Origin of the sequence: Citrobacter sp. RHBSTW-00986, assembly GCF_013783065.1 — a bacterium.
In the GTDB taxonomy this organism is placed as follows: domain Bacteria; phylum Pseudomonadota; class Gammaproteobacteria; order Enterobacterales; family Enterobacteriaceae; genus Citrobacter; species Citrobacter braakii.
In genome coordinates this window covers 1,148,397-1,263,739 of sequence record NZ_CP056200.1, presented here as the reverse complement: position 1 = coordinate 1,263,739, position 115,343 = coordinate 1,148,397, and the positions used below count along the sequence as shown (strand labels likewise).

The window sequence follows — 115,343 nt, the reverse complement described above, 5'->3', positions numbered from 1 at the left end:
CCACGGTATCACCCGGACGGAAGGAAGGTACGTCCTGCTTCATCTGCTCTTGTTCAAGTTGCTTAATAATGTTGCTCATAATTTAATCTCTTATCCTGGGTAAACTGATATTTGGGGGTCTCAGACCAGCCCATCATGTTTATGCTGCTGTTGTGCGTGTTCCGTTTTGAACTCCGCCAGCAACCTTGCTTGCTCTTCAGTCAGAGCCAGGTTTTCCAGAAGTTCAGGTCTTCTAAGCCAGGTCCGGCCCAGCGACTGTTTTAAACGCCAGCGACGTATCTCAGCGTGGTTCCCCGACAGTAACACTGCCGGTACTTCCATCTGTTCTAACACTTCAGGTCGGGTATAGTGCGGACAATCCAGCAACCCATCAGCAAACGAATCTTCGATTGCCGAAGCTTCATGACCCAGAACTCCCGGAATAAACCGAGAAACGGAGTCGATCAGCGTCATTGCCGGTAACTCACCACCGCTGAGAACGTAATCGCCGATTGACCATTCTTCGTCAATTTCGGTTTGAATCACGCGCTCATCTATTCCTTCATAGCGACCACACACCAGAATCAGCTTTTGATTCGTGGCCAGTTCGCTAACGCCCGCTTGATCAAGCTTGCGTCCCTGAGGTGACAGATAAATCACCTTTGCGCCTTCACCAGCCGCAGCTTTTGCTGCATGAATGGCGTCCCGTAAAGGTTGCACCATCATTAACATCCCCGGTCCGCCGCCGTAAGGACGATCGTCCACGGTACGGTGCCGGTCATGAGTAAAGTCACGAGGACTCCAGCTCTGGATATTCAGCAGGCCATTTTTTACTGCCCGGCCAGTTACCCCGTAATCGGTAATTGCGCGGAACATTTCTGGAAACAGGCTAACGATACCTATAAACACAAGCCAATCCCCATAACGCCGACTTTTACCGTTTATCCGGTGGTTTAAAAACCAGGATCCCAATCTACTTCGATAGTACGAGTAGCGAGATCGACTTTCTTGATAACCTGCCCATCGAGGAACGGTACAAGACGTTCCTTGATACCAAACGCATCTTTCAGGTTTGCCTTAATGACAATGACGTCATTCGAACCGGTTTCCATCATATCGACGACTTTACCGAGATCGTAACCTTCAGTGGTCACTACCTGGCAGCCCATAAGGTCTTTCCAGTAGTAGGAACCATCTTCCAGCGCTGGCAACTGCGAGGAATCCACGACAATTTCGCAATTAGTCAGTAGATTCGCCGAATCACGATCGTCAACGCCTTTCAGCTTGATGATCAGATCCTGATTGTGGTGCTTCCAGCTTTCCAGCTGTACTTGCTGCCACTGACCCGCCTTCTGGATAAACCAGGGCTGATAGTCAAAAATGCTTTCGGCGTCTTCAGTGGAAGAAAACACTCTGAGCCAACCACGGATACCGTAAGAAGACCCCATTTTCCCCAAAACGATGGGTTCCACAGGAGCCTGCGCGGCGAGTTGCTTGCTCATCATGACCACCGTGACAGATTAAGCTGCTTTGTTTGCTGCTTTGATCAGCGTAGCTACGCGATCAGAAATAGTCGCGCCCTGGCCAACCCAGTGAGCGATGCGATCCAGATCCAGGCGAGTGCCTTCTTCTTTTTCGCTAGCGATTGGGTTAAAGAAGCCAACGCGCTCGATGAAGCGACCGTTGCGTGCATTACGGCTGTCGGTAACAACAACCTGGTAGAACGGACGCTTTTTAGCGCCGTGACGAGCTAAACGAATAGTAACCATAACATCCTCTTGTGTGAATAAAACACCCAGGCCCCATCGAGGAACGGAGCCCGGGTGTCATATTAAAAGCCCGAAAATTTTACTGATTTCTGGGAAAAAAGCAATCAACATGTGATGAGGCTTTATACTTGGGCATTACCATTGCAGCCAGTTTGGCGTCGGTGTGTGCGCAGAAAGCGGAACGTACATGCAGTACGTGAGCATTTCGAGCCCACCCCGGCGTCAAAAAGGCAAATTAGGTAGCCCGATATATTTATCTACCAGGGAAGCCTGGCGGCATCATACCCTTCATGCCACGCATCATCTTCGCCATACCGCCTTTCTTCATTTTCTTCATCATGCGCTGCATGTCGTCGAACTGTTTCAGAAGGCGGTTTACGTCCTGTACCTGCATACCGCAGCCGGCAGCAATACGGCGTTTACGGGAACCTTTGATGATTTCCGGCTTAGCGCGTTCTTTCATCGTCATCGAGTTGATGATGGCTTCCATACGCACCAGCACTTTATCGTCCATCTGCGATTTCACGTTGTCTGGGATCTGCCCCATGCCCGGCAGCTTGCCCATCAGGCTTGCCATGCCGCCCATGTTTTTCATCTGGTTGAGCTGCTCAAGGAAATCGTTGAGATCGAAGCCGTCGCCTTTTTTCAGCTTGCTGGCTAATTTCTCTGCCTGCGCGCGGTCGACCTTGCTTTCGATATCTTCGATCAGCGACAGCACGTCACCCATGCCGAGAATACGCGAAGCAATACGATCCGGGTGGAACGGCTCCAGCGCTTCGGTTTTCTCGCCGACGCCGAGGAATTTAATCGGCTTGCCGGTGATATGACGAATAGAGAGCGCCGCACCACCACGAGCATCACCATCAACTTTGGTCAGCACGACACCGGTTAACGGCAGCGCTTCGTTGAAGGCTTTTGCGGTATTCGCGGCATCCTGACCGGTCATGGCATCGACCACAAACAGCGTTTCAACCGGCTTAATAGAAGCGTGGACCTGTTTGATTTCGTCCATCATCGCTTCATCAACGTGCAGGCGACCGGCGGTATCCACCAGCAGCACGTCGTAGAATTTGAGTTTGGCTTCTTTCAGCGCGGCGTTAACGATATCGACCGGCTTCTGGCCGACATCCGACGGGAAGAAGTCCACACCGACCTGCTCGGCCAGCGTTTCCAGCTGTTTTATCGCCGCCGGGCGATAAACGTCCGCGGAGACCACCAGCACTTTCTTCTTGTGCTTCTCACGCAGGAATTTTCCCAGCTTACCGACGCTGGTCGTTTTACCCGCCCCCTGCAGACCAGCCATCAGCACAACGGCTGGCGGCTGTGCAGCCAGATTCAGGGTCTGGTTTTCTTCGCCCATTGCCGCAACCAGTTCGTTACGGACAATCTTGACGAACTCCTGACCCGGCGTCAGGCTTTTGTTAACTTCATGACCAACCGCTTTCTCTTTTACGCGATTGATAAACTCACGCACTACCGGCAGCGCTACGTCAGCCTCCAGCAGCGCCATGCGCACTTCGCGCAGCGTCTCTTTAACGTTGTCTTCAGTAAGGCGTCCACGGCCACTGATATTGCGCAGCGTGCGCGACAAACGATCGGTTAAATTATCAAACATTGTCTCTCGCCTGGGGTGGAAACGGTCGGTCGCGACAGCGACACATCAACAGAAATTTGTCGCAGTATAACATGAAGCCGCCTTTGTTGTTATGCAACGGTTGGAGCAGCGGTCACGTAACGCTATACTGCTTTTCTTTATCACTGGCCAACTGTCGACACCTATATGCCCGTTTTTGCTCTGCTTGCCCTTGTCGCCTACTCAGTCAGCCTTGCGCTGATTATTCCCGCTCTGCTGCAAAAAAACAGCGGCTGGCGGCGTATGGCTATTCTCTCTGCGGTCGTCGCGCTGGTAAGTCATGCTATCGCCCTGGAAGCGCGAATTCTGCCCGGCGGTGAAAGCGGACAAAACCTGAGTCTGTTGAACGTCGGCTCACTGGTTAGCCTGATGATCTGTACGGTAATGACTATCGTCGCTTCCCGCAATCGTGGCTGGCTATTGCTGCCCATTGTCTACGCCTTTGCGCTAATCAACCTGGCCTTCGCCACGTTTATGCCGAACGAGTTCATCACCCATCTCGAAGCTACGCCGGGCATGATGATTCACATCGGGCTATCGCTATTCGCTTACGCCACGCTGATTATCGCCGCACTGTATGCGCTGCAACTGGCATGGATCGACTACCAGTTGAAAAACAAAAAACTGGCCTTCAGCAATGAGATGCCGCCGCTAATGAGTATTGAGCGGAAAATGTTTCATATCACCCAAATTGGCGTGGTTCTGCTGACGCTCACCCTGTGCACAGGCCTGTTTTACATGCATAACCTGTTCAGTACCGAGAACATTGATAAAGCCGTTCTCTCTATCGTGGCATGGTTTGTCTATATCGTTCTGTTGTGGGGGCATTACCATGAAGGCTGGCGCGGACGTCGCGTCGTATGGTTTAACGTCGCAGGCGCAGGCATTCTAACGCTGGCCTATTTCGGCAGTCGTATCCTGCAGCAGTTCGTGAGTTAAATCTTTAAGGAACCCTACGTGGAACACATCTCCACCACCACGCTCATTGTCACGCTTCTCATCATGGTGGTCATTTCCGCCTATTTTTCCGGTTCTGAAACCGGAATGATGACCCTGAATCGCTATCGTCTACGTCATCGGGCCAAGCAGGGGAATCGTCAGGCAAAACGCGTTGAAAAGCTACTTCGTAAGCCGGACCGCCTGATAAGCCTGGTGCTCATCGGTAATAATCTGGTGAATATTCTGGCCTCCGCGCTCGGCACCATTGTCGGTATGCGCCTGTATGGCGATGCGGGTGTCGCCATTGCCACTGGGGTACTGACGTTTGTCGTGCTGGTTTTTGCCGAAGTACTGCCCAAGACTATTGCCGCGCTGTATCCGGAAAAAGTCGCCTATCCGAGCAGTGTACTGCTGGCTCCACTGCAGATTCTGATGATGCCGTTGGTGTGGCTACTCAACACCATCACGCGGCTACTTATGCGCATGATGGGCATCAAAACGGATATCGTGGTGAGCGGTTCGCTGAGTAAAGATGAACTGCGAACGCTGGTGAATGAATCGCGCTCGCAAATTTCACGCCGTAACCAGGATATGCTTCTGTCAGTGCTGGATCTGGAAAAAGTCAGCGTCGATGACATCATGATCCCGCGTAACGAAATCATCGGCATTGATATTAACGATGACTGGAAGTCAATCGTGCGTCAGCTTTCGCACTCTCCACACGGCCGTATTGTGCTGTACCGCGACTCGCTGGACGACGCCATCAGTATGCTGCGCGTACGTGAAGCCTGGCGATTGATGGCAGAGAAAAAAGAGTTCACCAAAGAGACTATGTTACGTGCCGCCGACGAAATTTATTACGTCCCGGAAGGTACGCCTCTCAGCACCCAGCTCATTAAGTTTCAGCGAAACAAGAAGAAAGTGGGTCTGGTTGTCAATGAATATGGCGATATTCAGGGGCTGGTCACGGTCGAAGATATTCTGGAAGAGATTGTCGGCGACTTCACCACTTCAATGTCACCCACGCTTGCCGAAGAGGTAACGCCGCAGAATGATGGCTCGGTGATCATTGACGGCAGCGCCAACGTTCGTGAAATCAATAAGGCGTTTAACTGGCACCTGCCGGAAGATGACGCACGTACCGTGAATGGTATTATTCTTGAAGCGCTGGAAGAGATCCCGGTTGCCGGCACGCGTGTGCGCATCGGACAGTACGATATCGATATTCTCGACGTGCAGGACAATATGATTAAACAGGTGCAGGTATTGCCGGTCAAACCGCTACGGGAAAGCGTGTCGGACCAGTGAGAGTAATTCAGGCCGGGTAGCGCGTGAGCATTACCCGGCCTGAAGGCTGATTAGCCTTTGGCTTTAGCCACAGAGACCATCGCGGCGCGGATGGTACGTCCGTTCAGGGTATAGCCTTTCTGCATTACCATCAGCACATTACCGGCAGCAACGTCGTCGGACTCTACCATTGCAATTGCCTGGTGCACGTTCGGGTCCATCGGCACATCGATATCCGCAACCACCTGTACACCAAACTTCGCCACGACATCCAGCATTGACTTACGGGTCAGCTCAATACCTTCAACCATCGCCGCCATAGCGTCATTATCTTTATCCGCAACTTCCAGAGCGCGGTCCAGGCTATCCAGCACCGGCAGCAGTTCGTTGACGAATTTTTCCAGCGCAAACTTATGCGCTTTTTCTACGTCCAGTTCGGTACGACGACGCAGGTTTTCCATTTCCGCTTTGATACGCAACACGCTGTCGCGCTCGCGAGTTTCGGCTTCAGCAAGCTGAGCTTCCAGATTCGCAATTTTTTCATCGCGCGGATCCACCTGCTCAGCAGAAGCGTCTGATTCAACCGCCTCAACTTCTTCGTGCTGATCCATGATAATTTCTTCCGGGGCTTGCCCCTCAGGCGTTTTCTGTTCTTTACTACTCATGAATTTCTCCGCGTTTTTTTCGCATTCATCTCGCTAACTTGGCTTATTATGGGGATCAGATTCAGGGATTCAAGGGAAGTACTCACATTGTCACTAATCTTCGTTACAAGGACCTCGAGAAAATGAACAAACATTTCAAGTGTATTGGCATTGTGGGGCATCCACGTCACCCCACTGCACTGACCACACATGAAATGCTCTACCGTTGGCTGTGCACCAAAGGTTATGAGGTTATCGTTGAGCAACAAATCGCCCACGAACTGCAGCTGAAAAATGTGAAAACCGGCACGCTCGCAGAAATTGGCCAACAGGCAGACCTCGCCGTGGTAGTCGGCGGCGACGGCAATATGCTGGGCGCCGCACGCACCCTGGCACGTTATGACATCAAGGTTATTGGCATTAACCGCGGCAACCTCGGTTTTTTGACCGACCTTGACCCAGACAATGCCCAGCAACAGTTAGCTGACGTGCTGGAAGGCCACTACATCAGCGAAAAGCGCTTTTTACTCGAAGCTCAGGTGTGTCAACAGGATTGCCAGAAGCGCATTAGCACTGCCATCAATGAAGTTGTGCTGCACCCCGGGAAAGTGGCGCACATGATTGAATTTGAAGTCTATATCGATGAAATTTTTGCCTTCTCCCAACGTTCAGATGGGCTGATTATCTCGACGCCGACCGGCTCTACCGCCTACTCACTCTCTGCCGGAGGCCCAATTCTGACGCCTTCTCTGGATGCTATTACGCTGGTACCCATGTTTCCGCATACGCTTTCCGCGCGACCGCTGGTGATCAACAGTAGCAGCACCATTCGCCTGCGCTTTTCCCATCGCCGTAACGATCTGGAGATCAGCTGTGACAGCCAAATCGCCCTACCTATACAGGAAGGTGAAGACGTATTGATTCGCCGCTGTGATTATCATCTGAACCTGATACATCCAAAAGATTACAGCTATTTCAACACATTAAGCACTAAGCTTGGTTGGTCAAAAAAATTATTCTAATTTAACGCCAACCTCTTTACTGTATAAAAAACCAGTTTATACTGTATGAAATCACAGTTATGGTTTTTCATACAGGAAAACAGCTATGTTGGCACAACTGACCATCAGCAATTTTGCTATCGTTCGTGAACTTGAGATCGATTTCCAGAACGGAATGACCGTTATCACCGGTGAGACCGGTGCGGGTAAGTCCATTGCCATTGATGCTCTCGGTTTGTGTCTGGGCGGACGCGCAGACGCAGACATGGTGCGTGCAGGCGCCATGCGAGCCGACCTCTGCGCCCGTTTTGCCTTAAAAGATACCCCCGCAGCCCTGCGCTGGCTGGAAGAGAACCAGCTTGAGGAAGGCCGTGAGTGTTTGCTGCGTCGCGTTATCAGCAGCGATGGCCGCTCCCGTGGGTTTATTAACGGAACCGCCGTTCCGTTATCGCAGTTGCGCGAGCTGGGCCAGTTACTTATTCAAATCCATGGCCAGCATGCGCATCAGCTCCTTACAAAATCAGAACACCAAAAATCCCTGCTTGATGGTTACGCCAATGAAGCGTCTCTGACCCAGGAAATGGCTGCGCGCTACCAACTATGGCACCAAAGTTGTCGTGACCTGGCGCATCATCAGCAACAAAGCCTGGAACGCGCAGCCCGGGCGGAATTGTTGCAATACCAGTTAAAGGAACTGAACGAATTCAATCCGCAGCCGGGTGAGTTTGAGCAAATTGATGAAGAGTACAAGCGCCTGGCTAACAGTGGGCAATTGCTCACCACCAGCCAACAGGCGCTGGCTATCCTGGCTGATGGTGAAGACATCAATCTGCAAAGCCAACTGTACACCGCAAAACACCTGGTCACTGAACTGGCAGGCATGGACGGCAAACTTTCAGATATTCTGGATATGCTGGAAGAGGCCACCATCCAGCTCAGCGAAGCCAGCGACGAGCTGCGCCACTATTGCGATCGTCTGGATTTAGACCCTAACCGCTTGTTCGAACTCGAACAGCGTATCTCCAGGCAAATCTCGTTGGCGCGTAAACATCATGTTGCCCCTGAAGTGCTGCCACAGTTCTATCAGTCGTTGCTGGATGAACAACAGCAACTGGACGATCAGGCCGACTCGCTCGAAACCTTAACCCTGGCGGTGAACAATCACCACCAGCAGGCGCTGGAAACGGCAAAAATGCTGCACCAACAGCGTCAGCATTATGCGCAGGAACTGGGGCAACTTATTACAGAGAGCATGCATGCCCTCTCGATGCCGCACGGTGTCTTTTGCATTGATGTGAAATTTGAGGAGCATCATCTGAGCGCAGACGGTGCCGATCGCGTGGAGTTTAAAGTGACCACTAACCCAGGTCAGCCGTTACAGCCAATTGCGAAAGTCGCTTCCGGCGGGGAACTGTCACGTATTGCGCTGGCTATTCAGGTCATTACAGCACGTAAGATGGAAACGCCTGCGCTAATTTTCGATGAGGTGGATGTTGGTATCAGCGGCCCGACGGCTGCGGTAGTGGGTAAAATGTTGCGACAGTTGGGCGAGTCAACGCAGGTAATGTGTGTTACTCACCTGCCGCAGGTTGCGGGCTGTGGTCATCAACATTTCTATGTCAGCAAAGAAACAGATGGCGCGATGACGGAAACACACATGCAGCCGCTTGATAAACGCGCGCGCCTGCAGGAATTAGCCCGTCTACTTGGCGGTAGCGAAGTGACGCGCAATACCCTCGCAAATGCAAAAGAACTGCTGGCGGCATAAACTTTTTTACCTTGTGAAGGTCTGAGTTCAACATAAAATCGCCGACCGACCCGACAGCAAAAGGTTTTAAAGTGGTGAAAGGTCTATTATCATCGGCATATTACATATGAGCCGCGTACTGCTCGGGCCCGAAAAGGAATCAAATCACTATGCGCTGTAAAACGCTGACTGCTGCTGCAGCAGTACTACTGATGTTGACTGCAGGCTGTTCCACTCTGGAGCGAGTGGTTTACCGCCCTGACATCAACCAGGGAAATTATCTGACACCTACCGATGTCGCTAAAGTGCGCACGGGTATGACGCAACAGCAGGTTGCTTATGCTCTGGGTACACCAATGATGTCCGATCCTTTTGGCACTAACACCTGGTTTTATGTGTTCCGTCAGCAACCTGGACATGAAGGCGTAACCCAGCAAACGCTGACGCTGACCTTTAACAGCAGCGGCGTATTGACCAACATTGATAACAAACCCGCTTTGACCGATAACAAGTAGGTTTGAGAGATCAAAAAAAGGTGCTCAATGAGCACCTTTTTTATTGTCTGTTACTTTTTAGCGGATTTCTCTGCTCGCTGTCTGCGCAGCTCTTTTGGGTCAGCAATCAGTGGCCGGTAAATTTCCACCCGATCGCCGTTATGCAGAACATCAGCAAGCTTTACCGGACGGCTGTAGATACCCACTTTATTTTTACTGAGATCGATATCGGTACGTAATTCCAGCAGCCCGGAAGCGCGGATAGCCTCTTCCACCGTTGCGCCCTGCTGCAGCGTTACGCGCTGTAAATACTGTTTCTCGGGTAGCGCGTACGCCACTTCAACGACAATTTTAGCCGACGCTGACACTGTAAACCTCTTTCGCGCGAACCGTGAAGGCCTGCACCATATTTGAAGCCAGTTCTTTAAAGATACGGCCAAACGCCAGCTCGATTAACTTATTGGTGAACTCAAAATCGAGGTGAAATTCAATACGACACGCTTCATGACTCAGTGGCGTAAACTTCCAGCCGCCAATCAGCTTCTTGAACGGCCCATCGACCAGATGCATCAGAATGCTCTGATTACTGGTCAGTTGATTGCGCGTGGTGAACGTTTTGCTGATCCCTGCTTTCGAGACATCCACAGCGGCCGTCATTTGTCCCGGAGTCGACTCCAGTACGCGGCTACCGGTGCAACCCGGCAAAAACTGAGGATAGGACTTAACATCATTCACTAGCTGATACATCTGTTCCGCACTGTAGGGTACTAAAGCGGTCCGGCTAATCTGAGGCATAACAATTCCCATCAATATCAATCACACAAATAATACCATTTATCACCCGCTAAAAAAAACGCTATAGCCTAACTCGTGCTAAGATAGCGCCTTGCGCCCCGCTGGATGAAATGGGGTGTTTTTCGATTCCAGATTACCTATACTGAGCGGCATTATGACGAAGAAAAAAGCACACAAACCTGGCTCAGCCACAATCGCGCTAAACAAGCGCGCACGACACGAATACTTTATTGAAGAAGAGTTCGAAGCAGGACTCGCCCTGCAAGGTTGGGAAGTCAAATCCCTGCGCGCGGGTAAAGCCAACATCGGCGACAGCTATGTCATACTCAAAGACGGCGAAGCGTTCCTGTTTGGCGCCAACTTCACGCCAATGGCGGTGGCCTCAACACACGTGGTATGCGACCCCACCCGAACCCGTAAACTGTTGTTAAACCAGCGTGAACTCGACTCCCTGTATGGTCGTATGAATCGTGATGGTTATACCGTCGTTGCGCTTTCGTTGTACTGGAAGAATGCCTGGTGCAAAGTGAAAATTGGCGTTGCGAAAGGTAAGAAACAGCACGACAAGCGCTCTGATGTGAAAGAACGCGAATGGCAGTTAGATAAAGCGCGTATCATGAAAAATGCTGGCCGCTAAATGCTACTCCCCTGTGACCAGTCTCTCCTCCTGAGACTGGTTCTTATTTTTTAGTTATCGAAACCCACACAATACATTCACCGAGTTTATAGTTTATTTATGCTGAATCGTTCAGATATGAAATAAACCCCCTGTCATTACCGTTGCGGTCTATAGTCCAATAATATAAAAGTTCAAGACCATAGCATTCATATTTCCATTTATTTAATAACACTATTATTACTATTGTTTATTATATTGACATTCATTTCAATAAAAACAAAATCATTTAAATACAATTAGTTGCCATGAAAACAACCGTTAAAAGCAAACTGGAAAGTATCCTTTTCAAATGACTAATTACTTTTTTAATATGGATAAGTTGCAGAATACTTTCTTTCTGACTATATCATCTAATACGAAAGAACTATTCAGCCGAAAGGGCCCAGACGTATTTAATCAATAAACTAACATCTATGTGACCTAATCAATGAAATTACATGTGTAAATTCATCTTTATGATGAACGGAGCCCCTGTCTGCTCATTTTCCCAGCGCGCTGTTGCGGATTAATACTCCCGGCATGCCATCAGGAGTGAACATATGCGTCTACTCGCCGTTGTATCAAAATTAACTGGCGTTTCCACAAATGTTGAAGCCTCTGAAGTTACGCTCAGTTCACCTTCTATCGTGAAACTGTCTGTGTCGCGTGAGGAGGTGAGTCAACTCACGCGCGTTAATCAGGATCTGGTTGTCACACTCCGCTCAGGTGAAACCATCACCATTAAAAATTTCTACCTCGGAAAAGGCGAAGCGCAAAACCAACTTGTTCTGGAGGACAGTAATGGCGCACTGTGGTGGGTTCAGGATACTGACGGAGCATTCCATTTCCAGCACCTGGACGATCTCACACCGCTGATGACGGCCGAAGGCAGTCATGAAGGCGGCGCCGTCTGGCCGTGGGTTCTTGGCGGGATCGCTGTCGCTGGCGGGATTGGCCTCGCTGCGGGTGGTGGTGGTGGCGGCGGCGGTGGTGGGAGTGATAATAACGCTGGAAACGGTAATGCCGGGAACGGCAATGGTAGCGGCGGCAATGGCAACGGTGGCAACGGCGAAGGTAACGGTAATGGCGACGGTGATGGTGACGGTGACGGTGATGGCGGCACACCGCCAACGACAACCCCTAACAGGCCTGACGTCCCCGTTATCACCAGCATAATCGATAACCAGGAGCTGATTACTGGCCCTGTCAATCAGCAGGAATCCACCAACGATAATACGCCGACACTCCAGGGCACCGGCCCCGCGAATGCCACATTACATATTTTTGATAACGGCGTCGAAATAGGCCAGGTGACAATCGATGCCAACGGCAACTGGTCGTTTACGCCATCCTCTCCTCTGGCAGACGGCACACACCAGTTTACCGTCAGCGCTTCAAACGGTGCTGGCAGCAGCGGCATGTCGGACAGTTGGGAAATTATTGTCGATTCGCTTGCCCCCGACGCCCCCGTGATCACTCAGGAAACCGACAATGTCGGTTCCATTACCGGCCTTATCGCCAATAACGGTGTAACCGACGATGCTACGCCGACGCTCACTGGTACAGGCGAAGTAGGTAGTTTCATCAGCATTTCTGATAACGGCATTCTGATCGGCATGGTCCGGGTGGATGACAATGGGAATTGGACATTTACACCAGACATTCCGCTCAGCGATGGTGTTCACAATCTGACGCTGACGCAAACTGACGCCGCGGGTAACGTGAGCGCGGAAACGCGCGTGCCGACATTCACCGTTGATACCACCCCGCCTGCAGCCGCAGTCATTTCCTCCGTTAATCCGGAAGGTACAACGGTAACCGGTAGCGCTGAGGCGGGAAGCCTGGTCATTATCATCGGCAGTAATAATCAGGTTTTGGGTTCAACAACGGTCGGTCAAACCGGCAATTTCGTCATCGCGATTTCGCCCTCACAGACGCACGGTGAAGCGCTGGTCGCGAAAATTCAGGACCAGGCAGGCAACATCGGGCCAGATACCTCTTTCAATGCCACCAACTCTGGCTACCCGGGCGTGCCTGTTATCGTCAGCATAATGGATGATTTTGCCCCCTCAACCGGACCATTGAGCAATAATCAGGCCACCAACGATAATACCCCCACGCTCTCTGGCACTGCCGACGCCAACAGCACGGTGACTATTTACGACAACGGCACAATTATCGACAGCGTACTGGCTGACGGTAACGGCAACTGGACCTGGACCTCCAACACCAATTTGCAGGACGGCTTATACGCCTTCACCGCCACCGCGACAAACCAGTCAGGTACAGGAGGCATGTCACCAGCGTTCAATATCAGCATCGACACCCAGCCACCGTCGCCACCTGATGATCTCAACGTATCTGCGGATGGGACTGTCGTCACCGGAACGACCGATCCAGGTAATACCGTGGTTATCACCGGCAGTGGCGGAACTCAGATCGGCAGCGGCGTCGCCGGAACGGACGGCTCATTTACCATCACCATTAACCCACCACAGACCAATGGCGAAACCATTGAAGCCATCGCAACCGATCCGGCAGGAAACCCAAGCCTGCCAGAAACGGCGCTTGCACCAGACATTACCGCGCCACAGCCCCCAACAAACCTGCTAGTTAATGGCACTGGCGACCAGGTCACCGGCAAAGCCGAACCCAACAGTACGGTCAATATTCTGGATCCAGATGGCAATATCATTGGTACGGCAACTGCCGATACGGATGGGGATTTCACCGCAACGCTGGTTCCGCCGCAAACCAACGGCGAGACCCTTACGGCAAATGCGACCGACACCGCAGGCAACAAGGGCAACGACGCCTCTGTCAACGCACCGGACACCACGGCACCTGATGCGCCAACCGGCGTCACCGTCGCCGGAGACGGCGGTTCTGTAAGCGGACATGCTGAAGCGGGAAGCACCGTCACCGTTAAAGACAGCAACGGTAACCCGATTGGCATAGGCCAGGCTGACAGCGGCGGCAATTTCACCGTGTCTATAGCGCCGTCGCAAAAGAACGGCGAAACGGTAAAAGTCACCGCAACGGACAGCAGCAATAACGAGAGTCAGCCTACCTCCGCGTTGGCTCCGGATATCACTGTACCAAACCAGCCAGTTATTATTGCCGTTACTGATGATGTTGACGATTTCACTGGCCCCATCAATAACAATGAGTTAACCAACGACGATAAACCGAAAATTGAAGGCATCGCCGAAGCAGGTTCGCGGGTCAAAATTTATGATAATGGCACCCTGCTTGCGACAGTTACCGCTGATAACAACGGTAACTGGAACTATACGCCCACCGCAGCACTAAGCCAGGGCGCGCACGTATTTACGGTGACGGCAACAGACGCTGCCAACAACACCAGCAGCGCCGCCAGTTGGAAAATTATTGTCGATAGCATCGCCCCAACCGTTCCAGTAATAACGTTGGTTAACGATGATGTTGGCAGCATTACGGGCAACGTTGCAAATAACGGTTGGGTCACTAACGATAACACGCCAACCCTCTCGGGTACCGGTGAACCAGGTTCACTGGTGAGCCTGTACGATGGCAGTCTGTTGATGACGGTTATTCTTGTCGACAGTTCAGGCACCTGGAGCTATACCGTTCCGGGAAATCAGGTGCTCAGCGATCGCACTCATCAGTTTACGGTATCGGCAACCGATGCCGCAGGTAATGTCATCACCTCACCCACGGTGGTCAGCGTTACCGTAGATACTCAACCGCCAGGCGATCCTATCATTTTGGCTGCCACCGACGACGTTGGGAATGCGCCGATCGATCTGCCTTCCGGAAGCCGTTCAAACGATACCTTACCAGAGCTGAAAGGAACCGGAATATCCGGTTCTACAATCACCCTCTATGAGGGTTCCACGCCAATTGGCAGCACAACGGTTTTACCCGCCGGCACCTGGAGTATTCAACTCAGCCAACCGCTCAGTGAAGGCGCACACAATTTATCCGCTATCGCCACGGACGCTGCAGGCAACGCCAGCAATGCCGGGAACTTTACGCTGACGATTGATACCACCCCACCAGCTGCCCCGGTTATCAGCTCCGCAGAAGGTCTGATTGGGACAAATCTTCAAACGCTGAGTAACGGCAGCAGTACCAAGAGCTCAAATCCCGAACTCTCCGGAACCGGCGAGCCCGGCGCGAAGATTACGATTTATGATAATGGCGGTTCTATTGGCATCGTCACCGTACAACCAGACGGCACCTGGACATTTACCCCAACCTCACTCGCCGACGGGCCGCATAAATTTACCGCCACGGCGACTGACGTCGCGGGCAACACGGGGATCCCGTCGGCAAGCTTTACTCTGACAGTAGACAATACGCCTCCCGCACAACCAGCCGCGCCAATCATTACCGACGATGTGGCTCCGGTAACGGGTGTGGTCACTAATGGCAACACCAATGACACCACGCCAACTTTTAGCGGCACGGGGAACGTCGGGGATCTGATTACCCTCTATCTTGCTGGTACTCCCCCATTGCAGGGAACAGCAACAGTAGGTGCAGACGGTACCTGGAGCTTCACTCCGTCAGCACCGGTTGCTCCTGGTAGTTATCAGGTAACTCTCACCGCAACCGATCCAGCAGGCAACGTCAGCCTGCCATCTAACGCCATAACACTGAACATCGACACGACGCCGTCTGCACCACCGGAGATTATTGCCGCCAACGATAATGTCGGTGATGTCACGGGCGACCTTGCGCCAGATGCCGTGACTGATGACACCACGCCAACCATTCGCGGTACTGGCACAGACGGGGATACCATCACCCTGTATAACGGGGGGACGGTAATCGGTACTACAACGGTGGCTGGTGGAACCTGGAGTATTACGCCAGGGACTGCGCTGGCGAATGGAAGCTACACGTTAAGCGCCACCGCAACCGATCCGGCAGGTAACATCAGCGACAATTCAAACAGCATTTCGTTTACGGTTAACAACACGAAGCTGACGTTGCCGCAGGTAACGGATATCCAGGATAACGTTGGAATCTTTACCGGTTCGCTAACCAGTGGCAGCGTCACGGACGATACCTCCCCGACCATTAGCGGGACCGGCACACCTGGCAGTACCGTGCTTATTTATGAGGGTAGTAATCCTGTTGCTACTGCCACCGTGGCTGCTAACGGCACCTGGAGTGTGGATGTTCCCCTCACGCCGAACGTCACTCACACACTGACGTTCGGCGCAGTGGATGCCGCAGGTAACTCACTGGCTGCAGATAACCCGCTGACGTTGATTGTCGATACCCTGCCGCCTGCAACGCCTACGGTTACCAGCGTAGATCCTAACGGGACGCTGGTAAGCGGTACGGCCGACGCCGGCAGCACCGTGATTATTCGCAGCGGTAACACCATTCTCGGCCAGGGGGTGGCAGACGGTTCTGGTAACTTTGCTGTCACCATTTCGCCAGCGCAAACAACCGGTCAGGCGCTCAACGCCATCGCTCAGGATACCGCCGGAAATCAAAGTGATCCGACAACGTTTAACGCCGCTACCTCCAGCGTTCCGCATCCACCGACTCTTGAGATCGTTGATGACATCGCGCCCATAATGGGGGTGATTGGCAACGGTAAAACCACCAACGACACCTTACCGCTGCTGCAAGGGACCGCCACTGCTGGGGCATCGGTGACTATCTATCAAAATGGCGCATCCATCGCCACGGTAACCGCCGATGCCGTGTCTGGCGCATGGAGTTATCAGCTACCCACTGCGCTGACTAACGGCATAACCTATAACTTCACGGTTTCTCAAACGGTGGACGGTACCCCAAGTGGTCTGTCACCCAACTACGCAATCACCATCGACACCACGGCCCCGCAGGTGCCAACTATCACCAGCATTATTGACGATATTGCCCCCGGCACCGGATCGTTGGATAAAGGGCAAATTACCAACGATTCACGCCCGACGTTTAACGGAACCGGCGAGGCGGGGGCAACCATCACCCTTTACGATAATGGCATCGCTTATGCCACTACTACGGTAAACAGCAACGGATTCTGGAGTTTTACCCCGACCGCTCCGCTGAGAGAAGGCGACCATATCTTTACCGCTCGCGCAACAGATGCCGCAGGCAACCAGGGAGATCCATCCGGTGATTTCCAGATCATTGTCGATACCCTGGTGCCGAATGCCCCCTCTATTGTGACAGTCACGGACAACGTTGGTACAACCCAAATCCTGACCTCCGGGCAGTTGACCAACGATAATACCCCAACGCTTGCTGGCGTTACCGAGGCGGATTCGCTTGTTACCATCCGCGATAACGGGGCGATCATCGGCACAACCATCAGCGATGAAAACGGCAACTGGAGCTTTACGCCTGCGCCTGCTCTCGGTGAAGGCAGCCACTCGCTGACTGCCACCGTCACAGATGCCGCGGGCAATATCAGCCCGGCAACGCCGCCGTTTGTGGTTGTCGTCGACACGCTGCCGCCAGCGGCACCGACCATTACCTCCGTAATTGACGATCAGCCTGGCAATACAGCGCTGATCAACGGACAACTGACGAACGATGCGCAGCCTACGCTGAACGGCAAAGGCGAGATAGGCGCCATCATCACGATCCGTGATAACGGCGTCGCCATCGGTACAGCGCAGGTGGACGAGTCAGGCAACTGGCGCTTCACACCGGATGCACCGCTGGGACAGGGACAACATATATTCACCACCGTTGCCACTGATCAGGCAGGTAACTCCGGCGGAGTATCATCATCGTTTACTATTGAGCTGGACTCAGTTGCCCCGTCAATCCCAGTCATCAGCTCAGTTCAGGACAGCACCGCACCGACAACAGGCCCGATAACCAACGGGCAGACCACGAATGAATCCCGTCCGGCCCTGAGCGGCACCGGTGAAATTGGCGCGACCATAACCGTCCTGAGCGATGGTCAGCCCATCGGCACCACCACCGTTGGGGCTAACGGCACCTGGAGCTTAACCCCAACGGATGCACTCAGTAACGGCCCGCATACGCTGACCGTCACCGCCACCGACAGCGCCGGTAATACCAGCCAGCCATCCAATGGCTTCGCGCTTATCGTGGATACCGTGTTGCCTGGTACGCCAGCGATTACTCAGGTTGCAGATGATGTCGGCCCGCTGATCGGTAATCTGAACAACGGTCAGGCCACGAACGATCCACTCCCGACGCTTAGCGGCACGGCTGAAGCCAATGCCACGGTAAGAGTTTACGATAACGGATCGTTTATCGGCTTTACCTCAGCGGATGGCACGGGCGCCTGGAGCTTCACGCCAGGAACCGAGCTTGGCAACGGTAACCACGCGCTGACAGTGACAGCCACCGACGCTGCCGGAAACGTCAGCCTCACGTCCGCTGGATTTAACATCGTTGTTGATACCGTCGCCCCGCTTGCGCCAACGATTATCCAGGCTTTTGATGACGTGCTACCGGGAACCGGAACGCTGTCGAGCGGGGCCTTTACCAACGACACCCGTCCCGTACTCAACGGCTCGGCGGAAGCCGGTGCCCGGGTAGCCATCTACGATAATGGCACACTGCTGGCAACGGTAACTGCGGCGATAGACGGCACCTGGGAATATCTTCCTGCCGCGCTGGGTAACGGTCAGCATGTGTTTACCGCTATCGCCACCGATGCCGCCGGAAACGTAAGTCCTACCTCCGGCGGGTTTATTATTAATGTCGACACCATTGCGCCATCCGCCCCGCTGCTGGTCTCAGTGGTGGATGATATCGCAGGCGGCGTGTTCAATGCGGCGCTCAACAACGGACAACTGACCAACGATGCGCGCCCGACGCTGAACGGTACCGCCGAGGCAGGCAGCACCGTCAGCATCTATGATGGAAGCACCCTGCTGGGTACGGCGCTGGTGCAAAGTAATAACAGTTGGTCGTTTACCCCAACTACGCCGCTGACGAATGGATCGCACACCTTCACCGTCACCGCGACTGATGCGGCGGGCAACACCAGCAGTGCGACGGCAGGCTTTAGCGTGGTGGTCGACACCACGGCGCCGACGCAGCCTTCAATCAGCAGCATTATTGACGACGTCGGGCCAAACACCGGGGCGATTGGCGCTAATCAGCCAACCAACGACGCACGCCCAACATTAAACGGCACCACAGAAGCCAACGCGCGGGTCGATATTTACGATAACGGCAGCTTTGTCATCAGCGTGACAGCGGACGGCAGCGGTAACTGGAGTTACACCCCAACCACCGCGCTGGCACAAGGTACTCACTCCTTTACCATCACCGCAACGGACAGTGCGGGTAATACCAGTGGCATATCGTCTGCGGCAGCGATCGTGGTCGATACCGTCGCCCCGGGCATTCCTACAGGGCTGGCGGTAAACGCCAACGGTACCACGCTCACCGGCGTTGCCGAGCCAAACAGCACGGTCATTATTACCTCCAGCGGTGGAACGGTGCTCGGCACGGCAACCGCCAACGCCTCCGGTAATTTCACCTTCACGCTGAACCCACCGCAAATCAGTGGGCAAACGCTGCAGGTCAGCGCCCAGGATGCCGCAGGCAACATCGGCACGGCGGGTAACGTTCTGGCACCGTTTACTGGCGTACCGCCTGCGCCGGTTATTGCCACCGTTCTCGATGACGTCGGTACGATCACGGGGCCCGTCGCGGCGGGCAAAACCACCAATGATACGCTGCCAACGCTCAGCGGAACGGCGCAGGCTAACGCCATCGTCAGCCTGTACAACAACGGCGTGCTCATGGGCACCACGACCGCAGACGGTAACGGGATCTGGAGCTTTACCCCATCCGGGGCGCTCAGCGAAGGTAACCACGCGTTTACCGCCACTGCAACAAACGCCAACGGCGCAAGCGGGTTGTCCAGTTCGTTCAGCGTGATTGTGGACACCACGCCACCGACCGCGCCAACGATACTGATCAGCGCCGATGGCGGCACCGTCAGCGGCGTCGCCGAAGCGGGAAGCACGGTCACTATCTCCCTGCCCGGCGGCACCAGCGTGACGGCAATCGCCAACAGCAGCGGTGTCTACAGCGTCAACCTGCCGGTTCGCCAGATTGAAGGCCAGTCGCTGTCCGCCACGGCGACCGATGCGGCGGGCAATACCTCATCGCCGACAAGCGCTATCGCACCGGTATTGCCACTGCTGGCTGAAGACAACGTCACCAGCCTGCCGCTGCAAACCGATGTTATCGTCAGCACCGATCATCAAAGCGATTATGGTTTCCTGCTGGTTAATGCGTTGGGGAATGTCGCCAACGTGCTGGGGAACGATACGGCAAGCGTTAATTTCAGCATCGCTTCTGGCGGCAGTGGGTCCATTACGATCAATGCCGCCGCGACCGGCGTGGTGCTGTCGCTGTTAAACACGCTTGAAGTCGTTATCCAGCGCTTTGACACCTCGCTGAATGCCTGGGTAACGGTGGTGGATACCGGGAAACCAGACTTCGCCAGCCTGCTCACCCTGGGCGCCTCGGGCGTAACGCTCAATTACAGCGGGCTGACTGGCGGTGATTACCGCGTGGTCAGCTACAACACCAACCTGCTGGCGACCGGGGCATACACCAGCCTTGATGTCTCAGTGGTAAAAGCCAGCGCAGGGACCATCATCGGCGGTACCACGGAATCCGGGAACATCATTACGGATACCGATCCCGCCAACGGGCAGGATAATGCGCCTTCCGGCACGTTGGTCACCTCCATCACCGACGGTAACGGCAACGTTGTGAATATCCCGGCGGGCGGCATTGATGTGCAAGGGAAATACGGTATTCTGCATATCAATCAGAACGGTAGCTACACCTATACCCTGACCAATACGTCAATCTCAGTGTATGGTCGTTCTGAAAGTTTCACCTACACGCTGACGCATGGCAGCGATCACTCCTCGGCAAAACTGGTGGTAACGCTCGGTCAGGCTCCAACCACCAGCACGGTAACCGCGGCAGACGATGCAGCAGTGCTGACTTACGGAACGCAGGTCATCGCGGTTGACCACTTGCCTTCACAACAAACCGGTTTCACGCTCGCCAGCGTCGGACTCGGCAATGTGCTGGACGTCAGTCTGGTCAACGGTCTGACTAACCCGATTAAGTTCAACGTTGACGATGGCGCAACCCGCACGCTGACCGTACAGGCGAATGTTCTCGGCGTGACGCTTGGCGGCTTCGATCTCTATGTTTATCGCTTCAACGAGTCAATTCAGCAGTATGAGCAGTACCGGGTACAGCCAAACTGGGTCACTGCCCTACTGGGCGGAAGTTCGTCAGCGTATACCATTACGCTACCGGGTGGCGATTATCTGTTCCTGCTTAACGCTTCCGGCGGCCTGACGCTGCTGACCAGCTATACCCTGAATATTCAGGCCGATCACACCTACGCCATCGACAGCCTGAGTGCGACAACCAATGGCAATCTGCTGATCAACGACTCAGCTCCGGCCAATACCGTTATCACCGAAGTAAACGGTATCGTCGTTAACGGGACGGGCACTACCACTATTAATGGGCAGTACGGCACGCTGACTATCGATGCGAAGGGGAACTACACCTACACGCTAAGAAGCGGACTGGGTGCAGACGGTATCAACACCCCGGACAGCTTCGTGTATAAGGTCAGAGCACCAAACGGCGATACCGGCAGCGCCTCGCTGAATATCAAACCAACGCCGCAGCCGCTGGACGCCGTAAATGACGTCAGTAGCCAGATGGCGGTCACCACGCAGGCGGACACCTCCAGATTGTTTGCTGACAACAGCGTCGGGAACGCCAGTTGGAACGCCCAACTCCTTTCTCCCACCTCACAAAATGGCACTGGCGTCATTGAGGTCGCGACGGGAACGGCGGTGCAAAACGCCATACTGCATTTTAACGTTGCTTCAGGTCTGACGCTGGGCGGACTGACCGTCACCTGGGCGCTGTATGACAGCAACAACGTCAAGGTTGCCAGTAACTCATTCAACGGTGGATTGCTCATTGGCGGCAATATCGATATTGCCCTGGGGATCATGTTGCACCCCGGTAACTATCGACTCGACTACACTGGCAGCGTCGGGGCTTTAGGGCTGGGGAATATCACCATCACCCCTAGCGTGAAAGGCACGATAATCGACCTGCAGAACGTCGAGACTTCCACAGCGAACAGCGTCGCCGGCAACATTTATGACGGGGACCATATTGCCAGCGTGCATACCTTGCTGACGGTGAACGGCACGGGCGGTAGCACCGCCACGCTGGATCCGCTGAGCAGCACGACCAGCGCCATCATTAACGGACTGTACGGCAAACTGACCATTGGCATTGATGGTCATTACACCTACGCCCTCAACAGCGATGTCTCACTTTCCACCATCCTCACCAAAGAGACATTTACTTACACCCTAAACGATCAGAATGGGCATACCGATACCGCTACGTTGACCATCAACATGAATCCGCAGGTTGTAAGCACCGTAGATGCCGATCGTTTTACCGGCAGTGTCTACGGCGATACGCTGATTTATCACCTGCTCAACGCCAACGATGCTACCGGTGGTAACGTTGGCAATGTTGGCGTTGGACCTACCGATACCTGGACCAACTTCTCGCTGGCCCAGGGTGACAAAATCGATATCGGCGACCTGCTGGTGGGCTGGAACGGGCAGAACGCTACGCTCGGCAACTACCTCACCGTTACCACCAGCGGTAACAACACGGTGATTGCTATCGACCGCGACGGTACGGGCAACACTTATCACTCAACCAATCTCATAACGCTGGAGAACGTACACACCACGCTCGATGAGCTGGTGCAACAAAATCACATTGTGCCCTGAAGCTAACGCATAACGTTAAAGCGCCATAACTACAGCCCCGGATGCCATGACGTCCGGGGCAATAACAGTCGTCGCTGCCGTATTTTGTAAGGGATAAACTATGAGAAATGTCGCGCCTGTTGCCTTACTGCTGGCATTAGCGCTCTGTACCCTGCGGGTGAATGCCGAAGATGAACCGCAAATTATTACGCCGGAAGGACTGGCCACCAGCCAGATGCTGCCCTCGCTGGACGGCGCGGTTGCCGATCTGCCGCTGAGCGCCGCCGCCCCCGGCAGCCTGACGCTCAACGACGCAGTGAGCCGCGCCGTGAGCTGGCATCCTTCTATTCGTGAATCCATCGGCAAACTGCTCTCACAAAATGAGCAGATCGACGTGGCGAAATCAAAATATTACCCGCAGGTTTCTGCCGGGATGAACAACGGTTACAGCAATACTTACACCGATCACGGCTTTAGCCCGGCTCTGGTTATTTCAGTGTCGCAAATGCTGTACGACTTCGGCAAAGTGGCAAGCCAGGTCCGTGCTGAAACCGCCGGATCCGCACAACAGCAGGCGAATGTGTTACTCAGTATTGATACCATCGCCCACGCAACCGCCAACGCGATAGTCCAGGTGCAGACGTGGCAGCAAATGGTGGACGCCGCCGAAGAGCAGCTCAGCGCCTTGAACGGTATTGGTCGGCTGACCCGTCAACGCAATGATGAAGGGGCAACCTCGCTATCCGACGTGGTGCAAACCGATGCGCGTATCGAGTCTGCACGTTCTCAGTTGGCGCAGTATCAGGCTAATCTCGACAGCAGCAAGGCAACGCTGATGAGCTTCCTCGGCTGGAACTCGCTTAACGGCATCAGCAACGAATTTCCAGTCAAACTGGACAGCAGTTGTGATGTGGTCAAACCGGACGATAAGCTGGTTCCTGCAGTGCTGGCGGCATGGGCGCAGGCGAATGTGGCCCAGGCAAATCTCGATTACGCCAACGCGCAGATGACGCCCACTATCTCCCTGGAGCCGTCGGTTCAGCACTATCTCAACGACAAATACCCCAGCCATGAGGTGCTCGACAAAACCCAGTACTCCACGTGGGTAAAAGTCGAGATGCCGCTGTATCAGGGGGGCGGACTCACCGCCAGACGCAACGCCGCCAGTCACGCGGTAGAGTCTGCACAGTACTCCATCCAGCGTACCCGACTTGAAGTGCGGCAGAAATTACTGGAATCCCGCAGCCAGGCGATGAGCCTCGCCACTGCCCTGCAGATCCTGCGTCGCCAGCAACGGCTGAGTGAACAAACGCGCGAGCTTTATCAACAGCAGTATCTGGACCTCGGGTCACGCCCACTGCTCGACGTGCTTAACGCCGAGCAGGAGGTATATCAGGCCCGTTTTGCTGAACTCCAGACTCAAAACCAGCTGCGCCAGCTCCAGTTGAACTGCCTCTATAACACCGGCTCGCTTCGCCAGGCGTTCGCCTTAAATAACCGCAGTATTCAATCGGTGGAGATAAAGCTATGAGCGACGTCGATACACATGCGGAAGATGCGATTGGCGAACACGCCCTGAGCCAGTGGGCGCAGGCGATGACGCATATTGCCAGCCACTATCGCGTTACCTGTTCGCCCGGCGCAATCCAGGCCAACGCCCCGTGGTTTGCGGGAAAAAGCCGAGCTATGGCCCTGTCGCAGCTGGCGCGTCAGGCGGGGCTGTCATTTCATGCGCTGGATACCACCACGCAGGCGTTCGGCCAGTGGCGTCTGCCGGTGGTGGCGGAACTGCACGACGGCCAACTGATGGTGATAGAACATTTCAACGGTGAAGATGCGTTGGATGTTTTTATCATCGCTGAAGAGGGCCAGCGTAACCGACTCACAGTTGCAGAACTTCTGCCGGAGATCGTGAGCATTACCGCGCTGCGCCCGCTGTCGGCGCTGAAGGACAGTCGGGTAGACCGCTATATTTCGCGCTTCAGGCCCGACTGGATGCGCGAACTGGTGTTACAGGACATCCGCCCTTACCTGCCGGTCATGGTTGCCGCCTTTCTGATTAACGTCCTGTCGCTTGCCGGGATTATCTTTTCGATGCAGGTCTATGATCGGGTGATCCCCGCCCAGTCTTATCCAACGCTGTATGTTCTCTCCACCGGCGTTCTGGTGGCGGTGCTGTTTGGCTTTTTGCTGCGCGAAGCGCGTACCCACATAATGGACCTGCTCGGCAAACGCGCTGATATGCGCATTTCCGATCGCGTGTTCAGCCACGCATTGCGACTGCGCAACAGCGCCGTTCCCCGCTCGACGGGGAGCTTTATTTCTCAACTGCGCGAGCTGGAACAGGTTCGCGAGATGATCACCTCCTCGACCCTGTCGACGATTGTCGATCTACCGTTTTTCTTTTTGTTTATCGTGGTGCTGGCCTTTATCGCCCCGCCGCTGGCGTGGATAGCCCCCGTCGCGGCCCTGCTGATGATCCTGCCCGGTTTGCTGTTACAGAAGAAACTGGCGGTACTCGCCAACCAGGCAGCGCATGAATCCACCCTGCGCAACGCGGTGCTGGTCGAGAGCGTTCAGGGGCTGGAAGATATCAAGCTGATGCAGGCGGAAAACCGCTTTTTACAGCAGTGGAACAGCTACATCCGTATTACCGGAGAGTCCGGACTGCGCACGCGCAAGCTGACTCAGGGGCTGATTGGCTGGGGCATGTCGGTACAAAGCCTGGTCTACGCCGCCATCATTATGTTCGGCGCGCCGATGGTCATTGAAGGCACAATGACCACCGGGGCGGTGGTGGCCGCGTCGATGCTCGGTTCCAGAATGATTGCCCCGATGGCGAACCTGTGCGGCGTACTGGCCCGCTGGCAGCAGGTCAAGGCGGCGAAGATGGGGTTAGACAGCATCATGCAGCTTCCCACCGAAACGCAGTACGATGAAGACCGTGTGCATCAGGAGATTTTTCACGGCCATTATCTGTTTGAAAACGCGCACTTTCGCTACCACAGCGACGATCAACGCGTTCCGCTGCGCATCTCACGTCTGGAGGTCATGCCCGGTGAACGGGTGGCGATCCTCGGGCGTAACGGCGCCGGGAAATCAACGCTGCTACAGGCCATGGCGGGCGGCGTGGAGATTATCCAGGGCGATGTCCGACTCGATAACCTTAGCCTGGCGCAGATCGATATGGCCGATTTACGCCGCAATATCGGTTTTCTCAGTCAGAATGCGCGGCTGTTTTTCGGCACCTTGCGCGAGAACCTGACCCTCGGCGCACCGCATGCCAGCGACGCGCAGATCTTCGAAGCACTGGAGGTCAGCGGCGCGGCGGCTTTCGTTAAACAACTCGCCAAAGGGCTGGCGCACCCCATTATGGAGGGCGGCAACGGTCTGTCCGGTGGACAACGGCAGTCGATCCTGCTGGCAAGAATGCTGCTGCGATCGCCCAATATCGTGCTGCTCGACGAACCCAGCGCCTCGCTGGATGAACATACCGAACGAGAGTTTATTCAGCGCCTGAACCAGTGGCTGGGCAACCGAACATTGATTGTCGCCACCCATCGCGTACCGGTTCTGGAGCTGGTCGAGCGCGTAGTGGTGTTAAAAGAAGGTCAACTGGTCATGGATGCCCCGAAAGCGCAGGCGCTGAATGCGAGCCGGGCACCAGCCCCTACTCACGGTCGGGAGTGGAAAAATGAAAACCAATCCGCATGACGCTGCTATGGACGACCTCGATATCCGCCGCGAGCACCGTTTTTCTGGGTCCAGCCGCATTATTCTGCTCAGCACGCTGCTGTTTGCCGTCCTGGGTATCTGGGCATATTTCGGCAAACTGGATGAAGTCTCGACCGGCAGCGGGAAGGTAATCCCCAGCTCGCGCGAGCAGGTATTGCAGTCGTTGGATGGCGGCATTCTCGCCGAGCTCACGGTACGCGAAGGAGATAAAGTACAGGCTAATCAGATTGTCGCGCGCCTCGACCCCACTCGCTCTGAGTCCAACGTTGGGGAGAGCGCCGCCCGCTATCGCGCCTCACTGGCTTCCAGCGCAAGGCTCAATGCCGAAGTTAACGATCTGCCGCTCGTGTTTCCCGCTTCACTACGCGCCTGGCCGGATCTCATCGCCTCCGAAACGCGCTTGTATAAAAGTCGCCGCGCGCAGCTCGCTGATTCTATGGCAGAACTGCAGGATGCGCTGGTCTCGGTAAATAAAGAGCTGGCCATAACCCAACGGCTGGAAAAAAGTGGTGCCGCCAGCCACGTTGAAGTGCTGCGTCTGCAACGACAAAAAAGCGATTTAGGATTAAAAATCACCGATCTGCGCTCACAATACTTCGTGCAGGCGCGGGAAGCGCTGTCAAAAGCCAATGCCGAAGTGGATATGCTGGCGGCTATTTTGAAAGGACGCGAGGATTCCGTCACCCGCCTGACCGTGCGCGCGCCGATGCGCGGTATTGTGAATAACATCCAGGTCACTACCATTGGCGGCGTTATCCCGCCCAATGGCGAGATGATGGAGATTGTACCGCTGGACGATCATCTGCTGATAGAAACCCGCCTGTCTCCGCGCGATATCGCGTTCATTCACCCCGGCCAACGGGCGCTGGTGAAGATAACCGCTTATGACTACGCGATTTACGGCGGTCTGGAAGGCGTAGTCGAAACTATTTCCCCGGATACTATTCAGGACAAAGTGAAACCGGAAATATTCTACTACCGCGTGTTTATCCGTACCCATCAGGACTTCTTACAGAACAAACTGGGACGCCATTTCTCCATCGTACCGGGAATGATTGCCACAGTGGATATAAAAACAGGTGAAAAAACCATCGTCGACTATTTAATCAAACCGTTTAATCGCGCAAAAGAAGCGCTGCGCGAGCGGTAAATCCTTGAGGATTAGGGGTTGCGGGGGCTGGTCACGCGTGTCACAAGTCTGTTATACTTGCTCTAACACATTGGGGCTGATTCTGGATTCGACGGGATTCGCGAAACCCAAGGTGCATGCCGAGGGGCGGTTGGCCTCGTAAAAAGCCGCAAAAAAATAGTCGCAAACGACGAAAACTACGCTTTAGCAGCTTAATAACCTGCTCTGAGCCCTCTCTCCCTAGCTTCCGCTCTTAAGACGGGGATCAAAGAGAGGTCAAACCCAAAAGAGATCGCGTGGAGGCCCTGCCTGGGGTTGAAGCGTTAAATCTAATCAGGCTAGTCTGGTAGTGGCGTGTCTGTCCGCAGGTGCCAGGCGAATGTAAAGACTGACTAAGCATGTAGTACCGAGGATGTAGGAATTTCGGACGCGGGTTCAACTCCCGCCAGCTCCACCAAAATTCTCCATCGGTGATTACCAGAGTCATCCGATGAAGTCCTAAGAGCCCGCACGGCGCAAGCCCTGCGGGCTTTTTTGTGCCCTCACTTTGTCCCGCGAAGTCCGAAGAGAACTAATTAAATCCGAACCTTTTAGGCCCATTGATAGGCCCAACGAAAAGCTCTATTGTTTTCGTTGGGCCTAAACGCATGGAGACTCCCCATGGCAAGAAAAACCAAGCCGTTAACCAATACGGAAATCAAAGCCGCCAAACCTAAAGATGCCGATTACCAGCTATATGATGGTGACGGGCTTACTCTGTTAATCAAGTCCAGTGGTAGTAAGCTCTGGCAATTCCGTTACTATCGACCTCTGACAAAACAGCGAACCAAGCAAAGCTTCGGAGCCTACCCTGCTGTCTCCCTTTCTGATGCGCGTAAACTCAGAGCTGAATCTCGAGTTTTATTGGCGAAAGACATTGATCCTCAGGAACATCAGAAAGAGCAGGTTAGAAATTCTCAAGAGGCTAAAACCAACACTTTCCTGTTAGTTGCCGAGCGTTGGTGGAATGTGAAGAAAGCCAGCGTAACAGAGGACTATGCCGATGATATCTGGCGCTCGCTTGAGAGAGATGTTTTCCCAGCAATCGGTGATATCAGTGTCACCGAGATTAAGGCTCATACTCTGGTTAAAGCAGTGCAGCCGGTTCAGGCCAGAGGTGCATTAGAGACTGTTCGCCGCCTTTGTCAGCGTATTAACGAAGTCATGATTTATGCTCAGAACACAGGCCTAATTGATGCTGTTCCCAGCGTTAACATCGGGAAAGCATTCGAGAAACCGCAGAAGAAAAACATGCCTAGTATCCGCCCGGATCAACTTCCACAATTAATGCAGACTATGCGCACGGCAAGTATCAGCCTGTCCACACGATGCCTGTTCATGTGGCAACTTCTAACCATCACCCGCCCTGCCGAAGCTGCTGAGGCTCGATGGGATGAGATCGATTTCAATGCTAGCGAATGGAAAATTCCTGCAGCTCGAATGAAGATGAACCGGGACCATACGGTTCCACTATCTGATGGGGCTCTTGCTATTCTGGAAATGATGAAGCCTCTCAGTGGTGGCCGAGAATTTATCTTTCCTAGCCGTATCAAGCCCAACCAACCAATGAATAGCCAAACAGTGAATGCAGCACTCAAGCGTGCTGGCTTAGGAGGTGTACTTGTTTCACACGGCTTGCGTTCTATCGCCAGTACGGCACTCAATGAGGAAGGATTTCCACCTGATGTCATTGAAGCAGCGCTTGCTCATGTAGACAAAAATGAGGTGCGTCGCGCTTATAACCGCAGTGATTATCTTGAGCAACGTCGTCCGATGATGCAATGGTGGGCTGATTTTGTAAAAGCAGCAGATAGCGGCAGTATCGTTAATAGTGGGGTTAGGGGAATACGGCTTGTGGGATGAATCCTTTATCAGCACCCATAATGGGTGCTGATAATTCAACTATTAATAATACGGGCTTTTATCCTGTGACTTTCTTTTTTCTAGCAACTGTATTATCTAAAGCCAATTTGATACTTTCAATATTTCTTGACCAGTTTTTAATAATGGTATCTTCCAAAGCATCTTGGCTCATTGTTGCGATACGATATTTTTTACTTTCATTATTAATGTCAAAATTTGACTCTTTAATAAAGTCCCACAAAGGATCAATGAGAGCATTTACCGCAGCTGCTTTACTTTTCCACCCACCTTCAGGAACAGATTCATTGATCAAATAAACAAGTTTATCTTGAATTACTCGATATACTTCCGCTTTACTGCTCCCACCTTGTTTTCCGGCTTTAGCTCTAACATGGGATAATTTTTTTTGAGCACATACAGAAACATGAAACCATGACATACCAATACATCTATCAAATAATTCAGAAGATTTAATGAATGCTTTAATAGCAACACACTCATTCTCTGACATAACTGATTTTCCCCATTGATAAGACATCGAGGCAAAAAATAGATGTGATTTAAACACATCATTAATTAAAAAAGGATCCTGAATAAGATGAGAAAATGTTCCCCTGAAAATACGTGACTTTAACTCTTTCCAGCATTCCTGAACTGGATCATATAATTCAGCATATTCCTCTATTAATTGACCCACTCTGTCACCAGTACAATATTTATACTCTTCATGAGATGGAGCACTATACAAAACCACACGTGTTCCTACCTTATCAGAATTCCAGAACTGATCTCGCATTTCGCTTAGTTCCTTCAGTATCGCAGGATAACTTTCGCTGAGCATATCAATGTATATGTCCCAATCACATTCGACCATCTGCCCAGAAAGACAAACCGATTTTTGACTAATTTCTTCGCAAAACTCAATCGCTGTCAACATAAAAACACCAAATATCAATTAGTTAAGTGTTGTAAAAAATGTATTTTTGGTACGCGGATTTTTTGCATTAATGCTTGCCGCTAATCTTTCTACAACCAAAATGAACTAACGAGAGGCAATCAAGCATGAACAATCCATCAACCGTTAGGATACTCCGCTTACCTACGGTAATCCAAAAAACTGGTATGGCAAGGGCAACAATCTACGACTGGTTGAACCCCAAATCACCGCGTTACGACGCTTCCTTCCCCAAAAAGCGAATGCTCGGAGTGAAATCTGTTGGATGGGTTGAATCAGAGATTGATGAATGGCTATCGCAACGCAGCAAACTTATTTGAAGTAATTACCTAACATACATTCAAAATGTTGTAATTAGAGTTATTTCATCCTGCTATTTCTGCTATTAATAGCGGAATAACAACTTGCGCAGAATTTTTTAACGTGAATTGTATTAGAGGTATTATATGTTTAACGGTCATCCTTTTCCTGTAAATGCGTTCCCTCAGATTATCAGAAATGCAATTTATGAAGTGGAACAGCATACGCAGGCCCCTCAAGGTTTGATTGCTGCTTCTGCTCTTGGGGTAATATCTCTTGCCTGTCAGAACCGGATTGATGTTTGTCGACTTACTAATCTACGTAGCCCAGTATCACTTTACTTGCTGACACTTGCAGAATCTGGCGAACGGAAAAGTACGGTTGATAAAATGCTGATGAAGCCATTATATCAACTGGAGGAAGAATTATTTGATAAGTACACGCATGCTCTTAATACCTGGCGAAGTGATGAAGAAATTTTTAATTTTGAAAGAAAAGCACTGATGTCAAAACTCAAATCAGATATTCGCCGTAACAAAGATCATCTGGCGACAAATGAACAACTTAAAGCGCTGTTGGCGTCGCACCAGCAACCACCGATCAGGTTCAAGCAGATATTTAATGATGCCACTCCTGCGGCTATTAAAGATTACCTCTGTGGTTATTGGCGATCTATCGGTATCATGTCTGATGAGGCTGGCACTATTTTTAACGGTTACACGCTGAACGAACTGCCTTTCATCAACAAAATGTGGGATGGCGCAACATTTTCAGTGGAAAGGAAAAGTGAGCCAGAGAAATTAATCAGAGATGCCAGACTGACGCTAGCACTTATGGTTCAGCCTGATGTGTTTAAAGGTTATCTGCAACGTAAAGGCGATACAGCCAAAGGGATCGGTTTTTTCGCTCGATGTCTCATATGCCAGCCTGATTCAAAGCAAGGTTCCAGAAGAATCTCCAGCCCCGTTGTTTCAAGCGAACATTTGCCGGTATTCCATCAACGACTGATGGAGATAGTTAACGAAAGTATTGCCAGAGATAATCAAAATGATCGTCTTTGCCTGCGATTTTCTGTAGAAGCAGAAAATCGCTGGATCGAATTTTATAACAAGGTGGAGTCAGATATGGGCTTACTCGGCACCTTATCAGATTTTAGAGACTATGCATCTAAGGTCGCAGAAAATATGGCCAGAGTGGCCTCTCTGCTGCATTATTTTAATGGCAATGATGGAGATATATCTCTTTCTGCAGTCGAAGATGCTGTGAAGATAACTACCTGGTATGTTAATGAGTACATCCACATATTTTCTAAACCTCAGGAATTAACGCCCGCAATCTCGGAGGCGGATGAGCTTTATTGGTGGATAAAAAATCATTGTAACCGCCTTGTTGTACCTTACATTACTAAAAATACTGTTCTCCAATATGGTCCTAATAAATTTAGAAAGCGTAGTAAAGCAAATGAATTACTCGGTATGCTGTACTCTCAAAATAGAATACTAGTGGCAAAGAAAGGCAAAACCACATTGATAACCATAGCTGGTTTAAACCCCGTGCTTTGATGATAACAAATGATTTTAATTCAGGAGTAAAAACAAACACCGAGCCCAGTCCGGCTAATAGTTTGTTATCATGATAGGTAATATATATTGTATATATTACCTACACCAATATCAATAAATAGGATACAATATGACATACGATAGTGAATTCGGATCACACGTATCCCTATATCGGGATAGAATACAACAGGTTATTGATGACTCCCTCAACGAACATCCTAACTCAATGATTCTTCGTGTTGATCTGCATGATCCAATTGATACAGAAAATATGGATAACCCATTCTTTCAACCCAGAGTTGACTCTGGTGCTATATCTCGCTTTACCAGTGCGTTAAAAGCAAAGCTTGAACACGATAAGCATATTAAAACTCAACGAAAAGACTGGCCTGATACCCGACATTCAACCTTACGTTACGCATGGGTCCGAGAATATACCAAAAATGGAAAACGGCATTACCATCTGATATTGTGTTTCAATCAGGATGCTTATTATCATTTGGGGGATTATGACTTAAAGCGTAACACGTTACGTACAATGATAACAACAGCCTGGTACAGTGCACTTGGCATCCCGATAGATGACTCTGGGAAGCTAGTTAATTACCCATCAAATGGAAAATATCTCCTAAATCGTAAAAGGGACAACTTTGAGCAGACTTATAGCGATTTGATGAACAGGGTGGATTACATGACCAAAGTAAGAACTAAAATAGTCGGTGATGGGGACCGTAATTTCGGCTGCAGTCGCGGGTAATTTATTTTTTACAGCAATGGCCTTTCTTATGGATGGAAAGGCCAAACCCATCAGTTAAAGATGGTTGTTTTACTATAATCCAACGACCTCATCCCCGATATTAGTCAAAATCATTAATTCTTTAATCTCTCGTTGTGCCAACTGTAATTCAAACTGCTCTTGAATTAACATCCACTTCGACCAACTTCCACCGACTACATGCGATAATCGGAGTGCCATAGCTTTCGTCAGTGAAACTGAACCGTTCAACAATTCAACTATCTCTTGCTCGCGACATCCCATGTAAACCGAAAATTTATTCAGTCCTATATTTGATACCGCTAGTATTTCGGCCAGTTTAATGCCGGGATGATCAGGAAGTAAGGTCATGCCGTATTCATCCTGATAAATTCCATAAATAGAACAGCCAGTTTCTCTCAGTTCTCGTAAATTCTTCCCTGCAAACTTCAGCTCGTGTGAAAGCCCGAGAAACTCACCAGTAAATTCATATTCTGCTTCAGGCCTATGGTGGCATTTGATCAATGCAAATGCCGCCCCTACTTTTTCAACTGTTACAGTAACCGACATTGAACCACCTCCGTCAAGATAATCGATGAACGTTTTAGACTGTCCAGCTGTTCGACACCACTTCTGCCTGCTTCAAAATCAGTTCCACGGCGCCCGGCGTTTTGTCCGGCGGATACTTATACTTACGCAGCGTCTGGCGCACCAGAATACGCAATCGGGCACGCACGCTTTCACGCACCTGCCAGTCCACGGTGGTGGACTGCCGCAATTTCAATGTCACTTCGATGGCCAGCTTTCTCAGCGTATCATCGCCCAGTTCACGCACTGCACTTTCATTTTCAGCCAGCGCATCATAGAAGGCGATTTCATCCGGGGTCAGCCCTAACGCATCATCACGCGCCATCGCCTCCTGGAACGCTTTCGCCATCTGGATCAGCTCTTCAATCACCTGCGCGGTTTCAATCGCCCGGTTATTGTATTTGAGCAGTACGGCTTTCAGGCGGTCAGAATATTTCTTCTGCTGCACTACGTTATTGCCCGAACGGGCATGAATCCCGTCATTGAGCAGTTTTTCCAGCAATTCTACAGCCAGATTACGCTGCGGCATTTCCCGCACTTCCTCCAGGAACTCATCCGACAGCAAACCTATGTTCGGCTTATCCAATCCAGCCAAAGCAAACACATCTTCAACGCCGGTCGCGACGACCGCATTATCAAGAATTTTACTCAGCAGCGAATTTTTTTCTGACTGGCTAAATTTGGCCTTCGGATCGAGTTTGATAAGCCCCACCCGGATCGCCGAAAGAAACGCGAACTCTTCCTGCAAAGGTTCGGCCTCATCCAGCGTGTTACATAGTGACCAGGCTTTGCTCATCGCCAGCGAGACATCGAGGTAACGTTTTTTACCGTCATCCAGTCCCAGAATGTAGTTCACGGCATCACGCAAGAAGGCCAGCGGATCGCGGGAGAAGCCCGTGTAATCAAATCCCGGCTTACCCGCCGAACGGGCAAACATCCCATGAATGACATCCATTTTTTCCAGCAGAATCGCAAAGGCTTCCCGGGCATCAACCGTCGTCTGTCCTTTGCCTTTTGAATCGGTATAGGTTTTCAGTGCCTGCTTCAGCTCGTTGGCAATGCCGATATAATCCACCACCAGTCCGCCGGGTTTATCCCGGAACACACGGTTAACGCGGGCAATCGCCTGCATCAGGTTATGGCCGCGCATCGGTTTGTCGATATACATGGTGTGGCAGCACGGGGCATCAAACCCGGTCAGCCACATATCCCGCACAATCACCAGTTTCAGCGGGTCGTTCAGATCTTTAAAGCGGGCTTCCAGGCGTTTTTTGGTCTGTTTGTTGTAGATATGCGATTGCAGATGGTCTTTATCTGACGCCGATCCGGTCATGATGACTTTGATCGCCCCTTGTTCAACGTCTTCACTGTGCCATTCCGGGCGGATCGCCACGATGGCATCGTACAGTTTCACGCAGATCTCGCGGCTCATGGCGACAATCATCGCTTTGCCGTTCATAGCAGCATTGCGCGTTTCAAAATGTTGAACCAGATCGGCCGCTACCTGTTTGATACGCGGCTCTGAACCGACCAGCTTTTCCAGACGGCTCCAGTCGCCTTTGGTTTTCTCCTGCTGACCCGTCTCTTCGTCTTCTACCAGTTCATCGACCTGATCGGATAGCGTTTCCAGCTCTTCATGGTTCAGGTCGAGTTTTGCCAGCCGGGATTCGTAGTAGATCGGCACCGTTGCGCCGTCATCGACCGCATCCTGAATGTCGTAGATAGAGACATAATCACCGAACACGGCACGGGTATCTTTATCTTCCGAGGCAATCGGCGTGCCGGTAAAGCCCATAAACGACGCATTCGGCAGCGCGTCGCGCATATGTTTTGCGTAGCCGTATTTATAGACACCCGTTTGTCTGTCCAGCGTGGCGCTCAGGCCATACTGGCTACGGTGCGCTTCATCCGAAATCACCACGATGTTGCTGCGCTGATTGAGTGCCGGATGGCTCTGCTCACCGTCCAGCGGCGCAAACTTCTGCACGGTGGTAAAGATGATGCCGCCGGATTCACGGGCATTAAGCAACTCGCGCAATTCATCTCGATCGTTGGCCTGTAGTGGCGTCTGCTTCAGCAAATCCTGTGCCTGGCAGAAGGTGGCGTATAACTGGCCGTCGAGATCGTTGCGATCCGTCACCACCACAATGGTCGGGTTGTTCATCTCCGCCTGTTGCAGCAGTTTCCCGGCATAGCAGCACATAGAGATACTTTTGCCGGAACCCTGGGTATGCCAGACGACCCCCGCTTTTTTACTACCGGGCTGAATATTACTGTGCAACGGCAGGTGTTTACCGGTCGAGGCCACAATCGTCGCCGTCACCGCTTCACGCACTGCATGGAACTGGTGATAGGCGGCAATCTTCTTAATCAGCCGTTTGCCGTCATTCTCAAACAGGACAAAATAGCGGATATAATCGAGCAATAATTCACGGTTAAAAAAGCCCTGCACGACGGTTTTAAGCTGCCAGTCAAACTGCGGTTTGTCATTTTCGTTCGCCACCGTTTTCCACGGCAGGAAGCGCTCTTCATCCGCCGTGAGAGAGCCAATGCGCGCATTCTGCCCATCGCTCACCACCAGCGCTTCGTTACAGATAAACAGATCGCTCAATTCGTTTTTATAGGTCTGTAACTGGTTAAACGCCGCCCAGATATCGGCGTTAGCATCAATGGGGCTTTTCAGCTCAATCACCGCCACCGGCAGACCGTTGATATAGCCAATGATATCCGGACGACGAACCTGCTTTATTCCCTGAATGGCGACCTGGTTCACCACCATAAAGCGGTTGTTGTCTGGATGGTTGAAATCCATTAACAGCGCGTTATCGTGAATTACCTTGTCTTCATGCTTATATTCAACGGGTACGCCATTGAGCAGCAGGTGATGAAAGACTTTATTGCTGACGACCAGATCCGGGCTGTGCGCATGGGCGATACGCAGTATCACCTCCTCCAGCACGGAAACAGGGAGATGGGGATTGATGGTTTGCAGCTGCTCCAGCATTACCGGGCGCAGAAACACATCATGAAATGAGGCACGCAGCGGGTTATCGCCATCCGGTGCGATATCCGGCCCGTGCAGCACGTCCCAGCCCTGTTCAGCAAACCATTGCAGGCATTGCTGTTCTAAATCGTCTTCGCTTAGCATCAGGCTTCCTCGCTGATTATTTGTTCTGCTTCCGGCAGGGTAATTTCACCCGAGAGAAGTTTGGGGAGAAGGGTGTCGCGGAGTTCGGTTAGGCTATTATTTTCCCGCATAGTATTTTCAATCAACGAGTAGATTGCACTTACTTGCTTGGTATAATTTTTAACAAGCTCAAGTGGCGGCTTCACAAGAGGAATTGGATTGAAATTTTTCTTACTAATTTCAGCAAAGGTGGTACCACTTGCGCGAGATATAATTTCTGGCATGTTTGCAGAACACCACTGTAACACGAATTCAGGGCTTAACTCTTTATTACACTTCATGGCAATATATCCCTGATTAATCGCCACAGGGACTTTTGCAATTGCCAGGTATCCCACAGGTGCACGTGATGACATCAACACGGTATTAACAGGTAGTAAACCAGAGGAAATTTTGCCCAATCCTGCTTTTGTTATTTTTCTTTCTGTATGCAGTAAAATTTTGTCTTTAACGTTGGATAAATCTTTAGGTGTAGTCCAGTGAATATCTCCATTATCCCAAAAATCAGGTGTTTTAGTTGATGGCGTTGCCCCACCAGCAATATCGATTTGCGCTCCAATTTCAGATAGAGTCCACCCTTCCGGAATTTCCCCCAACTCACTGTCCTGCATCGCCAACGGAAACAGCTCTGCCGTGGCTTTTAATTCGGCATACTGCTCAGGATGTTCACGCTCAAAAACCGCTAGCGCATCCGCATTTTTCCCGGAAATGGCGGTCATTGCGGCAAGCGTTGCATCTTCCTGCGAACCGCCCGCTTCCAGCACTGCCATTTTGGCCTTTACGGGTTCAAAATTAACAAACCAGCTTTTGAACAGGGCTTGTGCCATTTGTTCGAGGGTTTGGTTTATCTGATTATTCGTGAATACTTTCTCTTCCTGCAATTCGATGAGCTTACTAATATTACAAGCATTCTCAACAGGTAAAACACTTACTGGAATATTATTAATAAGGTCTTTGCTAACATTAGGAAAAGTTGATCCTGTCGCAGCTGCCAGCAATTTAGGAAGATAAGTCTCTAATACAGCTTTAACGTAAGGTGTCGGATATCCGTTTCGACCTCTTATTGCAGCAAGACCTCGACCTATACAATATTTTTGATCAGAATAGTTCATCCTGCCGGTTGTTGAACCACGAACACAAAATAAAATATCTCCTGGTAGCGATATTTTTTTTGCATATGCAGTATGCTGCACAGGTGCAGGGTAACGGTCAGTAAACTCTGTAGGTCCATTCAATAAGGGGAGTCCTATCCCCTCATTATTAACCTCTTCGCCTTTAGGGGATTGCCCCATAATAATCTCTGCAATATGAGAGAATGGAATCTCAAAACTCATAACCCAGCCCCCCCAGATTCGCCTTAATCTGTGCTTCTAGGTTCGCGCTCTCTTCCAACTGATCTTTCAGTTGCGTCGTCAATCGTGCCATTTTCTCGGCAAAGGGTTCATCATCTTCGTCTTGCTCGGTAGCACCAACATAGCGCCCAGGGGTCAACACAAAGTCGTTTTTCTGAATATCTTCCAGCGTTGCAGAGAAGCAGAATCCGGCTTCGTCTTCGTACTCTTTATCTGCCTGCCATTTGTGGAAGGTGTCGGCAATTCTGGCGATATCTTCACGAGTAAAGTCACGCAGCACGCGGTCTTTCATAAAGCCAATCTTGCGGGCGTCGATAAACAGCACTTCGCCTTTGCGGTGCGCTTTGCCGTTGCCGCTAGATTTGTCTTTGGTCAGGAACCAGATACAGGCCGGGATTTGGGTGTTGGTAAAGAGCTGGCCCGGTAGCGCCACCATGCACTCGACCAAATCGGCTTTGATCAGGTTACGGCGGATTTCGCCTTCGTTGTTGGTGTTGGAGCTCATCGAACCGTTCGCCAGCAGCAGCGCCATCGAACCTTTTGGCGCAAGGTGATGGATCATGTGCTGCATCCACGCAAAGTTGGCGTTGCCCTGCGGCGGTGTGCCGTATTTCCAGCGCACGTCGTTTTCCAGCTTGGCGTTCCACCACTCCTTCATGTTGAACGGCGGGTTCGCCATCACGAAGTCAGCTCGCAGATCCGGGTGCTGGTCGTCCAGCAGGGTGTCGGCGTTTTTGCTGCCGAAGTTAAAGTCGATACCCCGGATCGCCATATTCATTGCCGCCAGCTTCCAGGTGGTCGGGTTCGACTCCTGGCCGTAAACAGAGATATTGCGCTTCTGCTCGGCGGCGTTGTACTGCTTCTCGCCCGCGTGCTCTTCGATAAAACGGTCGCTGGAAACAAAGAACCCGCCGGAACCCATCGCCGGGTCATACACGCGCCCGTTATACGGTTGCAGCATTTCAACAATCAGGGTGACGATACTTTTTGGCGTGTAATACTGGCCGCCCTGCTTACCTTCCGCCAGCGCGAACTGACCGAGGAAATATTCGTACACGTGACCGAGAATATCTTTGCTCTTTAAGTTGAGCTTCTCGCCGTTATATTCCGGGTTGCTGAAGTTGGCGTCAGAGAAAGTATTAATCAGCCCGGTCAACACTTCGTTGCCCAATTGATACTGGCTGATACGGTTCAGAATACCTTTCAGCTTCGGGTTGGTTTTTTCGATTTCATCGAGCGCGTTATCCACCAGCCAGGACACAGAGCGCAGCGTCACATCCTTGCCGGTGGTTTCATCCACCCACAGCACGGTGCCGGTCGGCAACATGGCTTTGTTTTTCAGCGTGTCCCAGCGCGCGGCTTTCGGCACCCAGAAGATGTTCTTTTCGGTGTAGTAATCTTCCACCTCCAGTTCATCCACAATCGCCTGTGCGTACTCTTCATCAGAGTCGTAACCGTCGCGCGACATGGCATAGATGTTGTCCGGGTTGCCGACATCGCGGAACAAGGTGATTAGCTCCTGCTGACGCGCCTCGAAGGCATCGGACACATACTTGAGGAAGATAAGCCCCAGCACCACGTGCTTGTAGTTGGCGGCATCCATGTTGGCGCGTAGCTTGTCGGCGGCTTTCCAGAATTTGTTATCCAGCTCGTTCAGGAACTGTTGTTCGGCGTTGTTCATGAAAATCCTCAGGGGAGATCGCAGCGATAGTGCAAACATGCCTATCTTAAATTTGGTTTTGGAATGCTAATCGCAAAATGATACCCGGAATGACTAGGTTCATAAACGAGATAGCGCAAAGAAGTGGAAGATGGGCTATGGCTAAGTTGACATTAAGTTCCGGGCCTCAAGCAGACGTCTCAACGTTGTCTCGCGAATATGCCAAATTATTCCGCAGCAGATGCTCAGCCCTACGGATTGACAGTCTATATTACTCTCCAAACAGTCTTCATTTACCTTCGGTTTTACGATACATGTCTGGTCGGTTGATCTGCCAGACAAAGTCTGGTCGGTTCAACGGGAGATACCCCATTTTCTGGTATAGCCAAGGGGCGCTGTCAGTGACCAGCATTATCCGTCGCAGGCGTGACATCAATGGATGGGCGTGACAGCATTCAATCAACCAACGACCGAGGCCACTTTTCTGATAGTCGTTCAGCACGTAGACGTCGCACAAATAACCAAAAGTGGCAAAGTCTGTCACCAGACGGGCGAAACCGATCTGTCTTGTGCCATCCAGTAGGCCAAAACAAAGGCTGTTCTGGATAGATACACTGACCGTTTCTATATCAATACCAGGAGCCCAGGACGATTGCGAAAGGTAATCATGAATGGCTTCCAGCTCAAAAAAGGCGGGATCGGTTGTGACCGTAAACAGGTCTTTAGTAAAACTGAGATGCGGGTTATCCACTGATTAACTCCTTGTAAACGAATATGTGACGAGACAGGACCGAACGGTATGTTGGGTAACTCTCAGGATGATTTCTCATGTACCGTCATGATGAACACCAATGGGCTCGCTCCTCGGTTTTCATAGCAATGCGCAACGTCTGTTCTCGCGGTTGCCGAACAGTTGGTGTTCACTTGATACAGGTGATCTTGTACACCCAGTGTGAGTGTGCCTTCCTGGACGTAAAACAATTCAAGCGTTCCATCTGTGTGGCCGGGGGAAGCAAACTTTTCCCCCGGTTGCATTTCCCACATCCACATCTCGGTCATATCAGGGCCACCTGATCCTGCAAGCAGTCTGGCTCGTCCGCCTTTTTCGCCTTGCCATAATTCGGGGATTTCCTCTTCAGCGATGAGATGCACCGTTGGTTTCGAACTGACATCCACAAAGTCTGCCACCGAAACCCCCATCGCGACGGCCAGGCGGCACAACAGAGCAATACTGGGATTTGCCCGGCACCCCTCAATTTCAACCAGTGCACCCTTGCTGACGCCCGCCCGGCGGGAGAGTTCATCAAGGGAGATTTTTTTTTGTTTGCGATACAGCTTAATCCGCTGAGATACAGCTTCATTTACTGTGCTGGCAATCGAACCAGCATCGGTCATTAAATTGACTTTTTTAGTCATTGGTCATTATCATGATTTAAATTGGTCATTACAGGATTATTCCGTGTTAACAGTATCTCCGTCAATTGCCCCTGAAATTTATCGTATTGCACCCGGTTTCCGGGCACTCAGTATCTATGTAAACGCTGCGCCGGTGCTGAACCCTGATATTGGTGAAACAGCGCTGAGAGAAGCTTGTGAAGCGGTTCTTGTCGGTGAGCCTGAGTGGGCAGAATCGCATTTAGCTGCATGGGCTGAGATTTTTCAGACGTTTGGCGCTAAGCCTAAACGCACCCCTTGTTCAGCTGATGCGTTACGTAAGCGTGTATTACGTGACGGCGCGATGCCAGCACTTGACCCCATCGTTGATCTCTATAATGCCGTTAGCCTTCGCTACGCCGTGCCGGTGGGGGGCGAGAACATTGCTGCCTATCAGGGGCTACCACGCCTCGTTGTGGCAACAGGCACTGAGCCGTTTGATACGGTAAAAGAGGGTGAAATCGCCGTTGAATATCCTTCGCAAGGTGAAGTTATCTGGCGTGATGATGCCGGTGTGACCTGCCGTCGCTGGAACTGGCGACAAGGAGTCAGAACCCGCTTAGATGTGGAAGCACAGTACATGTGGTTTATTCTGGAGAGTCTGCCACAAATGCCACTGGAAAAACTTCACGAAGCCGGGAAGATGCTGACCGATGGCCTCGAAGCAATGATGCCAGGTCTGCGGGTTGACGTAACTCTCATTGAAGAGCAACAACCGTAATACCATTGAGGAGAAACACCATGTTCACCGGCTTGTCTGCTTTCCCAATGACCCCTGTTACCGCCAACGGCGTCGATGAAAAGGGATTCAATAATATTTTGGCCCGCCTTACGACGGCACGGGTGGATTCAATGGGTATTCTGGGGTCTACCGGTAGCTACGCCTATCTAACCCCGGAGCAGCGCAAACGTGTCGCGACTCTGGCAAAACAGGTTGCTGGGGATATCCCTGTTATGGTGTGTGTGGGGGCAGTCAGGGAAGGTGCGAATAAGCAGGTCATTTCTTCCCAAGCTGACTCGCTGATTAAAATTTCGCGGATCTGGGCCGATTTTTTTCCCGCAAACACATCGAATCAGCCTATTTAGGCTATTTTTTCCACCATTTCTGGCGTTATTTCCGGTTTTTACTGAGATCTCTCCCACTGACGTATCATTTGGTCCACCCGAAACAGGTTGGCCAGGGTGAATAACATCGCCAGTTGGTTATCGTTTTTCAGCAGCCCCTTGTATCTGGCTTTCACGAAGCCGAACTGCCGCTTGATGATGCGAAACGGGTGCTCCACCTTGGCACGGATGCTGGCTTTCATGTATTCGATGTTGATGGCCGTTTTGTTCTTGCGCGGATGCTGCTTCAAGGTTTTTACCTTGCCGGGACGCTCGGCGATCAGCCAGTCCACATCCACCTCGGCCAGCTCCTCGCGCTGTGGCGCTCCTTGGTAGCCGGCATCGGCTGAGACAAATTGCTCCTCTCCATGAAGCAGATTACCCAGCTGATTGAGGTCATGCTCGTTGGCCGCGGTGGTGACTAGGCTGTGGGTCAGGCCACTCTTGGCATCGACACCAATGTGGGCCTTCATGCCAAAGTGCCACTGATTGCCTTTCTTGGTCTGATGCATCTCCGGATCGCGTTGCTGCTCTTTGTTCTTGGTAGAGCTGGGTGCCTCAATGATGGTGGCATCCACCAAAGTGCCTTGGGTCATCATGACGCCTGCTTCGGCCAGCCAGCGATTGATGGTCTTGAACAATTGACGGGCCAGTTGATGCTGCTCGAGCAGGTGGCGGAAATTCATGATGGTGGTGCGATCCGGCAGGGCGCTATCCAGGGATAATCGGGCAAACAGGCGCATGGAGGCGATTTCGTACAGGGCATCTTCCATGGCACCGTCGCTCAGGTTGTACCAATGCTGCATGCAGTGAATACGCAGCATGGTCTCCAGCGGATAGGGCCGTCGGCCATTGCCCGCCTTGGGATAAAACGGCTCGATGACAGCGGTCATATTCTGCCATGGCAGAATCTGCTCCATGCGGGAGAGGAAAATCTCTTTTCGGGTCTGACGGCGCTTAGTGCTGAATTCACTATCGGCGAAGGTGAGTTGATGGCTCATGATGTCCCTCTGGGATGCGCTCCGGATGAATATGATGATCTCATATCAGGAACTTGTTCGCACCTTCCTTAATGAGCAGGTGCAGAATCCAACCTTCTACCCGCTGATTGCTTCCATTCAAAAACACTGCGACAAAATTATTATTGAAGGGATTGAGAATAGAGAACATATGGGGTTACTGCGTGAGGTGGGGATTTGGGGATTACAGGGGTATCTTTTTAAATCTGTCCCTTTTAAAAATGTGGATTCATTGCTTTAGTGTTGAAACCATCAAAGGGGCTTACGCCCCTTTGATGTATCACCCGCCTGTGCTGCTCTGACCGCTCAAGGCTGACAAGGTTAGCGACTGTGTAAAACTGGCTTGTGAGGCTCTCGCCTGGAAATCAATGTAATCACTCAATCTTGAGCTATCGCTGGCGATAGTGAGCGGAACAGACGCTTCAAGATTTAGATTGAATACAGGTGAAAGGTTGTACGATAGCGCACTATTGGTACTGGTTAGGGATGATGTAGCAGAATCACGAAGCGCTCCCGCTTGCAGAGAATCACCATTCAGGCTGTATTGTTCTACCGCTGTCCCTGTATGAATGAGCCTGTTTACCATTCTGTGTAAATGCCTTTCTCAGAAGTGACCGTCAAGGCGGTCACCGAACTCGATAATAAAGCGACTCATGGCTATCCGCCAGTCCTGAAGTGGCATCGTCCATTTCTGTGAGGCTGACTGGATAGCCAGCCTCACCACTTTTTTCACCGATTCATCTATCGGGAACACTTTCCGTTTCTTTATCGCATGTCTGATGACGCTATTCAGCGATTCGATTGCGTTAGTGGTGTAGATAACCTTGCGGATCGCCTCCGAATACACGAAGAAGGTGGCAACATTCGGCCAGTTTGCCCGCCAGCTGCGACTTATCTGCGGGTACCGTGCATCCCATTCCTTCCCGAACGCATCCAGCGCCTGCAACGCGCCTTCTTCCGTGGCTGCGCGGTAAACCTGTTTCAGGTCACGGGTTACCGCTTTATAGTCTTTCCACGCCAAGAACCGCAGGCTGTTGCGTGCCATGTGTACTATGCACAACTGGATCTGCGTCTCCGGGTAGACGGCATTAATCGCTTCCGGGAAGCCTTTCAGGCCGTCCACACAGGCGATAAGGATATCGTTCAGCCCGCGATTTTTCAGTTCCGTCAGTACATTCAGCCAGAACTTTGCACCTTCATTTTCGGCCAGCCACATACCTGGCAGCTCTTTCTGACCATCAAGGTTAATACCCAGAGCCAGGAACACCGCTCTGTTGATAACCCGGCTGTCCTGCCGTACTTTCAGGACAATACATTCAAGATAAACAATGGGATAAATCGCATCCAGAGGACGGTTTTGCCATTCTACAACCTGGTCGATTGCGGCATCGGTGACTTTCGATATCAGCGCCGGAGAGACGTCTGCATCGTACATTTCTTTGAAGACTGAGGTAATTTCGCGGGTAGTCATCCCTCTGGCATACAGCGCCAGGATCTGGTTGTCCATGCCGGTAATGCGGGTCTGATTTTTCTTCACCAGTTGTGGTTCGAAGGAACCATCACGATCACGTGGAGTACGTAATTCCATCGGCCCGTCGGTAGTGGTGACGGTTTTCGTGGAATAGCCATTACGGGAGTTGGTTCCCGATTTGGGCTGATTTTTATCATGTCCCAGATGGTGAGTCAGTTCAGCGTTGAGAGCAGCCTCAACACTGATTTTCTTGAGCAGGCGATCGAACTGACTGAGATCTTCAGGGGTTTTGAGATTTTTGGCCAGTTCGTTAGCCAGAGCCTGCAATTGTTTGTCGTCCATAATTTAACCTTCATTTGATGTTGAATTGAACATATCAAAATCAGGCAATTACACAAATATATGTACAGGCTCGCACCTGGGCTTGCCTGACTGACCGCAGGCCGGCGACGACAAGGTGGAAAAGTTCGGCGTGTGGCTCTGGCGGCAACGATCCCGCGAAGGGCGGACGGTGCTTGAGCTGTTGAACGTAAGCATGCGGGCAAACCATCTTGCGCGACTATGCCGGATGCCACCTATGCGGCAGCAGCTCTGCAATCTCACTAGCTCGCTGCGTCGGCAACCGTCTCAGCACATCCTTGAGATAGGCATACGGATCGTGCCCATTATTACGGGCCGACTGGATCAAACTCATGATCGCAGCAGCGCGCTTGAGCATGCGAACCCGCGCCGAGCATTTGAGAAGGCAACGGGATGAACGCTGGCTGGATAGCCGTGGTTTTCTGGGTAAGCAGGCGAATCCATTTGTGGACGAGGTTGGCATTGAGGCTGTAGCCCAAGGCGATGTTTGCGATGGAGGCACCGGGTTCAGAACACTCCTGAATGACCTGGGCCTTGAAAGATTTGCTGTAGGTACGGCGCTGAGGGCGCATGGAAAATCCGCTTGATGGGCCATGGCCTTCGGCGGCGGTGTCGGGAAGGTGTGTTGGCCGGACGGATACTGTTGAACTACGTTGTCTGGGGCAACGGAAGTGTTTCGGCCCGACTCTGGAACGCGATCCGCAGCGACGACTGGGCAATTCCGCACGTTGGCCTGAGCAGCCTCGGGGAAATCGTCGTCTGGGCGCGCCCAGACGAGTTTCCGCCAAGGAACATGCAGACAAGCAAGGGGCTGCGGGCACTCGGCTACAACGTGAGGATCGGTGTTTGATCGAGGCGCCTGTGGCACACGCAGGCTGAGGAGCCAGGCGCTGTCCATTGCCTGATCAGGCCGCCCCCCTGTGCCTTGCCTGAGCAGTTGACCTGCATCAATGGGGCGGGAGAACGCTGCACATTGACTCTTGACTCCTGAAGTTTTTCATAGTAGGTCTAGTATTACAAAGTATTGCAAGGATTTCCTTGGCCGGAACCGCAAAGCGACGCGATTGGAGAGGGTGAGATGAAAGCGCACCTACAGGTGATTTTCACGCTCGATGAATTGGCTGCGTACTTGAAAGTCGGCAAGCGGACGCTTTATCGGCTCGCCGCACACGGGGAAATTCCGGCTTTCAAGGTGGGCGGGACGTGGCGGCTTCGTCAAAGTGAAATCGATCAGTGCATCAATGATCAGACCCGAGCCGGAGCAAAGAAGGAGGTGATGCGCAAGCGTGAACAGCAGAAGTCATCCGAGCAGCCCGTGTCGCCTGGGCGCACTGCCCGTCGCAGCAGGCAAAGGGCTTGAGTAACTCGTTTTCCAATTTTTCTGGAGGTATGACATGGACATCGATTTCAAGAAGTTGGCTCCCTGGAACTGGTTCAAGAACGAGCAGCAAGAGCAGCAGACCGCCTCTTCCCTGCCGGTGCAGCGCAATGACCTGCCAGCGGCGAGCGGGCCAGTCAGCCCGATCCTGCAACTGCGTCGGGAAATCGACCGGCTGTTCGATGACGCATTCCGGGGCTTCGGTTTTCCGGCGTTGAACATGCCGCAGTGGCCATCCGATTGGTCGGGCATGCTGAAGCCGGCCCTGGACATCCAGGAAACCGACAAGCAGTACAAGATTGCCCTGGAAGTGCCCGGTGTCGAGGAGAAGGACATCCAGATCACCCTCGACAACGACGTGCTGATGGTGCGTGGCGAGAAGCGCCAGGAACAGGAGAAGAAGGAAGGTGGCTTCCACCGTGTGGAGCGCTCCTACGGCAGCTTTCAGCGTGCCTTGAACCTGCCTGACGACGCCAACCAGGATTCGATCAAGGCATCGTTCAAGAACGGGGTGCTCACGGTCACGATCGACAAGCGCGAGGTCAGCGCGCCGAAGCAGGGACGCTCGATCCCGATCAACGGCTGACGTCGCCGGCTCGTTCGTCACAAGAAAAACCCGTCCCGAGACGAGGTGTCGCGGCTCGCGATGCCTCGTCGCCTCAACCTTTTCAACCTTCTAAGGAGCATCAGCATGGCCAGAAAACAATGCCAGGTCTGCGGCCAACCCGCCACCGTGCGGGTGGAAGCCAATCTCAACGGTCGTCACAGCACCATGCTGTTGTGCGACGACCATTACCGGCAATTAGTGCGCCAGCAAAAGCGCACCGTTTCGCCGCTGGAAGCCTTGTTCGGTTCGCGCAGCGGCCTGTTCGAGGACTTCCTCGGCAGTGACTTCTTCCGCATCGGCGACGACGCGACGCCAGTTGCCGCCGATACCGATGACGTGGTCGATGCCTCGTTTGGCGAGCCCGCCGCCGCAGGTTCGGGTGCGCCGCGCCGTCGCGGCAGTGGGCTGGCCAGCCGCATCAGCGAACAGTCGGAAGCCTTGTTGCAGGAGGCCGCCAAACACGCTGCCGAATTTGGCCGCTCCGAGGTGGATACCGAACATCTGCTGCTGGCGCTGGCCGACAGCGACGTGGTCAAGACCATCCTGGGTCAGTTCAAGATCAAGGTCGATGACCTCAAGCGGCAGATCGAGTCTGAGGCCAAGCGCGGGGACAAGCCCTTCGAGGGCGAGATCGGCGTGTCGCCGCGCGTGAAGGATGCGCTCAGCCGCGCCTTCGTGGCCTCCAATGAACTCGGCCATTCTTATGTCGGTCCAGAGCATTTCCTGATTGGTCTGGCCGAGGAAGGCGAAGGGCTGGCCGCCAACCTGCTGCGCCGCTACGGCCTGACGCCGCAGGCGCTGCGCCAACAGGTCAGCAAGGTGGTCGGCAAGGGCGCCGAGGATGGACGCGCTGAGACGCCGACCAACACGCCAGAACTCGACAAGTACTCGCGCGACCTGACCAAGATGGCGCGCGACGGCAAGCTCGACCCGGTGATCGGCCGCGCGCAGGAGATCGAAACCACCATCGAGGTGCTGGCCCGGCGCAAGAAGAACAACCCGGTGCTGATCGGCGAGCCGGGTGTGGGCAAGACCGCCATCGTCGAAGGGCTGGCGCAGCGCATGGTGGCGGGTGAAGTGCCCGAGACCTTGCGCGACAAGCGCCTGGTGGAACTCAACATCAACGCCATGGTGGCCGGCGCCAAATATCGCGGCGAGTTCGAGGAGCGCGTGCAGAAGGTGCTGAAGGAGGTGACCGAGCACCAGGGCGAGCTGATTTTGTTCATCGACGAGGTGCACACCATCGTCGGTGCCGGCCAGGGCGGTGGCGAAGGCGGGCTGGACGTGGCCAACGTATTCAAACCGATGATGGCGCGCGGTGAACTCAACCTGATCGGCGCCACGACGCTGAACGAGTACCAGAAATACATCGAGAAGGATGCCGCACTGGAGCGGCGCTTCCAGCCGGTGACGGTGCCCGAGCCGACGGTGGCCCAGACCATCATGATTCTGCGCGGCCTGCGCGACACCTTCGAGGCGCACCACAAGGTCAGCATCTCCGAGGACGCGATCATCGCGGCGGCCGAGTTGTCCGACCGCTACATCACGGCGCGCTTCCTGCCGGACAAGGCGATCGACCTGCTCGACCAGGCGGCCGCGCGCGTGAAGCTGTCGGCCACGGCCCGGCCGGTGGCCGTGCAGGAGCTGGAGTCCGAACTGCACCAGCTGCGGCGTGAACAGGATTACGTGGCCGCGCGCAAGCAGTACGACCAGGCCGCCGAGCTCGGCAAGCGCATCGAAGCCAAGGAGGCCGAGCTCAAGAAGCTCGTCGAGAACTGGGAGCGGGAGCGGGCCTCCGGCAGTGCAGAGGTCAAGGCGGAACACGTGGCGCAGATCGTCTCGCGCCTGACCGGCATCCCGGTCAACGAGTTGACGGTGGAAGAGCGCGAAAAGCTGCTGCACTTGGAACAACGGCTGCACGAGCGCCTGGTGGGACAAGACGAGGCGGTCCGTGCCGTGGCCGATGCCGTGCGGCTGTCCCGCGCCGGCCTGCGCGAAGGCAGCAAACCGGTGGCTACCTTCCTGTTTCTGGGCCCGACCGGGGTGGGCAAGACCGAGCTCGCCAAGGCATTGGCCGAATCGATCTACGGCGATGAGCACGCCCTGTTGCGCATCGACATGTCGGAATATGGCGAACGCCATACCGTGGCGCGGCTGGTGGGCGCGCCTCCGGGCTATGTCGGTTACGACGAAGGCGGTCAGCTCACCGAGAAGGTGCGGCGCAAGCCCTACAGCGTGCTGCTGCTCGACGAGATCGAGAAGGCACACCCTGACGTCTACAACATCCTGCTGCAAGTGTTCGACGACGGTCGCCTCACCGACGGCAAGGGCCGGGTGGTGGATTTCACCAACACCATCATCATCGCCACGTCCAACCTGGGTTCGGACATCATCCAGCGACGGCTGAAGGCGCGTGGGGCGGCCGACGAGGAGTACGAAAAGACCAAGACCGAGGTCATGGACGTGCTGCGCGGCCACTTCCGGCCCGAGTTCCTCAACCGCATCGACGAGATCATCGTCTTCCATGCGCTGGGCAAGGAGGAGATCCGCCACATCGTCGGCCTGCAGCTCGATCGCGTGGCGCGCAGCGCCGCCAGCCAGGGCGTGACGCTCACTTTCGATCAGACGCTGATCGACCATTTCGCGGAAGAAGGCTACAAACCCGAGTTCGGTGCGCGTGAACTCAAGCGCCTGATCCGCAGCGAGCTGGAAACTGCGCTGGCGCGCGAGATGCTCGGTGGCAGCATCGGCAAGGGCGATCACGCCAGCGCACGCTGGGACGACAAGGCCGAACGCGTGGTGTTCGAACGCAAAGAGCTACCGCAGACCCCGGCCGAGCCGGAGCAGCCGGATGTCGCGAAGGCGACCGAGACGCCGCACGGCGACGCTGGCAAAGGCTCGCGCAAGAAGAAGTCGGCGAGCGACGCATCGTGATGGGCGTGTTCGAGCACGCCTACCGGATTCTCGACATCAACCGCGCGGTGCTGGAGCGCTGTGCGCGCGAGCTGCTGGCGCGGGAAACGCTCGACGAAAGCGATATCCGTCAATTGACTCAAGGACTTGTTCGGAACTGAAAACAGTAGTAGGTGCCATTCAGAGTAAACCGACGGCTCTGTTCAGTGCGTCATCCAATTCGTCGGCATTGTTCAAGGAGAACCGATATGTCTGCATTGACTCCGTGGGACCCCTTCCGGGAACTGGATGAATTGCAAAACCGCCTGGCGACGATGTTCGGACGAATACCCCAGCGACAGGGCGCCCGTACCGGCAACGAAGCCATGACCACGGCGGACTGGGCACCAATGGCGGACATCAGCGAGGATGAGAACGCATTCCTCCTCAAGCTGGATCTGCCGGAGGTCCCCAAGGATGCCGTGCGCGTCAGCGCGGAAAACGGTGTGCTCACCATCAGCGGCGAGCGCAAACTGGAAAAAGAGGAGCAGGGCAAGAAGTTCCACCGCATCGAACGTGCGTATGGCCGCTTTGTGCGCAGCTTTGTCTTGCCTGACAACGTTGATCCGACCAAGGTGACGGCTTCCATGAAAGACGGCGTGCTGGAAGTGCGGCTTGTCAAGGCCGAGCAAGCCAAACCGAAACAGATTGAAATCTCAGTCAACTAACTTCAACCAAGAGCCCAAGATCATGAATATCAAACAGCCACAATACACCTTCTCCGCACTTGCCCTGGCGGTCGTCGTCGGACTGAGCGGACCGGCTCTGGCCCAATCGGCGGCAGGTTCTAGCCCAGGTGCTGCAGCACCCTCTGCCGCATCCAAGGCGGCACAGCCACAGGTAGATGACAAGGCCGCCCGGGAAGCCGATAAAAAGCGTGCCGAGCTCACTCAAGACGCCATCACGGCGCTCACCAAGACCCAGGAGGCTTTGACCCTCCTTGATGCAAAGAATACCAAGGAGGCGCTTGCTGCGCTGGAACTGGCCAGCGGAAAGCTGGAACTGGTATTGGCACGCGACGCCAAACTTGCTTTAGCGCCGGTCGATGTACGCGTCATCACCCACGATATCCACGCCAACGTGGAATCGGTAAAGAAAGCGGTCAAGTTGTCTCGGGAGTTGTTGGGTGATGGCGAGGTGCAAAAGGCCCGGCCCATCGTTGCCAATCTGGCCAGCGAAATCGTAATCCAAACCGACAACCTTCCGATGGCAACGTACCCGGCAGCGATCAAGTCGGCCGCACGGCTCATCGACAGCGGCGAGATCGACAACGCCAAAGCGGAACTCGTCCGAGCACTGAACACGCTGGTGGTGACCTCGGTCGCCTTTCCTCTGCCCGTGCTACGGGCCGAAGCCGCGATGGCAAAAGCTGAAAAGCTGGCCGAGACCGACAGGCGCGATGCCAAGCAGAACGAGGAGCTCAGCACCTTGCTGTCGTCCGTGCGCACGGAGATCGAGATGGCGCAGATCCTGGGTTATGGCAAGAAGGCGGACTTCAAACCCATCTTCGATCAGGTGAAGTCCATTGAGCAAAAGTCGGCTGGTGGCAAAAGCGGCAAGGGATGGTTCGACGAGTTGAAGACGCGCATCCAAAAGCTGTTTTGAGGTGATGAAGGGGCTGACTGCTCTGCCGGTCAGTCTCGCGATGTTCGCATTCAGCCCCAATAGATTCGCCTATTTTCACTATCTCATACGAGGCATATCACCATGAATGAGCAAACACCGAATCCCAATGCGACGAACGAAGGAATAAACGAACAGGCCGCGGTAAGCAGCCTTCCTGTCAGTCCAGAGTCCAAGCCTGAAGTCGTCACGGAGGTACAGCCTGAGGTTCAGAAAGAAACGGACTCACAGGCGGCAGACAAACGTAAACAAGTCCTCGATGAGGCAGTCTCGGCCTTGTCGCTGACCAAATCAGCGCTGGCCGCACTTGACGGCAAGGACACTGCACGCGCATTGGCAACGCTGGCCGAAGTGACGGGAAAGCTGGAGCTGATCGTCGCGCGCGAACCCACGCTCGCCCTGGCCGGCGTTGATGTGCGCACCATCGTGCACGACTTGTTCGCCAACACGGAAACCATTGAGGCGATGACCGACGAGGCGCTGGATGCCCTCAAACATGGCGAGGTGCAACAGGCTCGCCACGTGCTGGCTTTGCTGGCCAGTGAAATCGTGATCACGGTCACCAACATCCCTTTGGCGTCCTATCCCGCAGCCGTGAAGGCAGTCGTGCCGCTGATCGATCAGGGCAAGATCGAAGAAGCCAAAGCCGCGCTGCAGTCAGCGCTCAGCACGCTGGTCGAGGAGCGCAGCGTGCTTCCGCTGCCCGTCCTGCGTGCGAAGCTGCTCCTGAAGCGCGCCGAGCCCCTGGTAGAAGATGGTCAGCGCAGCGAAGCATCCAATGAGCGCCTGGAGACATTGTTGAACGAAGCCCGGCAGCAGTTGGAAATGGCAGAACTGCTGGGCTATGGAAAAAGGAAGGACTTTGAGCCCCTGTACGCTGAACTCAAGAAAATCAAGGAAAAGACGGGAGGGGGAGGCTGCGGAAAAGGCTGGCTCGATGAAGTCAAGGCAAAACTGTCCAGGTTGTTCTGAAACCGCTGGAGAGGGGGCGCATAGCGCCCCCTCTCTTGTCCCATGAGTGTTTGATTTTTTATTTTGTATAGATCTTTAGGAGATATTGCATGAACACAGACACCATCGCCAATTCCAATGCGGATGACCCCACCAAAGCACTGTGTTCGCTGAGCCAAAATTGGTGGCTTTTTGTGCTGCGCGGTGTCTTGGCATTGATTTTTGCAGCCCTCGCGTTCTGGATGCCACAATCGGCTCTGTTGGCCATGACCATCATGTTCGGCGCATTTTCCTTGGTCAATGGCGCGTTCAACTTGTTTGCAGCGGTGCGCCATATCCAGAAAAAAGAGCGCTGGGGCTGGCTGCTGTTCAGCGGCATTGTCGGCATACTTACGGGCGTCGTCGTCCTGGTTGCTCCTTGGGTCGCCACGATAGTCTTGGCTTCTTTTTTATGGGCTAGCGTGGGCTTCTGGGCGATTTTCACCGGTGTGCTGGAGATATCCGCCGCCGTTCGGCTGCGTCGGGAAATCAAGGGTGAAATCTGGCTTGCCCTCAGTGGACTGCTCTCGATTATCCTTGGTGCTATCGTCTTGTGGATATTTTTTACCCGTCCGGTCGAGTCATTCGTGGCCGCAGGCTGGCTGTTGGGTTTCCATGCGGCAGTCTATGGCGTCACGCTTTTGTTCTTGAGTTGGAGTCTTCGCAAAACGCGCCTGGGGTAAGAGCGTGCCAAACCAAAATCTATGGATATGAGCATCCTCGATTCATGCCTCCATAGAAATGACATCGAAGGAGTCATACATGCAGATACAATATAGCTATCGAGCTATCGACAAAGAGTTTCATGAACCTTGGCAGAGAGCTTTGGGAAATGTGATCGAGCACGCCCTCAAGCCATTGCTCGACAAACACACTAAAGATTCAGCGCGACTTCAAATCGTCCTTGATCGCGATAAGATCAAGCGGCAATTTCTGGCCAGTGGCTATATGCACCTGCCCGGCAAAAAGATTGTCAGCGTTACTGCATCACATAACGAGCTGACGCCCCTCGCGCAGATGCTCGCACAGTCGTTGTTCCGTCAGGCCAAGAAGCATTTTGACCGACTGCATGCTCAGGATCAAATCAAGCGCAAAGCACGACGCGAGCGCTTGCGCGAGCTCAAGGTGCAGATTGCCGCAAAACCCGCATCAGCCGCCCATGAGGCCGAGGTGCCCCGAATGCCTCTACTGTCGAAACTTGAGGCTGTCGCAAGGCGTGAGCTGGCTTATCTGCGGGCCGTCGGCGATTTACCGCGCGATTATCCGACGCTGCGCGACGTGGTGGATGAAGCGATTGTCCGAGCTAAGGTGGAATGGCAATCCGTGCCGGGGGAAAAAGAGGCTTACACCGGTCTTTTGAAGCATCTGTTCGCCGTCCTGGATAACGAAGTGGCAAGCAGCCGGCAATTTGGCGAATCCGTTTCTCTGGACGCGCCGGTCGAACCGGATGCCCAAGACGTGGCCGAGGCCATGGTGGAAGAGGAAATCTTCGAATTTTATCAGCACGATGACACACTCAAGCTGGCCGATATTTTCGCTGGCAGTCAGCATCCCGATGTCGCAACGATCGCGGAACAGGAGGAGCTGATTGATCGGTCGAGCGAGTTCGCTTTTGCATTTGACCTGCTGAAGGACATGCCGCGTTTGTGGCGGCGCATTTTTCTGCTTATCCGTGTGGACGGGTTGAATGCCAGCAGCGTCTCTGAAATCCTGCTGATTCCTAGTAAGGAAGATGCTGTCCGAAGGTGGCTCATGCAGGCCGAAGCATTCATCGCTGCTCATCTGGAAGAGGCCGGAGTAAGCAAAAACGGGAACGATTGGCTCCAAAGCGTTGATTGGTCGGCATTGTCTGTGACCCGAAACGAGGCAGCCTCACTGTGGTCCAAGGAGGCGAACCATGAAGAATGATCTTCACCTTGTCTGCCCGCATTGCCAGTCCATCAACCGCGTACCGACTGCGAAGCTATCGGAACATCCCAACTGTGGCCGCTGCCAGCAGCCCTTGTTCACGGGCGAGCCCATCGAGTTGACCACGGCGACGTTCTCGCGCCACGTGGAGCGCAGCGATCTGCCGCTGCTGGTCGATTTCTGGGCGCCATGGTGCGGGCCGTGCAAGATGATGGCGCCACAGTTCCAGCAAGCGGCGCACCAGCTCGAACCGAGGATCCGGCTGGCGAAGGTGAATACCGAGGCTGAGCCCCACCTGGCCACGCAGTTCGGTATCCGCAGCATCCCGACGCTCGCCCTGTTCCAGGGTGGGCGGGAGATCGCCCGTCAGGCCGGCGTGATGGGCGCGCAGGACATCGTGCGCTGGACGTCGACGCAAGTGGGACGCTGACCGATGCAGGGCTTGCTCGGCACTACACTAATCCTACTGGCGGCTTGCAGCCTGGCGGCGATGGCGACGGCGGCGTTCAGAGTGCCCGCCTTGCTGGGGTATCTCTCTGTCGGCGTTGTACTGGGCCCCTCAGTCATCGGCGTGATCGCGCCGGGGGAGACGCTGAGCTTTCTGTCCGAGCTGGGCGTGGCGCTGCTGTTGTTCATGGTCGGACTGGAATTCTCCCTCGGAGACTTCTGGCTCGCCCGCAGGACGGTGCTGATGGCGGGCGCTCTGCAGATGATCGCCGTGGCCCCGCCGCTGATCCTGCTATTGATGTGGCTGGGGCAGCCCGGCCAGAGCGCCGCGCTGCTCGGCACTGCGGCGGCCATGTCGTCCACGGCGCTGGTCAGCCGACAACTGGCCGACCAAGGCGAGCTCACCACCCGCCACGGACGCAGTGCCATCGCCGTGCTGGTCTTTCAGGACCTGGCCAGCGTGCCCCTGCTGGCCTTGCTGGCGATCTGGGCGCGCGGCGAGTCGCCGAAGATCGAGCATGTGCTGCTCGAAGTATTCGGTGTGCTGCTGCTGTTCGCGGCAGCGGCCCTCGCCTCGCGCCGTCTGTTGCATGGCCTGCTGGGCTGGGTGGCGCGGCGGGGCCACGAGGAATCGTTCGTGCTCGTCTCCTTGTGCGTGGTGGTGGCCGCCGCCGCCGCTGCGCACGCGGTCGGCGTATCTGCCGCCCTGGGGGCCTTCCTCGCCGGGATGGTGCTGGGCGAGAGCGACTTCCGGCACCACATGGAAAGCCACCTCAGGCCGTTTCGCGATGTGTTGTCGGGCGTGTTCTTCGTGACCATCGGCCTGCAACTGGACGCAGCACAGATTCTTTCGGCACCGCTGGCGGTGCTGGCGTGGCTGGTGGTGCTGGTACCGGTCAAGATCCTGCTCAATACGCTGGCCTTGCGGGCGACGCGCCTGTCCGCCCTCGATGCCTGGCGCACGGGCATAGCGTTGGGGCACGGCGGCGAGTTCGCCCTGCTGTTGTTGGGCACGGTCTTGCAGCAGCATCTGATCCCCGCGACCGTCGTCCAACCCATGCTGGTCGCGCTGGTGCTCAGCATGGCCCTGGCACCGCTACTGATCCGCCATCACGATGTACTTGCCCGGTTCTTGAGCCGCACCGGCGGCGTCATTCAGCCACCCCAGGCTGAAGAAGTCGAGATCGCCGCGCAGACGACGCGATATCGAGACCATGTCATCATTTGCGGCGCGGGCGAGCTTGGCCTGACAGTCAGCGAGATTCTTCGCCACGCCGGCGTGGCGCATCTGCTGCTGGAGGCGGACGCGCAGAAGGTCGAGGCCGCGCGTGCCGCCGGCGCGCCGGTGTTCCATGCCGATGCCAGTCGGCCCGATACCTTGCTGGCTGCCGGCTTGACGCATGCGCACTTGGTGGTGCTGACGTTCGCCCATGCCCAGCAAGCGTTGCGCATCGCCCAGGCGATTGCCGAGCGCCGTCCGGCGCTGACCTTGTGGGTGTCATGCAGAAGTACGACCGCGGCCGATGCATTTCGCGCCATGCCCAACGTGCGCGTGTATCAGCAATCCTTTGCCGCAGCTATTGGGCTGGCGGAACAGGTGATGTCGACGCTTGGCATGTCGACCGAGCTGATTGAAGGACACATCAGCGCAATGCGCCGCCGTCTCGACAGCAGCCGTTTTCCAGGGAGTTCATCGTCATGAAATCAACACGCCTTAACCCATTTCAGGTCTTACGTGACCAATTGGCCATCATGAGTTTTTACGAGCGCTTCGAGCAGGTCGTCGCGCTCGTGCTGTCGGCGGTGATCGCCGTCATCATCGTGGTGTCGCTGTTCCAGCTCATCTCCATCGTCTTCACGCTGCTGGTTCTAGATGCCTTCAATCCCCTGGACCACGAGGTATTCCAGAGCGTGTTCGGCATGATCATGACGCTCTTGATCGCGATGGAGTTCAAGCATTCCATCGTGCGCGTGGCGCAGCGTCGGGACAGCATCATCCAGGTCAAGACGGTGGTCCTGATCGCGCTGATCGCACTCTCCCGCAAGTTCGTGATCCTCGACTCCAACGCGAGCCCCGCAAAGATAGCCGCGCTGGCTAGCGCCACGCTGGCTCTGGGTGCGACCTACTGGCTGCTGCGCAAGCGCGGCGACCGCGCCGCCGAGACCTCTGAGCATGACCCGTCATCATCCCAGTGATCCGCGCACGGCGCTCTTGCAACACCGCTGGCTCAACCGCCTGCAGACCGGGCTGTTGGTCCTGACCCTGGTCGGGATCGCAGCCGCAGCAGGGAGACTGCCGTTTGGGGAAGGCTGCCTGTGGCTCGCGCTGTTTGCCATTGCAGGTGCGTTGCTGCTGGAACCGGTAGCCGCGTCGGCGCTGAGCTTGCGCCTGTACCGCGTACGGGCCTTGCACCCGCAAGAAGCCCACAAGATGTGGGCCCTATTGCGCGAGCTGCCCGCCCGTGCCGGTTTGCCCGCCACGCCGGTGCCGCACTATGTGCCCAGTGCCGTCGTCAACGCCTTCGCCACCGGCTCGAAGCAGGAGGCATCGATCGCCCTCACCGATGGCCTGCTGCGCAGCCTGAGCCCACGCGAGCTGGCGGGTGTGCTCGTGCACGAGGTCGCGCACATCGCTAATGAGGATCTGCGTGTCATGGGGCTGGCGGATTCCGACAGTCGCCTCACGAGCCTACTGGCCCTTATGGGACAGATCGCGATCCTGCTCAGCCTGCCCGCGCAGCTGGTTGGCGCGGCGGAGGTCTATTGGCCTGGTCTATTGTTATTGGCCGCATCGCCCCAGCTGGCCCTGCTCGCACAGCTCGGCTTGTCTCGCGTGCGTGAGTTCGACGCTGACCGCCTTGCGGCGGAACTGACTGGCGACCCGCAGGGGCTGGCGTCCGCGCTGGCGAAAATCGAGCGGGTCAGCCGCTCCTGGCGTGCCTGGCCATGGTCGGGATGGGGCAATCCCGAGCCCTCCTGCTTGCGCACGCGTCCGGCAACGCAAGAGCGCATCGCACGCCTGCTGACGTTGGCGCCTGGGCCAGCATCAGCGTTGCCACTCCGCGCGCCCCATTTTTTGCCGGAATCTGCTTTGGCGACGCGCCCACCGCGCTGGCGCCCGAGCGGGCTGTGGCGCTGATTGCCCATCAACAGGAGACGTCTCATGGCCTATCTCGACCCGTACCAACGCCCCGCGCCGGACCGCTTCGTCCGGCGCGGGCTCTTCATCACCGCCTGCATTGCCGCGCTCATGCTGCTGTGGCAGTTTCTGCCCGCCATCGAGGCATGGTTCAGTCCGCGCGAGGCAGCAGAACGCACCGTGATGGCGCGTGGCGATCTGGCGGCGGACGAGAAAACCACCATCGAACTGTTCGAAAAATCGCGCGCCTCGGTGGTCTACATCACCACCGCGCAATTAGTACGCGATGTCTGGACGCGCAACGTGTTCTCCGTGCCGCGCGGCACTGGCTCGGGCTTCATCTGGGACGACGCCGGCCACGTCGTCACCAACTTCCACGTCATCCAGGGCGCGTCCGAAGCCACCGTCAAACTGGCCGACGGCCGCGACTACCAGGCCGCGCTGGTGGGGACGAGCCCCGCGCACGACATCGCCGTGCTCAAGATCGGCGTCGGTTTCAAGCGCCCGCCGGCCGTGCCGGTCGGCACCAGTGCCGACCTCAAGGTGGGTCAGAAGGTGTTCGCTATCGGCAACCCCTTCGGCCTGGACTGGACGCTCACCACTGGTATCGTCTCCGCGCTCGACCGCTCGTTGCCGGGAGAAGCGGGCGGCCCGGCCATCGATCACCTGATCCAGACCGACGCCGCCATCAACCCCGGCAATTCCGGTGGCCCGCTGCTCGATTCGGCTGGGCGGCTGATCGGAATCAATACCGCCATCTACAGTCCGTCTGGCGCCTCGGCCGGCATAGGCTTTGCGGTGCCGGTCGATACCGTCATGCGCGTGGTGCCGCAACTCATAAAGACCGGCAAGTACATCCGTCCGGCACTGGGCATCGAGGTGGATGAGCAGATCAACGCGCGTCTGCAGGCGCTGACCGGCAGTAAGGGCGTATTCGTATTGCGCGTGACGCCGGGCTCGGCGGCGCACAGGGCCGGGCTCGTCGGCGTCGAGGTCACCGCAGGCGGCATCGTGCCCGGCGATCGCGTTATCAGCATCGACGGTATCGCCGTCGACGACGTCACCACATTACAGGCCCGGCTAGACGACAAGAACGTTGGAGATGTTGTGGTCTTGTTAGTGGAGCGGGCCGGCAAGACTCGCGAGATGCTTGTGGAACTACAACCGGGAGTTTGATGGAAAGTGGGTCATGGATCTGCACAGCGAAGCAGCCAAGCGACTTCAGCCTTGCGCCGAACTACGAGCCCTAGCTAGGGATGGTCTGAAGTAGCCCTGTATTTCCGGCTGACTTCAGCCACTGCTGATTTTGAAAGCGGTGAACCGATCAAAAACGATCGGATCACCCGCTCATTTCGGTGCTTTCAGCCGTCGCGAGCACCTTGCGACGGCCATTTTCCGCATTACAGGCGCACCTCTCCTGCGCTTGCCAGCAAATGTCGGCGGGCCATCCATAGGTTCGACAGGGCAAACAGCGTCACCAGTTGTGCAGTGTTCCTCACCAGCCCTCGGAAACGTACCTTGGTGTAGCCGAACTGCCGCTTGATCACGCGAAACGGGGGCTCTACCTTCGCTCGCACTTGCGCCTTGGCTTTCTCGATCTTGCGCTTGGCTTTGTACAGGGCGCTGCGTTTATCGAGCATCTTGTAGGTGCTGCGGCGTGCTGCGACCTGCCAGATCACTTCTCGGTCGGCATGCTCGGAGCGCTTTTCGACGCCGGTGTAGCCGGCATCGGCGCAGACGACGTTCTCGTCGCCGTGCAGCAGCTTGTCGACCTGGGTGACATCCGCCACGGTGGCTGCCGTGCCCACCACGCTGTGTACCAGCCCCGATTCATCATCAACGCCGATGTGCGCCTTCATGCCAAAGTAATACTGGTTCCCCTTCTTGGTCTGGTGCATTTCCGGGTCGCGCTTGCCGTCCTGGTTCTTGGATGAACTGGGCGCGTGGATCAGCGTAGCATCGACGATAGTCCATCTTGATAATATCGGGCCGCTCAACGCTCGGGTACGGCACGAAATCCAGCTCGACGATGCGCGTCCACTGGATGTCGTTATCCTGTCGTTCGTTGGCTTGTGGCTCCTCGTCGAGCAATGTTGGTGCTTCGATGCGGGTGACGACGAAATCCCGAAACTCTCTACTCTTGCGATCAAAGGGACGTGCCAGCGCATGCCGGTATCAACCAAAGCAAAGGGCACAATTACCCGCTCGGACTCGCCGCTGCTCATCGAGTAGTAGCGGATGGCGACGGGTCGCTTAGCGTGGATGCCTCGGCAAATCGTGGCTAACACATCCATCTTGGGAATGCTTAGGGCTGCGGGGGATTCGCATGGTAGCAGCGCCTGCATTGAGCCGTTCACGCCATCGCCAAAACCGAGAGACAGCGCCGACAGAACGCGCAGCGATGCGTGCTCGAACAACGGTGAGAACTCCTGCCCGATGCGATAAATCTTGTTGCTACCATCGAAGGTGATGTTATGCGGCGCAATTTCCCGGTACAAAGCCAAATCGCGTGTCGCCCCTGCCGGAGCCACACCGAAGCGCTCAATCAGATCAGGGCGTCCGATCTCACCGAAGAAATAGAGCCGAAAATCGATGTAGGCCAACCTCTCGCGCTGGACCAAACTCAAGTCCTCAAGCCGCTTAGAAAGGGAACCAAGCATGAATCATCACTATAGGGAAAAAATGAATATTTAATACGGTAATCCATAAAGTGCCATGATTATAATCAAATTGATGATAATCAGCATTAATACTTATGTAACAGCAAGAATTTATGTCTTAAACGTAGACAGTCATCGTATGGGCTGATGTTTCTATACCGTTAAATTGATGCCATCCAACTATAAAACCTTGCTGCCCAATGCCCTATAGCTCCCTCAGGCAATTTGCCCTTATCCACTGTTCTGGTCTGGGGATGAGGGATATCAGAATAACCTAACGACTCAGGGACTGGGATCACAGGCAACCGTGGCTCGTCGCTTACCTTAATTCAAATTATTTTCAGATAGATATCATTCTTCTGAACATACCCGATTAACGGCAGAATCTCACGATTCTGCCGTTTTTGTATAATTTTTCAGAGGAGTAGCTAATGAACAATTCTGAAGGTTTGAAGTCGTTTCAGCAATCGCTTGCTGGCCTGCCACAGTGGGTGTCTGAACGTATATTGCAGCAGATAAATCAGTTAACCCATTACGAGCCAGTAATCGGCATTATGGGTAAGAGCGGTGCCGGTAAATCCTCACTCTGCAATGCCCTGTTTGCCAGTGAGGTATCACCGGTCAGCGATGTGGCGGCCTGTACACGTGAGCCACTGCGCTTTCGCCTGCAAGTCGGCGACCGCTATATGACGCTGGTGGACCTGCCAGGCGTGGGCGAAAGTGGTGCTCGCGATACCGAGTATGCTGCGATGTACCGCGAACAACTCCCCCGGCTCGACCTGGTTCTGTGGCTGATTAAGGCCGATGACCGGGCGCTGACGGTGGATGAACATTTTTATCATCAGGTGATTGGAGAGGTATACCGGCATAAGGTGCTGTTTGTTATCAGCCAGTCGGATAAGGCCGAACCTACCAGCGGTGGGGGACAGTTGTCCACGGCGCAGAAGCAGAATATCAGCCGCAAAATCTGCCTGCTGCATGAGCTGTTCCAGCCCGTCCATCCGGTGTGTGCTGTGTCGGTCCGTCTACAATGGGGGCTTAAGGTGATGGCCGAGCGGATGATTAAGTGCCTGCCACGTGAGGCCACCAGCCCGGTGGTGTCGCAACTCCATCCTTCCTTTCGCACGACGGTAGTCCGGGAACAGGCTCGTAGCGATTTTGGTGAAACCGTCGGGGCCGTACTCGATAGCATCAGTGCCTTTCCCCTGATACCCGCCCCTGTGCGGGCCGTCATTCAGGCCGTGCGCACCACCGTGGTCTCTGTGGCCCGCGCCGTCTGGGATTTCTTCTTCTGAGTATTTAATCCATCCCTGTTATTTCCCTGACCCTGTCGCCGATGCGACGGGGATCCCCTTTATTTGTTTTCCCGTTATGAGGAGTCTGCTTATGACCCGTCTGGCTTCGCGCTTTGGCGCTGCAAACATTATTCGTCGTGACCGTCCGTTAACCCGCGAGGAGCTGTTTCGCGTGGTGCCCAGTGTGTTCAGCGAGGACAAACATGAATCCCGTAGTGAACGCTACACCTATATACCCACCATCTCCTTGCTGGACAGCCTGCAGCGAGAAGGCTTCCAGCCATTCTTTGCCTGTCAGACCCGTGTGCGTGATCCGGAGCGTCGCGAACACACCAAGCATATGCTGCGTCTACGGCGTGAGGGACAGATAACCGGTAAGCAGGTGCCGGAAATAATCCTGCTCAACTCTCACGATGGCAGCAGTTCGTACCAGATGCTGCCGGGACTATTTCGTGCGGTTTGTCAGAACGGGCTCGTCTGCGGTGAGTCGTTTGGCGAGGTGCGGGTGCCACACAAGGGGGACGTGGTGAGTCAGGTGATTGAAGGCGCGTATGAGGTGCTGGGGATTTTTGACCGGGTGGAGGAGAAACGGGATGCCATGCAGTCGTTGCTGTTGCCACCCCCGGCACAGCAGGCACTGGCAAAAGCCGCCCTCACATACCGCTTTGGTGAAGACCACCAGCCGGTGACTGAATCGCAGATCCTCTCCCCTCGCCGCTGGCAGGATGAGAGCAATGACCTGTGGACCACGTACCAGCGTATTCAGGAGAACCTGATTAAGGGCGGGCTCAGTGGCCGTAATGCCAAAGGAGGACGGTCACATACCCGTGCCGTTCGCGGTATCGACGGGGACGTGAAACTTAACCGGGCACTGTGGGTGATGGCGGAAGCCCTGCTCACGCAACTGCAGTGACCGTTTAATGTTGCTGCTTTGTTAATATCGGACACCACCTGTCCGCATCGCACCGTGCTGACGGTCCTCACTCACCGAGGGAAGGCCTGTAACCCCCGCTGCCTCTGGCTTTTGCAGAAATGAAAAATAGTTTCTGTGGTGTCCATACCCTGTCCGACCCCCTCTTTAAAGTAATCACATCATTTTCAGTCAGTTAACTTTCACGGAGAACGTCTCATGACACAGGCAGAACGCCGCCATGACCGGCTGGCTGTCAGGCTGTCACTGATAATCAGCCGTCTGGTGGCAGGGGAAACGCTGAGTGTGCGTAAGCTTGCCGCTGAGTTTGGTGTGTCGGTGCGCACGCTGCGGCGTGATTTTCGTGAGCGGCTGATGTATCTGGACCTGGAGTATCAGTCCGGATATTGCCGCTTACGCACTGCGGGCAGTGAGACGCAGATGGTGCCCGACGTGCTTATCTTTGCCCACCGCAGCGGGATGGCCGGTCTTTTCCCTGGCTTTGACCGTCGTCTGGTAAACGCACTGCTGATGTGCGATGAGTCTCCCTGCGTAATCGCACCCGCCAGTCCGGCTCCTTCGCCATCAGGCGCATTGTCTTTCTGGCGACTGATTCAGGCCATTACCGGGCGCAGGCGGGTGACTCTGATTGCCGAGGGGCAGCGCTGTGAGCGGCTGGCTCCCTGCCGGTTACTTATCCACCAGCAGGCCTGGTATCTGGTGGCAGAGCACGACGGACATATCGCCGTATTCTCCCTGGATGAAATCCATCTGGTTCAGCCCCTGCAGGAGACTTTCCGGCGTAACGACAGTCTGTGTCGTCTTGTTGAAGACCCGGGCTTTATTCAGTCCTTACCCCATTTTCGCTTTATCCAGCAGTCACTGCTTACGTTTGTTCCGGCCGACAGCCCACCAGAATAGCGTAAGCGTTGTTATCAACCCGGCAACAGGGAGGAGCCCTATGCCCGTTATTGCCATTATCGCCATTGTTGTCATCGTCATCATTCTGAACAAAACCGGGGTGTCCGACAGTCTCGCGGCCCTGACCCTTGCCACTGTTGCCGCACTGCTGACGGGAGGTGGCGCAGCCGGTGCTGCCAGTGTCGCGCTGACACCGTTCGTCGGCGTGCCGGTGGGTATTTTCGTGGGCATTTATGTCTTTGCCAAAGTGGTTCGTCTGATTTCAGGAAAAAAATAATGAAACGTAAAACACTGCCTCTGCTGGCGCTGGTTGCCACCACTCTGTTTCTCATCGCATGCGATGACAGAAGTGATGACCTGAAGGCCATCAGTAAATTTAAGGACCTCACCCCACCGCGTTTCAGTGATGTGGTCAGCCACCAGGATGATGTCAGCGAAGAATGGTCACAGGTTGACTACTTATCCGGTCCCACCTTGCAGGTTTTACGTACCCGCCAGTCGCCCGATGGCTGCGAGGATGGCAGTTACTACTACCTCGTGGATATGCAGGAAAAAACCGTCCAGCCACTGATGAATGCGCTGTGTATTGCCGATAACATCAAACTGGAATACCAGGAGGTGACGGACCCGTATACCAAAGAAAAATACTTTGAGTACGCCCATGACGGCAAACTGATGGGGCGACTGCTGATACCCTCAAACCCTGAGAACCAGGAATAAAACAACGACAAAGGAGACAAGAATGACAATACTTTCACTAAGTCGGTTTATGCTGGCGGGTGTACTGCTCGCGAGCTTTAATGCCTCTGCTATCCCGGGGTTCTGGCAGCAGGGTTACGGTCAGGGCAATACGGAATACAGCGTGACCGAAGCCAGCGGAAAGACGTTTACCATCAACTGCACAGGGAACCCGGACCAGAATGGTTTCTATCAGCATTCAGTCTTTCTTACCCTTGCCGATGACAAGATGGTCAGTTCGCACGATGACGACACTACTATCACCGTAGTGATGGATCACCAGCAGTACATTATTCCGTCCAGCCTGGGCTGGCGTAACGGCGATAACGCCTGGTTTGACTTCATCAGCAATATCTCTGAGGCCGGGCAGTTCGACGTCTACGTCAATGACCACAAAGCAGGGACCTTCACTGCGGACCGGAAGAACGCTGAGAAAGTTCTGTCCACTCTCGGAGACTGCAGCAACGACTGATAGTAGTATCTTCCCCAGCAAATCCACCCCGACAGCTAGCAGGCTGCCGGGGTTTTCTTTTATCAGGAGCCCGAAAATGACCCAATCCGTGTTGCTGCCACCGGGGCCTTTCACCCGGAGACAAGCGCAAGCGGTCACTACCACGTACAGCAATATCACACTCGAAGACGACCAGGGCAGTCACTTCCGTCTGGTGGTTCGTGATACTGAAGGCCGGATGGTCTGGCGGGCATGGAACTTTGAGCCGGATGCCGGTGAAGGTCTTAACCGCTATATCCGCACCTCAGGCATCCGTACAGACACGGCCACCCGCTGATCGCGAAGCATTTACCCGCATTCACCTCCCCGAACACACTTTATATCCCCATACGCCAGCCATCGCCGCTGGCGTTTTTATTGACGGAGACATACCCATGACAACACAGACGCAGCACGACCTCGCACCCGCTAACCAACCCGAATTTGAACTGACCGTCACGCCGGTCCCCGATGAACAGCGTATCGATTTCTGGCCACAGTACTTTGGCGCTATCCCGCAGTGGCTACTCCTGGAGCCGCATATCTTCGCCTGGATGGACCGCTTCTGTGAGGGCTACAGCGGTGGTATCTGGTCGTTCTACACCCTCAGCAATGGCGGCGCATTTATGTCCCCCGAGCCTGACAACGATGAGACATGGCGTCTGTTTAACTGCCTGAACGGTAACGATGCCCAAATGAGTGCAGAAGCAGCAGGTATTGCTGTCTGCCTGATTGCGTATAGCCACCATGCCTGCCGTACAGAATGTGACGCGATGACCGCACACTATTACCGCCTGCGGGAGTATGCCATGCAACATCCAGAGGCTCACGCCATTCTGCGTATTATCGACTGACCGAAGGAGCAACAGATGAAACAGCTTTCCTTTTTACCCGGCGAGATGACGCCACAGGACCGGCGTCTCATTCAGCGGGCGCTCAGGGCTCTGGACCGCCACCTGCATGAGCCCGGCGTAGCCTTCACCTCTACCCACGCCGTACGTGAATGGCTGCGACTGCATATGGCCGCGCTTGAGCGGGAAGAGTTCCGGGTGTTGTATCTGGACAACCAGAATCAGTTGATTGCCCATGAAACGCTCTTCACCGGCACGATTAACCGCACCGAGGTGCATCCCCGGGAGGTGGTCAAACGTGCTCTGCACTTCAACGCGGCGGCGGTGGTACTCGCGCATAACCATCCTTCCGGCGAGACGACACCTAGCCAGGCCGACAAAACCCTCACGCAGCGACTGGTTCAGGTGCTTCAGCTGGTGGATATCCGCGTCCCTGACCATCTGATTGTCGGCGGCAGGCAAATCTATTCGTTCGCAGAACACGGTTTGCTGTGAGGTATGATATGAAAATTATCAGTAAACGCCGGGCAATGACGATATACCGCCAGCATCCTGAGTCCCGAATCTTTCGCTACTGCAGTGGAAAATATCAGTGGCACGGTAGCGTCTGCCATTACACCGGCAGGGACGTTCCGGATATCAAAGGTGTCCTTGCGGTATACGCCGAACGCCGCCAGGACCGCAACGGACCTTATACCTGCCTGATGAGCATCACCCTGAACTAACAGTAAAGGAGCTTATAAATGAGCAATATCACATGGGGCCTGCAGCGGGCTATCACGCCGCGCCTGGGAGCCCGTCTGGTGCAGGAGGGTAACCGACTGCACTACCTGGCTGACCGGGCCAGCATCACCGGTAGATTCAGTGACGCCGAATGCCGGAAGCTGGATGAAACATTCCCGCACTTTATCCGCCAGATGGAATCGATGCTGACCACCGGTGAAGTCAGCCCCCAACATGCCCACTGCGTCATCCTGTACCACAACGGTTTCACCTGTGAAGCCGACACCCTTGGCAGTTGCGGCTACGTATACATCGCCATTTACCCCACTCAGCGTTAATTACCTTCACGAGAGCAAACATGAATACTTTACCTGCAACAACCCAGCGGGCGGCGAAACCCTGCCTGTCACCCGTGGCTGTCTGGAAAATGCTACTGACACACCTGCTGGAACAACACTATGGTCTGACCCTCAACGACACACCGTTCAGTGAGGAACGAGTTATACAGGAACATATCGATGCTGGTATCACGCTGGCTGATACTGTGAATTTTCTGGTGGAGAAATACGAACTGGTGCGTATCGACAGGAAGGGATTTAGCTGGCAGGAACAGACTCCGTATATTTCCGTAGTAGATATTCTGCGAGCAAGGCGCTCTACCGACTTGCTAAAAACTAACGTGAAATAAACGATTAAATACAGAGCAGACTAAAGGAAAGCAAAATGCTAATCTCACAGACGAAAAAGCTCCTGCTGTAACCTTCCCTCCCCTGCAAAAAACCTGACATTTTCTTTTAGGACCAACAATGGGACCAAAATGAAAATTGAATTGAAGGTTATCAGCTATTAAACAACAAGTTAAACAACCAATTCAGACTCCGCCAGCCCACCAAAATTCTCCATCGGTGATTACCAGAGTCATCCGATGAAGTCCTAAGAGCCCGCACGGCGCAAGCCCTGCGGGCTTTTTTGTGCCCTCAATTTGTCCCGCGAAGTCTGAAGCCAACTAATTAAATCCGAACCTTTTAGCCACCTTGTTAGGCACCTCATAAAGCTTTATTGTTTTGGAGGTGCCTAAAACTATGGAAACCCGGCAATGGCAAGACAAACCAAACCTCTATCCGTTAAAGAAATCGAATCCGCCAAACATAATCAATGTAGCCGCCTCACGCGCCAAGAAAAACCTGTATGTGGTCGGCTCGGCTGCAGCTTGGGAGGGAACCGGCCTGCAGGTCCTGCAGCGACAACTGGCAGAATCAGCGTGACAATCTCCGAGGTGACCCTCACGTAACGGACCGGCCACTACGTGCCAGCAGCGGAAGTTATTAATAGCATGATGAATGGACCAATGGAGAGCCGATCATCTATACTCTTGTTAATCCAGACTGGAAATATTGTTATCACTAGCCCTACAACACAAGAGTTAACTCTATATTCTGACGCTATAGAGGAATTTTACTCTGCTAAATAACCACCATCGATTGGATATACTCCTCCGGTACAGAACCCTGAATTGTCTGACAGCAAAAACAGAATGAAGTCTGCTATTTCTTGCATTTTTGCCATCCTTTTCATAGGGTGGCTATTTGCGAAACTACGTACGATATTTTCTGGAAATTCACTCATTCGTGGGGTTTGGACATAGCCCGGAGCGACTGCATTGATTCGAATGCCTTGACATGCAAACTCTAGCGCTGCGGTTTTGGTTAAACCGATTATACCATGCTTAGCCACGGTGTAAGGTGCTAATCCAGGAATGCCAACCAGACCATTTACTGCAGATAAATTAACTATAGAGCCACCAAATTTCATCATCTCAGGTATTTCATATTTTAGGCAGTAAAAAACGCCGCTCAATGAGGTGGCAATAACCTTATCCCAGTTTTCAACCGTCTGCTCGGTTATGTTTTTACCATGTTCACCTGTTAAGCCTGCGTTATTTACAGCACAATCAAGTCTGCCGAAATTTTTGATAACTTCATCTATCATTTGCCGTACTTGTTCGGGCTGTGACACATCACATCCGATCCCCAGCGCTTGTTGTCCCTGTGAAGATAATCGTTTCGCTTTTTGTTTAGCCTGCTCTGACGAGCGGGAGACAATAACGACCTTAGCTCCATGTTTGTGTAATTGCTCTGCGACTGCCTCACCTATACCTGCAGTACTTCCTGTTATGACAGCAACTTTATTCTGGAAAATCATAATTCACCCTATGAAGTCGAATTGAGTCTTTCATCTGGGTTAGTATACAAATTAGCTGTGACAGTTTTTGTCAGTACTCTTTCTCCTCGCTGATTCCTTCTTTTATTGGCTTTGTTGAATAAATCGAACTTTTGCTGAGTTGAAGGATCAGATCACGCATCTTCCCGACAACGCAGACCGTTCCGTGGCAAAGCAAAAGTTCAAAATCACCAACTGGCCCACCTACAATAAAGCCCTCATCAACCGTGGCTCCATAACTTTCTGGCTGGATGATGAAGCTATTCAGGCCTGGTATGAGTCGACAACGCCTTCATCACGGGGAAGACCTCAGCGCTATTCTGATCTCGCCATCACCACCGTTCTGGTCATTAAACGCGTGTTCAGGTTGACCCTGCGGGCTGCACAGGGTTTTATTGATTCCATTTTTACACTGATGAATGTTCCGTTGCGCTGCCCGAATTACACCAGTGTCAGCAAGCGCGCAAAGTCGGTTAATGTCAGTTTCAAAACGTTCACCCGGGGTGAAATCGCGCATCTGGTGATTGATTCCACCGGGCTGAAGGTCTTTGGTGAAGGCGAATGGAAAGTCAAAAAACACGGCAAAGAACGCCGTCGTATATGGCGAAAGTTGCATCTGGCAGTTGACAGCAACACACATGAAATCATCTGTGCAGACCTGTCGCTGAACAATGTGACGGACTCAGAAGCCTTCCCGGGTCTTATCCGGCAGACTCACAGAAAAATCAGGGCAGCATCGGCAGACGGCGCTTACGACACCCGGCTCTGTCACGATGAACTGCGGCGTAAGAAAATCAGCGCGCTTATCCCTCCCCGAAAAGGTGCGGGTTACTGGCCCGGTGAATATGCAGACCGTAACCGTGCAGTGGCTAATCAGCGAATGACCGGGAGTAATGCGCGGTGGAAATGGACAACAGATTACAACCGTCGCTCGATAGCGGAAACGGCGATGTACCGGGTAAAACAGCTGTTCGGGGGTTCACTGACGCTGCGTGACTACGATGGTCAGGTTGCGGAGGCTATGGCCCTGGTACGAGCGCTGAACAAAATGACGAAAGCAGGTATGCCTGAAAGCGTGCGTATTGCCTGAAAACACAACCCGCTACGGGGGAGACTTACCCGAAATCTGATTTATTCAACAAAGCCCAGTTTTACCCATGATAGTCATGCTGGGTGGCATTAGCATCGGATATTTTATCTTCAATATTCGAGCTGAACCCATGATCCTCATGGGAACCGCAACCGCCTCGTTTATCGCCATCGCTCACGGCTACACGTGGGATGACATTCTACAATCTATTTGCAATAAAATATCTGAAGCGCTTCCTGTCATATTAATCGTCGCCAGTATCGGTTTCTTAATTGGCGCATGGATGGTGTCAGGCACTATTCCAATGATGATTTATTATGGTCTGAAGTGGATTAACCCGCAGTATTTCTATATTTCAGCATTTATGCTGGGAGCGCTGATCTCAGTCTGTACCGGCACCTCCTGGGGATCTATCGGAACCGTCGGGATCGCCATGATTGGCGTAGCGATTGGTCTGAATGTTTCGCTGCCCATTGCTGCTGGCGCTATTGTCTCCGGCTGCTGGTTTGGTGATAAGCTTTCTCCGGTTTCTGACTCAACCAACATGGCGGCGCTGGCTGCCGGTGTAAACCTGTACTCGCATATCGGCCATCTGCTGTGGACCACCGGCCCGGGATTTATTATTTGCTGCGTCGTATACAGCTATATGGGCATGGGCATTGATGCCTCATCCAGCGCGCCAGCCAATATCACCAACTTGATGAACGCTATCGGCCAGATTTATCACTTTAACATTCTGCTACTGTTGCCACCGATCATCGTTTTGTATGGCTCACTGTCAAAAAGACCGCCAATCCCGATGCTCTTTTTATCCACAATAGTCTCGATGATTCTGGCATTAGCCTTTCAGCAATTTACCGCATCATCGGTTGGCGAATCCGTGGTTAGCGGTTTTAAGCTCGCGATGCTCACCGGAGATAACCTGCCAACACTGTCATCAGATGTTTCGCGCTTACTGGAACGAGGCGGCGCCATTTCAATGTTTAGCAGCTTCGTCACCGTCTTCAGCGCCTTCAGCTTTGCCGGCGCAATGAGTGCGACAGGCTCTTTGCACACCGTGATAAACGCGCTCACGAAAGGCGTTAAATCCACATTCCGCCTGGTGGCCACCACGATTGTGACGACGTTCACCATCTGTGCCTGTACGGCAAATGGAACCTTGCCACTGCTGCTGTGCGGCGATGCCTTTAAAGAAGAATATAAAAAACGAGGACTTGCGACAAAGAACCTCTCGCGTACTACCGAAGATGCCGGAACCGTTGTCGAACCGATTATTCCCTGGTCTGCCTCAGGCGTTTATTGCGCCACGATGCTGGGCGTGGCGACACTTGATTATTTGCCATGGGCAATCCTCTGCTACAGCGGCATCATCTTTGCCCTGCTGTGGGCTGCCACCGGTATTGGTATTGCTAAATATGAACCAAATGAAGCTACAGAGCATATGGTTGAGCAAAAATCATAGGCTAATAAATAGCTAAATATTGGCTACCACCAGGGTAAATTTAATATATCGATTAGATATACAGAAATATTCTTCACTGTTGCGTTGCTTAAACTATTTTTCAGAGACTGTCCAGGAGTCAGCAATGTCTTTGTTTGATGATATTGTCATAAGGGATGTTAATTGCCGTAAATACGGTCAATTACAACAGATGTACGGCACCACCGATGTATTACCGCTGTGGATTGCAGATATGGATTTTGTGACGCCAGAGCCAATTATGAGCACACTGCGTTCAGTGGTATCGCAGCCAGTACAAGGCTACAACCTGGATTATCCGCAATGGAAAGAGTCCGTTATTCATTGGTATGCGCAACAGTATGATGTCGACATAAAGCCACACTGGTTGCATTTTATTCCCGGCGTCATAAAAACTATCGTGCTCTCTCTGATGGTGTTTACCCGACCAGGTGATAATATTTTAACCTGTACGCCAATATATGACCCCTACCCTAATCTGGTAAACACCAGCGGCAGGAATTTGATTCAAACGCGCCTCATTGAGAAAGATGGTCATTACGAATTTGACTGGCATGATTTCAGCGAAAAACTCAAGCAGTGCAAAATGTTTCTTTTCCCTTCGCCGCATAATCCGGGCGGTATGGTGTGGTCGCGGGAAACGCTGGAAAAAGTAAGTCACTATTGTCAGCAAGCTGGCGTCATTATTCTCTCCGATGAAGTGCATAGTGATTTAACCCTGCCAGGCAAGCGCCATCTGCCGTTTTTTACTTTAGACGAAGCGACAGGGAGCCAGTCAATCGTGCTGACCTCAATCAGTAAAACCTTCAACACGGCGGCGATCCAGGGCGGAATTGCCATTATTAAAAATGATGAATTACGCCATCAGTTCTATGGTTTCCTGGATAACTGCTACCTGGCCGAGACACATTCATTACAGCAGGCGGCCATTTACAGCGCCTTTACCCATTGTGGCGACTGGCACCAAAAATTATTAGCCTACCTGGCCGACAATGTGGCGTTTGTTAAAAGTGAAATTGAAAAGCACTGTCCCTTAATCTCCATTGTGTATGGCGGCGCATCGTATCTTATGTTTCTGAACGCGGAAAAAATGAATCTTAGCGATGAACAGCTAAGCGCATTTTTTGTGCAGGAAGCAAAACTGGGTCTGTCACCAGGCGCGCAATATGGCCCCGGCGGAGAGGGTCACATGAGACTCAACGTTGGGTGCCCGCGCTCGGTACTGGTAGAAGCGATGAACCGACTGAAAGCCGCGTACCAAAAACGACAGAACGCGTAGCGCGCATCACACTCTTTGCCCCGCCACGGTGGGGCAAAACTATACAAAGATGTTGCAGAACTGCTATAAAGTTTTTCCGTTCTGTCGGCTGGTGTTAAACTGGAAAGTGTGATCTTCATCATAACCTGCTTAAACAGAGAAAAGAGACACTGCTATGCAACATATCATTGAGGGCTTCCTCAACTTCCAAAAAGAGATTTTCCCTCAACGTAAGGAACTCTTTCGCAGCCTGGCATCCAGCCAGAATCCCAAAGCGCTTTTCATCTCCTGTTCCGATAGCCGCCTGGTGCCAGAACTCGTTACTCAACAAGAGCCCGGACAGCTTTTCGTTATCCGCAACGCCGGTAATATCGTTCCGTCTTTTGGACCGGAACCCGGTGGCGTATCTGCTACGATTGAATACGCGGTTGTCGCACTTGGCGTGACGGATATCGTCATCTGCGGACACTCCAACTGCGGCGCGATGAAAGCCATTGCTGATAGCCAGCCTCTGGATCCGATGCCCGCTGTGGCTCACTGGTTGCACTATGCCGATGCCGCGAAAGCCGTGGTTGAGAAGAAAACCTGGGATAACCCAATCGATAAAGTTAACGCCATGGTGGAAGAAAACGTTATCGCACAGCTCAATAATATTAAAACGCATCCTTGCGTCGCGGTTGGGCTGCGAAATAATGCGCTTCGTCTGCACGGCTGGGTATATGACATCGAAAGCGGTGAAATCCGTACCCTGGATAAAAACAGCAAAACCTACGTTTCCCTTGCAGATAACCCGCAGGTGCATTTCGAGTAAATCGTCCACTGGAGCAAGGATGCTCTGGAGAGCTTTTACCTACTTTTGTGCTATAGACAAAAAACATGCTTGCGACTAGTTTTAAAATAGCCACTGGTGTTCTCACATCAGTTTTCGCACATTCATACAACGTTGCGACAGGTCTCATGAACTGAGCCGCAAATAGCTGTTCATACATGATGCAGGCGATAAAAAGGAGCGAGTACGAATGCAAGCAAAAATAAAAAGAATAATAAATATGTTATTCTATCATGAGTCGTGGGATATCATGATTATTAAGGATCATGGTACACACTTATTCCCGAATAATACACTGGATATATTAAGTAAATCCGCTGCACAGCAGTTAAAAAAGAAATATACGTTTCAGGCCGATCCTTTTCTTATTGAAAAAGATGATAAACTGTTTGTCTTTTATGAAGCTTTTAGCTTTCGCAACTCGAAAGGCACGCTCCGATGCCGTATTCTTGATCGTGAACTGGTTGAAATTGATGACGTGAAACTTGAAGGTTTTGACGACCTGATGTGTCATTTGTCATTTCCTTTCCTGATCAATATTAACGATCAGCTCTTCATGATTCCTGAATCATCAGAAAGAAAAGAAGTGATACTGTTTCAGTCAGTAGAGTTTCCTACGCGCTGGAAGAAAATTAAAGTTCTAATCTCTGACACCGAAGTGACAGATAACATTTTTCTTTCAATGAATGAGACCTGCTATCTTATGTCGACCACCATGGATAATAAAATAATTATTCATTCGGCAGAGCATCTTCACGGACAGTGGCAGAGAATTACTCCTGCATTGAAGGTGAGCAATCATCATCATCGGGGAGCGGGTGCGCCTTATCTTGTCGATAACAAAATGTATTTCTTAACCCAGGAATGCACACCTGAAACGTATGGAAAATCTATCTACATCAAAGAATTAGTCACACTGAATGACGCTAATTTTGATGAGAATCTGATCGAACAAATCAATTCGTCGATCAACCACAGTGACGGCGTTCACACGCTAAACTTCTCAAGTAATTATATTGCCTATGATACAAAAATAAATAAGTTCAGTCTGTTGGCAATCTTTAAAAAAATATCATATAAGTGTATGATAAAATATAGAAACGTATATCTTTCCCGGCAAAATAACTGATCCACTGGATCCTTGGGTGCATTGCTGGAAAATCGCTCGGGTTTTTAGCATTTTTCTGGAGTCTGTATGGCTATTCTTGTCACTGGTGGTGCAGGTTATATTGGTTCACATACTGTTTTAACGCTACTGGAAAGAGGCGATGATGTCGTTGTCATCGATAATCTGGCAAACGCCAGCCGAATCTCGCTGGACAGGGTCGCGGAACTCACAGGAAGGGAACCCATTGTCTATATCGCTGATGTTCTCGACAGGCAGGCATTAAAAAACATTTTCGCCAACCATAACATCACCGATGTCATTCATTTTGCGGGCCTCAAATCGGTTTCCGAGTCGATAAAAGAACCCCTTGCTTACTACGAAAACAACGTCACTGGAACGCTGGTTTTACTGGATGAGATGCTGGCCGCAGGCGTTAATCGATTCATTTTTAGCTCATCTGCTACGGTATACGGTAATCCGGAAAGCGTGCCGCTGAGCGAGCAATCGCGTACGGGGGGTACCACCAATCCGTACGGTACCTCTAAATTAATGGTCGAACAGATTCTGGCCGATTTCTCCCGCGCGCAGCCCGATTTCCGCATTACCTGCCTGCGCTATTTTAACCCAGTCGGCGCCCATCCATCGGGTCGGATTGGTGAGGATCCCAACGGTATCCCCAATAACCTGGTGCCGTACATCTCCCAGGTTGCGATTGGTAAGCTGAAAACCGTGTCGGTGTACGGCAATGACTATCCAACCCCCGACGGCACCGGCGTTCGTGATTATATCCACGTCATGGATTTGGCGACCGGCCATTTAGCCGCGCTGGATAGCCAGAACAAAGGCGCTGCCTACAAGGTGATTAATCTCGGTACCGGGGTCGGTTATTCTGTGATTAATCTGATTGAGGCGTTTGAAAAAGCGGCGCAGAAAAAAATAAGCTATCAGTTTGTCGACAGAAGGCCCGGCGACATTGCCGAATGTTGGTCTGACCCGTCACTGGCATACAAAGAGTTAGGCTGGAAGGCCATCTACAACCTTGATGAAATGATGCGTGACACCTGGAACTGGCAAAAAAACAACCCGAATGGTTATAACATCTGATGTACCCGACAACGAGCCTGAGCCTCAGGCTCGTTGCAGTGACGGGCTAGTGTGCCGTTATCGTTGATACGCGATACCAGCCGCTGCTCTGCTTTCCTTCGTTGGCAAAGTTAATTCTTGCCGCCCCGGATTTATCCAGCATCGAAACCTCAATGGCGTATTGCCCTTTCGCCAGTCGACCCGGCATGGGCAATGCGTAGCTAACCTGATAAACGCCCGGGAGCCAACGTCGTATATCATCCGCCGCATTCCCCTGCGCCACCACCTTATTGGCGCTATCCACCACACGAAATGCCAGCGTGTAGGGCAGATAAATCGGTGCGATACCTTCGTTATACCAGGTACTGTTCAACCTCAGCGTTTGTCCGCCGTCCCACACGGACTCATGGCTCAGAGACGCTAAGCGAAACCGATAGCCCAGTTTGGTCAGCGCATCATCAACAATCGGTCGATAATCGCTGAGTATCGCTCTCGATTTCAGGTTGATCGTGCTGGCGTGCTGCTTGACCGCCCAGTCAAAAATGCCCTGCACTTCGGCACGCGTATAGTGGAAGGTGTTCTTCCAGTCCTGCATATATGAACAGATTTCCAGACTGACCGGCGCACGTTTCCAGGCATCGTTAAACCCCGAATAGCTCTGCTGTGCTGCCAGTAATCGCTGCGGGTAATCATCGGCCATATGGCTCCAGGAGTCCGAAAATACGCGCAGGTCACCCCAGCAATCCGCCCGCCATCCAGCCCCTCGCGCCACCGCATTCGCCAGGCTTTGCCCACCGCTCATCAACATTATTTTCGGCGTCGAAGGGAAGGCAGAAAAGTGCATTGCGACGTAGCGGTCTAACTGCGCGGTAGAGTACTGCTCCAACAGTGGTTTCAGATCAGGGAAATTGCTGTTATGCCATTCCCCCCAGGCCCCTACCATGCCGATATCCACAAAAGCGAGATTCTCATTACCGTCGTAGCGTTTTCCGAATGCGTTCAGCAGACGCCGGCTGTACTCAATAAACAGCGGGTCGCTTAAATCCGGAATAAATGTTTTATTATCGGGCGTCCAGCTGCCTTTCACGCCTTTTTTAATCAGCCAATCGGGAATTTTGGTGCCATCCCCCGGATCGGCAAGCACCATAAAGCGCAGCCCGACATTCATCGCGGGACGATGCGCTGCCGCGTATTTGAAGGCATCATCCACCAGCGCAAAATTATACTGACCTTCAACAGGCTCCAGCTCTCGCCAGTAAAATCGCTCGTATTCAAATCCGGTATTGGGATAATCCGCCAGACCCAGCGTTTCACCGTACCCCTGATGGAAACTTGCCACGCCAATCCCCGGATTGGTTAGCGGGCCCGTTAATGCTTTGGGGGTTACGGTCGTTAATGCGGACATAACCGCCAACGGAAAGGACATCAACAACAGCGCAGAAACCCATTTACACTTCATCGCAGTGACGCCCTCCACAGGTTTGTTTACGCTAGCGGTTTTTCAGACTTAACCACCAGTCCCATATACCCACATGAAAATTTTGGAACACATCAATACCTAATGCTGATTTGATCATATACAGCGTCAGCAATACGCAGCAGGTAACGAACAACACGGCTATCAGCAGCAAAAAAGTGAGCAAGATTCTCGACAGGGTCGATTCCTGACGATGCTGCCGACGCAAATCTCTGCCAAACAAAAAAACCAGATAATAGCGTTTACTGAAAAAGGGAAAGCTTCGGCGGATATCGATCTGATGCCGCGAAGTCAGAGTCGAGGCCAGGATCGCTTTTTCCACCCCTTCTTTTTGTTCAGGGGTCAACCCTTGCGCAATCGGCTCGTCAAGATGAGCATAAAATCGTTCGATGACGGGAGGACGATTTTGAGGACTGGTCAAAATTAACCTATATCTTTATCAATTGAGTGATAGACGTTAATCGTCTTTTTGGCGATTTCATGCCAGTTATAGTTTTGCAAATATACACGATAGTCCACGCTATTGGTTGCCGCCCACTCGGTTAATTTTTCGGCCAGGCTGGTCACATCCCCCACCTTAAAATAGGCCTCGGACGGCAGTTGAACTTCGAGGTTAGCCGGAATATCACTGACGACGGCAGGAAGAGAAAATGACATCGCTTCCAGCAGCGCAATGGGCAATCCTTCATGGTATGAAGGCATCACAAACAGCTGGGCCTGCGAAAACACCGCCTGAAGCTCATCACCACGCAAGAACCCCGTCATCACAACGCCAGGCGTGTCCGCGGCAAGCTTTTTGAGGCGAATGCTGTATTCGGTCGGATGATCCGCATCGCCAATTAACACTAACGGCATAGTTAAACCGCTGCGCTGATAAGCGGCGATGGCATCATGCATCCCTTTTTCTTCCACAAATCGCCCAACCACCACGAGGTAGTTTTTCGGCTGCAGCCCAAAGCGGGAGAGCGTATTGTCGATGGTCAGCGCAGATAACGACCGCGGCTCGTTGACGCCATTGTGAATTAAATGCGCATCATAGCGAGCGTGTTTTTTCTGGATCAGTTGATTAATAACCTCAGAAATCACAATCACTTCGTTGGCATATCTCACTGCCCAACGCTCACCCAGCAGCAATATTTTTTTAGCAACGAATCCCCATTTTTGACGATCGTAATCAGGTCCATGATGGGTGAACACCACCTTTTTCCCTAACATGCGTAATAATGGGATCACAAGCCCAGGCCCGATAGCATGGACATGCACAATATCCGAATGGTCGATACTTGTCCTAAATGCCGCTAAAACGGAATGGACAATCGCTTCCAGCGAGCGCTTTTTGGGTGCCCACAGCGCGTAGGTTTCAACTTTCTTATATAACGATCGTTTGTAATTTACATACGGCGAGCGTGCAATCACGCAAATATCAACGTCCAACTGCTGCTTAATGGCAGGATATAGATTCTGACAGTGTGTCTCCACCCCACCCAATACATCGGGAATACCACGCGTACCAAAAACCGTTATTTTTTTACTCATACTATGGCCTGCTCAGCAGTTCTTTATAGAGCGCCAGTAGAGTATCCATATGTTTACTCAGCGCATATTTTTCACTCAATCGCGCACGACCCTGTAAGCCCATGACCCGCGCCTTCTCTGGCGAGTCGGCCAGTGCATCCATCGCATTTGCTAACTCCTGCGCATTGCCAGGTTCGAATAAAATCCCTTCGATGCCGTCACGAATTTGTTCCGGGATGCCACCGATGCGCGATCCGATCACCGGCTTGCCTAAGGACATCGCCTCTAATATCGCCATAGAACAGTTTTCATAGCATTCTGAAGGAAGGATCACTGCCCGTGCATGCTTAATAAGGTTATCGAGAGCTTCCCCTTGTTGCACATAACCTAAAAACTCAACGTCCGGGTATTGGGCGACTAATTCGTCGTGCAGGGGACCATGACCCACAATTTTCAGCGGCGCTTTGTTCTGCATTTTCTCATGCGCCGCTAATAACGTTGCCACGCCCTTTTCACGGCTCAGGCGACCGAAGTACAGCATATAGCCCGCATCACTTACCTCACCCAGAGGACGGCTGTCATCAACGCCATTGACGATGACATCAATGCGCGAATTCGGCAGCGTACGCAACAATACGCCGCGTAAAAAGACGCTCGGTGAAACGATCACATCCAGCGCCTGGTAATTTTGCGCAATATACTGCCAGGTCGCCTCTAAAGAGAGCAGGAGGCTTTTTGAAGCAGAGCCTTCCTGGCAACGATACCTGAAGGCATTGAAAACCGTCCCGGTAATACAGGAATCACACACTTTACCGTCGCGCAGCATGGAATAGGCAGGACAGACGATTTTATAGTCATGCGCGGTCAGCACCGTTTTGCAGCCAAAATTGCGGGCCACTTTAATCAACGCCGGCGTTAACTGATGGTAAATGTTATGAAAGTGGACGATATCCGGACGCTCTTTTTGTAGTAGCGCCAGCATCTTTTTGCAGGCTTGCGAATTATGAATAAAGTTAACCGCCGTTTTGAGCCCGCCCAGCAGATTGCTCTCTTGGTGGTAGTCCACATTGCTGACGAAATAATCCGCATAGTCCGAAGGGAAATTGTTCTCATGCTGCATCGAGAAATCAATAACCTGTACTCCGGCCTGTTTCAGCATCTCGCGCTCTTGAAAATAAACGGTTTCCGCGCCGCCTTTAATGAAAAAAAACTTATTCACTAATAAAACTTTCATTGCGCCAGCCTTAGTTATTCATGAATGATTTTACTGTCAGGCGGAGTCAACGGATCGCGTACTGGTTTAGTCAACCCTTTAACAAGTCCCGCAGAAAGCACGGCCAGGTTCATTACGCTCTGCAATCCGTTCAATAACGATCGATTCTGCACGGTTTTCAAGATAATAAAGGCTAGCAAGGGTAGAAATGCAATATCGAAAAGTTCGAGATTGAAGGTCACCGCCGCAATAAACAAGGCAATCAGATACACAGAAAAAATCGCCTCGTTCTTAACTATTTTTAACGCTTTGCCGAAATAAGGTTTTCCCCACGCACAACGTAAAAGCTCGCCCGGTGCCTGATAGTATCCACTTTTCCAGCGGTGCTTCAGCATCTGAAAGGTCGGCATGGTATGCGAAGTATGGATAAAATACGGAATATTCAGACGGCGTAGTTTATAACCCGCATCGAGCAAACGCAGGCCAAGTTCGGCTTCTTCATAAGCGTGCAAATTACGGTTGGTGAGATAACCAATTTTCTCAATCGCAGAGCGGCGATATAACCCACCACCGCCTAAATGGTCGCTATCTCCAAGCGGATAGATTTTACTAATACGCTGCTTACGCGATTTAAATTCATAGTTAACGGCATCGTCCATTTCAACGGTTCCCGCGACACCTGCATATTCCGGCTCAGCCTGCAAAAAAGCGACAGCCTGATCCACAAAGCCCTCTTCCAGCTCCATGTCGCCGTCCATCAGCAACAGATATTCCCCTTCACTATACAGATAACCTAACTGATGCCCGACGCCGCAGCAGCGATCGCCTGGGTCAGTTAAAGAGACCACGGTCACCCCTTTATCGATCGCAAGCTGTTGGGTGTTATCCGTTGACAGGCTATCTGCCACTATAATTTTATGTGGATAATCAACAAGCTGCCTGCGGATACTGTCTATCGTTTTCTCAATACATTCAGATTCATTGAGTGTTTTAATACTCACTGAAATAAACGGTTTTTGGTCCATACAATTACCCTACACAGCGAAGGACGGTTCGACGAATCACTAAACTTGATCCTAGTGATAAATAGAACAGGAATTGTAACATCGGTGTAATCATCAGTATCTGGCTGTAAGGTAAGCTAATTAAGCAACTGATAGCAAAAGCGTTAAACGCCGGTGCAAAGCTCAGCAACTGAAGATCCTGCTGGTCCAGTTGTTCAAGCGTCAGTAATGGCTTTGGCTGACAAACTTTCAGGATATAAATGAATAAGCTAATAAAAAGTAACGTGCCGATCACCCCGACTTCCCACAGCAGCATACTCAGGGAAGTCGAGTCGAGAATTAAGTTATAAATGATATTCAAAAAGCCCGGCGACACCGTACTCCCGCTGTTTGTGGCGTTGAGCCCGTACCCAAATAACGTTCCTGAAAGCCCCCACAGATCGTTATTTTTCAACCAGAACAGGAACGTCGTAAAGCGCCCTAACTCCCCGGTAGACATGATGTAGTTCGGGTCAAAGATATAGCTTAAGGAGTCGATGAAAATGCTTAACGAGCTTTTCGACGGATCGCCGCCAAACGCGGAAGAATAATAGTACGCGAGGATCACTATCGACAGGCTAATAAGCAGCAACATGCCCGCCACAATAACCAACAGCGTTTTCAGATTAACCTTACTGACGTCATTGACGTAGCTCGGTGAGGTCCACACCCACGCAAGGAACAGAGGTGACAGCAGAATGACGAACTTCACTTCACCAATAATACATAGCCCGATTCCAAGAACAATGTGCAACGCCATGGACTTGAACGAGGTCAACCCGTGCTTATACTCAGAGACTTTTAACAACATAATCAACAGGCAAAACAGGCCCATCGCAGCAGTGTTACCGCCCCCCATGGGGTCACCGCCAAACGTACCAACCACGGAGTCCCATTTCTCATCTTCGCCACGCACTGCAACGCGCTGGGGAACGACCAGCAAAACCTGATAAATCATTACCGGGATTTGCGCGTAAAACACCCAGTACAGATAGCGCGTTGCACGGTAAATCTGCGACTCCCGGCAAAATCCCAGCAGCAAACAGATCATCACCAGTGACAATGCGATTTCATTTTTAAATGCCACAATCGCGACGGTGATCCCACCCTGAATCAGCGTCGATGTTCCGGCCAGTATCAGGAACGAAAAATACAATGCCAGGACAATCGTCTCCTGCGCATCCAGCTGCAGCGAGCCATCACGCGTCTGCATCACCAATAATCCCACCATCAACAGGGTCAGGAAAAAGGGGATCCACAGCACCGACTGCATGCCGGTAAAGTATTGCACCAGGCCACACAGGATCAGCGTGACAAAGCTAAAAACCTGTAAATAGTATCCGGTATTCAGCGTCATAGTATCACCGGCTTATCTTTCAGAAGATTGGCTCGCTTATTCATTTTCAGATAAATGAAGGCGTAGCGAATAAATGTCAGTGAAGAAAACAGGATAACCGACGTGGCATAATCTTTATGAAAATAGGGAATGACGACAAATGCGAATAACACAATCGCCAGCTGTTCCAGTTGGATACGCAGAAAATAGCGGTGGGAACCAAAAATAAGCTCAATCACCGTCAGAGGGCTTATCGCCAGCGCCGGGAACAAATAGGGCAACATGTAGCGCGACGTCTCAATGGAGTTAATCCAGTCTTCGCTAAAGCCCAGACGCATCACTATTGGATAGAAAATAAACACCCCGAGAGTACAGATAACCCCCAGAACCAACAGTAGCATCCGCACCCTGGTATATTCATGATAATTAAAGGTGTTATTTCTGAAGTCGATAGACCACTTGGAAAAAATAGTATTGCGCACTGCGTTGCCGATGATCACCACCGGCGCCAGGCAAAAGCGGCTAACCACGGAAAAATAACCTGCCGTCAGCGCCGAGAACCAAAAGTTAATCAACATAATCGGCAAATTGCTGCTGGCCATCGCCAGCACTTCCGCACTACCGACTTTGGTAATGTGATGGATATTTTGTTTGAAAAAATGCCAGTTACTGGCAGGTCGCAAATGTCTGGCCGCCACGGAACGAATATCAAACGAATGCAAAATACAGCTTATGGTCAGCACCATCGTCGCGCAGGCCCATGACCAATAAAACAGTTGCACCTGATGCGTAACCAGAACCGAAAGTAATACCACCACAGAGACAGAGATGCGCTGGAAAATCAGAAAACGAAAATTGGCCGTGCGCAGCGACAGGTTTTCCGAGATTAAAACCCACGCCGTCGCCAGCGTCAGCAAATAGAGGAACAGGATGTTCTGGTGAAACAGCCACGCTGTCAGTACGGCGTACGGTAAGGCAATGATCGTGCTTTGGATCAGGCAAAATACGACGTTCTGTACCAGTTCGTCGTCGTGCTGTTTTGGAATTAAAAGCTGCGATGCAAAGGTACACACCTGCGCGCCCACCACGGCGATGCTGTAATTGAGCGCGTAAAGCCCCACCTCAGCCATATCATACTTGTGCGAAATCAACCAGATAGACAGCGCACCAATCAACTGCGAGATGACTGATGAACCAGCTATCGTGGAAGCGCTCTTCAGTAGACTCATACCCGGCCTGGCGTCGTCATCAGTTGATCGGTACTGAAGTTAAGTGAACGCAGACCCTCCTGGGTTTCAAGATCTTTTTCTTCAACCGCATTGAGCACCGCGCCAATCACCACGCCGTTATTTTCCTCAATCTTATCCAGCGCGCTGGCGATGTGTCCCGCCGACTCCACCCCGGCTTTCACTATGAAAACAACCCCATCGACGGCACGTTTGATCAGTTGAACATCCTGACTCTGATTCACAGCAGCAACATCAATAATGATGCGCTGATAATGCGATTTCAGTTCGCGCATTAAGGGTTCAACGTGCTCCGACGACAACATCAGTAAAGAAGAGATGGTGCTCTTGCCGTGCGCAATAAAGTCGAGATTATCACTGAGCGTGATCCGCGCCTGTTCAAGCTGAGTCTCTCCGCGCAGCAGCTCAGCCAGGCCTGCGGATGTGGCTGATGCCAGTTCAGAAGAAAGCCCGCCCGTATTAAAGAAATCCGCATCAATAAGCAGCGTTTTCTGGTCAAAACTAAAGGAGTTCGCTAACAGATTCGCCAACAAAGAACGCCCATCACCGTGTTCCGTCGATGCCACGGCGAGCGTCTGTAATGGACGATTATCCAGCATAATCCGGGTACGGATACCGTGCACAATATCGGCATTCAGCGGGTTCTTCAGGATCATGTCCCGCACTTGCGCACGCCCTGAGGTTCCACTAAAACGACGGATTTCGCCCAACGGGGTAACGTTGAGGCGCTTTTTCATGCGACTCAGGCTGGCGATTGAGTTATCCATCGCCGCTTTGACAATGAAATACATGATGCTGAACACGACCACCAGCATGACCACCATCACCAACAGCAGTGATTTATTCGGCTTCGCCGGTTTTAATGCGGGAACTGCGGGATCGTATAACACCGCATCGGCATTCACGCCGGACAGCGACAACTCCTGAGTACGCTGATAGAGCGATTTATACAGGTCTTCCATTTTATCTAACGACAGTTTTTGGCCGTTCCAGGCATCCCGTTTTGACGCCATTTTCTGGAAGATCTCTTTCTGCTGTTCCACCTGTTGCTGATAGTTCTTTTCATCCGCCAGCGCCGCCAGATATTGCTGACGTAAGCCGACTTTCAGCTCACCCAACACCCGTCCGGTTTGGCTTTGGATCGACTGAACATCGGCCTCTGCTTTTAAAATGGCGGGGTTTTTTGGCCCATAAACTTTGCGCAGTTCAGACAACGTACGCTGCGCCTGAATCAGCGCAATGCGCAGATCCTGAATCTGAGCGTGGTTAGAGACCGAAGGCAGCGAGATAACGCTTTCGGCGGACTTCCCTGCGCCATTCACTTCGTTATAAACGGATTCAGCGGCAACACGACGTTGGGTCGCGTCGGCCAGACGATTGGTCACGATACTTAACTGCTCGGTTTCAAAACCATCGATACCGCGAAAGGTCAACAGCCCGGCATTTTTCAGATAGCTTTCCATCTCTTCTTTTTGCTTCGCTATCGACTTCTGAATCTCTTCCATTTTTTCATAATTCAGTTCGCGGGCTTTCTCTACTTTCTGACGCTTTTGCTCCAGCGTATAGTTGATGAAAGCCTGCGCGACGCCGTTGGCGATATCAGCCGCAACCTGGGGCGAAGTCGATTCATAGGTAATAGAGGCGAGGTTCGTTGTCCGAATACCGATGACATTCAGGTTTTTCGACAACGTTTTCAGCGCCAGCTCCATTCTCAGTTGCCGACTTTCACTGCTATCAGCGCCCTGAGCATCGGCTTTTTCCCCGGTAAATGCCGGATTTTCATCCAGCTTCATATCGCGAACGGCTTGCTCGAGCACAATTCGTGAATGCATCAACGCATATTGCGTTTCGTAGTAACCACTGCGCGTTGAATCGAAACCATCAACCTGTGGGAACGGAGAAACGTTATCGGCCTGCGCCTTAATCAGCACCGTCGCCGTTGATACATACTTTGAGGACATCATGCTGATTAACGGATAAGCCACGACCCCGGCAACGATACCGGCCAGCGCGATTTTCCAGGCGTTCTTTTTCAGCGCTTTGGCAAAGCGGGAGAATTCAACAGTGCTTTCTCGTTTTTTGCCGTTTTCCACTATTGATAGTTTCATCGTCAGAAGAACCCCATGCCAATAATCACGACATCCCCAGGATGAACAGAGTGCGTTAAATCAACATTCTCAAGCAGCTGATTGCTACCTGACAGGCGAATGTTGATATCTTGACGGTCAGCACGATCTGTAAATCCCCCCGCCTGCGCAATAGATTTCTCGACGGTAAGTCCTGGCTCATAAGCGAATCCATTCGGACTTTTCACCTCGCCAGAAACATAGTATTTACGGAACTCGGCAATACTCACCGTCACCATCGGAGTAGTAAAATAATCTCCAGTCAGGCGTTGAGTTAATTCGTTAGTCACCTGTTCAACAGTTTTATCTTTTAATATAAGAGCACCAACAAACGGGAAATTAATCTCCCCACTCTTATCCAAAATAAACCGCATCGTCATATCGGGTTGACCATGAACAGCGATATTGACAGTATCCCCTGCCCCAAGTCGGTAATCCTGCTGAACAGTAGCAGGATCGTCCATTAATCTCGGGCTGGACGTTGTGCATCCGACCATCAGGATACTGAATAGCAAAACCGCGCACAGTTCTATTATTTTCATTTTAGATCTGAACCTTAGCTTTAAGCATAATCATAGAATTATCATAACCCAACGTTCTGATGACTTCCTGATTGTCGTTGGGACCGATATAAAACGAATCAGTATCCTTATTCGAATTCAACGTATCTATTTGATATTTAATCTCAAAATTGACCGACGGTGTGTAGTCATAGCTCATGGTTACGCTAAATACCCCATCTTTATCATGCCGATCTTTATTCTGTTTTTTATAGTCTTCTGAAGTGTATGAGTAATCCAGCAAGGTAGAGAAACGGTTGCCTAACCAGAAGTGCTGGTAAGAAAGACCATACTGGGTGACTAAAATATATCCCCCAACTTCCGATGGGTCTTTAATGCTTTGCGCTGAGTGCACCGTGAAAACAGACTGCTGTAACGGCTTCCACTCCCCTTTTATATCCCAGTTTAGACCATTAAAATCATGCGAGTTTGCGTTGTTTTCAAATGTCTTGTACAACCATGAAATATTCATGTCGACATTGGTTTTTCCCGTCAACTGTGACTTCAGGCCATACAGTAAATAATACTCATTAGTGTCTTTTTCTGAGTTGTTATCATAGTGACGCTGGTTAGTAATAAAGCTATAGCGAAAACGCGTTCTGGATGTGTATTGGTCAAAAATTTCTGCCACCAGGCTATTTTCGTGCCATTCCTGTTCCTGAATGTAATTGTAGAAATCTTCACTACTCTCCTGGGCGTCAGACGTATTGCCGAACGTCAGTTTTTTGTATAACAACGCCAGTTCCGCTTTCCCGCGCCCATCCGGCGCGCCAAAGCTGTAGCGCAATTCACTGTTAATAAAATTCGTCGTCAGCGGAGATTTAATCCCATACTGCTCGAATTGACCCGGTAGAAACCCCTCAGTGATCCCTCGACCGCGGGATTCGTGCCCAAGCGTATCCTCCAGATTGAGTGTTAAGCCGTGCTTGAGCCCATAGCGCCAGGCACCGTTAAAACGGAAAAAATGATCGTTATAGTTATCAGCGGAATCGCTTGAGTAGTTACGATAATCACCGGAGTACATCAGTAAATACTTATCCTGACCGCGCTCTCCGATCATACTCAAAACGGGCGCTGCGCTCTGAAACGAGGAACCGATAGCATCTCTGCTATGTGGCTGATAAGACACGTTATCATTATAACCATAGTCCACAGCGACCTTGCCCTGGAAGTCGATCCCCGCAAAGCCAATGTGTGATTTCGGTGTTAAATCAGCCCATACGGGCTGCGATATCACGATTCCGGTAATCACGAGTAATTTAGTATGCATTCTTACCGATAAATCCTTTAAAAATAGTTTTAATAATAATTTTTATATCCAACCATAAAGACCAGTTTTGAATGTACTCAATATCGTACTGAACCCTTTTTTCCATCTTATAAAGCGCATCGATTTCCCCGCGGAAACCGTTGATCTGCGCAAGCCCGGTGATCCCAGGCTTAACTTTATGGCGGATCATGTAATTTTCGACCTGTTTACGGTACTGCTCATTATGCGTAACCGCATGAGGTCTGGGACCGACAATCGACATACTTCCCTGCAATACATTGATAAATTGCGGTAGTTCATCCAGTGAGGTACGGCGTAAGAAACTACCAAACTTGGTTACTCGTGGATCGTTTTTAGTGGCCTGAATAACCGTATCGGCGTTCTCCATAACGCGCATCGAGCGAAACTTCCAGACCTTAATTTTTTGCCCGCTAAGACCATACCGGTCTTGTTTGAAAAAGACTGGCCCGCGGGAAGTGAGTTTGATTCCAATGGCAATGGCCAACATCAGCGAAGAAATCATCACCATAATGATGCTACCAAGCACCAAATCTTCCGCCCGCTTGATAAACGAACCCGCCCCTTCGAACGGCGAACTAAAAATGCCAATAGTTTGCAGGTTGTGAATGGAGCGCAGCTTGGACATGTTGTTACTGTAGGTGTGGAAGTCAGGAACAATATACGTATCTACGGTGGTGTCTGACATCATCGCCAAAAAATGACGAATGCGTTGTAAAGCTACCATCGGTAAAGCGATGTAGATTTCGTCTATATTTCCCTGCCGGGCTTCCTCAACCAGATTGATCACCGGCCCACGAAAGGGGCTTTTAACCTTATCGACGATATCGCCACAGCGGGATAAGGCGCGCTCATCATAAAAAGCCAGATCTAATGTGATATTAGCGTATTCATCCATTAACGCGTTTTCTGCCGCCAGGCCATTGTCGGTCAGACCAATAATCGCCACGCGCATACTCTTTTTCGTTGAATATTTAAAAATGAAAAAGCGAATGTAATAAAGAAAAGGTAATGGGATGAAGTACCAGTAAATAATCGCTGAATAAAAGGGGGAAGGCAGTTTGTCTAAGTAGCCGAGAGACTCGGGTTCAGCCACCGTCATGCTGACCAGTTCGTTCAGAAAAATCGCCAGTAGCGTACAAAAAACCAACCGTTTTTGATTACGTAAACCGATCGTCTTAATCTTTTGTTGATACATTTTAATGTATTCAGCAAACAGTAAGAAAAAGACTGAGAAGAGAATACTCAGAATGGCAATTGTAGATTCAATTGGTCAACGCAACAGTTATGTGAAAACATGGGGTTGCGGAGGTTTTTTGAATGAGACGAACATTTACAGCAGAGGAAAAAGCCTCTGTTTTTGAACTATGGAAGAACGGAACAGGCTTCAGTGAAATAGCGAATATCCTGGGTTCAAAACCCGGAACGATCTTCACTATGTTAAGGGATACTGGCGGCATAAAACCCCATGAGCGTAAGCGGGCTGTAGCTCACCTGACACTGTCTGAGCGCGAGGAGATACGAGCTGGTTTGTCAGCCAAAATGAGCATTCGTGCGATAGCTACTGCGCTGAATCGCAGTCCTTCGACGATCTCACGTGAAGTTCAGCGTAATCGGGGCAGACGCTATTACAAAGCTGTTGATGCTAATAACCGAGCCAACAGAATGGCGAAAAGGCCAAAACCGTGCTTACTGGATCAAAATTTGCCATTGCGAAAGCTTGTTCTGGAAAAGCTGGAGATGAAATGGTCTCCAGAGCAAATATCAGGATGGTTAAGGCGAACAAAACCACGTCAAAAAACGCTGCGAATATCACCTGAGACAATTTATAAAACGCTGTACTTTCGTAGCCGTGAAGCGCTACACCACCTGAATATACAGCATCTGCGACGGTCGCATAGCCTTCGCCATGGCAGGCGTCATACCCGCAAAGGCGAAAGAGGTACGATTAACATAGTGAACGGAACACCAATTCACGAACGTTCCCGAAATATCGATAACAGACGCTCTCTGGGGCATTGGGAGGGCGATTTAGTCTCAGGTACAAAAAACTCTCATATAGCCACACTTGTAGACCGAAAATCACGTTATACGATCATCCTTAGACTCAGGGGCAAAGATTCTGTCTCAGTAAATCAGGCTCTTACCGACAAATTCCTGAGTTTACCGTCAGAACTCAGAAAATCACTGACATGGGACAGAGGAATGGAACTGGCCAGACATCTAGAATTTACTGTCAGCACCGGCGTTAAAGTTTACTTCTGCGATCCTCAGAGTCCTTGGCAGCGGGGAACAAATGAGAACACAAATGGGCTAATTCGGCAGTACTTTCCTAAAAAGACATGTCTTGCCCAATATACTCAACATGAACTAGATCTGGTTGCTGCTCAGCTAAACAACAGACCGAGAAAGACACTGAAGTTCAAAACACCGAAAGAGATAATTGAAAGGGGTGTTGCATTGACAGATTGAATCTACAATGGTGTTAAATGGCGCCAGACCTAACAGATGGGCGCTAAAAATTAACGTCGCATTGATTACAATGAAATCGACCAGCTTTAAAAAGACTGGATATCCCTGGCTGCTAATCTTTAGCGATTTTTTAAGCATATCTCAGCCCATTATTTATTGATCTTTAATTGTTTTTTTCTCATTTATGTTGCTAATTATATCACAAGTCTTAAAAACGCAATGGCACACTGTCAGTAAATGTAAAAAACAATGTAATACAATGTGATGGGTTTCGCACCATACAAATGCAACCCAATGATTTAGATGATTATTTATTGGTAATATTTTTTAATTTCATCCTTAAAAAACATGATTAATTGCAACATAAACGTCATTGACAGATCACAATTCATAAGCTACCAGCGGGTAGAATCACATGATGAGCGCCTGACAACGGGTTAACCTTACAAAAAGCAATACTTTGTCCAAACCTCGTTGCGCTACGCTCAGTGATGAGAGTCCTGGAGAGCGACAAGAAAAAATCAATAAGTGTATTTATAATTCCCACCATAAAAATAACTTAGTAACACATTTACAACGCAATGATTAGCAACCTTATTATAAATAAGGTATTTTACGAAGAGTCTGCGATTGCTTTCATTTTCACGCTCAAATTTCAAAAAAAAAACGAATAGTAAAAAAATTTAGTTTAAATAATTGTAGCAACTCCGATGAGTAGAAGCGGCAAGCATGGCTTAAATTAAAACGATAGCCAATCATTGAGAAAATGCGTGTTACATATTACTAATGTCAACATTCTGCATGAACACACCTTTAACATCAGAGTTTACAGCGCTTACCAACACATCAATTTAAAATAAATAGAAGTGAATAAATGACAGCATTAAAATTTTGTTAAAAGCAGCGTAAATCGACACAACGAATTATTGATAACAATGTATACACTTTTGTTAAGATATATATAAAAAACCATCCCAAAGCCATTCAATGATGCCAAAAAATTTTGTTTACTTATTTTTCGCAAATAAATAATATCCGCGCCGGATTACTTGTTGAGCAATTTACGCACGTTAATCATTTCTTTCAAATGAAGTCCTACATCATTTTTTGACGTTGATGAACTCCAGCTGAATCTGTGCCTCTGACAAGTACTTTTCTGGGTAAATAATAAATTTAACGGAGTTATGATGATGAAAACTGCACTTACCAGCAGTGTACTGGTCGCTTTGTTTGCCGCTAATGCTGGCGCAGCAGCGAATTACGTTACCACTGCCGCAACAGGTTCTAAAGCCACCGCGACGGTCCATTTTACCGGTGAAATTGTTGCCAGTACCTGCGTGGTGAGCACAGCAAACCAGTCAGGTAAAACAGTGGCATTGCCACAAGTTACCAACCAGCTATTTAGCGGCGCGGGCTCTAGCACCGGTAATACTCCGTTTACGTTGCAATTTAGCGGCTGTAGTGGGGTAACTGGAGGAAGCGGCTATGTGGTGGTCTTTACCGGTAAAACCCCTGGCAGTAACGCAGCACTTCTGCAAGCGACTCGTGGTTCGACTCCTGCCACCGATGTTGGCATCGAAGTGGATCAAGCGGGTCATGCCCTTAATTTCGCTTCAGGTAGTAATGAGGTGATATTAACACCAGATCATAATGGCGATGCACAAATCGATCTGGTCGCCAAATATCAGCAAATTGGCGCAACGCTGCCTGCGGCTGGCACGATCACTGCGGATATGAATTACACCGTCATTTATAAATAACGGACGTTGATTGCTATGGATGGCACTCTTCCCTGAACCTGGAAAGTGCACCTGATGAATAAAATATTCTTTTACCTGTTGCTGTGTGTGGTTAGCACCGCTCACAGCGCAATTAATTTGGGTCAAACGCGCGTTATTTATAATGAGAACGATAAAGCGGCGATGTTTGACGTCAATAATAATACAGACAAGCCATATATGGTACAGACGTGGCTGGATAATGGTAATCCGGATGAGACACCAGCCAATCTGCCAATGTTAATTACGCCCCCGATCCTGAAACTTGATGGCCATAAATCAGCCGTGTTGCGAGCTATTTATCAGGGCAACGGCTTTCCTGAGGATGTTGAATCTGTAGTGTGGATTAATGTGCAGGAAATCCCCACCATCGAGAATGAAGAAAATACCTTACAGCTGGCGCAGCGTATTCGCATCAAACTATTTTATCGCCCTGCTGGGCTGAATATGACGCTACCTGAAGCCGTTGAGAAATTACAGTGGCAGTGCCACGGTCATACTTTGCGGGCGGTCAATGCGACGCCGTTACATATCTCCCTGACGCAATTACATATTAACGGCCAAAACATCGATGCCGACATGGTTAATCCGCATGGCGAACGCACGTTTGCGTTGTCACAGCAAAAAGTCAGCCATATCGGTTTTAGCTGGGTAGATGATTATGGCGGCACTAACGCGGTTAATAACGTCCCGGTATCTTGCAATTAAGTTAGGGTTGCACATGATGAAAAAAAATAAGCACCCGCAACGGTACACCCTCTTTACGCTGTCAACGCTGGCCGTGTGCATACCTGCATACGCCAGCAGCACACCGCAGTTTAATACCCGTTTTGTACATGGTACGCAAAATATTACCTCCGTAGTGCAAATAGCCCGTAATGACGGACTTAGCGAAGGCACGTTTGAATACGATATATATCTTGACCATAGCTTCGTCGAAACGCGCAATGTTGACTTTAAAAGACGTAAACCACAAGGCAAGCCGCAACCTTGCCTGAGCGCGGACGATCTGCGCAAATACGGGATTAAAATCCCCGAAGGTAACGCCGATACCTGCGTGGAGCTCACGGCGCTGATCGCAAACAGCCGCCTGACGGCAGATGCAAACTACCAGCGCATTGATATTTCAGTGCCAGAAGCTTTTCTGCTTTCGACTGCGCATGACGCCGTGCCTGAATCGGCCTATGACGATGGGATTAATGCCGCTTTTGTCGGCTACAACGCCAATACGACGCACCTGATTGAACAGGGCCAGGATCATGACTCTGTTTTTGCCAGTTTTGCCAACGGTATAAACCTGGCGGGATGGCATTTTCGTAACCAGTCTACTTTCAGCTATGCCAGCGGTTCAGGCCGTCAATGGCAGGCGGTTTCCACGTGGGTGGAACGTAATATTATTGCGCTGCGTAGCCGCTTGCGCTTCGGGCAAACATATACTGACGACGATGTATTTGACAGCATCCAGTTTACCGGGGCACAACTCACCAGCGATGAAAACATGTTGCCTGATAGCCAACGCGATTTTGCGCCAGTCGTTCGCGGCGTCGCCAATAGCAATGCCACAATCGAAATCCGTCAAAATGGCTATCTGATTTACAGTAAAAACGTCGCGCCAGGCGCGTTTGACATTGACGATATTAACCCCAGCAACCAAAGCGGCGACCTGAACGTTAGCGTTATTGAAGCCGATGGCAGTCGGCGTAATTTCAGTGTGCCTTATTCGGCGGTACCGAACATGCTGCGTGCAGGTAACAACCGCTTTCAGTTTACGGCAGGGGAATACCGCGACGGTTACAGCGGCGGTTGGCGGCCCCGCTTTGTTCAAGGCACATTGAGTTATGGTCTCAGCTTTGGCTCCACGTTGTACGGTGGTTTCCTGACCGCAGAAAGCTATAATGCGATTGCCACCGGGATCGCGCAGGATCTGCACCAGTTCGGCGCGATCTCTTTCGATATCACTACCGCCAGAGCGCAGCTTGCCAGTGGAGATGCGTCCACAGGACAAAGTTACCGTTTCTTATACTCCAAATCGCTGAACCAGTACGGTACGGATTTCCGTCTGGTTGGCTACCGCTACAATACCTCCGGTTATTACAGCTTTAGCGACACCATTAACGAGCATAACAGTTGGTCCTCGGGCTATTACGACATCGCCTATGACGACCCGAATCAACAGCTGCGTTTTCCTGGCGAAGAGCACAACAAAAAGCATTACTACACCACTAACTACAATAATCGCCGCCAACGTTTTGAGGTCTCTGTTAACCAGCGTTTGTGGGATAACGCCTCTCTTTACGTCAGCGCCAGCCAGCAAAACTACTGGCACAACGGGAGTCACGACCGCACGATACAGCTGGGTTACAACGATACACTGGGGAAAATCAACTGGAGCGTTTATGTACAGGATACCCGTAACCAGTACGACTACCAGGACCGCAGTATCAACCTGACGCTTTCCATTCCATTCGATTTCATGGATAGCCGCGGCTTTGTCTCCACCAACATCATGCATAGCCAGCAGAATGGCGACAGCTACTCCACCAGCTACAGCAATACAGCATTTGACGATCGTCTGAGCTGGGGCGTTCAGGGCAGTACCACCGATCGACAGGATTCCTCTGCCGGGGTTAACGCCGCCTGGCAAGGTGACAAGATGAATGTTCAGGGGGGCTACAGCGCAGGACGCAACTACCAGAATATGAATATGGGCATCAGCGGCGGGGCAATGCTGCACGCAGGCGGCGTGACGCTCATGCACTCTCCTGGCGATACCATGGTGTTGGTCGAGGCCAAAAATGCCGACGGTGTCCATATTCAGCAACAAAATGGCGTGGCCATTGACGGTAACGGCTATGCGGTCCTTACCGCAGCAGACGCATGGCATTACAACGTGGTGAGTCTGAATACCGCTGATATTGGTGCCGGGCTGGATATTCCGCAGGCACAGAAAAAAATTGTTCCAACAGAGAAAGCCATCGGCAAAGTGGTGTTTGAAACCTTCAGCGGCCGCAACTATCTGGTCAATGCCGTCATGCCCGGCAATATTGCCCCCCCGGTCGGCGCGAACGTACGAGATACGAAAGGTCGTAGCCACGGTCTGGTCGGTATGCATGGCGCACTGTATGCCAGCGGCGTGGAGGACAATTCTCGCCTGGAAGTGCGCTGGGGCTCCCACGCAAATGAACACTGCTTTATTCAAATGCCGGATAACCATAACCAGCCGGTGAAGAAAATCGGATATACACAAATTACCGCCCAGTGCGTCGGCTCGTAAGGTGCAATCAATGAATCCGTTAAAAATAGTTAAACTTGTGGTGCTGCTTTGTTTGCCGATATTCAGTAGTGCAAGCTATGCGGTTACCTGTACAGCAAACAGCGTCTCCGTACACGTTGATCCCATTAAAATCAGCCACAGTACCACCGCTGGGGACACCGTTTGGGTGTCCAATCCGCAAACCGTTAGCGTCACTTGCCGCGACACAGACTATATGCCCCACGGCGAAGCCGCCAGAATCTACATCGACCCTGATCATGAGTTTGCGCATTTTCTGCAGGGAACCAATATGAAACTGGTGGTGAGCATTGATGGTCGCCCCTACGATCAAAGCGCCCAGGCCGTCACCACCCAATATCAGGCAACGTTGCCCCGAACACGTTCAGACAACTACTGCAGCAGTAATAACCACAGCCATGCCAGTGACTGCCAGGCGCGCCCACAAACATTTTCTTTCACCTTTAACCTCAGTCTGGTCGCTACCGGAAAACTCCCGGATCCTTTGCCTGCGCTGGCCGGTCGCACCATCAACAAAGTTTTCGTCGTCGACGGTATTGGCAGCATTAACGCCTGCGGTTCGCATTGCTCCACCAGCAATCCGGCAAAAAACTTTGGCCCCGCGCTTAATGGCCTGAATAACATCAGTTATATCAACTGCGAACCGATCGTCTCTATCAGCTCTGACAAAGGAACGGATACCGTCGAGTTTGGCAGGATCAGCATTACCGAAGCAAAAGTGGGAAAAGATAACAGCCACAGTAAACAGTTTGCCGTTATTGCCGCAGAAGCCGCCGGGAAGCATGAATGTCGCGGCATCAACTACGCGGTAACGTTTACCGGCACCACAAGCAACAGCGGCGTAGTTTTTACCGGTCAGGGTACGCCAGATATCGGCGTTACGCTCCAGGATGCTGCACACCCCGGCTCCGGGGACATTATCAGCGGCAACCGTATCGATTTTGCCAGCAGCGCGTTTACCAACCAGAGCGACAGCCGACGCAAAGAGTTCATGGCAACCCTGTTCTGGCTGAAGAATCCTCCCCAACCCGGCACATTTAGTATCCCTGTCAATGCGACGGTGACCTTTAAATAACAGGCGCAGGACGATGCTGATCGTCCTGCGCGTCTCGCACCAGGCATAAAAACCGCAGTCGTACGCTTAACCCGCCTAATGTTTCACTCCGTGATAGCTGAGGGTGCGTGCGGTGCAGACGAGCAATGTCGTTGACCAGCGCCAGGCCTATCCCGGCGCCAGGGACATTACCGACGTTATCAAGGCGATGAAACGGTAGCAGCGCCTGGTGCACCATCTGCTCATCGATACCCGGCCCGCTATCTTCAACCACCAGCACCACCGCCTCTCCTTTTCGCAGCAGACGGGCGGTTACCACACCATGCGGCGGCGTGTATTTCAGTGCGTTATCCAGCAGATTCCCGCACAGTTCGCCAAGCAGGACTTCATCACCCTCAATCCACACCGCATTCTGTTCCCCTTCATAGCCCAGATCGATCCCTTTACTGCGCGCCTGCGCCAGTCGCGTGAAACAACTGCTTTGCACCACCTCATACAAATTAACCGGCGAGAAGTGCCTTTCTCCTTGCTCTTTGCGCTTCACAGCCGACAGCTGTAACAGCCTTTCCGTCAGTTGAATGGTGTTGTCCAGCGTGGAGCTCATGGCTTGCAGACTCTCGTACCATTGCTGCGGCTGCTGGCTGGCGAGGGCCACCGCCGCCTGAGTTTTTAGCACCGCCAGCGGCGTTTTAAGCTGATGGGAAGCATCCGCGCTGAAGCGTTCCTGGCGAGAGATCAGGCCGCGAAGTCGGTCCAGATAACGGTTGAATGCCACAATCAACAGACGGGTTTCCGACCACGGCAGCAGCTCCGGCAGCGGCGTCAGCAGCCCAGGCTCGCGACGCACCATCAGTGATGACAGCTGGCGCATCGGGCGTAACACCCGACGCAGCAGCCAGCCGACCAGCACCAGCGTGAGCAGCACCAGCAGCCCTTGCGAAACCCACGAGGAAAACAGCAGCTGTCGCGCCAGGTAACGTCGCGATTGCAGCGTTTCGGCGACATAAATCTCGGCCATGCCGATAATGCCGCCCTCGTTGACGGGCTGCAGCAGCCGCGCCACGCGAATTGCCTCACCGCGATATTCAGTGTGATAAAACCACGCCAGCGCCGGATAAAGCCGCGTACGCGATGTCGCAGGCGGCATCGCAGGTAAATCGTCATAACCTGAGATAACCTTCCCCGCCGGATCGACCACCTTGTAATACAACCTGTCGTTCATATTCAGCTCAAAGCTGTCCAGCACCACCCACGGCACATTCACTTCCAGCTGTTTGTTGTGCACCACCAGTCGCTCGGAGACGGTTCTGGCAGACGAGAGCAGCGTCCGGTCATACGCCTGCGTCGCCGCCTGTAGCGCGCTGACATAGCTGTTAAATGCCGACAACCCCCACAACAACATGAGCGGCAAACCCAGAAACATCAGCAGTTGCAGGTACAACGATTGGGGTTTAACCCACTTCATCGCTACGCTCCAGCACATAGCCCAGCCCGCGCAGCGTGGCGATGCGCACATCGCTTCCCTGTAGCTTTTTACGCAGACGATGGATGTACAATTCAATGCTTTCGGGGCTGACCTCATCGTTTAGACTGAAGACCTGTTCAAACAACTGCTGACGCGAAACCGGTCGCAATCGACGGTACATCAGCACCGTCAGCAATGCCTGTTCGCGGGGCGTGAGCGCCAGCGGCTGCCCCTGCAACAGAAAATAGCCCTCATCGTGAAACGCCAGTTCACCCAGTTGCTGTATGCCCTGCACCTGCCCCGCGCTGCGGCGTAGCAAAGCCCTCAGCCGCGCATCCAGCTCCTCGATTTCAAACGGTTTTGCCAGATAATCATCGGCCCCGACGTTCAATCCTTTCACCCGATCGGCCACCGCGCTGCGCGCCGTCAGCAGCAGCACAGGAAGCGTCTGCCCGCGTTTGCGCAGGCGCTGAACGACGTCAAGACCATCCAGTCCCGGCATATTGATATCCAGCACCGCCAGCGCGTACGTTTCGCTATGTAAAAGATGGTCGGCCGCCAGGCCATCAAAAACGCAGTCGACGGCAAAACCGTTTTGCACCAGCGCTTTCTCCAGCCAGTGAGCTAACTCACGGTTATCTTCCGCTAATAAGAGACGCATATCACATCCTGTAAAGTTTCTGCCGCATTGAAAGGGAATTGAAAGGTTAATGTTTTAACAATCATGCAACCGAACTGCTACACATCGGCTCACATAATCACAAAAATCTTCTTCCGTACCCGAAAATCCGGTTTTCCGGCGTGAGGATAAACAATGAAAAAACAGTTACTTCGTACCCTTACTGCAAGCATTTTACTGATGAGTACCTCTGTTCTGGCTGAACAAGCGCCATCGCGCACAGAATGTATCGCCCCTGCTAAACCTGGCGGTGGTTTCGATCTCACCTGTAAGTTGATTCAAGTGAGCATGATGGAAACCGGCGCTATCGAAAAACCAATGCGCGTAACCTACATGCCCGGTGGCGTTGGCGCCGTGGCCTATAACGCGATCGTCGCGCAACGTCCGGCTGAAGCGGGTACCGTAGTGGCATTCTCCGGCGGCTCGCTGCTGAACCTGTCACAAGGGAAGTTTGGTCGCTACGGCGTTGATGATGTCCGCTGGCTGGCAAGCGTGGGCACTGACTACGGCATGATTGCCGTACGCCAGGACTCACCCTGGAAAACGCTGAAAGATCTGCTGACGGCTATGGAGAAAGATCCTAACAGCGTGGTCATTGGCGCAGGCGCCTCTATCGGTAGTCAGGACTGGATGAAGTCGGCGCTGCTGGCGCAAAAAGCCAACGTCGATCCACACAAGATGCGCTATGTGGCCTTTGAGGGCGGCGGCGAACCGGTCACCGCGCTGATGGGGAATCACGTCCAGGTGGTTTCCGGCGATCTCAGCGAGATGGTGCCTTATCTTAGCGGCGACAAAATCCGCGTGCTCGCCGTGTTCTCTGATCAACGTCTGCCAGGCCAGTTAGCTAACGTACCAACCGCCAAAGAGCAGGGTTACGACCTCGTGTGGCCCATCATTCGTGGCTTCTACGTTGGACCAAAAGTCAGCGACGCCGAGTATCAGTGGTGGGTTGATGCCTTTAACAAACTCCAGCAGACCGATGAGTTTAAAAAGCAGCGCGATCTGCGCGGCCTGTTTGAATTCAACATGAGCGGTAAGCAGCTCGACGAATACGTGAAAAAGCAGGTCACGGATTACCGTGAGCAGGCGAAAGCCTTCGGTCTGGCGAAATAAGCGCAGAGGCAAAGATGATGAGCGATCGTATTTTTGCAGGTATCTGGCTGTTGCTCTGCATAGCCGGGCTGTTCGTGGCCTGGCAAATCACCAGCGAATACAGCTATGAGCCGGTTGGGCCGCGTCCCTTTCCGCTTGGCATTATCAGCCTGATGCTGGTATGCGCCGTGGCGCTGCTGTTGCGCCATCCCGACACCATCAGTTGGCCCCGCCGTCACGTGCTGCAAAAGCTGCTGACGATGGTGATTGTTCTGTTGATGTACGCCTGGGGTTTCGAATGGCTCGGTTTTCCCATCGCCACCGCCATTCTCACCGTGGTGATTGGCATGCTGTTCGGCGCAACCATTCCGGCTGCGGGTATTTCCGGCGCGGTACTCGGCATTCTGCTGTGGTATGCCTTTGACCGACTGCTTGACGTCACCTTACCACTCGGCGCCTGGCTGGGTTAACGGAGAAACGATGGATACCTGGATTTATCTTTCTCAGGGTTTCGCGGTGGCCATGACGCCGGAAAACCTGGTCATCGCCCTGATTGGCTGTTTTGTCGGTACCATTGTCGGGCTGTTACCTGGTCTTGGACCCATTAACGGCGTGGCGATCCTCCTGCCTCTGGCCTTCGCTTTGCATCTGCCTGCAGAATCTGCGCTGATCCTGCTGGCTACGGTCTACATAGGTTGTGAATACGGCGGACGTATCTCCTCCATCCTGCTGAATGTTCCCGGCGATGCGGCGGCGATTATGACCGCGCTGGATGGCTACCCGATGGCGCAGCAAGGCCGCGGCGGCGTTGCGCTCTCTATCTCGGCGGTCAGCTCTTTCATTGGTTCGCTTATCGCTATCGGCGGCATCATTCTGTTTGCCCCGGCGTTAGCCCAATGGTCGCTGGCCTTCGGTCCGGCGGAATACTTTGCCTTAATGGTTTTCGCCATTGCCTGCCTCGGCAGCATGATGGCGCAAAACCCGCTGAAATCATTTCTGGCAGCGCTTATCGGTCTCGGCCTTGCGACCGTTGGCGTAGACGCCAATACCGGGGTTTATCGCTTTACCTTTGACAGCGTTCATCTCTCCGACGGTGTGCAGTTTATCGTGGTAGTGATTGGGCTGTTCTCAGTCTCTGAAATACTGTTAATGCTGGAACATACCAGCAGTGGCCAGACGCTGGTGCGTAAAACGGGCCGCATGTTATTTAACGCCAAAGAAGGTGCGCAGTGCGTTGGCGCAACCCTGCGTTCATCGGTGATTGGCTTTTTCGTCGGCGTCCTGCCCGGCGCGGGCGCAACCATTGCCAGCGCTATCACCTATATGACCGAGAAAAAGCTCAGCGGCAATAGCGAAAGCTTCGGCAAAGGGGATATACGCGGCGTGGCGGCCCCCGAAGCCGCCAACAACGCCTCGGCCTGTGGCTCCTTTATCCCGATGCTGACGCTCGGCGTACCGGGCTCCGGCACCACGGCGGTGATGATGGGCGCGCTGACGCTGTACAATATCACCCCGGGTCCGGCCATGTTCACCGAACAGCCGGACATCGTCTGGGGGCTGATTGCGGCGCTGCTGATTGCTAACGTGATGCTGCTGGTGATGAACATCCCGTTGATCGGCCTGTTTACCCGTATGCTGACCATCCCCTTGTGGTTTTTGGTACCGGCTATCGCGGCAGTCTCCGCGGTGGGCGTGTATGCCGTCCACAGCACCACTTTCGATCTGGTGCTGATGGTTGCCCTCGGCGTGCTGGGCTACATATTGCGCAAAATGCACTTCCCGATGTCGCCGTTGATTTTAGGCTTCGTTCTCGGGGAAATGCTGGAGCAGAACCTCCGTCGGGCGCTGTCTATCAGTAACGGTAATATGGATATTCTGTGGGCCAGCGGCGTGGCGAAAGTGCTGCTGGTGATGGCGGTACTGGTTATCGTGGTCCCGCCAGTGCTACGCCTGATTCGTAAACGTAACAGCAAACCGCAGGTGGATATCAGCTAATAATATGCCGGGTAGCGGCGCTGACGCGCCTTATCCGGCATTTTCATCTTAATTCCTGAACGGCACTGAGTACGTGCTCAACAAACCGCGTCAGCTTGGGCAGCGGACGCAAATCTTGTCGCCACAGTAGATGAATCGGCCGCGGCTGCGGCGTAAACTTTTCCAGTATCCGAATCAGTTTCCCGGTAGCCAACTCTTGCGCCAGCAGCACCTCCGGTTGTAATAACAGTCCAGCCCCCGCTACCGCCGCCATACGCAGGCCATGACCATCGTTACAGCGCAGGATCGCATCGCGCTTCCATCTGACTTCACCCGTCACGCCAGGCAGTATCCATTCGTTGCGAGCCGTCCACACGGTATGGGACAGGCACAGATGATCCACCAGATCCGCTGGCGTAAGGGGCGTGCCATGACGGGCAAGATAATCCTTTGATGCACAGATCACCATACGGTAAGGACACAGGTATTTCGCCACCACATCAGTCTGATGGATATCGCCAATACGGATCGCCAGGTCGACGCCTTCATTCACCAGATCAACCATCCGGTTGGTCAGATCCAGTTCAATGCGCACCTCTGGCCAGGCCTGTAAAAACGCAGCGGCCAGCGGCGAGATAACGCAAGCGCCAAAAGAAGTAGGCGCGCTAATGCGCAGCGTCCCCGCAGGGGCCAGCCGCAGACGCTCTACCGAACGCTCAGCTATCGACACCTGCTCCAGCACGCGGCGGGCTTCTTCAAAATAGACACGCCCGGCATCGGTCAGGCTCTGGCGGCGAGTATTGCGCTCCAGCAGACGCGTGCCAAGCTGTGCTTCCAGTTGGGTGATATATTTTCCCACCATCACCGCAGACATCTCGAGTCTTGTTGCCGCGGAGGTAAAGCTTCCGCTCTCCACCACGGCGATAAACGTTTCCATGCCGCGCAGCTTATCCATATTACAAACTCCTGGTTAGTAATCATCTAACTTATAGCCAGTTTATCCGATTTCATTTTCATTAAAGAATAGCGGCTCACACTATTCTGGAGGTGGTTATGAAAATCGTCATTATTGGTGCCAGCGGTACAGTGGGGCGCGCAGTCACAGAAACGTTAAGCCGTAAACATGAGGTGATCCGCGTAGGTCGCACGCAGGGAGATTACCAGGTCGATATCACCTCGCAGGAGAGTGTCGGGGCATTGTTTGAAAAAGTCGGTCGGGTAGATGCGATCGTTTCCGCCACCGGCAACCTGTTCTTTGGCCCGCTGTCGACAATGACCGACGAGGACTTTAATCAGGGATTACAGGATAAGCTGTTAGGCCAGATACGTCTGGCATTAACCGGACAACATTTCCTCAATGATGGCGGCTCTATTACGCTAATTAGCGGCATTATCGCCGATGAACCCATCGCACAAGGGGCGAATGCGGCAACGATCAATGCCGGGCTGGAAGGATTTGTGCGCGCTGCTGCCTGTGAGCTAGGTCGTGGTCAGCGCATTAACCTGATAAGCCCAACCGTACTCAGTGAATCCGCCGAAGCATACGATGGTTTCTTCCCAGGCTTTGAAAGCGTCCCCGCCGCTACCGTTGCCAATGCCTATCGCCGCAGCGTGGAAGGCATCCAAACCGGGCGCATTTATAAAGTCGGTTACTGACTTTGCTGCTGCCGTTGAGTTACCCTCAGCGGCAGCATAATTAACTCTTTGTTTTAAAATAACATTACCTGTCCTCCCTTCTCCTCCCCGCACTTAACCTCACTTTTTATAATGTTAAATAATTGTTGTTTTTGATCACAAACAATAAACAAACAAGCTCATTCTGTGCGCGTTTTTCAAAAATGTAGATATTTTTAATTTATGGCTACGAAACGAGCTGCGCCATATCTCCCTGACAATCTACTGAGAGGAACGATTTGATGAACGCACTGACTGCCGTAAAACCGAACGCTGATGATCCAGCCCAGCACTACAGCGGTTTCACGTTGAAACCATCAGCCCAGTCCCCACGCCTGCTGGAGCTGACTTTTTCCGCTGAGACCACTGAGCAATTTCTGAAAGCCGTAGCGCAGTGGCCGGTGCAGGCACTGGAATACAAATCCTTCCTGCGCTTCAAAGTGGGCAAGATCCTCGACGACCTGTGCGGCAATCAGTTGCAGCCTTTACTGCTGAAAACGTTGCTCGATCGTGCCGAAGGCGCACTGCTGATCAACGCTGTTGGCGTAGATGATGTGGCACAGGCTGAAGAGATGGTCAAGCTGGCGACGGCGGTAGCGCATCTTATCGGGCGCTCCAATTTTGATGCGATGAGCGGTCAATACTATGCCCGTTTTGTGGTGAAAAACGTTGATAACTCAGACAGCTATCTGCGCCAGCCGCACCGTGTAATGGAGCTGCATAACGACGGAACCTACCTCGAAGAAATCACCGACTATGTGCTGATGATGAAGATTGACGAGCAGAACATGACCGGCGGTAACTCGCTGCTGCTGCACCTCGACGACTGGGAACATCTGGATCAGTACTTTACCCACCCGCTGGCGCGTCGCGCTATGCGCTTTGCCGCACCGCCAAGCAAAAACGTCAGCCAGGAAGTGTTCCATCCGGTGTTTGACGTTGACCAGCAAGGCCGTCCGGTGATGCGCTACATCGACCAGTTCGTCCAGCCAAAAGATTATGAAGAAGGCGTCTGGCTGAGCGATTTGTCCGATGCGTTGGAAACCAGCAAGGCCATTATTTCCGTTCCGGTTTCAGTCGGTAAATTCCTGCTAATCAACAACCTGTTCTGGTTGCACGGTCGCGATCGCTTCACCTCGCATCCTGACCTGCGCCGCGAGCTGATGCGCCAGCGTGGTTATTTCGCTTACGCGACAAACCACTACCAGACCCATCAGTAAGCGCGAAGGAATAAAGCGGATGTATGATTTTGTGATTATTGGCGGCGGCATTATCGGCATGTCGACCGCCATGCAGCTGATTGATGTCTATCCTGACGCCAGAATCGCGCTGCTGGAAAAAGAGTCCGGCCCGGCCTGTCACCAGACGGGCCACAACAGCGGCGTAATTCATGCCGGGGTCTATTACACCCCCGGCAGCCTGAAGGCGCAGTTTTGCCTGGCCGGAAATCGCGCCACAAAAGCCTTTTGCGACCAAAACGGCATCCGCTACGACGTCTGCGGAAAAATGCTGGTTGCCACCTCCGAACTGGAAATGGAGCGCATGCGCGCGCTGTGGGATCGCACCGCCGCTAACGGCCTTGAGCGCGAATGGCTGAATGCGCAGGAGCTTCGCGAGCGTGAACCCAACATCACCGGGCTGGGCGGTATTTTTGTTCCGTCGAGCGGGATCGTCAGCTACCGCGAAGTCACCGCCGCGATGGCGAAGATATTTCAGGCCAAAGGCGGTGAGATTATCTACAACGCTGAGGTCAGCGCGCTAAAAGAGCACGCTGCGGGCGTTGTCGTACATACCCGTCAGGGTCAGGAATTTGAGGGAGCGACGCTGATTAGCTGCTCTGGCCTGATGGCGGACCGACTAGTGAAAATGCTCGGCGTTGAACCCGGCTTTATCATCTGTCCGTTCCGTGGCGAATATTTCCGTCTGGCGTCAGAACATAACCAGATAGTCAACCATCTGATCTACCCCATCCCCGACCCGGCGATGCCGTTTCTCGGCGTTCATCTGACCCGGATGATTGACGGCAGCGTCACCGTGGGCCCCAACGCGGTACTGGCATTTAAACGTGAAGGCTACCGTAAACGCGACTTCTCGCTCAGCGATACGCTGGAGATCCTCAGCTCTTCCGGCATTCGTCGCGTGCTGCAAAACAACCTGCGCTCAGGACTTGGCGAAATGAAAAATTCGCTGTGCAAAAGCGGTTATCTGCGGCTGGTACAAAAGTACTGCCCGAGTCTGACGCTCAAGGATCTGCAGCCCTGGCCTGCAGGCGTGCGGGCACAGGCTGTATCACCGGACGGCAAGCTAATCGACGATTTCCTGTTTGTCACCACGCCACGCTCAATTCACACCTGTAACGCGCCTTCTCCGGCAGCAACGTCGGCGATCCCTATCGGCGCACATATTGTCAGCAAAGTTCATGCGCTGCTGGAGAACCAGAGTAATCCCGGACGCACGCTGCGTGCGGCACGTAGCGTGGAAACATTACACGCCGCATTCACCCGTTAAAACGATTTAGACAGGACGCAATTATGCAACTTAACGATCCAACCTTATTTCGCCAGCAGGCACTGATCGACGGCAACTGGCGTGACGCCAACAGCGGCGAGACCATCGCGGTGACCAACCCCGCTAACGGTCAGCAATTAGGTAGCGTACCGAAAATGGGGGCAGATGAAACCCGCGAAGCGATTAACGCCGCTAACCGCGCTCTGCCCGCCTGGCGTGCGCTGACCGCCAAAGAGCGGGCCAACATCCTGCGCCGCTGGTTCAACCTGATGATTGAGCATCAGGACGATCTCGCCCGTCTGATGACCCTGGAACAGGGTAAACCGCGGGCAGAAGCCAAAGGTGAAATCACCTATGCCGCTTCCTTTATTGAGTGGTTTGCCGAAGAGGGCAAACGTATCTATGGCGATACGATCCCCGGCCACCAGGCCGACAAACGCCTAATCGTCATCAAACAGCCGATCGGCGTTACCGCCGCGATTACGCCGTGGAACTTCCCCGCGGCGATGATTACCCGCAAAGCCGGTCCGGCGCTGGCGGCTGGTTGCACAATGGTGCTTAAACCGGCCAGCCAGACCCCCTACTCCGCACTGGCGCTGGCAGAGCTTGCCAATCGCGCCGGGATCCCGGCAGGCGTTTTCAGTGTGGTGACCGGTTCAGCGAGCGCGGTCGGCAACGAGCTGACTGGCAACCCGCTGGTACGCAAGCTGTCATTTACCGGCTCAACCGAAATTGGCCGTCAGTTAATGCAGCAGTGCGCCAAAGACATCAAAAAAGTGTCGCTGGAGCTGGGCGGCAATGCGCCGTTTATCGTCTTTGACGATGCCGATCTCGATAAAGCCGTGGAAGGCGCACTGGCATCGAAGTTCCGTAACGCTGGCCAAACCTGTGTCTGCGCCAACCGCCTGTACGTGCAGGACGGCGTGTATGACCGTTTTGCCGAAAAACTCCAGCAGGCAGTGAGCAAACTGCACCTCGGTGATGGTCTGCAGCCTGACGTCACCACCGGGCCGCTGATCGACGAGAAAGCGGTAGCCAAAGTGCAGGAACACATCGCCGATGCTCTGGATAAAGGCGCGCGCATTATCGCGGGTGGCAAACCTCACGCACTCGGCGGCAACTTCTTCCAGCCCACCATTTTGGTGGATGTGCCTGACAACGCGAAGGTCGCCAAAGAAGAGACGTTCGGCCCGCTGGCTCCGCTGTTCCGGTTTAAGGACGAGGCTGACGTCATCGCTCAGGCTAATGACACTGAGTTTGGTCTGGCCGCCTATTTCTACGCCCGTGATTTGAGCCGCGTCTTTCGCGTTGGCGAAGCGCTGGAATACGGCATTGTCGGGATTAACACCGGCATTATCTCCAACGAAGTCGCCCCGTTTGGGGGAATCAAAGCCTCCGGTCTTGGCCGTGAAGGATCGAAATACGGCATCGAAGACTACTTAGAAATCAAATATATGTGCATCGGCCTTTAATAAAATAAATACTGGAGAACACCTGATGAGCACCAACAAAGAACTTATGCAACGTCGCAGCAACGCCGTTCCCCGTGGCGTAGGACAAATCCATCCTATTTTTGCCGAGCGTGCAGAAAACTGTCGAGTCTGGGACGTTGAAGGCCGTGAATTCCTCGATTTTGCTGGCGGTATTGCGGTGCTGAACACCGGCCACCTGCACCCGCAGATCGTCTCTGCGGTAGAAGCACAGTTGAAAAAGCTGTCCCATACCTGTTTCCAGGTGCTGGCCTATGAGCCGTACCTGGAGCTGTGCGAAATCATGAATAAGAAAGTGCCGGGCGATTTCGCCAAAAAAACCCTGCTGGTGACAACCGGCTCGGAAGCGGTGGAAAACGCGGTGAAAATCGCCCGCGCTGCCACCAAACGAACCGGCACTATCGCCTTCAGCGGTGCTTACCACGGTCGAACCCACTACACCCTGTCGCTGACCGGGAAAGTAAACCCGTACTCTGCAGGAATGGGGTTGATGCCGGGCCACGTGTACCGTGCGCTTTATCCTTGCCCGCTGCACGGCATCAGTGAAGACGATGCTATCGCCAGCATTCACCGTATCTTCAAAAATGATGCCGCTCCGGAAGACGTTGCCGCCATCGTGATTGAGCCCGTCCAGGGCGAAGGTGGTTTTTACGCCGCCTCTCCTGCTTTTATGCAACGTCTGCGCGCCATTTGTGACGAGCACGGCATCATGCTGATTGCCGATGAAGTACAGAGCGGCGCGGGCCGTACCGGTACGCTGTTCGCTATGGAGCAGATGGGCGTTGCGCCCGATCTCACCACCTTCGCCAAATCTATCGCCGGTGGCTTCCCGCTGGCGGGAGTGACCGGGCGCGCCGAAGTCATGGACGCAATCCCACCGGGCGGTCTGGGCGGTACCTATGCCGGTAACCCGATTGCCTGTGCCGCCGCACTGGCGGTACTGAATATTTTCGAACAGGAAAATCTGCTGCAAAAAGCCAACGACCTGGGGCAAACCCTGCGCGAAGGCCTGCTGGCTATCGCGGAAACCCACCGCGAGATTGGCGATGTACGCGGGCTGGGAGCGATGATCGCAATCGAACTGTTTGAAGACGGCGATCACACGAAACCAGACGCCAAACTGACCGCGGAAATCGTCGCGCGTGCGCGCGATAAAGGGCTGATCCTGCTCTCCTGCGGACCTTACTACAACGTACTGCGCATTCTTGTCCCACTGACCATTGAAGATGCCCAAATCCGCCAGGGGCTGGACATTATCGCTCAGTGTTTTGCCGAAGCGAAGCAGGGTTAACACCGCATTCGACCAATAAAAAACGCAATCCTCAGGCCGGATAAGGCGGAGCCGCCATCCGGCAGACAGGGTCAATAACAATAAATACGCGTGCCCCGGCGCGGGAATGCCGGGGTGCTCTCCCAAGTGAAATACTTTCGAGAGGTTTAAAAGATGGGGCAAGTGTCACAATCACATGATTTAGGGGGCGGGCTGAAATCACGCCACGTCACCATGCTGTCTATTGCCGGGGTTATCGGCGCAAGTTTGTTTGTGGGTTCAAGCGTGGCGATTGCAGAAGCCGGTCCCGCAGTATTACTGGCCTATCTGTTCGCCGGATTGCTGGTGGTGATGATTATGCGCATGCTGGCCGAAATGGCCGTTGCCACCCCGGATACCGGTTCCTTTTCCACCTACGCCGATAAGGCCATTGGGCCGTGGGCGGGTTATACCATCGGCTGGCTGTACTGGTGGTTCTGGGTGTTGGTTATCCCGCTGGAAGCGAATATTGCCGCCATCATTCTGCACTCCTGGGTTCCAGGCATTCCTATCTGGCTGTTTTCTCTGGTTATCACGTTGGCATTAACCGGCAGTAATTTGCTGAGCGTCAAAAATTACGGTGAGTTCGAGTTCTGGCTGGCGCTGTGCAAAGTGATTGCCATTCTGGCGTTTATCACTCTCGGTGCGGTGGCGATTAGCGGTTTCTACCCCTATGCCGAGGTCAGCGGAGTTTCGCGCCTGTGGGATCAGGGCGGCTTCATGCCCAACGGCTTTGGCGCGGTGATCAGCGCGATGCTAATCACCATGTTCTCCTTTATGGGCGCAGAGATTGTTACCATCGCCGCCGCCGAGTCCGATACCCCGGATAAGCACATCGTCCGCGCCACCAACTCGGTTATCTGGCGTATCTCCATCTTCTATCTGTGCTCTATTTTCGTGGTCGTCGCGCTGATTCCGTGGAACATGCCGGGACTGAAAGAGGTGGGTTCTTACCGCTCGGTGCTGGAGTTACTGCATATCCCACACGCGAAGCTGATCATGGACTGTGTCATATTGCTGTCGGTAACCAGTTGTCTGAACTCCGCGCTGTATACGTCCTCGCGTATGCTTTACTCCCTGAGCCGTCGTGGCGATGCTCCCGCCTTTATGGGTAAAACGAACCGGAGTAAAACGCCTTATGTGGCGGTGTTGCTGTCTACGGGTGCCGCGTTCCTCACCGTGGTGGTCAACTATTACGCCCCGGCCAAGGTGTTCAAATTCCTGATCGACAGCTCCGGTGCCATCGCCCTGCTGGTTTATCTGGTGATTGCAATTTCCCAACTGCGGATGCGCAAAATCCTGCTGGCGCGAGGCGGTGAAATTAAACTGAAAATGTGGCTCTATCCGTGGCTTACCTGGCTGGTAATCGCCTTTATTATCTTTGTGCTGGTGGTGATGCTCTTTCGCCCGGCTCAACAACTGGAAGTTATCTCTACCGGGTTGTTAGCCATAGGAATTATTTGCACCGTGCCTATTATGTCACGCTGGAAAAAACTGCTATCGTGGCAAAAAGCACCGTTGCAAAATACGCATTAAACCTTTTCCCGGCGCAGGCCGGGAAAACCGTTCAGGAGTAAGACCATGACCGCCATTCCCCAACCGACGGCCATTGATGGATACCGCTGGCTGAAAAACGACATCATCCGCGGTGTGTATCAGCCTGATGAAAAACTGCGTATGAGCCTGCTGACCTCACGCTATGAGCTTGGCGTGGGACCGCTACGCGAAGCGCTTTCGCAGTTGGTTGCCGAGCGGCTGGTCACGGTGGTCAATCAGAAAGGGTATCGTGTCGCCCCAATGTCCGAACAGGAGTTGCTCGATATTTTCGATGCCCGCGCAAATATGGAAGCCATGCTGGTCGCGCTGGCCATTGAACGCGGCGGCGACGCCTGGGAAGCTGAAATCCTGGCGCGGGCGCATATGCTCGGCAAGCTTGAAGCCGTTGACGCCAGTGAACAGATGCTCGACGAGTGGGATCAGCGCCATCAGGCTTTTCACTCGGCAATTGTCGCTGGCTGCGGTTCACAGTATCTGCTGCAAATGCGCGAACGGCTATTCGATTTGGCGGCGCGCTACCGGTTTATCTGGCTGCGAAAGACGGTGCTGTCGGTGGAGATGTTGGAAGATAAACACGATCAGCACCAAACGCTGACCGAAGCAATTCTGGCACGCGATGCTGCACGTGCCAGCGAATTAATGCGCCAGCACCTGCTGACGCCCATTCCGATTATTCAACAAGCGATGTCCGGCAAATTGCTGGCGCAATAAGCCTGAACATTCTTATTGTTCTGGAATACGCAAAACCTGCCCTGGATAAATTTTATCCGGGCTTTTCAGCATCGGTTTATTCGCTTCAAATATCTGGTTATACAGGTTGGCGTTACCGTATACCTGTTTGGCAATAGCGCTCAGGGTATCTCCTGATTTTACGGTATAAAACTGGCTTTCACTCGCCGGCGCAGAAGTTTTTACCTGATCGTCGACGCTGGCAATACCAGAGATATTACCAATCGCAATCAGGATTTTTTCTTTCGCTTCCTGACTTAATCCATCGCCAGAAACGGTGGCTTTACCTTCGTTAATTTGGACGTTCACTTTATCCGCATCCGGGATACCCGTTTTGTTCAGGTGTTCCTGTACCTTTTTTGCCAGATCGGCAGTGTCATGGTTGCCAGTAACCGCATCCCACAGTTTTTCACCCGCATCTTTTACAAAATTAAAGAGTCCCATATCCACCTCGGTAGTTAACAATCAACACCAGGAAGTGTAGCAGAGGAGAAAGGAGCGCAAAGAAAACGGCGCCAGAGCGCCGTAGTAGAAAGGTAATTAGTTACGCGTTTGTATCCAGAAGGCGTGGATCAGACCCGGGATGTAGCCCAGCAGCGTCAGAACAATATTGAGGATAAATGCCCAGCCGAACCCCTTCCCCAGCAGCACGCCAAGCGGGGGCAGAATAATAGTAAAAACGATTCTCCAGAAACCCATACACACTCCATACAAGCAAAAAGTTACTCATTGTTTAAAAAGAGATTTTATCTCTAAGCATAGTCAGTGTACCTAACTCTGCCAGCCTTCCCCTGCTGTTTTACCCTCCTTTACGCTCTTTACGCTGGCGTACGTTGACCATTTATTTTAGAATAAGCTTAATTTAGAACATGCTTAAATACATATGACTGAACTTGAACAACTCCAGGCCAGCGCTGAGCAGGCTGCCGCCCTGCTAAAAGCGATGAGTAACCCGAAAAGGTTGCTGATTTTGTGCATGCTCTGCGGCTCACCCGGTACCAGCGCGGGCGAATTAGCCCGTGTTACCGGCCTGAGTCCTTCCGCCACTTCGCAGCATCTGGCGCGTATGCGTGAAGAGGGCCTGATAGACAGCCAACGCGATGCCCAGCGCATCCTGTACTCCATCAAAAATGCGGCCGTGAATTCACTGATCGCCACATTAAAAACACTGTATTGCCCATAAGGAGCCATCATGACCATTGGGACGATTTCCCCACGCGAGGCGCAGACGCTGGTCGCACAAGGCGCAAAACTGATTGATATCCGCGATGCTGACGAGTATCTGTACGAGCATATTCCGCAGGCGCATCTGGCGCCATTACCTACGCTAGAGCAGGGATCGCTGCCTGCGAATTTACGCGCCGGGCAGGTGATTTTTCACTGCCAGTCAGGCAAACGTACACAAAACGCGGCGACAAAACTGAACGCTATTGCCGCGCCTGCGCAGGTCTGGTTGTTGGAAGGTGGCATTGACGGCTGGAAAGCCGCAGGTTTTCCGGTGGCAAAAGATCGTTCACAACCGTTACCGCTGATGCGCCAGGTGCAGATAGCCGCAGGCAGCCTTGCCTTACTCGGCGTCATTCTGGGCTACACCGTTAGCAGCGCCTTCTTCCTGCTGAGCGGTTTTGTGGGCGCCGGGCTAATACTCGCTGGCGTGACCGGCTTTTGCGGCATGGCGCGATTGCTGGATATCATGCCCTGGAACCGACGTACTCATTAAGCGGTAATCATTGAAACTGCACTGTACCCGCTGATTGACGTGATCTATGGTGAGTTCTGCGATAAATAAAGGAGAGCAATATGTTTAAACCTGGCGATCTGGTTCAACCACGCATGGGTGGACCCAAACTGAAAGTTGTCGAAGTCAATGGCGATCACATTGTGGCGGTACACGCCAGTAATGAAAGCGGCGAAAAATTCACGCTGAAAGCAGCTGACGTGACGCGATATACCGAAGAGGGTGATTTTGGCGTTTGCTGAAAATAAGCGGTGAGGTCGCCCTCACCGCATTAATAATCAGATCAAAAAGTCATCAAGAGATTTACCGGCAGCCAGTGCCTGGGCAATTGGCTTCGGTGTGCGACCCTGTCCGGTCCATGTTTTTGTTTCACCATTGAGATCGGTAAAACGATATTTCGCCGGGCGCGGCTGACGTTTTTTAACTGAACGTGCCGTCGCAGGCGTCATGCTCAGCAGCTCTTCCGGATTGATCCCGTCTGCCTGCATCAGCGCCAGCAAAGTATTAATTTTTTCCTGCTGTTCTGCACGTTGGCGCTGTAGTTGTTCTTCTTCATCGCGGCGTTCTTTGGTCACTACCCTGAATTTTTCCAGCATATCTTCCAGCACATCAACGGAAAATTCACGAGCCATTGCACGCAGCGAGCGGATATTATTTAAGTTTTTTAACATTGAACTCATATTAACAAAACCTCTTTAACGTAAAACATAAAAACGGTATTACCCTAAATATTGTATGCAACTGCTTATTATATTTCCAGTCTAATTTATTCGCATATTACTAATCAAAAAAGCTAATTCGTGTATTTATCGCATCCATTTTGATATCGCCTATGCGATATATTCTATTCCTCTGCTAGTCGCTATAAATATACTTGCAAGGAGTCTCAGGGTATCACTCGAAAAACAGGCCACAACATCGCGCGGAGCCGGTGCGTATACATATTGCACATTAGTCAACATTGAGAAAAGGAGCGCAAAAAATTCAGAAAAACAAATTTCCATAACCCATTGATCTAAAATGCCTTTAATTAAATCAGCAACGAAAATACCAAAACGAACAAAAAACAAACCATTGCAGAGCATTTTATCGACAAAAAGGTAATAAATAAAAATTTTAAGCTAGTTGCCAGTTATTATCCAGGCAGATATCCTATTCAAACGCGAAAGCAGCAAGACAAATCACTAGCAAGAAGGTATTCAAAACCTTTTTTTCCCTTTTTACAAGGAGCATTAACATGTTCTCTCCGCAGTCACGCTTGCGTCATGCAGTAGCAGACACGTTCGCGATGGTTGTTTATTGTTCTGTCGTGAACATGTTGATCGAAATATTCCTTTCAGGAATGAGCTTCGAACAGTCTCTGTACTCCAGACTGGTGGCTATCCCCGTCAACATCCTGATCGCGTGGCCATACGGCATGTATCGCGATTTGTTTATGCGCGCGGCGCGTAAAGCCACGCAAGCAGGATGGGGGAAAAACCTGGCGGACGTGCTGGCTTATGTCACCTTCCAGTCACCAGTGTATGTGATTATTCTTTTGACGGTTGGCGCCGACTGGCACCAGATTACGGCTGCAGTAAGTTCGAACATCGTGGTATCAATGCTGATGGGCGCGGTCTATGGCTACTTTCTTGATTATTGCCGCCGCCTGTTTAAGGTCAGCAGCTATCACCAGGCTAAAGCCTGACAGATCTCTTCGCGACTGGCCCTGCCAGTCGCATTATTAGTTTGAACTAACGTCGCCAAACAACCCACTCAGATAACGCTCAAGCGCAATTCGCGAACTGAAGCCGTGCGGAATACCATAATGTTCGTGAGTCTCTCCGGCTAAATATAGCGGGAATTGCTGGTAGTGATCGCAGGTTTTAATATCCGTCGCAGGTTCCGCCAGCGAAGAGCTGCGCTCTTTTAGCGTGGGATGGATAACTAATGCGGTACGTCCCATACGTGCTTCACGGTTAACGTACACATAATTTTCGCCACGACGATAGCCGTACGTTTTTTGCGTCACTACATCGACGGTAAAGCCCACTTTTTCAAGTACGCGCGCCACCTCATCAGGTCGTAAATACATATATTTTCCTCGTTATCTTTTTTACTGCGGGCTTACCTTACCTGATTCAGCATTAGCAACGCTTTCAGAAAAGTCCATAAACGAGTGGCGATGGTGGGACGAATATCTTAAGAACCGCGCAGAATTATGTCAGCGACATCCGCAGTTGATACGCCGCCTGCTGCGCCATTTCCACCGAGCTGATGTTGGTAAACGACAACAATATTCCCCCCTTTCCTGCTGAAGTTATTCGCCAGCGGCTTAACGCCTGAACCGCCAGCCCGGCCTGATTCGCTTTGCGCACTAGCGCAACATCATCTCCGTCGACAGTTATCACCAGCTGAATCCCTCCTTCCTGAGGAATGACGTTAAATCCTTGTTCGCTCAGCGCGTTTTCCATCCATTGACGTCGCAGGGCATAATTCTGGCGCATACGTTTTAAGTGCCGCCAGAAGTGGCCATCTTGCATAAAATCCGCCAGCGTTTGCTGCCATAAAACCGGAACGCTACAGGCCGTTAGCGCCGCCTGCTGACGAAAATGTTCGACCTGAGTCAGGGGTACCACCAGCCATGCCGTGCGCAAAGCCGGAAACATCGATTTGCTGAACGTTCCGGCATAAATCACCCGCTGGGGCGCATCCAGACTTTTTAGCGGCGGCAACGGTTTACCGTGGTAGCGAAATTCACTGTCGTAATCATCTTCAATGATCCACGCCTGCGC

Annotated in this window: 107 protein-coding genes, 1 other RNA gene and 6 pseudogenes (2 of these 114 cut by a window edge); 72 read left to right on the top strand and 42 right to left on the bottom strand. The window is 52.5% G+C overall.

From position 1 onward, the window contains the following. The 5 genes from rplS to ffh form a co-directional block, all read right to left on the bottom strand. On the bottom strand, positions 1-79 hold the start of the coding sequence (rplS, locus tag HV345_RS06185; RefSeq protein ID WP_002914145.1) for a 50S ribosomal protein L19. 269 nt of this gene lie to the left of the window's left edge; the window shows 79 of its 348 coding nt (coding positions 1-79); the start codon lies at positions 77-79; the stop codon falls past the left edge of the window. 41 nt (positions 80-120) lie between these two features. Beyond that, a complete protein-coding gene (gene trmD, locus HV345_RS06180) occupies positions 121-888 on the bottom strand; it encodes a tRNA (guanosine(37)-N1)-methyltransferase TrmD (protein WP_016157187.1) in 768 nt (255 codons plus the stop codon). A gap of 44 nt (positions 889-932) precedes the next feature. After that, positions 933-1,481, bottom strand: coding sequence for a ribosome maturation factor RimM (gene rimM, locus HV345_RS06175; protein ID WP_003031230.1), 549 nt, complete (start codon positions 1,479-1,481; stop codon positions 933-935). 18 nt (positions 1,482-1,499) lie between these two features. Continuing rightward, the gene (gene rpsP / locus HV345_RS06170) at positions 1,500-1,748 is read right to left on the bottom strand and encodes a 30S ribosomal protein S16 (RefSeq protein ID WP_003031228.1); all 249 of its coding nucleotides are present in this window, start codon (positions 1,746-1,748) and stop codon (positions 1,500-1,502) included. A 253-nt stretch (positions 1,749-2,001) separates the two neighbouring features. Further along, entirely contained in the window at positions 2,002-3,363 is a 1,362-nt protein-coding gene (gene ffh, locus HV345_RS06165; protein WP_003031226.1) for a signal recognition particle protein, read from the bottom strand. A 165-nt stretch (positions 3,364-3,528) separates the two neighbouring features. On the opposite strand from ffh, the gene HV345_RS06160 reads away from it, so the two are divergent. Together HV345_RS06160 and HV345_RS06155 are read left to right on the top strand one after the other, a co-directional pair. Further along, positions 3,529-4,320: an inner membrane protein YpjD gene (locus tag HV345_RS06160; protein ID WP_003031224.1), complete on the top strand. Its 792-nt coding sequence runs from the start codon at positions 3,529-3,531 to the stop codon at positions 4,318-4,320. 18 nt (positions 4,321-4,338) lie between these two features. Beyond that, entirely contained in the window at positions 4,339-5,628 is a 1,290-nt protein-coding gene (locus HV345_RS06155) for an HlyC/CorC family transporter (protein ID WP_008324538.1), read from the top strand. 50 nt (positions 5,629-5,678) lie between these two features. Here the strand turns inward: HV345_RS06155 and grpE are convergent, their stop codons facing one another. Then, positions 5,679-6,272, bottom strand: coding sequence for a nucleotide exchange factor GrpE (gene grpE, locus HV345_RS06150; RefSeq protein WP_003031221.1), 594 nt, complete (start codon positions 6,270-6,272; stop codon positions 5,679-5,681). A 122-nt stretch (positions 6,273-6,394) separates the two neighbouring features. Here grpE and nadK point away from each other — a divergent pair, with 122 nt between their 5' ends. The 3 genes from nadK (at position 6,395) to bamE (ending at position 9,514) form a co-directional block, all read left to right on the top strand. Further along, entirely contained in the window at positions 6,395-7,273 is an 879-nt protein-coding gene (gene nadK / locus HV345_RS06145; RefSeq protein ID WP_016154073.1) for an NAD(+) kinase, read from the top strand. Positions 7,274-7,358: 85 nt separating this feature from the next. After that, positions 7,359-9,020 carry a DNA repair protein RecN gene (gene recN / locus HV345_RS06140; RefSeq protein WP_181636381.1) on the top strand — a complete coding sequence of 554 codons (1,662 nt, stop codon included), beginning with the start codon at positions 7,359-7,361 and terminating at the stop codon, positions 9,018-9,020. 149 nt (positions 9,021-9,169) lie between these two features. Then, on the top strand, positions 9,170-9,514 hold the full coding sequence (gene bamE / locus HV345_RS06135; protein ID WP_003826401.1) for an outer membrane protein assembly factor BamE: 345 nt from the start codon (positions 9,170-9,172) through the stop codon (positions 9,512-9,514). A gap of 50 nt (positions 9,515-9,564) precedes the next feature. Here bamE and HV345_RS06130 read toward each other — a convergent pair whose 3' ends face one another. Together HV345_RS06130 and ratA are read right to left on the bottom strand one after the other, a co-directional pair. Next, positions 9,565-9,861 carry an RnfH family protein gene (locus tag HV345_RS06130; protein ID WP_181636380.1) on the bottom strand — a complete coding sequence of 99 codons (297 nt, stop codon included), beginning with the start codon at positions 9,859-9,861 and terminating at the stop codon, positions 9,565-9,567. Further along, the gene (gene ratA / locus HV345_RS06125; protein WP_003031213.1) at positions 9,845-10,288 is read right to left on the bottom strand and encodes a type II toxin-antitoxin system toxin RatA; all 444 of its coding nucleotides are present in this window, start codon (positions 10,286-10,288) and stop codon (positions 9,845-9,847) included. The genes HV345_RS06130 and ratA overlap by 17 nt, the downstream gene beginning before the upstream one ends. Before the next feature lie 154 nt (positions 10,289-10,442). On the opposite strand from ratA, the gene smpB reads away from it, so the two are divergent. From smpB to HV345_RS06090, 7 genes are all read left to right on the top strand, one after another. Further along, on the top strand, positions 10,443-10,925 hold the full coding sequence (gene smpB / locus HV345_RS06120) for an SsrA-binding protein SmpB (RefSeq protein ID WP_003031211.1): 483 nt from the start codon (positions 10,443-10,445) through the stop codon (positions 10,923-10,925). Between the two features lie 581 nt (positions 10,926-11,506). Then, positions 11,507-22,762 (top strand): BapA/Bap/LapF family large adhesin, encoded by an 11,256-nt coding sequence (locus HV345_RS06115; RefSeq protein WP_181636379.1) that lies wholly within the window; start codon positions 11,507-11,509, stop codon positions 22,760-22,762. 100 nt (positions 22,763-22,862) lie between these two features. Next, positions 22,863-24,272, top strand: a complete 1,410-nt coding sequence (locus tag HV345_RS06110) for a TolC family outer membrane protein (RefSeq protein ID WP_181636378.1) — start codon at positions 22,863-22,865, stop codon at positions 24,270-24,272. Further along, positions 24,269-26,455: a type I secretion system permease/ATPase gene (locus tag HV345_RS06105; protein ID WP_181636377.1), complete on the top strand. Its 2,187-nt coding sequence runs from the start codon at positions 24,269-24,271 to the stop codon at positions 26,453-26,455. The genes HV345_RS06110 and HV345_RS06105 overlap by 4 nt, the downstream gene beginning before the upstream one ends. Before the next feature lie 7 nt (positions 26,456-26,462). Then, a complete protein-coding gene (locus HV345_RS06100) occupies positions 26,463-27,626 on the top strand; it encodes an HlyD family efflux transporter periplasmic adaptor subunit (RefSeq protein ID WP_181636688.1) in 1,164 nt (387 codons plus the stop codon). A 72-nt stretch (positions 27,627-27,698) separates the two neighbouring features. Further along, positions 27,699-28,062, top strand: a transfer-messenger RNA (tmRNA) gene (gene ssrA / locus HV345_RS06095). A 203-nt stretch (positions 28,063-28,265) separates the two neighbouring features. Continuing rightward, positions 28,266-29,507: an integrase gene (locus HV345_RS06090; protein ID WP_181636376.1), complete on the top strand. Its 1,242-nt coding sequence runs from the start codon at positions 28,266-28,268 to the stop codon at positions 29,505-29,507. A gap of 58 nt (positions 29,508-29,565) precedes the next feature. Here the strand turns inward: HV345_RS06090 and HV345_RS06085 are convergent, their stop codons facing one another. Continuing rightward, a complete protein-coding gene (locus HV345_RS06085; RefSeq protein WP_001618768.1) occupies positions 29,566-30,444 on the bottom strand; it encodes a hypothetical protein in 879 nt (292 codons plus the stop codon). A 125-nt stretch (positions 30,445-30,569) separates the two neighbouring features. Here HV345_RS06085 and HV345_RS06080 point away from each other — a divergent pair, with 125 nt between their 5' ends. From HV345_RS06080 to HV345_RS06070, 3 genes are all read left to right on the top strand, one after another. Then, entirely contained in the window at positions 30,570-30,782 is a 213-nt protein-coding gene (locus HV345_RS06080; protein ID WP_001618769.1) for an AlpA family transcriptional regulator, read from the top strand. Positions 30,783-30,908: 126 nt separating this feature from the next. Beyond that, positions 30,909-32,324, top strand: coding sequence for a YfjI family protein (locus HV345_RS06075; protein WP_001618770.1), 1,416 nt, complete (start codon positions 30,909-30,911; stop codon positions 32,322-32,324). Between the two features lie 130 nt (positions 32,325-32,454). Continuing rightward, positions 32,455-33,081 (top strand): inovirus Gp2 family protein, encoded by a 627-nt coding sequence (locus tag HV345_RS06070; RefSeq protein WP_001618771.1) that lies wholly within the window; start codon positions 32,455-32,457, stop codon positions 33,079-33,081. Positions 33,082-33,153: 72 nt separating this feature from the next. Here HV345_RS06070 and HV345_RS06065 read toward each other — a convergent pair whose 3' ends face one another. The 6 genes from HV345_RS06065 to HV345_RS06040 form a co-directional block, all read right to left on the bottom strand. Further along, the gene (locus HV345_RS06065) at positions 33,154-33,648 is read right to left on the bottom strand and encodes a hypothetical protein (protein ID WP_006809979.1); all 495 of its coding nucleotides are present in this window, start codon (positions 33,646-33,648) and stop codon (positions 33,154-33,156) included. 34 nt (positions 33,649-33,682) lie between these two features. Then, positions 33,683-36,814 carry a type I restriction endonuclease subunit R gene (locus tag HV345_RS06060; protein WP_019077730.1) on the bottom strand — a complete coding sequence of 1,044 codons (3,132 nt, stop codon included), beginning with the start codon at positions 36,812-36,814 and terminating at the stop codon, positions 33,683-33,685. Next, positions 36,814-38,187 (bottom strand): restriction endonuclease subunit S, encoded by a 1,374-nt coding sequence (locus tag HV345_RS06055; protein ID WP_019077729.1) that lies wholly within the window; start codon positions 38,185-38,187, stop codon positions 36,814-36,816. Before HV345_RS06055 ends, HV345_RS06060 begins: the two co-directional genes overlap by 1 nt. Further along, on the bottom strand, positions 38,177-39,886 hold the full coding sequence (locus HV345_RS06050; protein ID WP_001515697.1) for a class I SAM-dependent DNA methyltransferase: 1,710 nt from the start codon (positions 39,884-39,886) through the stop codon (positions 38,177-38,179). Before HV345_RS06050 ends, HV345_RS06055 begins: the two co-directional genes overlap by 11 nt. 268 nt (positions 39,887-40,154) lie before the next feature. Continuing rightward, positions 40,155-40,616, bottom strand: a complete 462-nt coding sequence (locus tag HV345_RS06045) for a GNAT family N-acetyltransferase (RefSeq protein WP_019077728.1) — start codon at positions 40,614-40,616, stop codon at positions 40,155-40,157. 62 nt (positions 40,617-40,678) lie between these two features. After that, positions 40,679-41,281: a helix-turn-helix domain-containing protein gene (locus HV345_RS06040; RefSeq protein WP_001581470.1), complete on the bottom strand. Its 603-nt coding sequence runs from the start codon at positions 41,279-41,281 to the stop codon at positions 40,679-40,681. 43 nt (positions 41,282-41,324) lie between these two features. Between HV345_RS06040 and HV345_RS06035 the strand changes: the two genes are divergently transcribed. Both HV345_RS06035 and HV345_RS06030 read left to right on the top strand, forming a co-directional pair. Continuing rightward, positions 41,325-42,020: a B3/4 domain-containing protein gene (locus tag HV345_RS06035; protein WP_019077727.1), complete on the top strand. Its 696-nt coding sequence runs from the start codon at positions 41,325-41,327 to the stop codon at positions 42,018-42,020. A gap of 20 nt (positions 42,021-42,040) precedes the next feature. Further along, positions 42,041-42,286, top strand: a pseudogene (locus HV345_RS06030) (dihydrodipicolinate synthase family protein); the annotation flags it as partial. On the opposite strand, the gene HV345_RS26660 reads toward HV345_RS06030, so the two are convergent. Together HV345_RS26660 and HV345_RS06025 are read right to left on the bottom strand one after the other, a co-directional pair. Continuing rightward, entirely contained in the window at positions 42,188-42,442 is a 255-nt protein-coding gene (locus tag HV345_RS26660; protein WP_305955147.1) for a hypothetical protein, read from the bottom strand. The pseudogene HV345_RS06030 and the gene HV345_RS26660 overlap by 99 nt on opposite strands. After that, positions 42,424-43,404, bottom strand: coding sequence for an IS5-like element ISKpn26 family transposase (locus tag HV345_RS06025; RefSeq protein WP_000019441.1), 981 nt, complete (start codon positions 43,402-43,404; stop codon positions 42,424-42,426). The genes HV345_RS26660 and HV345_RS06025 overlap by 19 nt, the downstream gene beginning before the upstream one ends. Between HV345_RS06025 and HV345_RS06020 the strand changes: the two genes are divergently transcribed. Then, on the top strand, positions 43,403-43,663 hold the full coding sequence (locus tag HV345_RS06020; protein WP_162648843.1) for a hypothetical protein: 261 nt from the start codon (positions 43,403-43,405) through the stop codon (positions 43,661-43,663). The two genes, HV345_RS06025 and HV345_RS06020, sit on opposite strands and share 2 nt — an antisense overlap. 39 nt (positions 43,664-43,702) lie before the next feature. Here the strand turns inward: HV345_RS06020 and HV345_RS26655 are convergent. The 4 genes and pseudogenes from HV345_RS26655 to HV345_RS06005 form a co-directional block, all read right to left on the bottom strand. Further along, positions 43,703-43,930 (bottom strand): annotated as a pseudogene (locus tag HV345_RS26655) (hypothetical protein); the annotation flags it as partial. Positions 43,931-44,026: 96 nt separating this feature from the next. After that, positions 44,027-45,235 (bottom strand): IS256 family transposase, encoded by a 1,209-nt coding sequence (locus tag HV345_RS06015; protein ID WP_049043034.1) that lies wholly within the window; start codon positions 45,233-45,235, stop codon positions 44,027-44,029. A gap of 217 nt (positions 45,236-45,452) precedes the next feature. Continuing rightward, positions 45,453-45,617 (bottom strand): annotated as a pseudogene (locus tag HV345_RS06010) (transposase domain-containing protein); the annotation flags it as partial. Further along, entirely contained in the window at positions 45,562-45,825 is a 264-nt protein-coding gene (locus HV345_RS06005) for a transposase (RefSeq protein WP_001247776.1), read from the bottom strand. The gene HV345_RS06005 and the pseudogene HV345_RS06010, both read right to left, overlap by 56 nt. A gap of 14 nt (positions 45,826-45,839) precedes the next feature. On the opposite strand from HV345_RS06005, the gene HV345_RS06000 reads away from it, so the two are divergent. From HV345_RS06000 to HV345_RS05930, 15 genes are all read left to right on the top strand, one after another. Next, entirely contained in the window at positions 45,840-46,103 is a 264-nt protein-coding gene (locus tag HV345_RS06000) for a hypothetical protein (RefSeq protein WP_001295708.1), read from the top strand. 228 nt (positions 46,104-46,331) lie between these two features. Continuing rightward, the gene (locus tag HV345_RS05995) at positions 46,332-46,613 is read left to right on the top strand and encodes a helix-turn-helix domain-containing protein (RefSeq protein WP_000643630.1); all 282 of its coding nucleotides are present in this window, start codon (positions 46,332-46,334) and stop codon (positions 46,611-46,613) included. Between the two features lie 34 nt (positions 46,614-46,647). Beyond that, on the top strand, positions 46,648-47,217 hold the full coding sequence (gene hsp20, locus HV345_RS05990) for a small heat shock protein sHSP20 (protein WP_000350437.1): 570 nt from the start codon (positions 46,648-46,650) through the stop codon (positions 47,215-47,217). A gap of 105 nt (positions 47,218-47,322) precedes the next feature. Then, positions 47,323-50,172 carry a heat shock survival AAA family ATPase ClpK gene (clpK, locus tag HV345_RS05985; RefSeq protein WP_049043027.1) on the top strand — a complete coding sequence of 950 codons (2,850 nt, stop codon included), beginning with the start codon at positions 47,323-47,325 and terminating at the stop codon, positions 50,170-50,172. Beyond that, entirely contained in the window at positions 50,172-50,312 is a 141-nt protein-coding gene (locus HV345_RS05980) for a hypothetical protein (RefSeq protein WP_016154560.1), read from the top strand. Before clpK ends, HV345_RS05980 begins: the two co-directional genes overlap by 1 nt. 87 nt (positions 50,313-50,399) lie before the next feature. Beyond that, positions 50,400-50,858 carry a small heat shock protein sHSP20-GI gene (gene hsp20-GI, locus HV345_RS05975; protein ID WP_001275372.1) on the top strand — a complete coding sequence of 153 codons (459 nt, stop codon included), beginning with the start codon at positions 50,400-50,402 and terminating at the stop codon, positions 50,856-50,858. A gap of 22 nt (positions 50,859-50,880) precedes the next feature. Then, positions 50,881-51,795, top strand: coding sequence for a heat resistance protein YfdX1 (gene yfdX1, locus HV345_RS05970; RefSeq protein WP_049043024.1), 915 nt, complete (start codon positions 50,881-50,883; stop codon positions 51,793-51,795). A gap of 102 nt (positions 51,796-51,897) precedes the next feature. Further along, positions 51,898-52,785: a heat resistance protein YfdX2 gene (gene yfdX2, locus HV345_RS05965; RefSeq protein ID WP_019077722.1), complete on the top strand. Its 888-nt coding sequence runs from the start codon at positions 51,898-51,900 to the stop codon at positions 52,783-52,785. Between the two features lie 89 nt (positions 52,786-52,874). Further along, positions 52,875-53,486, top strand: a complete 612-nt coding sequence (hdeD-GI, locus tag HV345_RS05960; protein ID WP_001090779.1) for a heat resistance membrane protein HdeD-GI — start codon at positions 52,875-52,877, stop codon at positions 53,484-53,486. A 79-nt stretch (positions 53,487-53,565) separates the two neighbouring features. Further along, positions 53,566-54,711, top strand: coding sequence for a hypothetical protein (locus tag HV345_RS05955; protein WP_019077720.1), 1,146 nt, complete (start codon positions 53,566-53,568; stop codon positions 54,709-54,711). Further along, the gene (gene trx-GI, locus HV345_RS05950) at positions 54,701-55,141 is read left to right on the top strand and encodes a heat resistance system thioredoxin Trx-GI (protein ID WP_000786816.1); all 441 of its coding nucleotides are present in this window, start codon (positions 54,701-54,703) and stop codon (positions 55,139-55,141) included. The genes HV345_RS05955 and trx-GI overlap by 11 nt, the downstream gene beginning before the upstream one ends. Before the next feature lie 3 nt (positions 55,142-55,144). After that, positions 55,145-56,860 (top strand): heat resistance system K+/H+ antiporter KefB-GI, encoded by a 1,716-nt coding sequence (gene kefB-GI, locus HV345_RS05945; RefSeq protein WP_019077719.1) that lies wholly within the window; start codon positions 55,145-55,147, stop codon positions 56,858-56,860. Further along, on the top strand, positions 56,857-57,354 hold the full coding sequence (gene psiE-GI / locus HV345_RS05940; RefSeq protein WP_016239752.1) for a heat resistance protein PsiE-GI: 498 nt from the start codon (positions 56,857-56,859) through the stop codon (positions 57,352-57,354). The genes kefB-GI and psiE-GI overlap by 4 nt, the downstream gene beginning before the upstream one ends. After that, positions 57,332-58,297, top strand: a complete 966-nt coding sequence (locus tag HV345_RS05935) for a zinc metalloprotease HtpX (RefSeq protein ID WP_016154555.1) — start codon at positions 57,332-57,334, stop codon at positions 58,295-58,297. Before psiE-GI ends, HV345_RS05935 begins: the two co-directional genes overlap by 23 nt. 24 nt (positions 58,298-58,321) lie before the next feature. Continuing rightward, a complete protein-coding gene (locus tag HV345_RS05930) occupies positions 58,322-59,473 on the top strand; it encodes a S1C family serine protease (protein WP_000323729.1) in 1,152 nt (383 codons plus the stop codon). 224 nt (positions 59,474-59,697) lie between these two features. Here HV345_RS05930 and HV345_RS05925 read toward each other — a convergent pair. Then, positions 59,698-60,273, bottom strand: a pseudogene (locus tag HV345_RS05925) (IS5 family transposase); the annotation flags it as partial. 1,115 nt (positions 60,274-61,388) lie between these two features. On the opposite strand from HV345_RS05925, the gene HV345_RS05915 reads away from it, so the two are divergent. The 13 genes from HV345_RS05915 (at position 61,389) to HV345_RS05855 (ending at position 68,150) form a co-directional block, all read left to right on the top strand. Further along, on the top strand, positions 61,389-62,252 hold the full coding sequence (locus tag HV345_RS05915) for a GTPase family protein (protein WP_181636375.1): 864 nt from the start codon (positions 61,389-61,391) through the stop codon (positions 62,250-62,252). A gap of 91 nt (positions 62,253-62,343) precedes the next feature. Continuing rightward, positions 62,344-63,165, top strand: coding sequence for a DUF932 domain-containing protein (locus HV345_RS05910; RefSeq protein ID WP_001548153.1), 822 nt, complete (start codon positions 62,344-62,346; stop codon positions 63,163-63,165). Between the two features lie 216 nt (positions 63,166-63,381). After that, complete coding sequence (locus tag HV345_RS05905) at positions 63,382-64,083, top strand: WYL domain-containing protein (protein WP_001581462.1); 702 nt, start codon at positions 63,382-63,384, stop codon at positions 64,081-64,083. 40 nt (positions 64,084-64,123) lie between these two features. Next, positions 64,124-64,360, top strand: a complete 237-nt coding sequence (gene ypjK / locus HV345_RS05900) for a protein YpjK (RefSeq protein WP_001144031.1) — start codon at positions 64,124-64,126, stop codon at positions 64,358-64,360. After that, positions 64,360-64,803 (top strand): YfjS/YafY family lipoprotein, encoded by a 444-nt coding sequence (locus HV345_RS05895; RefSeq protein WP_001547764.1) that lies wholly within the window; start codon positions 64,360-64,362, stop codon positions 64,801-64,803. Before ypjK ends, HV345_RS05895 begins: the two co-directional genes overlap by 1 nt. Positions 64,804-64,825: 22 nt before the next feature. After that, a complete protein-coding gene (gene ykfB / locus HV345_RS05890) occupies positions 64,826-65,293 on the top strand; it encodes a protein YkfB (RefSeq protein WP_001547765.1) in 468 nt (155 codons plus the stop codon). A 76-nt stretch (positions 65,294-65,369) separates the two neighbouring features. After that, positions 65,370-65,609 carry a DUF905 domain-containing protein gene (locus tag HV345_RS05885; protein WP_000194654.1) on the top strand — a complete coding sequence of 80 codons (240 nt, stop codon included), beginning with the start codon at positions 65,370-65,372 and terminating at the stop codon, positions 65,607-65,609. 97 nt (positions 65,610-65,706) lie between these two features. Beyond that, positions 65,707-66,165 carry an antirestriction protein gene (locus tag HV345_RS05880; protein WP_000211838.1) on the top strand — a complete coding sequence of 153 codons (459 nt, stop codon included), beginning with the start codon at positions 65,707-65,709 and terminating at the stop codon, positions 66,163-66,165. Positions 66,166-66,180: 15 nt separating this feature from the next. Continuing rightward, the gene (locus HV345_RS05875; protein WP_181636374.1) at positions 66,181-66,657 is read left to right on the top strand and encodes a RadC family protein; all 477 of its coding nucleotides are present in this window, start codon (positions 66,181-66,183) and stop codon (positions 66,655-66,657) included. 8 nt (positions 66,658-66,665) lie between these two features. Further along, positions 66,666-66,887: a DUF987 domain-containing protein gene (locus tag HV345_RS05870; RefSeq protein ID WP_001618789.1), complete on the top strand. Its 222-nt coding sequence runs from the start codon at positions 66,666-66,668 to the stop codon at positions 66,885-66,887. Positions 66,888-66,905: 18 nt separating this feature from the next. Continuing rightward, positions 66,906-67,223 (top strand): type IV toxin-antitoxin system YeeU family antitoxin, encoded by a 318-nt coding sequence (locus tag HV345_RS05865; protein ID WP_001618790.1) that lies wholly within the window; start codon positions 66,906-66,908, stop codon positions 67,221-67,223. Between the two features lie 20 nt (positions 67,224-67,243). Next, complete coding sequence (locus HV345_RS05860) at positions 67,244-67,573, top strand: TA system toxin CbtA family protein (protein WP_001618791.1); 330 nt, start codon at positions 67,244-67,246, stop codon at positions 67,571-67,573. Between the two features lie 394 nt (positions 67,574-67,967). After that, positions 67,968-68,150, top strand: coding sequence for a hypothetical protein (locus tag HV345_RS05855; protein WP_049271027.1), 183 nt, complete (start codon positions 67,968-67,970; stop codon positions 68,148-68,150). A 190-nt stretch (positions 68,151-68,340) separates the two neighbouring features. Here HV345_RS05855 and HV345_RS05850 read toward each other — a convergent pair whose 3' ends face one another. Then, the gene (locus HV345_RS05850; protein ID WP_181636373.1) at positions 68,341-69,087 is read right to left on the bottom strand and encodes an SDR family NAD(P)-dependent oxidoreductase; all 747 of its coding nucleotides are present in this window, start codon (positions 69,085-69,087) and stop codon (positions 68,341-68,343) included. Positions 69,088-69,226: 139 nt separating this feature from the next. On the opposite strand from HV345_RS05850, the gene HV345_RS05845 reads away from it, so the two are divergent. From HV345_RS05845 to galE, 6 genes are all read left to right on the top strand, one after another. Next, complete coding sequence (locus tag HV345_RS05845) at positions 69,227-70,195, top strand: IS5 family transposase (protein WP_077483231.1); 969 nt, start codon at positions 69,227-69,229, stop codon at positions 70,193-70,195. A 67-nt stretch (positions 70,196-70,262) separates the two neighbouring features. Next, positions 70,263-71,657 (top strand): Na+/H+ antiporter NhaC, encoded by a 1,395-nt coding sequence (gene nhaC, locus HV345_RS05840; protein WP_255467595.1) that lies wholly within the window; start codon positions 70,263-70,265, stop codon positions 71,655-71,657. Positions 71,658-71,781: 124 nt separating this feature from the next. Beyond that, a complete protein-coding gene (locus HV345_RS05835; protein ID WP_094169391.1) occupies positions 71,782-72,954 on the top strand; it encodes a MalY/PatB family protein in 1,173 nt (390 codons plus the stop codon). A gap of 154 nt (positions 72,955-73,108) precedes the next feature. Next, positions 73,109-73,744: a carbonic anhydrase gene (locus HV345_RS05830; protein ID WP_016154107.1), complete on the top strand. Its 636-nt coding sequence runs from the start codon at positions 73,109-73,111 to the stop codon at positions 73,742-73,744. Between the two features lie 208 nt (positions 73,745-73,952). Next, on the top strand, positions 73,953-74,891 hold the full coding sequence (locus tag HV345_RS05825) for a hypothetical protein (RefSeq protein WP_016154108.1): 939 nt from the start codon (positions 73,953-73,955) through the stop codon (positions 74,889-74,891). 66 nt (positions 74,892-74,957) lie between these two features. Then, positions 74,958-75,974, top strand: a complete 1,017-nt coding sequence (gene galE / locus HV345_RS05820) for a UDP-glucose 4-epimerase GalE (RefSeq protein ID WP_016154109.1) — start codon at positions 74,958-74,960, stop codon at positions 75,972-75,974. Positions 75,975-76,020: 46 nt separating this feature from the next. Here galE and HV345_RS05815 read toward each other — a convergent pair whose 3' ends face one another. From HV345_RS05815 to HV345_RS05765, 11 genes and pseudogenes are all read right to left on the bottom strand, one after another. Then, positions 76,021-77,412, bottom strand: coding sequence for a DUF4832 domain-containing protein (locus HV345_RS05815; RefSeq protein ID WP_181636372.1), 1,392 nt, complete (start codon positions 77,410-77,412; stop codon positions 76,021-76,023). A 31-nt stretch (positions 77,413-77,443) separates the two neighbouring features. Then, positions 77,444-77,851, bottom strand: a complete 408-nt coding sequence (locus HV345_RS05810; protein WP_016154111.1) for a hypothetical protein — start codon at positions 77,849-77,851, stop codon at positions 77,444-77,446. Positions 77,852-77,853: 2 nt separating this feature from the next. Then, positions 77,854-78,966 (bottom strand): glycosyltransferase family 4 protein, encoded by a 1,113-nt coding sequence (locus tag HV345_RS05805; protein ID WP_016157268.1) that lies wholly within the window; start codon positions 78,964-78,966, stop codon positions 77,854-77,856. 1 nt (position 78,967) lies between these two features. Then, positions 78,968-80,179 (bottom strand): glycosyltransferase family 4 protein, encoded by a 1,212-nt coding sequence (locus tag HV345_RS05800; RefSeq protein WP_181636371.1) that lies wholly within the window; start codon positions 80,177-80,179, stop codon positions 78,968-78,970. Positions 80,180-80,193: 14 nt separating this feature from the next. Continuing rightward, positions 80,194-81,183, bottom strand: a complete 990-nt coding sequence (locus HV345_RS05795) for a glycosyltransferase family 2 protein (protein WP_181636370.1) — start codon at positions 81,181-81,183, stop codon at positions 80,194-80,196. Positions 81,184-81,187: 4 nt separating this feature from the next. Next, positions 81,188-82,558 (bottom strand): capsular biosynthesis protein, encoded by a 1,371-nt coding sequence (locus HV345_RS05790; protein WP_181636369.1) that lies wholly within the window; start codon positions 82,556-82,558, stop codon positions 81,188-81,190. Then, positions 82,555-83,766, bottom strand: coding sequence for a lipopolysaccharide biosynthesis protein (locus HV345_RS05785; RefSeq protein WP_047358831.1), 1,212 nt, complete (start codon positions 83,764-83,766; stop codon positions 82,555-82,557). The genes HV345_RS05790 and HV345_RS05785 overlap by 4 nt, the downstream gene beginning before the upstream one ends. Continuing rightward, positions 83,763-85,892, bottom strand: coding sequence for a tyrosine-protein kinase domain-containing protein (locus HV345_RS05780; RefSeq protein ID WP_049270971.1), 2,130 nt, complete (start codon positions 85,890-85,892; stop codon positions 83,763-83,765). The genes HV345_RS05785 and HV345_RS05780 overlap by 4 nt, the downstream gene beginning before the upstream one ends. Before the next feature lie 2 nt (positions 85,893-85,894). Then, positions 85,895-86,452 (bottom strand): polysaccharide biosynthesis/export family protein, encoded by a 558-nt coding sequence (locus tag HV345_RS05775; protein WP_016154118.1) that lies wholly within the window; start codon positions 86,450-86,452, stop codon positions 85,895-85,897. Between the two features lies 1 nt (position 86,453). Next, complete coding sequence (locus tag HV345_RS05770) at positions 86,454-87,740, bottom strand: outer membrane beta-barrel protein (RefSeq protein ID WP_019077511.1); 1,287 nt, start codon at positions 87,738-87,740, stop codon at positions 86,454-86,456. Beyond that, positions 87,730-89,022, bottom strand: a pseudogene (locus tag HV345_RS05765) (undecaprenyl-phosphate glucose phosphotransferase); the annotation flags it as partial. The pseudogene HV345_RS05765 and the gene HV345_RS05770, both read right to left, overlap by 11 nt. On the opposite strand from HV345_RS05765, the pseudogene HV345_RS26650 reads away from it, so the two are divergent. The 6 genes and pseudogenes from HV345_RS26650 to HV345_RS05740 all read left to right on the top strand — a co-directional run. Continuing rightward, positions 89,005-89,082 (top strand): annotated as a pseudogene (locus tag HV345_RS26650) (hypothetical protein); the annotation flags it as partial. The pseudogenes HV345_RS05765 and HV345_RS26650 overlap by 18 nt on opposite strands. Then, a complete protein-coding gene (locus tag HV345_RS05760) occupies positions 89,079-90,230 on the top strand; it encodes an IS30-like element IS30 family transposase (protein ID WP_001254932.1) in 1,152 nt (383 codons plus the stop codon). The pseudogene HV345_RS26650 and the gene HV345_RS05760, both read left to right, overlap by 4 nt. Positions 90,231-91,417: 1,187 nt before the next feature. After that, positions 91,418-91,990, top strand: a complete 573-nt coding sequence (locus tag HV345_RS05755) for a fimbrial protein (protein ID WP_169330488.1) — start codon at positions 91,418-91,420, stop codon at positions 91,988-91,990. 54 nt (positions 91,991-92,044) lie between these two features. Next, positions 92,045-92,716 (top strand): molecular chaperone, encoded by a 672-nt coding sequence (locus HV345_RS05750; protein WP_181636368.1) that lies wholly within the window; start codon positions 92,045-92,047, stop codon positions 92,714-92,716. A gap of 13 nt (positions 92,717-92,729) precedes the next feature. Then, positions 92,730-95,282: a fimbria/pilus outer membrane usher protein gene (locus tag HV345_RS05745; protein WP_181636367.1), complete on the top strand. Its 2,553-nt coding sequence runs from the start codon at positions 92,730-92,732 to the stop codon at positions 95,280-95,282. 10 nt (positions 95,283-95,292) lie between these two features. Then, positions 95,293-96,375: a fimbrial protein gene (locus HV345_RS05740; protein WP_181636366.1), complete on the top strand. Its 1,083-nt coding sequence runs from the start codon at positions 95,293-95,295 to the stop codon at positions 96,373-96,375. On the opposite strand, the gene HV345_RS05735 is transcribed toward HV345_RS05740, so the two are convergent. Together HV345_RS05735 and tctD are read right to left on the bottom strand one after the other, a co-directional pair. Next, positions 96,368-97,819, bottom strand: coding sequence for a sensor histidine kinase (locus tag HV345_RS05735; RefSeq protein WP_131346633.1), 1,452 nt, complete (start codon positions 97,817-97,819; stop codon positions 96,368-96,370). The genes HV345_RS05740 and HV345_RS05735 overlap by 8 nt on opposite strands. Further along, entirely contained in the window at positions 97,806-98,480 is a 675-nt protein-coding gene (gene tctD, locus HV345_RS05730) for a transcriptional regulator TctD (protein ID WP_016157281.1), read from the bottom strand. Before tctD ends, HV345_RS05735 begins: the two co-directional genes overlap by 14 nt. 153 nt (positions 98,481-98,633) lie before the next feature. Between tctD and HV345_RS05725 the strand changes: the two genes are divergently transcribed. Genes HV345_RS05725 through HV345_RS05715 form a run of 3 tightly spaced genes read left to right on the top strand, consistent with a single transcriptional unit; the run spans position 98,634 to position 101,585 of the window. Then, positions 98,634-99,611, top strand: coding sequence for a tripartite tricarboxylate transporter substrate binding protein (locus HV345_RS05725; RefSeq protein WP_016154127.1), 978 nt, complete (start codon positions 98,634-98,636; stop codon positions 99,609-99,611). Positions 99,612-99,625: 14 nt separating this feature from the next. Next, entirely contained in the window at positions 99,626-100,060 is a 435-nt protein-coding gene (locus HV345_RS05720) for a tripartite tricarboxylate transporter TctB family protein (RefSeq protein WP_087050849.1), read from the top strand. Positions 100,061-100,070: 10 nt separating this feature from the next. Beyond that, complete coding sequence (locus tag HV345_RS05715) at positions 100,071-101,585, top strand: tripartite tricarboxylate transporter permease (RefSeq protein ID WP_047414797.1); 1,515 nt, start codon at positions 100,071-100,073, stop codon at positions 101,583-101,585. A gap of 43 nt (positions 101,586-101,628) precedes the next feature. Here HV345_RS05715 and HV345_RS05710 read toward each other — a convergent pair whose 3' ends face one another. Beyond that, a complete protein-coding gene (locus tag HV345_RS05710; RefSeq protein ID WP_131379906.1) occupies positions 101,629-102,519 on the bottom strand; it encodes a LysR family transcriptional regulator in 891 nt (296 codons plus the stop codon). Positions 102,520-102,617: 98 nt separating this feature from the next. Here HV345_RS05710 and HV345_RS05705 point away from each other — a divergent pair, with 98 nt between their 5' ends. The 7 genes from HV345_RS05705 to csiR all read left to right on the top strand — a co-directional run bounded on the left by HV345_RS05705 (position 102,618) and on the right by csiR (position 110,813). Continuing rightward, entirely contained in the window at positions 102,618-103,220 is a 603-nt protein-coding gene (locus HV345_RS05705; RefSeq protein ID WP_075847563.1) for a short chain dehydrogenase, read from the top strand. Positions 103,221-103,480: 260 nt separating this feature from the next. Next, the gene (gene glaH, locus HV345_RS05700; protein ID WP_016154132.1) at positions 103,481-104,458 is read left to right on the top strand and encodes a glutarate dioxygenase GlaH; all 978 of its coding nucleotides are present in this window, start codon (positions 103,481-103,483) and stop codon (positions 104,456-104,458) included. A gap of 19 nt (positions 104,459-104,477) precedes the next feature. Continuing rightward, positions 104,478-105,746, top strand: a complete 1,269-nt coding sequence (gene lhgO, locus HV345_RS05695) for an L-2-hydroxyglutarate oxidase (protein WP_016157289.1) — start codon at positions 104,478-104,480, stop codon at positions 105,744-105,746. Positions 105,747-105,769: 23 nt separating this feature from the next. After that, the gene (gene gabD / locus HV345_RS05690) at positions 105,770-107,218 is read left to right on the top strand and encodes an NADP-dependent succinate-semialdehyde dehydrogenase (protein WP_181636365.1); all 1,449 of its coding nucleotides are present in this window, start codon (positions 105,770-105,772) and stop codon (positions 107,216-107,218) included. Between the two features lie 25 nt (positions 107,219-107,243). Beyond that, complete coding sequence (gene gabT, locus HV345_RS05685; RefSeq protein ID WP_046274853.1) at positions 107,244-108,527, top strand: 4-aminobutyrate--2-oxoglutarate transaminase; 1,284 nt, start codon at positions 107,244-107,246, stop codon at positions 108,525-108,527. A gap of 153 nt (positions 108,528-108,680) precedes the next feature. Further along, complete coding sequence (gabP, locus tag HV345_RS05680) at positions 108,681-110,081, top strand: GABA permease (RefSeq protein ID WP_016154136.1); 1,401 nt, start codon at positions 108,681-108,683, stop codon at positions 110,079-110,081. 45 nt (positions 110,082-110,126) lie between these two features. Next, positions 110,127-110,813 (top strand): DNA-binding transcriptional regulator CsiR, encoded by a 687-nt coding sequence (gene csiR / locus HV345_RS05675; protein ID WP_016157292.1) that lies wholly within the window; start codon positions 110,127-110,129, stop codon positions 110,811-110,813. Between the two features lie 12 nt (positions 110,814-110,825). Here csiR and lysM read toward each other — a convergent pair whose 3' ends face one another. Both lysM and HV345_RS05665 read right to left on the bottom strand, forming a co-directional pair. Next, positions 110,826-111,275, bottom strand: a complete 450-nt coding sequence (lysM, locus tag HV345_RS05670) for a peptidoglycan-binding protein LysM (RefSeq protein WP_016154138.1) — start codon at positions 111,273-111,275, stop codon at positions 110,826-110,828. Between the two features lie 96 nt (positions 111,276-111,371). Further along, entirely contained in the window at positions 111,372-111,530 is a 159-nt protein-coding gene (locus HV345_RS05665; RefSeq protein WP_003037242.1) for a YqaE/Pmp3 family membrane protein, read from the bottom strand. A 184-nt stretch (positions 111,531-111,714) separates the two neighbouring features. Between HV345_RS05665 and HV345_RS05660 the strand changes: the two genes are divergently transcribed. From HV345_RS05660 to HV345_RS05650, 3 genes are all read left to right on the top strand, one after another. After that, on the top strand, positions 111,715-112,014 hold the full coding sequence (locus tag HV345_RS05660) for a helix-turn-helix transcriptional regulator (RefSeq protein WP_016154139.1): 300 nt from the start codon (positions 111,715-111,717) through the stop codon (positions 112,012-112,014). A gap of 9 nt (positions 112,015-112,023) precedes the next feature. Further along, positions 112,024-112,551, top strand: coding sequence for a rhodanese family protein (locus tag HV345_RS05655; RefSeq protein WP_181636364.1), 528 nt, complete (start codon positions 112,024-112,026; stop codon positions 112,549-112,551). A gap of 80 nt (positions 112,552-112,631) precedes the next feature. Next, the gene (locus HV345_RS05650; protein WP_016154141.1) at positions 112,632-112,811 is read left to right on the top strand and encodes a hypothetical protein; all 180 of its coding nucleotides are present in this window, start codon (positions 112,632-112,634) and stop codon (positions 112,809-112,811) included. A 36-nt stretch (positions 112,812-112,847) separates the two neighbouring features. Here HV345_RS05650 and stpA read toward each other — a convergent pair whose 3' ends face one another. Next, positions 112,848-113,249, bottom strand: coding sequence for a DNA-binding protein StpA (stpA, locus tag HV345_RS05645; RefSeq protein ID WP_019077523.1), 402 nt, complete (start codon positions 113,247-113,249; stop codon positions 112,848-112,850). Positions 113,250-113,806: 557 nt separating this feature from the next. Between stpA and alaE the strand changes: the two genes are divergently transcribed. Next, the gene (gene alaE, locus HV345_RS05640) at positions 113,807-114,256 is read left to right on the top strand and encodes an L-alanine exporter AlaE (RefSeq protein WP_016154144.1); all 450 of its coding nucleotides are present in this window, start codon (positions 113,807-113,809) and stop codon (positions 114,254-114,256) included. 36 nt (positions 114,257-114,292) lie between these two features. Here the strand turns inward: alaE and HV345_RS05635 are convergent, their stop codons facing one another. Then, on the bottom strand, positions 114,293-114,643 hold the full coding sequence (locus HV345_RS05635) for a DUF2002 family protein (RefSeq protein ID WP_016154145.1): 351 nt from the start codon (positions 114,641-114,643) through the stop codon (positions 114,293-114,295). Between the two features lie 124 nt (positions 114,644-114,767). Beyond that, on the bottom strand, positions 114,768-115,343 hold the 3' end of the coding sequence (locus HV345_RS05630) for a PLP-dependent aminotransferase family protein (RefSeq protein ID WP_019077524.1). 759 nt of this gene lie beyond the right edge of the window; only the last 576 of its 1,335 coding nucleotides appear in the window; its start codon lies off the right edge, out of view; its stop codon occupies positions 114,768-114,770.

What these genes read in the sequence shown, in the direction of transcription:
- rimM (WP_003031230.1), bottom strand. Translation starts at nt 1,481, where the DNA reads ATGAGCAAGCAACTCGCCGCGCAGGCTCCTGTGGAACCCATCGTTTTG.
- rpsP (WP_003031228.1), bottom strand. Translation starts at nt 1,748, where the DNA reads ATGGTTACTATTCGTTTAGCTCGTCACGGCGCTAAAAAGCGTCCGTTC.
- ffh (WP_003031226.1), bottom strand. Translation starts at nt 3,363, where the DNA reads ATGTTTGATAATTTAACCGATCGTTTGTCGCGCACGCTGCGCAATATC.
- HV345_RS06160 (WP_003031224.1), top strand. Translation starts at nt 3,529, where the DNA reads ATGCCCGTTTTTGCTCTGCTTGCCCTTGTCGCCTACTCAGTCAGCCTT.
- grpE (WP_003031221.1), bottom strand. Translation starts at nt 6,272, where the DNA reads ATGAGTAGTAAAGAACAGAAAACGCCTGAGGGGCAAGCCCCGGAAGAA.
- nadK (WP_016154073.1), top strand. Translation starts at nt 6,395, where the DNA reads ATGAACAAACATTTCAAGTGTATTGGCATTGTGGGGCATCCACGTCAC.
- recN (WP_181636381.1), top strand. Translation starts at nt 7,359, where the DNA reads ATGTTGGCACAACTGACCATCAGCAATTTTGCTATCGTTCGTGAACTT.
- bamE (WP_003826401.1), top strand. Translation starts at nt 9,170, where the DNA reads ATGCGCTGTAAAACGCTGACTGCTGCTGCAGCAGTACTACTGATGTTG.
- ratA (WP_003031213.1), bottom strand. Translation starts at nt 10,288, where the DNA reads ATGCCTCAGATTAGCCGGACCGCTTTAGTACCCTACAGTGCGGAACAG.
- smpB (WP_003031211.1), top strand. Translation starts at nt 10,443, where the DNA reads ATGACGAAGAAAAAAGCACACAAACCTGGCTCAGCCACAATCGCGCTA.
- HV345_RS06115 (WP_181636379.1), top strand. Translation starts at nt 11,507, where the DNA reads ATGCGTCTACTCGCCGTTGTATCAAAATTAACTGGCGTTTCCACAAAT.
- HV345_RS06110 (WP_181636378.1), top strand. Translation starts at nt 22,863, where the DNA reads ATGAGAAATGTCGCGCCTGTTGCCTTACTGCTGGCATTAGCGCTCTGT.
- HV345_RS06105 (WP_181636377.1), top strand. Translation starts at nt 24,269, where the DNA reads ATGAGCGACGTCGATACACATGCGGAAGATGCGATTGGCGAACACGCC.
- HV345_RS06100 (WP_181636688.1), top strand. Translation starts at nt 26,463, where the DNA reads ATGGACGACCTCGATATCCGCCGCGAGCACCGTTTTTCTGGGTCCAGC.
- HV345_RS06090 (WP_181636376.1), top strand. Translation starts at nt 28,266, where the DNA reads ATGGCAAGAAAAACCAAGCCGTTAACCAATACGGAAATCAAAGCCGCC.
- HV345_RS06085 (WP_001618768.1), bottom strand. Translation starts at nt 30,444, where the DNA reads ATGTTGACAGCGATTGAGTTTTGCGAAGAAATTAGTCAAAAATCGGTT.
- HV345_RS06080 (WP_001618769.1), top strand. Translation starts at nt 30,570, where the DNA reads ATGAACAATCCATCAACCGTTAGGATACTCCGCTTACCTACGGTAATC.
- HV345_RS06075 (WP_001618770.1), top strand. Translation starts at nt 30,909, where the DNA reads ATGTTTAACGGTCATCCTTTTCCTGTAAATGCGTTCCCTCAGATTATC.
- HV345_RS06070 (WP_001618771.1), top strand. Translation starts at nt 32,455, where the DNA reads ATGACATACGATAGTGAATTCGGATCACACGTATCCCTATATCGGGAT.
- HV345_RS06065 (WP_006809979.1), bottom strand. Translation starts at nt 33,648, where the DNA reads ATGTCGGTTACTGTAACAGTTGAAAAAGTAGGGGCGGCATTTGCATTG.
- HV345_RS06060 (WP_019077730.1), bottom strand. Translation starts at nt 36,814, where the DNA reads ATGCTAAGCGAAGACGATTTAGAACAGCAATGCCTGCAATGGTTTGCT.
- HV345_RS06055 (WP_019077729.1), bottom strand. Translation starts at nt 38,187, where the DNA reads ATGAGTTTTGAGATTCCATTCTCTCATATTGCAGAGATTATTATGGGG.
- HV345_RS06050 (WP_001515697.1), bottom strand. Translation starts at nt 39,886, where the DNA reads ATGAACAACGCCGAACAACAGTTCCTGAACGAGCTGGATAACAAATTC.
- HV345_RS06040 (WP_001581470.1), bottom strand. Translation starts at nt 41,281, where the DNA reads ATGACTAAAAAAGTCAATTTAATGACCGATGCTGGTTCGATTGCCAGC.
- HV345_RS06020 (WP_162648843.1), top strand. Translation starts at nt 43,403, where the DNA reads ATGATGTCCCTCTGGGATGCGCTCCGGATGAATATGATGATCTCATAT.
- HV345_RS06025 (WP_000019441.1), bottom strand. Translation starts at nt 43,404, where the DNA reads ATGAGCCATCAACTCACCTTCGCCGATAGTGAATTCAGCACTAAGCGC.
- HV345_RS06015 (WP_049043034.1), bottom strand. Translation starts at nt 45,235, where the DNA reads ATGGACGACAAACAATTGCAGGCTCTGGCTAACGAACTGGCCAAAAAT.
- HV345_RS06005 (WP_001247776.1), bottom strand. Translation starts at nt 45,825, where the DNA reads ATGCGCCCTCAGCGCCGTACCTACAGCAAATCTTTCAAGGCCCAGGTC.
- HV345_RS06000 (WP_001295708.1), top strand. Translation starts at nt 45,840, where the DNA reads ATGGGCCATGGCCTTCGGCGGCGGTGTCGGGAAGGTGTGTTGGCCGGA.
- HV345_RS05995 (WP_000643630.1), top strand. Translation starts at nt 46,332, where the DNA reads ATGAAAGCGCACCTACAGGTGATTTTCACGCTCGATGAATTGGCTGCG.
- hsp20 (WP_000350437.1), top strand. Translation starts at nt 46,648, where the DNA reads ATGGACATCGATTTCAAGAAGTTGGCTCCCTGGAACTGGTTCAAGAAC.
- clpK (WP_049043027.1), top strand. Translation starts at nt 47,323, where the DNA reads ATGGCCAGAAAACAATGCCAGGTCTGCGGCCAACCCGCCACCGTGCGG.
- HV345_RS05980 (WP_016154560.1), top strand. Translation starts at nt 50,172, where the DNA reads ATGGGCGTGTTCGAGCACGCCTACCGGATTCTCGACATCAACCGCGCG.
- hsp20-GI (WP_001275372.1), top strand. Translation starts at nt 50,400, where the DNA reads ATGTCTGCATTGACTCCGTGGGACCCCTTCCGGGAACTGGATGAATTG.
- yfdX1 (WP_049043024.1), top strand. Translation starts at nt 50,881, where the DNA reads ATGAATATCAAACAGCCACAATACACCTTCTCCGCACTTGCCCTGGCG.
- yfdX2 (WP_019077722.1), top strand. Translation starts at nt 51,898, where the DNA reads ATGAATGAGCAAACACCGAATCCCAATGCGACGAACGAAGGAATAAAC.
- hdeD-GI (WP_001090779.1), top strand. Translation starts at nt 52,875, where the DNA reads ATGAACACAGACACCATCGCCAATTCCAATGCGGATGACCCCACCAAA.
- HV345_RS05955 (WP_019077720.1), top strand. Translation starts at nt 53,566, where the DNA reads ATGCAGATACAATATAGCTATCGAGCTATCGACAAAGAGTTTCATGAA.
- trx-GI (WP_000786816.1), top strand. Translation starts at nt 54,701, where the DNA reads ATGAAGAATGATCTTCACCTTGTCTGCCCGCATTGCCAGTCCATCAAC.
- kefB-GI (WP_019077719.1), top strand. Translation starts at nt 55,145, where the DNA reads ATGCAGGGCTTGCTCGGCACTACACTAATCCTACTGGCGGCTTGCAGC.
- psiE-GI (WP_016239752.1), top strand. Translation starts at nt 56,857, where the DNA reads ATGAAATCAACACGCCTTAACCCATTTCAGGTCTTACGTGACCAATTG.
- HV345_RS05935 (WP_016154555.1), top strand. Translation starts at nt 57,332, where the DNA reads ATGACCCGTCATCATCCCAGTGATCCGCGCACGGCGCTCTTGCAACAC.
- HV345_RS05930 (WP_000323729.1), top strand. Translation starts at nt 58,322, where the DNA reads ATGGCCTATCTCGACCCGTACCAACGCCCCGCGCCGGACCGCTTCGTC.
- HV345_RS05915 (WP_181636375.1), top strand. Translation starts at nt 61,389, where the DNA reads ATGAACAATTCTGAAGGTTTGAAGTCGTTTCAGCAATCGCTTGCTGGC.
- HV345_RS05910 (WP_001548153.1), top strand. Translation starts at nt 62,344, where the DNA reads ATGACCCGTCTGGCTTCGCGCTTTGGCGCTGCAAACATTATTCGTCGT.
- HV345_RS05905 (WP_001581462.1), top strand. Translation starts at nt 63,382, where the DNA reads ATGACACAGGCAGAACGCCGCCATGACCGGCTGGCTGTCAGGCTGTCA.
- ypjK (WP_001144031.1), top strand. Translation starts at nt 64,124, where the DNA reads ATGCCCGTTATTGCCATTATCGCCATTGTTGTCATCGTCATCATTCTG.
- HV345_RS05895 (WP_001547764.1), top strand. Translation starts at nt 64,360, where the DNA reads ATGAAACGTAAAACACTGCCTCTGCTGGCGCTGGTTGCCACCACTCTG.
- ykfB (WP_001547765.1), top strand. Translation starts at nt 64,826, where the DNA reads ATGACAATACTTTCACTAAGTCGGTTTATGCTGGCGGGTGTACTGCTC.
- HV345_RS05885 (WP_000194654.1), top strand. Translation starts at nt 65,370, where the DNA reads ATGACCCAATCCGTGTTGCTGCCACCGGGGCCTTTCACCCGGAGACAA.
- HV345_RS05880 (WP_000211838.1), top strand. Translation starts at nt 65,707, where the DNA reads ATGACAACACAGACGCAGCACGACCTCGCACCCGCTAACCAACCCGAA.
- HV345_RS05875 (WP_181636374.1), top strand. Translation starts at nt 66,181, where the DNA reads ATGAAACAGCTTTCCTTTTTACCCGGCGAGATGACGCCACAGGACCGG.
- HV345_RS05870 (WP_001618789.1), top strand. Translation starts at nt 66,666, where the DNA reads ATGAAAATTATCAGTAAACGCCGGGCAATGACGATATACCGCCAGCAT.
- HV345_RS05865 (WP_001618790.1), top strand. Translation starts at nt 66,906, where the DNA reads ATGAGCAATATCACATGGGGCCTGCAGCGGGCTATCACGCCGCGCCTG.
- HV345_RS05860 (WP_001618791.1), top strand. Translation starts at nt 67,244, where the DNA reads ATGAATACTTTACCTGCAACAACCCAGCGGGCGGCGAAACCCTGCCTG.
- HV345_RS05855 (WP_049271027.1), top strand. Translation starts at nt 67,968, where the DNA reads ATGGAAACCCGGCAATGGCAAGACAAACCAAACCTCTATCCGTTAAAG.
- HV345_RS05850 (WP_181636373.1), bottom strand. Translation starts at nt 69,087, where the DNA reads ATGATTTTCCAGAATAAAGTTGCTGTCATAACAGGAAGTACTGCAGGT.
- nhaC (WP_255467595.1), top strand. Translation starts at nt 70,263, where the DNA reads ATGATAGTCATGCTGGGTGGCATTAGCATCGGATATTTTATCTTCAAT.
- HV345_RS05835 (WP_094169391.1), top strand. Translation starts at nt 71,782, where the DNA reads ATGTCTTTGTTTGATGATATTGTCATAAGGGATGTTAATTGCCGTAAA.
- HV345_RS05830 (WP_016154107.1), top strand. Translation starts at nt 73,109, where the DNA reads ATGCAACATATCATTGAGGGCTTCCTCAACTTCCAAAAAGAGATTTTC.
- HV345_RS05825 (WP_016154108.1), top strand. Translation starts at nt 73,953, where the DNA reads ATGCAAGCAAAAATAAAAAGAATAATAAATATGTTATTCTATCATGAG.
- galE (WP_016154109.1), top strand. Translation starts at nt 74,958, where the DNA reads ATGGCTATTCTTGTCACTGGTGGTGCAGGTTATATTGGTTCACATACT.
- HV345_RS05815 (WP_181636372.1), bottom strand. Translation starts at nt 77,412, where the DNA reads ATGAAGTGTAAATGGGTTTCTGCGCTGTTGTTGATGTCCTTTCCGTTG.
- HV345_RS05805 (WP_016157268.1), bottom strand. Translation starts at nt 78,966, where the DNA reads ATGAGTAAAAAAATAACGGTTTTTGGTACGCGTGGTATTCCCGATGTA.
- HV345_RS05800 (WP_181636371.1), bottom strand. Translation starts at nt 80,179, where the DNA reads ATGAAAGTTTTATTAGTGAATAAGTTTTTTTTCATTAAAGGCGGCGCG.
- HV345_RS05795 (WP_181636370.1), bottom strand. Translation starts at nt 81,183, where the DNA reads ATGGACCAAAAACCGTTTATTTCAGTGAGTATTAAAACACTCAATGAA.
- HV345_RS05790 (WP_181636369.1), bottom strand. Translation starts at nt 82,558, where the DNA reads ATGACGCTGAATACCGGATACTATTTACAGGTTTTTAGCTTTGTCACG.
- HV345_RS05785 (WP_047358831.1), bottom strand. Translation starts at nt 83,766, where the DNA reads ATGAGTCTACTGAAGAGCGCTTCCACGATAGCTGGTTCATCAGTCATC.
- HV345_RS05780 (WP_049270971.1), bottom strand. Translation starts at nt 85,892, where the DNA reads ATGAAACTATCAATAGTGGAAAACGGCAAAAAACGAGAAAGCACTGTT.
- HV345_RS05775 (WP_016154118.1), bottom strand. Translation starts at nt 86,452, where the DNA reads ATGAAAATAATAGAACTGTGCGCGGTTTTGCTATTCAGTATCCTGATG.
- HV345_RS05770 (WP_019077511.1), bottom strand. Translation starts at nt 87,740, where the DNA reads ATGCATACTAAATTACTCGTGATTACCGGAATCGTGATATCGCAGCCC.
- HV345_RS05760 (WP_001254932.1), top strand. Translation starts at nt 89,079, where the DNA reads ATGAGACGAACATTTACAGCAGAGGAAAAAGCCTCTGTTTTTGAACTA.
- HV345_RS05755 (WP_169330488.1), top strand. Translation starts at nt 91,418, where the DNA reads ATGATGAAAACTGCACTTACCAGCAGTGTACTGGTCGCTTTGTTTGCC.
- HV345_RS05750 (WP_181636368.1), top strand. Translation starts at nt 92,045, where the DNA reads ATGAATAAAATATTCTTTTACCTGTTGCTGTGTGTGGTTAGCACCGCT.
- HV345_RS05745 (WP_181636367.1), top strand. Translation starts at nt 92,730, where the DNA reads ATGATGAAAAAAAATAAGCACCCGCAACGGTACACCCTCTTTACGCTG.
- HV345_RS05740 (WP_181636366.1), top strand. Translation starts at nt 95,293, where the DNA reads ATGAATCCGTTAAAAATAGTTAAACTTGTGGTGCTGCTTTGTTTGCCG.
- HV345_RS05735 (WP_131346633.1), bottom strand. Translation starts at nt 97,819, where the DNA reads ATGAAGTGGGTTAAACCCCAATCGTTGTACCTGCAACTGCTGATGTTT.
- tctD (WP_016157281.1), bottom strand. Translation starts at nt 98,480, where the DNA reads ATGCGTCTCTTATTAGCGGAAGATAACCGTGAGTTAGCTCACTGGCTG.
- HV345_RS05725 (WP_016154127.1), top strand. Translation starts at nt 98,634, where the DNA reads ATGAAAAAACAGTTACTTCGTACCCTTACTGCAAGCATTTTACTGATG.
- HV345_RS05720 (WP_087050849.1), top strand. Translation starts at nt 99,626, where the DNA reads ATGATGAGCGATCGTATTTTTGCAGGTATCTGGCTGTTGCTCTGCATA.
- HV345_RS05715 (WP_047414797.1), top strand. Translation starts at nt 100,071, where the DNA reads ATGGATACCTGGATTTATCTTTCTCAGGGTTTCGCGGTGGCCATGACG.
- HV345_RS05710 (WP_131379906.1), bottom strand. Translation starts at nt 102,519, where the DNA reads ATGGATAAGCTGCGCGGCATGGAAACGTTTATCGCCGTGGTGGAGAGC.
- HV345_RS05705 (WP_075847563.1), top strand. Translation starts at nt 102,618, where the DNA reads ATGAAAATCGTCATTATTGGTGCCAGCGGTACAGTGGGGCGCGCAGTC.
- glaH (WP_016154132.1), top strand. Translation starts at nt 103,481, where the DNA reads ATGAACGCACTGACTGCCGTAAAACCGAACGCTGATGATCCAGCCCAG.
- lhgO (WP_016157289.1), top strand. Translation starts at nt 104,478, where the DNA reads ATGTATGATTTTGTGATTATTGGCGGCGGCATTATCGGCATGTCGACC.
- gabD (WP_181636365.1), top strand. Translation starts at nt 105,770, where the DNA reads ATGCAACTTAACGATCCAACCTTATTTCGCCAGCAGGCACTGATCGAC.
- gabT (WP_046274853.1), top strand. Translation starts at nt 107,244, where the DNA reads ATGAGCACCAACAAAGAACTTATGCAACGTCGCAGCAACGCCGTTCCC.
- gabP (WP_016154136.1), top strand. Translation starts at nt 108,681, where the DNA reads ATGGGGCAAGTGTCACAATCACATGATTTAGGGGGCGGGCTGAAATCA.
- csiR (WP_016157292.1), top strand. Translation starts at nt 110,127, where the DNA reads ATGACCGCCATTCCCCAACCGACGGCCATTGATGGATACCGCTGGCTG.
- lysM (WP_016154138.1), bottom strand. Translation starts at nt 111,275, where the DNA reads ATGGGACTCTTTAATTTTGTAAAAGATGCGGGTGAAAAACTGTGGGAT.
- HV345_RS05665 (WP_003037242.1), bottom strand. Translation starts at nt 111,530, where the DNA reads ATGGGTTTCTGGAGAATCGTTTTTACTATTATTCTGCCCCCGCTTGGC.
- HV345_RS05660 (WP_016154139.1), top strand. Translation starts at nt 111,715, where the DNA reads ATGACTGAACTTGAACAACTCCAGGCCAGCGCTGAGCAGGCTGCCGCC.
- HV345_RS05655 (WP_181636364.1), top strand. Translation starts at nt 112,024, where the DNA reads ATGACCATTGGGACGATTTCCCCACGCGAGGCGCAGACGCTGGTCGCA.
- HV345_RS05650 (WP_016154141.1), top strand. Translation starts at nt 112,632, where the DNA reads ATGTTTAAACCTGGCGATCTGGTTCAACCACGCATGGGTGGACCCAAA.
- stpA (WP_019077523.1), bottom strand. Translation starts at nt 113,249, where the DNA reads ATGAGTTCAATGTTAAAAAACTTAAATAATATCCGCTCGCTGCGTGCA.
- alaE (WP_016154144.1), top strand. Translation starts at nt 113,807, where the DNA reads ATGTTCTCTCCGCAGTCACGCTTGCGTCATGCAGTAGCAGACACGTTC.
- HV345_RS05635 (WP_016154145.1), bottom strand. Translation starts at nt 114,643, where the DNA reads ATGTATTTACGACCTGATGAGGTGGCGCGCGTACTTGAAAAAGTGGGC.